Annotated in this window: 106 protein-coding genes and 1 pseudogene (2 of these 107 cut by a window edge); 53 read left to right on the top strand and 54 right to left on the bottom strand. The window is 47.4% G+C overall.

All coding sequences use genetic code 11. The features are described 5' to 3' along the window. The 5 genes from ACJJII_RS18120 to ACJJII_RS18100 all read left to right on the top strand — a co-directional run. On the top strand, positions 1–1024 hold the 3' end of the coding sequence (locus tag ACJJII_RS18120) for a class I SAM-dependent methyltransferase (RefSeq protein ID WP_444917207.1). Its footprint begins 1250 nt before the window's first position; only the last 1024 of its 2274 coding nucleotides appear in the window; its start codon lies off the left edge, out of view; the stop codon is at positions 1022–1024. Continuing rightward, a complete protein-coding gene (locus ACJJII_RS18115) occupies positions 1014–2120 on the top strand; it encodes a Gfo/Idh/MocA family oxidoreductase (RefSeq protein WP_444917206.1) in 1107 nt (368 codons plus the stop codon). Before ACJJII_RS18120 ends, ACJJII_RS18115 begins: the two co-directional genes overlap by 11 nt. Before the next feature lie 76 nt (positions 2121–2196). Continuing rightward, positions 2197–3084, top strand: coding sequence for an ABC transporter ATP-binding protein (locus tag ACJJII_RS18110; protein ID WP_282932862.1), 888 nt, complete (start codon positions 2197–2199; stop codon positions 3082–3084). Then, complete coding sequence (locus tag ACJJII_RS18105) at positions 3081–6491, top strand: ABC transporter permease (RefSeq protein WP_444917205.1); 3411 nt, start codon at positions 3081–3083, stop codon at positions 6489–6491. Before ACJJII_RS18110 ends, ACJJII_RS18105 begins: the two co-directional genes overlap by 4 nt. Positions 6492–6522: 31 nt before the next feature. Continuing rightward, positions 6523–8667, top strand: coding sequence for a TonB-dependent receptor (locus ACJJII_RS18100; RefSeq protein ID WP_444917204.1), 2145 nt, complete (start codon positions 6523–6525; stop codon positions 8665–8667). Between the two features lie 99 nt (positions 8668–8766). Here ACJJII_RS18100 and ACJJII_RS18095 read toward each other — a convergent pair whose 3' ends face one another. From ACJJII_RS18095 to ACJJII_RS18080, 4 genes are all read right to left on the bottom strand, one after another. Beyond that, the gene (locus ACJJII_RS18095; RefSeq protein WP_444917203.1) at positions 8767–9450 is read right to left on the bottom strand and encodes a VOC family protein; all 684 of its coding nucleotides are present in this window, start codon (positions 9448–9450) and stop codon (positions 8767–8769) included. 291 nt (positions 9451–9741) lie between these two features. Next, positions 9742–10353, bottom strand: coding sequence for a hypothetical protein (locus tag ACJJII_RS18090; RefSeq protein ID WP_444917202.1), 612 nt, complete (start codon positions 10351–10353; stop codon positions 9742–9744). Positions 10354–10671: 318 nt separating this feature from the next. Then, on the bottom strand, positions 10672–11970 hold the full coding sequence (locus ACJJII_RS18085; RefSeq protein WP_444917201.1) for a type II toxin-antitoxin system HipA family toxin: 1299 nt from the start codon (positions 11968–11970) through the stop codon (positions 10672–10674). Then, positions 11964–12320, bottom strand: a complete 357-nt coding sequence (locus ACJJII_RS18080) for a helix-turn-helix transcriptional regulator (protein ID WP_444893934.1) — start codon at positions 12318–12320, stop codon at positions 11964–11966. Before ACJJII_RS18080 ends, ACJJII_RS18085 begins: the two co-directional genes overlap by 7 nt. A gap of 830 nt (positions 12321–13150) precedes the next feature. On the opposite strand from ACJJII_RS18080, the gene ACJJII_RS18075 reads away from it, so the two are divergent. Together ACJJII_RS18075 and ACJJII_RS18070 are read left to right on the top strand one after the other, a co-directional pair. Then, on the top strand, positions 13151–16120 hold the full coding sequence (locus tag ACJJII_RS18075) for a DUF3857 domain-containing transglutaminase family protein (RefSeq protein ID WP_444917200.1): 2970 nt from the start codon (positions 13151–13153) through the stop codon (positions 16118–16120). Between the two features lie 395 nt (positions 16121–16515). Continuing rightward, positions 16516–16980, top strand: coding sequence for a GNAT family N-acetyltransferase (locus ACJJII_RS18070; RefSeq protein WP_444917199.1), 465 nt, complete (start codon positions 16516–16518; stop codon positions 16978–16980). Positions 16981–17100: 120 nt separating this feature from the next. Here ACJJII_RS18070 and ACJJII_RS18065 read toward each other — a convergent pair whose 3' ends face one another. Then, entirely contained in the window at positions 17101–17634 is a 534-nt protein-coding gene (locus tag ACJJII_RS18065) for a Dps family protein (protein ID WP_444917198.1), read from the bottom strand. A gap of 261 nt (positions 17635–17895) precedes the next feature. On the opposite strand from ACJJII_RS18065, the gene ACJJII_RS18060 reads away from it, so the two are divergent. From ACJJII_RS18060 to ACJJII_RS18050, 3 genes are all read left to right on the top strand, one after another. Continuing rightward, on the top strand, positions 17896–18384 hold the full coding sequence (locus ACJJII_RS18060; RefSeq protein WP_444917197.1) for a hypothetical protein: 489 nt from the start codon (positions 17896–17898) through the stop codon (positions 18382–18384). Between the two features lie 615 nt (positions 18385–18999). Continuing rightward, positions 19000–21054, top strand: coding sequence for a S8 family peptidase (locus ACJJII_RS18055; RefSeq protein ID WP_444917196.1), 2055 nt, complete (start codon positions 19000–19002; stop codon positions 21052–21054). Between the two features lie 587 nt (positions 21055–21641). After that, positions 21642–23027, top strand: coding sequence for a S8 family peptidase (locus ACJJII_RS18050; protein WP_413662043.1), 1386 nt, complete (start codon positions 21642–21644; stop codon positions 23025–23027). 100 nt (positions 23028–23127) lie between these two features. Here the strand turns inward: ACJJII_RS18050 and zigA are convergent, their stop codons facing one another. From zigA to ACJJII_RS18025, 5 genes are all read right to left on the bottom strand, one after another. Continuing rightward, positions 23128–24333: a zinc metallochaperone GTPase ZigA gene (gene zigA, locus ACJJII_RS18045; protein WP_444917195.1), complete on the bottom strand. Its 1206-nt coding sequence runs from the start codon at positions 24331–24333 to the stop codon at positions 23128–23130. Positions 24334–24460: 127 nt separating this feature from the next. Next, on the bottom strand, positions 24461–25714 hold the full coding sequence (locus ACJJII_RS18040) for a tyrosine-type recombinase/integrase (RefSeq protein WP_444917194.1): 1254 nt from the start codon (positions 25712–25714) through the stop codon (positions 24461–24463). Between the two features lie 108 nt (positions 25715–25822). After that, complete coding sequence (locus tag ACJJII_RS18035; protein ID WP_444917193.1) at positions 25823–26221, bottom strand: hypothetical protein; 399 nt, start codon at positions 26219–26221, stop codon at positions 25823–25825. 92 nt (positions 26222–26313) lie between these two features. Beyond that, the gene (locus tag ACJJII_RS18030) at positions 26314–26742 is read right to left on the bottom strand and encodes a hypothetical protein (protein ID WP_444917192.1); all 429 of its coding nucleotides are present in this window, start codon (positions 26740–26742) and stop codon (positions 26314–26316) included. Positions 26743–26948: 206 nt separating this feature from the next. Beyond that, positions 26949–28319, bottom strand: coding sequence for a S41 family peptidase (locus ACJJII_RS18025; RefSeq protein WP_444917191.1), 1371 nt, complete (start codon positions 28317–28319; stop codon positions 26949–26951). A gap of 269 nt (positions 28320–28588) precedes the next feature. Here ACJJII_RS18025 and ACJJII_RS18020 point away from each other — a divergent pair, with 269 nt between their 5' ends. Then, positions 28589–29482 (top strand): enoyl-CoA hydratase/isomerase family protein, encoded by an 894-nt coding sequence (locus tag ACJJII_RS18020; RefSeq protein ID WP_444917190.1) that lies wholly within the window; start codon positions 28589–28591, stop codon positions 29480–29482. Between the two features lie 239 nt (positions 29483–29721). Here ACJJII_RS18020 and ACJJII_RS18015 read toward each other — a convergent pair whose 3' ends face one another. Further along, positions 29722–30288: a carboxymuconolactone decarboxylase family protein gene (locus ACJJII_RS18015; protein WP_444917189.1), complete on the bottom strand. Its 567-nt coding sequence runs from the start codon at positions 30286–30288 to the stop codon at positions 29722–29724. Positions 30289–30396: 108 nt separating this feature from the next. Further along, positions 30397–31059 carry a peroxiredoxin-like family protein gene (locus ACJJII_RS18010; protein ID WP_444917188.1) on the bottom strand — a complete coding sequence of 221 codons (663 nt, stop codon included), beginning with the start codon at positions 31057–31059 and terminating at the stop codon, positions 30397–30399. A gap of 203 nt (positions 31060–31262) precedes the next feature. On the opposite strand from ACJJII_RS18010, the gene ACJJII_RS18005 reads away from it, so the two are divergent. Further along, entirely contained in the window at positions 31263–32156 is an 894-nt protein-coding gene (locus ACJJII_RS18005) for a LysR family transcriptional regulator (RefSeq protein WP_444917187.1), read from the top strand. A 119-nt stretch (positions 32157–32275) separates the two neighbouring features. Here ACJJII_RS18005 and ACJJII_RS18000 read toward each other — a convergent pair whose 3' ends face one another. Then, positions 32276–33172 (bottom strand): TlpA family protein disulfide reductase, encoded by an 897-nt coding sequence (locus ACJJII_RS18000; RefSeq protein WP_444917186.1) that lies wholly within the window; start codon positions 33170–33172, stop codon positions 32276–32278. 380 nt (positions 33173–33552) lie between these two features. Beyond that, a complete protein-coding gene (locus ACJJII_RS17995; RefSeq protein WP_444917185.1) occupies positions 33553–34368 on the bottom strand; it encodes a hypothetical protein in 816 nt (271 codons plus the stop codon). 717 nt (positions 34369–35085) lie between these two features. Here ACJJII_RS17995 and ACJJII_RS17990 point away from each other — a divergent pair. From ACJJII_RS17990 to ACJJII_RS17980, 3 genes are all read left to right on the top strand, one after another. Further along, entirely contained in the window at positions 35086–36507 is a 1422-nt protein-coding gene (locus ACJJII_RS17990) for a serine hydrolase domain-containing protein (RefSeq protein WP_444917184.1), read from the top strand. 599 nt (positions 36508–37106) lie between these two features. Then, the gene (locus ACJJII_RS17985) at positions 37107–38096 is read left to right on the top strand and encodes a hypothetical protein (RefSeq protein WP_444917183.1); all 990 of its coding nucleotides are present in this window, start codon (positions 37107–37109) and stop codon (positions 38094–38096) included. A gap of 524 nt (positions 38097–38620) precedes the next feature. Beyond that, complete coding sequence (locus ACJJII_RS17980; protein WP_444908262.1) at positions 38621–39028, top strand: DUF427 domain-containing protein; 408 nt, start codon at positions 38621–38623, stop codon at positions 39026–39028. Between the two features lie 76 nt (positions 39029–39104). Here the strand turns inward: ACJJII_RS17980 and ACJJII_RS17975 are convergent, their stop codons facing one another. From ACJJII_RS17975 to ACJJII_RS17955, 5 genes are all read right to left on the bottom strand, one after another. Then, positions 39105–39656, bottom strand: a complete 552-nt coding sequence (locus tag ACJJII_RS17975; protein ID WP_444917182.1) for a dihydrofolate reductase family protein — start codon at positions 39654–39656, stop codon at positions 39105–39107. Between the two features lie 164 nt (positions 39657–39820). Further along, entirely contained in the window at positions 39821–40303 is a 483-nt protein-coding gene (locus tag ACJJII_RS17970; protein ID WP_444917181.1) for a VOC family protein, read from the bottom strand. 230 nt (positions 40304–40533) lie between these two features. Further along, a complete protein-coding gene (locus ACJJII_RS17965) occupies positions 40534–41184 on the bottom strand; it encodes a dihydrofolate reductase family protein (protein ID WP_444917180.1) in 651 nt (216 codons plus the stop codon). A 105-nt stretch (positions 41185–41289) separates the two neighbouring features. Next, positions 41290–41763: an SRPBCC family protein gene (locus ACJJII_RS17960; RefSeq protein ID WP_444917179.1), complete on the bottom strand. Its 474-nt coding sequence runs from the start codon at positions 41761–41763 to the stop codon at positions 41290–41292. A gap of 206 nt (positions 41764–41969) precedes the next feature. Beyond that, on the bottom strand, positions 41970–42329 hold the full coding sequence (locus ACJJII_RS17955; RefSeq protein WP_444913089.1) for an ArsR/SmtB family transcription factor: 360 nt from the start codon (positions 42327–42329) through the stop codon (positions 41970–41972). Positions 42330–42617: 288 nt separating this feature from the next. Here ACJJII_RS17955 and ACJJII_RS17950 point away from each other — a divergent pair, with 288 nt between their 5' ends. Next, positions 42618–43103 (top strand): SRPBCC family protein, encoded by a 486-nt coding sequence (locus ACJJII_RS17950; RefSeq protein ID WP_444917178.1) that lies wholly within the window; start codon positions 42618–42620, stop codon positions 43101–43103. Between the two features lie 21 nt (positions 43104–43124). On the opposite strand, the gene ACJJII_RS17945 is transcribed toward ACJJII_RS17950, so the two are convergent. After that, entirely contained in the window at positions 43125–43982 is an 858-nt protein-coding gene (locus ACJJII_RS17945; RefSeq protein ID WP_444917177.1) for an urea transporter, read from the bottom strand. Between the two features lie 447 nt (positions 43983–44429). Here ACJJII_RS17945 and ACJJII_RS17940 point away from each other — a divergent pair, with 447 nt between their 5' ends. The 6 genes from ACJJII_RS17940 (at position 44430) to ACJJII_RS17915 (ending at position 48797) form a co-directional block, all read left to right on the top strand. Further along, on the top strand, positions 44430–44798 hold the full coding sequence (locus ACJJII_RS17940; protein WP_108733199.1) for a putative quinol monooxygenase: 369 nt from the start codon (positions 44430–44432) through the stop codon (positions 44796–44798). Between the two features lie 367 nt (positions 44799–45165). Continuing rightward, positions 45166–45654 (top strand): hypothetical protein, encoded by a 489-nt coding sequence (locus ACJJII_RS17935; RefSeq protein ID WP_444917176.1) that lies wholly within the window; start codon positions 45166–45168, stop codon positions 45652–45654. A gap of 283 nt (positions 45655–45937) precedes the next feature. Beyond that, positions 45938–46348, top strand: coding sequence for a thioredoxin family protein (locus tag ACJJII_RS17930; RefSeq protein WP_444913085.1), 411 nt, complete (start codon positions 45938–45940; stop codon positions 46346–46348). After that, positions 46341–47042, top strand: a complete 702-nt coding sequence (locus ACJJII_RS17925) for a cytochrome c biogenesis CcdA family protein (RefSeq protein ID WP_444908271.1) — start codon at positions 46341–46343, stop codon at positions 47040–47042. Before ACJJII_RS17930 ends, ACJJII_RS17925 begins: the two co-directional genes overlap by 8 nt. A gap of 158 nt (positions 47043–47200) precedes the next feature. Then, on the top strand, positions 47201–48115 hold the full coding sequence (locus tag ACJJII_RS17920) for an SMP-30/gluconolactonase/LRE family protein (protein WP_444917175.1): 915 nt from the start codon (positions 47201–47203) through the stop codon (positions 48113–48115). 67 nt (positions 48116–48182) lie between these two features. Next, positions 48183–48797, top strand: coding sequence for a carboxymuconolactone decarboxylase family protein (locus tag ACJJII_RS17915; protein ID WP_444917174.1), 615 nt, complete (start codon positions 48183–48185; stop codon positions 48795–48797). Positions 48798–49049: 252 nt separating this feature from the next. On the opposite strand, the gene ACJJII_RS17910 is transcribed toward ACJJII_RS17915, so the two are convergent. Genes ACJJII_RS17910 through ACJJII_RS17900 form a run of 3 tightly spaced genes read right to left on the bottom strand, consistent with a single transcriptional unit; the run spans position 49050 to position 51249 of the window. Continuing rightward, positions 49050–50633 carry a PepSY-associated TM helix domain-containing protein gene (locus ACJJII_RS17910; RefSeq protein WP_444917173.1) on the bottom strand — a complete coding sequence of 528 codons (1584 nt, stop codon included), beginning with the start codon at positions 50631–50633 and terminating at the stop codon, positions 49050–49052. Positions 50634–50654: 21 nt separating this feature from the next. Then, positions 50655–50927 (bottom strand): hypothetical protein, encoded by a 273-nt coding sequence (locus ACJJII_RS17905; protein WP_108733205.1) that lies wholly within the window; start codon positions 50925–50927, stop codon positions 50655–50657. 4 nt (positions 50928–50931) lie between these two features. Then, positions 50932–51249 carry a hypothetical protein gene (locus ACJJII_RS17900; protein ID WP_444908275.1) on the bottom strand — a complete coding sequence of 106 codons (318 nt, stop codon included), beginning with the start codon at positions 51247–51249 and terminating at the stop codon, positions 50932–50934. Between the two features lie 196 nt (positions 51250–51445). Here ACJJII_RS17900 and ACJJII_RS17895 point away from each other — a divergent pair, with 196 nt between their 5' ends. Then, positions 51446–52021, top strand: coding sequence for a hypothetical protein (locus ACJJII_RS17895; protein WP_444917172.1), 576 nt, complete (start codon positions 51446–51448; stop codon positions 52019–52021). Between the two features lie 369 nt (positions 52022–52390). Here the strand turns inward: ACJJII_RS17895 and ACJJII_RS17890 are convergent, their stop codons facing one another. The 13 genes from ACJJII_RS17890 to ACJJII_RS17830 all read right to left on the bottom strand — a co-directional run bounded on the left by ACJJII_RS17890 (position 52391) and on the right by ACJJII_RS17830 (position 63817). Further along, positions 52391–53017 (bottom strand): LysE family translocator, encoded by a 627-nt coding sequence (locus tag ACJJII_RS17890; RefSeq protein ID WP_444917171.1) that lies wholly within the window; start codon positions 53015–53017, stop codon positions 52391–52393. A gap of 86 nt (positions 53018–53103) precedes the next feature. Beyond that, entirely contained in the window at positions 53104–54141 is a 1038-nt protein-coding gene (gene hypE / locus ACJJII_RS17885; protein ID WP_444917170.1) for a hydrogenase expression/formation protein HypE, read from the bottom strand. Beyond that, positions 54107–55234 (bottom strand): hydrogenase formation protein HypD, encoded by a 1128-nt coding sequence (hypD, locus tag ACJJII_RS17880; RefSeq protein ID WP_444917169.1) that lies wholly within the window; start codon positions 55232–55234, stop codon positions 54107–54109. Before hypD ends, hypE begins: the two co-directional genes overlap by 35 nt. Before the next feature lie 11 nt (positions 55235–55245). After that, on the bottom strand, positions 55246–55515 hold the full coding sequence (locus ACJJII_RS17875) for a HypC/HybG/HupF family hydrogenase formation chaperone (RefSeq protein ID WP_444917168.1): 270 nt from the start codon (positions 55513–55515) through the stop codon (positions 55246–55248). Then, positions 55470–57785: a carbamoyltransferase HypF gene (gene hypF, locus ACJJII_RS17870; protein WP_444917167.1), complete on the bottom strand. Its 2316-nt coding sequence runs from the start codon at positions 57783–57785 to the stop codon at positions 55470–55472. The genes ACJJII_RS17875 and hypF overlap by 46 nt, the downstream gene beginning before the upstream one ends. Then, positions 57775–58047, bottom strand: coding sequence for a hydrogenase/urease maturation nickel metallochaperone HypA (locus tag ACJJII_RS17865; protein WP_282932830.1), 273 nt, complete (start codon positions 58045–58047; stop codon positions 57775–57777). Before ACJJII_RS17865 ends, hypF begins: the two co-directional genes overlap by 11 nt. After that, on the bottom strand, positions 58010–58498 hold the full coding sequence (locus ACJJII_RS17860) for a hydrogenase maturation protease (protein ID WP_444917166.1): 489 nt from the start codon (positions 58496–58498) through the stop codon (positions 58010–58012). The genes ACJJII_RS17865 and ACJJII_RS17860 overlap by 38 nt, the downstream gene beginning before the upstream one ends. Then, a complete protein-coding gene (locus ACJJII_RS17855) occupies positions 58467–59831 on the bottom strand; it encodes a Ni/Fe hydrogenase subunit alpha (protein ID WP_444917165.1) in 1365 nt (454 codons plus the stop codon). The genes ACJJII_RS17860 and ACJJII_RS17855 overlap by 32 nt, the downstream gene beginning before the upstream one ends. Before the next feature lie 44 nt (positions 59832–59875). Then, positions 59876–60694 carry an NADH-quinone oxidoreductase subunit B family protein gene (locus ACJJII_RS17850; RefSeq protein ID WP_444917164.1) on the bottom strand — a complete coding sequence of 273 codons (819 nt, stop codon included), beginning with the start codon at positions 60692–60694 and terminating at the stop codon, positions 59876–59878. Further along, positions 60670–61479, bottom strand: coding sequence for an FAD/NAD(P)-binding protein (locus ACJJII_RS17845; RefSeq protein ID WP_444917163.1), 810 nt, complete (start codon positions 61477–61479; stop codon positions 60670–60672). Before ACJJII_RS17845 ends, ACJJII_RS17850 begins: the two co-directional genes overlap by 25 nt. Beyond that, a complete protein-coding gene (locus ACJJII_RS17840) occupies positions 61469–61957 on the bottom strand; it encodes a cyclic nucleotide-binding domain-containing protein (protein WP_282932825.1) in 489 nt (162 codons plus the stop codon). The genes ACJJII_RS17845 and ACJJII_RS17840 overlap by 11 nt, the downstream gene beginning before the upstream one ends. Then, a complete protein-coding gene (locus ACJJII_RS17835; RefSeq protein WP_444917162.1) occupies positions 61954–63075 on the bottom strand; it encodes a 4Fe-4S dicluster domain-containing protein in 1122 nt (373 codons plus the stop codon). The genes ACJJII_RS17840 and ACJJII_RS17835 overlap by 4 nt, the downstream gene beginning before the upstream one ends. 160 nt (positions 63076–63235) lie before the next feature. Continuing rightward, entirely contained in the window at positions 63236–63817 is a 582-nt protein-coding gene (locus tag ACJJII_RS17830; RefSeq protein ID WP_444917161.1) for a hypothetical protein, read from the bottom strand. 291 nt (positions 63818–64108) lie between these two features. Between ACJJII_RS17830 and ACJJII_RS17825 the strand changes: the two genes are divergently transcribed. Then, the gene (locus ACJJII_RS17825; RefSeq protein WP_444917160.1) at positions 64109–64540 is read left to right on the top strand and encodes a hypothetical protein; all 432 of its coding nucleotides are present in this window, start codon (positions 64109–64111) and stop codon (positions 64538–64540) included. A 36-nt stretch (positions 64541–64576) separates the two neighbouring features. On the opposite strand, the gene ACJJII_RS17820 is transcribed toward ACJJII_RS17825, so the two are convergent. Next, entirely contained in the window at positions 64577–65722 is a 1146-nt protein-coding gene (locus ACJJII_RS17820; protein WP_444917159.1) for a hypothetical protein, read from the bottom strand. A 269-nt stretch (positions 65723–65991) separates the two neighbouring features. Between ACJJII_RS17820 and ACJJII_RS17815 the strand changes: the two genes are divergently transcribed. Together ACJJII_RS17815 and ACJJII_RS17810 are read left to right on the top strand one after the other, a co-directional pair. Then, positions 65992–67653, top strand: coding sequence for a VRR-NUC domain-containing protein (locus ACJJII_RS17815; protein ID WP_444917158.1), 1662 nt, complete (start codon positions 65992–65994; stop codon positions 67651–67653). A 2-nt stretch (positions 67654–67655) separates the two neighbouring features. Then, complete coding sequence (locus ACJJII_RS17810; protein WP_444917157.1) at positions 67656–70088, top strand: ATP-dependent DNA helicase; 2433 nt, start codon at positions 67656–67658, stop codon at positions 70086–70088. Between the two features lie 9 nt (positions 70089–70097). Here ACJJII_RS17810 and ACJJII_RS17805 read toward each other — a convergent pair whose 3' ends face one another. From ACJJII_RS17805 to ACJJII_RS17795, 3 genes are all read right to left on the bottom strand, one after another. Next, the gene (locus ACJJII_RS17805) at positions 70098–70469 is read right to left on the bottom strand and encodes a VanZ family protein (protein WP_444917156.1); all 372 of its coding nucleotides are present in this window, start codon (positions 70467–70469) and stop codon (positions 70098–70100) included. 20 nt (positions 70470–70489) lie between these two features. Beyond that, positions 70490–71098: an HD domain-containing protein gene (locus tag ACJJII_RS17800; protein ID WP_444917155.1), complete on the bottom strand. Its 609-nt coding sequence runs from the start codon at positions 71096–71098 to the stop codon at positions 70490–70492. Between the two features lie 554 nt (positions 71099–71652). Further along, positions 71653–72345: an FMN-dependent NADH-azoreductase gene (locus tag ACJJII_RS17795; protein ID WP_444917154.1), complete on the bottom strand. Its 693-nt coding sequence runs from the start codon at positions 72343–72345 to the stop codon at positions 71653–71655. Positions 72346–72467: 122 nt separating this feature from the next. On the opposite strand from ACJJII_RS17795, the gene ACJJII_RS17790 reads away from it, so the two are divergent. From ACJJII_RS17790 to ACJJII_RS17775, 4 genes and pseudogenes are all read left to right on the top strand, one after another. Beyond that, positions 72468–73358 (top strand): LysR substrate-binding domain-containing protein, encoded by an 891-nt coding sequence (locus ACJJII_RS17790; RefSeq protein ID WP_444917153.1) that lies wholly within the window; start codon positions 72468–72470, stop codon positions 73356–73358. 188 nt (positions 73359–73546) lie between these two features. After that, positions 73547–75820, top strand: a pseudogene (locus ACJJII_RS17785) (ribonucleoside triphosphate reductase). Next, the gene (locus tag ACJJII_RS17780) at positions 75813–76442 is read left to right on the top strand and encodes an anaerobic ribonucleoside-triphosphate reductase activating protein (RefSeq protein ID WP_444917152.1); all 630 of its coding nucleotides are present in this window, start codon (positions 75813–75815) and stop codon (positions 76440–76442) included. Before ACJJII_RS17785 ends, ACJJII_RS17780 begins: the two are co-directional and overlap by 8 nt. Before the next feature lie 414 nt (positions 76443–76856). Then, positions 76857–79280 (top strand): radical SAM protein, encoded by a 2424-nt coding sequence (locus tag ACJJII_RS17775; RefSeq protein WP_444917151.1) that lies wholly within the window; start codon positions 76857–76859, stop codon positions 79278–79280. 396 nt (positions 79281–79676) lie between these two features. Here ACJJII_RS17775 and ACJJII_RS17770 read toward each other — a convergent pair whose 3' ends face one another. Then, complete coding sequence (locus ACJJII_RS17770; RefSeq protein WP_444917150.1) at positions 79677–80312, bottom strand: SDR family oxidoreductase; 636 nt, start codon at positions 80310–80312, stop codon at positions 79677–79679. A 28-nt stretch (positions 80313–80340) separates the two neighbouring features. Continuing rightward, positions 80341–81711 carry an NAD-dependent succinate-semialdehyde dehydrogenase gene (locus ACJJII_RS17765; protein WP_444917149.1) on the bottom strand — a complete coding sequence of 457 codons (1371 nt, stop codon included), beginning with the start codon at positions 81709–81711 and terminating at the stop codon, positions 80341–80343. A gap of 528 nt (positions 81712–82239) precedes the next feature. On the opposite strand from ACJJII_RS17765, the gene ACJJII_RS17760 reads away from it, so the two are divergent. From ACJJII_RS17760 to ACJJII_RS17750, 3 genes are all read left to right on the top strand, one after another. Then, the gene (locus tag ACJJII_RS17760) at positions 82240–83553 is read left to right on the top strand and encodes an acetyl-CoA hydrolase/transferase family protein (RefSeq protein WP_444917148.1); all 1314 of its coding nucleotides are present in this window, start codon (positions 82240–82242) and stop codon (positions 83551–83553) included. Then, entirely contained in the window at positions 83550–84410 is an 861-nt protein-coding gene (locus tag ACJJII_RS17755) for an HpcH/HpaI aldolase/citrate lyase family protein (RefSeq protein ID WP_444917147.1), read from the top strand. Before ACJJII_RS17760 ends, ACJJII_RS17755 begins: the two co-directional genes overlap by 4 nt. An 82-nt stretch (positions 84411–84492) precedes the next feature. Then, a complete protein-coding gene (locus ACJJII_RS17750; protein ID WP_444913061.1) occupies positions 84493–85014 on the top strand; it encodes a MaoC/PaaZ C-terminal domain-containing protein in 522 nt (173 codons plus the stop codon). 139 nt (positions 85015–85153) lie between these two features. On the opposite strand, the gene ACJJII_RS17745 is transcribed toward ACJJII_RS17750, so the two are convergent. From ACJJII_RS17745 to ACJJII_RS17735, 3 genes are read right to left on the bottom strand one after another with little or no spacing between them, the layout of a single operon-like run. Next, positions 85154–85453: a putative quinol monooxygenase gene (locus ACJJII_RS17745; protein WP_444917146.1), complete on the bottom strand. Its 300-nt coding sequence runs from the start codon at positions 85451–85453 to the stop codon at positions 85154–85156. Positions 85454–85485: 32 nt separating this feature from the next. Further along, the gene (locus tag ACJJII_RS17740) at positions 85486–85938 is read right to left on the bottom strand and encodes a DMT family transporter (protein WP_444917145.1); all 453 of its coding nucleotides are present in this window, start codon (positions 85936–85938) and stop codon (positions 85486–85488) included. Between the two features lie 58 nt (positions 85939–85996). Then, entirely contained in the window at positions 85997–86671 is a 675-nt protein-coding gene (locus tag ACJJII_RS17735) for a type 1 glutamine amidotransferase domain-containing protein (RefSeq protein ID WP_444917144.1), read from the bottom strand. Positions 86672–86793: 122 nt separating this feature from the next. Between ACJJII_RS17735 and ACJJII_RS17730 the strand changes: the two genes are divergently transcribed. Together ACJJII_RS17730 and ACJJII_RS17725 are read left to right on the top strand one after the other, a co-directional pair. Beyond that, positions 86794–87675 (top strand): LysR family transcriptional regulator, encoded by an 882-nt coding sequence (locus tag ACJJII_RS17730; RefSeq protein ID WP_108733243.1) that lies wholly within the window; start codon positions 86794–86796, stop codon positions 87673–87675. Between the two features lie 105 nt (positions 87676–87780). Next, entirely contained in the window at positions 87781–88557 is a 777-nt protein-coding gene (locus ACJJII_RS17725) for a CLCA_X family protein (RefSeq protein ID WP_444917143.1), read from the top strand. A 70-nt stretch (positions 88558–88627) separates the two neighbouring features. Here ACJJII_RS17725 and ACJJII_RS17720 read toward each other — a convergent pair whose 3' ends face one another. Continuing rightward, positions 88628–88966: a hypothetical protein gene (locus tag ACJJII_RS17720; protein ID WP_444917142.1), complete on the bottom strand. Its 339-nt coding sequence runs from the start codon at positions 88964–88966 to the stop codon at positions 88628–88630. 229 nt (positions 88967–89195) lie between these two features. Between ACJJII_RS17720 and ACJJII_RS17715 the strand changes: the two genes are divergently transcribed. From ACJJII_RS17715 to ACJJII_RS17700, 4 genes are all read left to right on the top strand, one after another. Continuing rightward, on the top strand, positions 89196–89894 hold the full coding sequence (locus ACJJII_RS17715; protein ID WP_444917141.1) for a response regulator transcription factor: 699 nt from the start codon (positions 89196–89198) through the stop codon (positions 89892–89894). Further along, the gene (locus ACJJII_RS17710; protein WP_444917140.1) at positions 89891–91249 is read left to right on the top strand and encodes a sensor histidine kinase; all 1359 of its coding nucleotides are present in this window, start codon (positions 89891–89893) and stop codon (positions 91247–91249) included. The genes ACJJII_RS17715 and ACJJII_RS17710 overlap by 4 nt, the downstream gene beginning before the upstream one ends. Positions 91250–91367: 118 nt before the next feature. Then, a complete protein-coding gene (locus tag ACJJII_RS17705; RefSeq protein ID WP_444917139.1) occupies positions 91368–93353 on the top strand; it encodes a TonB-dependent receptor in 1986 nt (661 codons plus the stop codon). Positions 93354–93417: 64 nt separating this feature from the next. After that, positions 93418–93975, top strand: coding sequence for a hypothetical protein (locus ACJJII_RS17700; protein ID WP_444917138.1), 558 nt, complete (start codon positions 93418–93420; stop codon positions 93973–93975). 143 nt (positions 93976–94118) lie between these two features. On the opposite strand, the gene ACJJII_RS17695 is transcribed toward ACJJII_RS17700, so the two are convergent. Beyond that, positions 94119–94754, bottom strand: a complete 636-nt coding sequence (locus ACJJII_RS17695; protein ID WP_444917137.1) for a CatA-like O-acetyltransferase — start codon at positions 94752–94754, stop codon at positions 94119–94121. A gap of 388 nt (positions 94755–95142) precedes the next feature. Here ACJJII_RS17695 and ACJJII_RS17690 point away from each other — a divergent pair, with 388 nt between their 5' ends. The 5 genes from ACJJII_RS17690 to ACJJII_RS17670 all read left to right on the top strand — a co-directional run bounded on the left by ACJJII_RS17690 (position 95143) and on the right by ACJJII_RS17670 (position 97941). After that, positions 95143–95502, top strand: coding sequence for a carboxymuconolactone decarboxylase family protein (locus ACJJII_RS17690; protein WP_413665785.1), 360 nt, complete (start codon positions 95143–95145; stop codon positions 95500–95502). After that, positions 95502–96017: a VOC family protein gene (locus ACJJII_RS17685; RefSeq protein ID WP_444917136.1), complete on the top strand. Its 516-nt coding sequence runs from the start codon at positions 95502–95504 to the stop codon at positions 96015–96017. The genes ACJJII_RS17690 and ACJJII_RS17685 overlap by 1 nt, the downstream gene beginning before the upstream one ends. Further along, on the top strand, positions 96014–96454 hold the full coding sequence (locus tag ACJJII_RS17680) for a DMT family transporter (RefSeq protein ID WP_444917135.1): 441 nt from the start codon (positions 96014–96016) through the stop codon (positions 96452–96454). The genes ACJJII_RS17685 and ACJJII_RS17680 overlap by 4 nt, the downstream gene beginning before the upstream one ends. Beyond that, positions 96451–96939 carry a DMT family transporter gene (locus tag ACJJII_RS17675; RefSeq protein ID WP_444917134.1) on the top strand — a complete coding sequence of 163 codons (489 nt, stop codon included), beginning with the start codon at positions 96451–96453 and terminating at the stop codon, positions 96937–96939. The genes ACJJII_RS17680 and ACJJII_RS17675 overlap by 4 nt, the downstream gene beginning before the upstream one ends. Positions 96940–97017: 78 nt before the next feature. Further along, positions 97018–97941: a LysR family transcriptional regulator gene (locus ACJJII_RS17670; RefSeq protein ID WP_444917133.1), complete on the top strand. Its 924-nt coding sequence runs from the start codon at positions 97018–97020 to the stop codon at positions 97939–97941. 148 nt (positions 97942–98089) lie between these two features. Here ACJJII_RS17670 and ACJJII_RS17665 read toward each other — a convergent pair whose 3' ends face one another. From ACJJII_RS17665 to ACJJII_RS17635, 7 genes are all read right to left on the bottom strand, one after another. Beyond that, on the bottom strand, positions 98090–98899 hold the full coding sequence (locus ACJJII_RS17665) for a MipA/OmpV family protein (RefSeq protein ID WP_444917132.1): 810 nt from the start codon (positions 98897–98899) through the stop codon (positions 98090–98092). Between the two features lie 86 nt (positions 98900–98985). Continuing rightward, the gene (locus tag ACJJII_RS17660; RefSeq protein WP_444917131.1) at positions 98986–100239 is read right to left on the bottom strand and encodes a sensor histidine kinase; all 1254 of its coding nucleotides are present in this window, start codon (positions 100237–100239) and stop codon (positions 98986–98988) included. After that, positions 100226–100939: a response regulator transcription factor gene (locus tag ACJJII_RS17655; RefSeq protein ID WP_444917130.1), complete on the bottom strand. Its 714-nt coding sequence runs from the start codon at positions 100937–100939 to the stop codon at positions 100226–100228. The genes ACJJII_RS17660 and ACJJII_RS17655 overlap by 14 nt, the downstream gene beginning before the upstream one ends. Before the next feature lie 183 nt (positions 100940–101122). Next, positions 101123–102151, bottom strand: coding sequence for a serine hydrolase domain-containing protein (locus tag ACJJII_RS17650; protein WP_444917129.1), 1029 nt, complete (start codon positions 102149–102151; stop codon positions 101123–101125). A 246-nt stretch (positions 102152–102397) separates the two neighbouring features. Further along, a complete protein-coding gene (locus ACJJII_RS17645; RefSeq protein ID WP_108733254.1) occupies positions 102398–102607 on the bottom strand; it encodes a cold-shock protein in 210 nt (69 codons plus the stop codon). A 210-nt stretch (positions 102608–102817) separates the two neighbouring features. Continuing rightward, a complete protein-coding gene (locus tag ACJJII_RS17640; RefSeq protein WP_444917128.1) occupies positions 102818–103882 on the bottom strand; it encodes an FAD-dependent oxidoreductase in 1065 nt (354 codons plus the stop codon). 158 nt (positions 103883–104040) lie between these two features. After that, on the bottom strand, positions 104041–104592 hold the full coding sequence (locus ACJJII_RS17635; RefSeq protein WP_444917127.1) for a MarR family winged helix-turn-helix transcriptional regulator: 552 nt from the start codon (positions 104590–104592) through the stop codon (positions 104041–104043). Positions 104593–105041: 449 nt separating this feature from the next. On the opposite strand from ACJJII_RS17635, the gene ectA reads away from it, so the two are divergent. The 9 genes from ectA to betA form a co-directional block, all read left to right on the top strand. Next, entirely contained in the window at positions 105042–105551 is a 510-nt protein-coding gene (gene ectA, locus ACJJII_RS17630; RefSeq protein ID WP_444893869.1) for a diaminobutyrate acetyltransferase, read from the top strand. A gap of 11 nt (positions 105552–105562) precedes the next feature. Then, positions 105563–106858: a diaminobutyrate--2-oxoglutarate transaminase gene (gene ectB / locus ACJJII_RS17625; RefSeq protein WP_444917126.1), complete on the top strand. Its 1296-nt coding sequence runs from the start codon at positions 105563–105565 to the stop codon at positions 106856–106858. A gap of 111 nt (positions 106859–106969) precedes the next feature. After that, positions 106970–107374: an ectoine synthase gene (locus tag ACJJII_RS17620; RefSeq protein ID WP_282932786.1), complete on the top strand. Its 405-nt coding sequence runs from the start codon at positions 106970–106972 to the stop codon at positions 107372–107374. A 24-nt stretch (positions 107375–107398) separates the two neighbouring features. Further along, positions 107399–108316 (top strand): ectoine hydroxylase, encoded by a 918-nt coding sequence (thpD, locus tag ACJJII_RS17615; RefSeq protein ID WP_444917125.1) that lies wholly within the window; start codon positions 107399–107401, stop codon positions 108314–108316. 62 nt (positions 108317–108378) lie between these two features. Then, on the top strand, positions 108379–109809 hold the full coding sequence (locus ACJJII_RS17610) for an aspartate kinase (RefSeq protein WP_444897279.1): 1431 nt from the start codon (positions 108379–108381) through the stop codon (positions 109807–109809). Beyond that, complete coding sequence (locus ACJJII_RS17605; protein WP_444908325.1) at positions 109794–110711, top strand: TPR end-of-group domain-containing protein; 918 nt, start codon at positions 109794–109796, stop codon at positions 110709–110711. Before ACJJII_RS17610 ends, ACJJII_RS17605 begins: the two co-directional genes overlap by 16 nt. 67 nt (positions 110712–110778) lie before the next feature. Continuing rightward, positions 110779–112197 carry a sodium/proline symporter gene (locus ACJJII_RS17600; RefSeq protein WP_444908326.1) on the top strand — a complete coding sequence of 473 codons (1419 nt, stop codon included), beginning with the start codon at positions 110779–110781 and terminating at the stop codon, positions 112195–112197. A 529-nt stretch (positions 112198–112726) separates the two neighbouring features. Continuing rightward, the gene (betB, locus tag ACJJII_RS17595; RefSeq protein ID WP_444917124.1) at positions 112727–114190 is read left to right on the top strand and encodes a betaine-aldehyde dehydrogenase; all 1464 of its coding nucleotides are present in this window, start codon (positions 112727–112729) and stop codon (positions 114188–114190) included. A gap of 12 nt (positions 114191–114202) precedes the next feature. Continuing rightward, positions 114203–115343: the 5' portion of a choline dehydrogenase gene (gene betA / locus ACJJII_RS17590; RefSeq protein ID WP_444908328.1), read on the top strand. The gene runs 533 nt beyond the window's last position; only the first 1141 of its 1674 coding nucleotides appear in the window; the start codon lies at positions 114203–114205; its stop codon lies off the right edge, out of view.

Here is a 115343-nt window from a genome sequence, read left to right as displayed (position 1 = left end):
CTACAGTGATGCTGCCCTGGCTCTAGCATGGACTCGGCTGGAACAGGAATGGCGGATGCTGTCTGGAGCCAGTAAAACGATCGATTACGCCCGCGCTAACGCGGAACAATTACCGGATCTAATTCGGGGCAAAGTCCAGGCTGTGCACCTGCTGTTCCCCCGTGGTAGCACTGAGTTGGCGAGTGCGCTTTACCGGGAGGGTATAGCGGCCAGGTACCAGCAGCATTCAGTAAGAGCTTTATTGAAGTCCATCTTAAATAATTGGGAAGGCCAGCAACAGACTCTGAAAATACTGGAAGTTGGCGCTGGCACTGGGTCGACAACCCAGGCTCTACTGCCAGTGTTGGATAGTGTCAGTGGCCATATCAACTTTGAATACCAGTTTACGGATATCTCTGCGGCTTTTCTCGACAGCTTTTTCGCAAAACATGGGGATCAGGAGCAGCGCCCCTGGTTACACCGTGGATTGTTTGATATTGATCGTTCACCGCGCAGCCAGGGATTTTCCCCCAATAGCTTCGATGTAATTATTGCCGGTGGTGTTTTTAACGCTGCCCGCGACACAGATGCGTCATTGCGCAGGGCAGCCGAGTTATTGCGCCCTGGTGGTTGGTTCATTATGACGGAGCCAACCAGTGAGGAGTTCTGGGTGATGGCATCACAGGCGTTTATGTTGGTGGATGCCGTCGATGAGCGCACAGATACCGGTACAACCTTTCTGTCACTTTCCCAGTGGCACAATGCCTTGGATGCTGCCGGCTTACAGCTGGTCATGGATTTGCCTGTCTCCGAACACCCTTTGTCCAGACAGGGGCATCGCTTCTTCGCCTGTAGAGCTAAGCAACATCAAATGCGACTGTCAGCAGATTGCCTGGCCGAATATCTCGGTCACTTTAAGTCAGAAATTTATATCGAAGTTTTGGACAAATTGCCTTTGACTCTTGAGGGGCAGATAGATAAGGACCAATTAGAGAAATGGGCCGTGTCCATGGCTGAAAACCGGGGAGAGTCAAATGGGAATTGATAACCGCAAGCGGGTTGTCGTTGCAGGGACAGGCTTTGGCCGCATTTACCTTGAAGCCCTGACATCTTTCAGATTACCCGGCCGAGAACATTTTGAACTCTCAGGATTATTGGCTCGTGGCAGCGATTATTCCAGGAGCTGTGCCGAGCAATATGGAGTACCGCTCTATACCGAGGCAGAGCAGGTCCCCGATGATATCGATATTGTGTGTGTTGTTGTGCGTTCTGGTGCAACCGGGGGCGAGGGTTCTGAAATAGCGCAATCGTTTCTTAAACGAGGCATTCATGTATTGCAGGAGCATCCGGTCCACACCAAGGAAATTACCGCCAATCTGCTAGCTGCAAAGCAGGGGAATTCGGCCTATGCCGTTAACACCCTCTACCCCAATTTGCGCCCCACCAGGCAGTTCCTGGCTGCGGCAGAATACTTGCGTCGGCACCAGCGCCTGGAAATGATCGATGCTATTTGCAACAGCCAGATGGCCTATCCGCTATTGGATGTTATTGGTCGTGCAGTGGGCGGGCTTCGCCCCTGGTCTTTTAGCGAGCCGGTGCAACCAGAGGGCCATCCTTTTCAAAGTCTGTCGGCTACCTTTGGTGGTGTGCCCATGACTTTGCGTATTCAGAATCAGGTTCATCCACAGGACCCTGATAATCATTCCCTGCTATTACATCGGCTTGCTATAGGTGGCGAGGCTGGGGTTTTGACTTTGACTGATACTCACGGCCCCGTGCTCTGGAATCCCAGGTTGCATTCGGCAAGGGACCAAACCGGCCGGCTTATTTTAAAGGGTGAGGGTACAGAGCGGCTGGCCGTTCCCAGCATGGTTACCCTGGGCGATACGGAAATGCGTAGTTACCACGATATTTTTGCCCTCACTTGGCCGGAGGCGGTTATTGAGGCTCTGCACTCCCTTTGTACTGATATCGCACAACCCGAGAAGCGCAAGCAAAGTGGTCAATGGGCATTGAGTGTCTCAATGGCGTGGAGTGATTTAACGGCCCGAATCGGTATGCCGACGTTGATCCAGCCAGGGGAACCGGAGCCGGTATCAGTTCAGGCACTCGCGGATATTGTCGGTCAGGCTTGCGACTAGAGTTTTAAGAAAACACGAACAGCACAAAAAAAGTGATTACGGAATTTTTACTTATAAAACGGGGTTAGGAGGAGAGATGCAAAATCAATCAGGGTTGATCATCGAAGGGCTCTTTAAGACATATAAAAATGGGGTGAAGGCGTTAAACGGCGTTAACTTGGAAGTTGGCCCCGGCATGTACGGATTACTTGGGCCTAATGGTGCCGGGAAAAGTAGTTTGATGCGTACCTTGGCTACCCTGCAAACCCCGGACAGTGGTCGGATCATGCTGGATGGTGTGGATGTGCTGGCAAAGCCGGACTTTATGCGCAGTAAACTGGGCTATTTGCCGCAACATATCGGCGCCTATCCTGGAATTGCAGCGCGGTCATTGCTGGAGCGTTTTGCCTGGCTCAAAGGCTTCACTGAAACAAGCGCAAGACGCCGTGAAGTGGATAGGCTATTGGAGCAGGTCAATTTGGCCGATGTAGCCGATCGAGCCGTATCAACCTATTCCGGCGGTATGCTGCGTCGTTTTGGTATTGCCATTGCATTGATTGGCGAGCCGCGCCTGATCATCGTTGACGAGCCAACCGCTGGCCTGGACCCGGCTGAACGCAATCGCTTTCACTGTGTTTTGGCGGATGTCGCGGCGGATGCCATTGTATTGCTCTCTACTCATATTGTTGAAGATATCGAAAACCTGTGCCAGCGCCTGGCCATATTGGCCTCTGGGCGTATTGTTGTTGAGGGCACAGCCCCGGAGGTCACAGACCCTCATATAGGCAAGATGTGGCAAGCACTGATTCCCCGTGGCGAATCACTTCCCGCATCCCTGCACAATATTGCCAGACCCGATGGTACCCAGGTAATCGTACACGGGGAAAAACCCGCAGACTCTCGTTTTACTGCCCACACGCCTCGCCTGGAAGATATTTATCATCTGGCTATTGAGCAGGTAAAAGACCAGCGGGAGGCTGCATGAACAAGCTGGCGCTTATTGCCCATGAGGCAAAGCTGGAGATAAGAGCCGGATTTAGCAGCGGCATCGTGGCTTTAGCCTTCTGGGGGCTGGTGATCTACCTGCTTCTGAATTTGGTCAATGCCGACTACATGCAAAAAATGGGGGCCACAGATATTCCCCGGAACTCACCATCACTCATTTACCTGATGGGTGCGGGATGTATGTTCTTTCAGTTTTTTGCCTGGGCCTGGGTTTTCTCGCAGCCTATTTTGCGGGACCGCAAAGCCAGTCTGCATGAAGTGATCTATACAACACCGAATTCCCTGAGCGTAATGCTTTGGGGGCGGTTTCTTGGCGCAGCGGTAATAGGAGCCATATTAAGTGCATCTGCGCTGGTAGGATTTTTGGTCTCGCCGGTATTGGTGTGGATGGGCTTGCTGCCCGAAACAGCGATTGGCCCAGCGCCCTGGAAAGCCCTTGGGTTTGCATGGATCTGGTTACAGATTCCCGCGAGCATCGGTATTGGCGCTCTGTATTTTGTCGCTACGTTGCGAACTCGCAGCCTGGCCGGTCCTTTTGGACTCGCAGCGGCTTTAATGATGCTGTGGATGTTTGCTGTGATCGTTCTTCGGGGTGGCAATATTAATCCGCAGCTGGCTGCGGTAATGGACCCCTCGCTATTTACTTTCGTTTATACGGAGGTTACTTCCTGGACACCTCTGCAAAAATCAACCTCGCTACTGCCGTTTACTTTGGGTTCGGTACTGAATCGAATTCTATGGTGTCTTGTTCCTTTGCTTGCCTTGGCGGCTTGCCTGAAATACTTGCGAAGGGAAACACTGGTACTGGAAGGGGCTGCCAAACCTGCCCGGGCGAAGGCCGCTAAAAAGGCAGCCACTCGCAAGGTTAAAGATTTCTCTCCATCTAAGCCCGATACCGCATCGGTTGGCCGCGCCTTGCGTCAACTCATGCTGGAAGCTCGCTGGAGATTATTTCACGTATGGAGTAGTCGCGCTTGGTGGGTCGGTGTTGCGGTCCTGGTAATAATGGGGGTGGCTAGCTCGTTTACCCAGATCATCTGGCACGCTGAAGGGCCTATGGCACCGCGCTTGGAAATGCTATTGCCGCTTCTCAAGGATGTTATTTTCCTGGTTATTGCTTTTGTAATCGCCGCATTGACTGGCTTGGTGTGCCGCAGGGATCAGGTGCCTGGGTTTGACGACATGCTGTCTGCAACCCCCGCGCCCGACTACACACGATTATTTGGCGTTGCCCTTACCGTATTCGCCATGACGGTGCTGTTGGCCCTGTTGCCGGGTCTATCGGGCATTATTGCTGTGCTTCTCACCGCTCCTGCATCTGTCGATATCGTACAGGCGTTCACTTATCAATTGCTGATAGTGACAGCTCCTTTATTGGAGTTGTCGATGATGGTGCTTTTGGTGCATGCACTGTTCCGCCATGCGGGCTTTGCCTATTCCATGTCAATGTTTGTGACCTTTATTCTGGTCCTCAATCATGAGCTGGAGCTGGTGCATTACCCGCCCTATGAAGTGGGTATCACCGCTCATATTCAACTGTCAGCACTCAGTGGTTGGGAACCCTGGATCGGTTATTTATTGGCCTTGGATGGATTTAAAGTTGCGCTTGCCATATTGATGATCGGCCTGTCTGCTCTTTTGATTCCCCGTGGACTGGATAGCCGCATGTCTCAGGGTTTTGCCCTGATACGTTCACGTCTTATGGCCCCTCAGGGCGCTCTGGTGGCTTGTTCCGCTTTATTTCTTCTCGGTCTCGGTTCTGTATTGGGAGATAGGCTGGTAGTGCAGGGCGGGTATCAATCACCAGAGCAACTCAAACAAGAAGATGCCCTCTGGGAATCTTATTGGCTGCCGAAAGCGAGTGGGTTTGAGGTGTCCGGTGGTGAATTGAATATCAATATCAACCCGGATAACCAAACAGTAGAAGGTGAGTGGTTATTGCATAAAGTTCATGTCGAAGGGCAGGGCTTGCAGTTTGAATTACCCCACGGATTTGTATTGGTTAAGGCCTCAGTGGGCGGGCGTGAAGTCACACCGGATCAACGTTACGACCATATGTCGCTGCCAGTATCAGGCTGCTCTGATCAGGGTTGTAATATCAAACTGTTGTGGCAAATGAAGGCGCCGGGGTGGTCCGCAGAGGGAGAACCCTCAGGGCTGACTGCCAGTGGAGTCTGGTTACAAGCGAGCGATATTGTTCCGCGTATCGGTGTTGACCCCGAGCGTATCTTACGTGTGTCAGCGGAACGTGAAGCACTGGGCTTGAACCCTGAGTTCAGTCTGCCGACTTCGCAACTGGCCACAACCCTTGAGGGCGCGGCCCCATCGGGGGACTGGCGCTGGCAGATCCAAATCCAAAGAGATAATAAAAGTGTCTTTAGTGAGCAGGGCAGTACCCATGGCCCCTTGGATTTCTCCATTCAATGGGCACCCAATACGAAACTAGCGGTATTCGATGGGTTTGATATTTCCCATGATTCCGATCGCTCAAATATGGTTTCTGCCATTGCTAAAGACGTTGGGCAGATGCAGGCCTGCGTGAGCCAGCGGCTGGGTACTGATATCGAAATTAAACGGATTGCCCAATGGCCAAGAGGACTTGGAGAGACACGGGCCAGCGGTAATTTGCTGCAATTGTCCGAGGGGCCTCATTGGGATATTGCCGATGAAGGTACAGGGCGTTGGCTGCGGCGGGTCGATATCGCCCGAGCTTTGGCCCGCCAGCATTTACTGGAAAGTTCGGACATACGACGTATTGCCGGCTCCGCGTGGCTCAGCGATGGAGTTTCCGGAGCGATTGGCCTGCTTTGTGTAGCGGAAATCGACGGCATCGAAGTGCTTGATGATGTGCTGGTTCGATACTCCGATAAGACGACCAGAGACTTGGCTGGCAGTGAGGTACCCGTTGAGCGCTTGAGCACCGCACCGATTTCCGGTTGGACTCGCTACTATGCGCCGGTGGCCGCACTGGACTGGACGCTTCTGCAATCTCCTGAGTCCCTGTCCGCGTTACTCGATGACATCAAGCAGCAGAAGAATATTGAAAATGTACTGAGCGCTTATGTCGGTGAGACACGGACGCAAAATATGCTCGGGGCTCCTCTTTCATCAGCTCTAACGGTCGAGTACCTGGAGTCCGGTCAAATACGCCTGGACGGACAGCGTTGGCGCTGGGAGAAGGGTGGATGGCAACCGGTCGCACAAACGGCCAGCTACCGTTTGCTAGCCGATATCAATGAGTTGGATTCTGAGGTCATCAATGGAAAAACGCTGATTGAGCGTCTGCCCTCGGAGAAAGTTCTAGCGCTGGATATCTGGCCTTCCTATCAGCGGGACCCTGCACAGAATTTACTGGCTGAGAGTTCTGAAGTATCGAATATCAATTAATAGCCTAAGTAATAGAAAGGAAATTCAATTTATGCTCAGCTTAAACCTTGATAAGAAAGTACTTGCGAAACAAATTTCGCTAATATCGGCAAGTCTGCTATACGCTTCCGGAGCCTACTCTGCGGCGGAAGGAGCGGAAAAGGAGAGTTCTTCCGAAACAGAAATGGAAGTCGTTGAAGTTACTGCCCGGCTTACAAAAGAGAAAGCCAAGGATGTTCCCTTCAGCTTGAGTGTTGTTAGCGAAGAGGATTTGAAAAACCGATTGCTGCTCAATTTTGAAGATGCATTGCGCAGTGCACCTGGAGTAGATGTTTATTCTTCCAGTGGTGCGGTGGATGCAAATATCCGTATTCGCGGGGTTGGTTCACTGACTCAGGTAAATAAGGATGATGGCTCCGTTGTAGTGAACCTTGATGGCGTATCTATGCCTGCGGGAAATGTGTCCCTTGGGACCCTTGATATCGAAAGACTGGAAATATTAAAGGGGCCTCAAGGGACCTTATTCGGGCGCAACAGTGAAGCTGGCGCTATTAATATTACCACTAACAAGCCAACCGAAGAGTTTGAAGCTTACGGACGTGTAGAGCTCGGAGAGGATAACCAGAGTTTATATCAAACTGTGATCAGCGGCCCATTCTCTGAATCACTCAGTGGCCGAGTAGCCATCCGACATATCAGTGAGGACCATTGGGTTGAGAATACGACTAACGGCGATCCAATGACTGAACCCAAAGACCTGGCTTTCAGAGGTAGTCTGGAATGGGATTTGGGTGCGAAAACATCAGCCTTATTTATTGCTGAGAAGCAACAACAGGAAGGCTTTCTGAACCTTCAGTTATTACAACCTTTCGGTGATGACCCTGGCAGTGAACACACACCAGGAGCTTTTGACGATAATGAAAAAACCGTTGAGCGATTTTCCACTGAAATCAATCACCAATGGGCTAATACTCAACTGACTTCTATCACTGCATTGGTCAACACGGATTTTAGTTACCTAACCGGTTTTGACCAAGAGACTGCCCAAGCAGTGTTCAATTTCCCAATGGAGTATCTTCGTGGCGATAGCCAGGACGAGCAGACTATCAGCCAGGATCTACGCTTGTCCTCATTGCCTGAGGCAACTACATTCTGGGTGATTGGACTCAATCTACAAGAAGGTGAAAGAAGTTTTGACTCAATTGATTTGGTGTCCTTCGCCAATCAATACCGGGATTACGATACTGATAGCCAAGCTATTTACGGTGAGACTACATTACCTGTAACTGATTCCCTGAAATTTACAGCTGGACTACGTTACACCCAAGAGAGTAAGAAGTACGCCGGTGAGTATTCCAGCTACGGTACGGATGGCAATCTCTACGTTTCTCAAGATCAAAGAGATCTGGACGATAGTTATACAACTGGCCGCTTGGCTCTTGGTTATTCGCTGTCCAATTCCACAAATATCTATGCAGTTGCCGCACGAGGCTATAAATCCGGTGGGTTCAATGACTTTGCTTTGCAGTCTGCCGATAGCGTTGCTTACAAGCCCGCAACTGTCGACACCTTCGAGCTAGGCATTAAAAATGAGTCAGACAGTCTGAATATCAGTGGTGCTGTATTCTTTAGCTCAGTGGAAGATGATCATTTGTTAGGCTTTGATTTTGCTTCCTATTCCTCTGCTGCAGTAAATGCAGATACGGAGACATTTGGTGCAGAGCTTGAGGCCGATTGGTTTATAACCGAGCAGTTTAGTATTGCCGGTGGCTTGAGCTTCCTGGATACGGAAATTACAAAAGATGTGTATGGTGTTTCCGGCGGTGACGTTTTGGCCGGTAATGAAGTGCCTGACGTACCCAGCTGGAGTGCTAGCCTGGCATTGAATTACTACCAGCCTCTGCCAGACTTTATGGGGTTAAGCGCACCGGCTCTCAATACTAACTTGACTGTACGCCATGTAGATGAGCGCCCGGCAGATGCACAAAACCACTTTAACCTGGATGCTTACAGCAAGGTGGATCTTCGTGTAGCACTGCAAACGGACTCTATGGAGCTTTATCTGTTTGCTGACAATCTGCTTGATGAGCAGTATCAGTTATATGGCTACACCAATGCGATATTTGCCCCTGATGCCAGAATAGGGGCGCCGGCAAAAGGACGTCGTGCGGGAGTTGGAGTTCTATACCGTCTGTAATGAGATTTCGACAGTTTAGTTAACGACTGTTTTATCTATCTTGATGGTGAGTGGATCAATCTCTGTAGAGATTGATCCACTAAATAGCTCAGAGGCTCTTTAGCTTGCTGGGTTGATTGTACTCCCATGCAATAGAGTCGGGTCCAAATTTTCTCTCAGTCCACTAACCTCTATACCCGTAACTTTGGTTGTAGGCCCGGGCTTGATATTAAATGTGGAATCTTTATCGATTAAACGTTGTACAGTTTTCCAGTCCTGTTCACTGACTTCCATGTGCACTTTACTCAGGCCAGTAGCACCATTTTTATGGTTTGTTTCTTGAGGGTACTGAGGTGGGTTATATGGACTTACAATAAATGGCAGTCGCTCAGAGCGAGGATAAACAAAGCGGAAGCTGGTTTTTTGTCCGTTTGGCTTGGTTCGTTGCCAGGGAATCACTCGCCCGGTTTGAACACCCTCACGCTTCATCGCTGAAAGATCATTATCAAAATCGTCACTGACTAAGGCAACATCACAAAAACCTTCCCCTTCTTGCGACCAACGTATCATCCTACGTCCTGCGCCCCGGCCGGCAAAGAGATCAATAATCCACTTGAAGTATTGAGCATTGGATGGTGATGTTAGTAACTCAATAATCGCTCCCTCACGAAACCAAATATGTGCGTGCTGAGCACTTTTTTCTTTCGTTGCATAATCTACGGTAAAACCCAGCTGGCGAAAATCCTGTACGGCTTGATGAATATCCTTAACCCAGAGTAAAACATGGCTACAGCGTGTTCTCATAAGAGTGCCCTTTGTCTAAAAATAGTGTTGTTTGTTTAGTTTTTATTTTTTAGGCGGCAGTTGTTAGTTAATCATTTTTTGTAGTTGATTTAACCATACCAGAAATTACGATAAGGGTGATTTAACTTTTGCCGAAATTTTAACAATTATGAAAGTAATAGAATCTACTTGGTGATTCTTTCAGGAATTGTATGGGCCGCTAAACAGTGTAGGGGTCAACGCTCCGTAGTGAGAATCGGGTGTCTATTTCTAAAAACACAAAAGATTGATGTGGCTTGGACCGAGCAGAAATTACTCTGAAACCTCAGGTTTGATCCCCACGCAATATTTGGCGGGAACCTCATCTAAGCTAAATGCCTTCATCAGTTTTCTGCTTGCTCCCACATAGGACTCTGCCGTTGCACCTGACCAGTAACCCGTATCACAACTCAGGGAAACACAATCGCCTCCAAAAGTTACAAAAGACTTATCCCGTACAATCTTGCATGTGCATATGGCTTTAAGTGGATTCATCGGGTCGACAATGCAGGGTTGATCCAGGCAATCAGTCCACGGTTTACCTTTGGGGCAGGAAAGTACAGGCTTGGTGGGAGCCTGCGCGAAAGAAAATGTCGATAAGGCTTTTTTGACGTCGTTTGAGTCAGTCACAGGAGTCCGGTTTTTACATTCAGAAAACCCGAAGTTCAACCCCTTATTAACGTCACATCTGCAAATTGCATTTGAATCTGGATTACTGGGATCTGGAATGCATGGGGCAGATGTGCATAGAACATACTCATTATTACAAATGATGCCCTCACTATTCTTGATTGAGTTATGACTATTCTCTTCTGCTGCCGTTTTAGCTCCCATAAAAGCAAGGGAAATCAAAATTATTGTGAATAGAAGTGACAGTTTCATCATGAGCAGCTCTTTTATACGTTAATCGCCAAAATAGAATGTAAGCTGATATTTCTCAGATGAAGACGATTGAAGTGTCGTTTTTTCGATTGGACTTGACTTCATCCCGCTCGATATCTCATGGACTATCAGCCCGTTTACGGTGCCTCTGTTCTATTCGACAAGGGATCTTTGGAGTTAAAAGATACACTGGGGCCGCCGTGGGAGTATGGTTGGGAGGCTGAAGGTTTTAGCGGTAAAATTTGGGATCGAGCCCTGGCTCCATCCTTGGGGCCACAAAAGAAGTGGGTAGCGGATAGGTCAATGACATATAGATAAAATTCAAGTTAGCTTGCGGTGGTTTTGGCCAATTTCAATAGTCCAGCTTTCAGAGACACCGGAGGCTTCAGCGAACTGCTCCCAATTTGCTACCGCACTTGCGACCTGATCAATTATCTCCATTGGGCGCTTAATACTGATGGATTCCCCTAATGTTATTAAGTCATCTAAATTGAAGTGATCACGCTTTCCGTTAATACTTATCTGGTGTTGACTTGTCCAAGCTCCGCCAGGATTGTGGGCATAAGTCAGGTCAAAGGCTGGTGAAAGAGACCATTCTCCGGCTGGGTCCATAAGAAATGCAATATTCTTTGTATGATCATCTTGATTCCTGGCCAATACGTTGAAGACCATACGGCGATATTGCTGAACGGCTTCATTTTTAGGCAGATATAGTTCACGCATTATGCTGAATACTTGCTCATAGGAGTGGGCGCCTGCCATGTTGAAATCCAAGTGCGCAATACCACATAGAGACTGCATATGAAGCTTTTGCCCGTTTACCCGATCAAAGCGCCGCGTCATAAAATGCGCTCGGCCATTTTCCTCCAGTAGCCCGCACTCCGCCATATTGATACCCGCTTCGCGAGCCATATGATAATAGGCGTATTCAACCCGCCCATAGCCATCGCTTGCCCTGAGTTCAAGATCTCCCGCGCCGTCAAATTTTAAAAGCCAGTAGTCATAGCCTTTAGGGGCGGGGACCTGACCAGAGCGAATATCCCCCTTATCATTCATGGCAATAACTGCTTTTGCTCGAGCGCCTCCGGCACTGGTGCCAACGCGCAAAATGTCCAGCAAGGAGCCTGATTTTTCAGTATCACTATGTCCAAATTGCGTATTGAGATCCGTCTGCCTATTGGTAATTGCGGCAGCTAGATTGACTAATTCTTCAACGTTCAGGTCGACAGAGTCTTTGAAGGTGCCGTCCACCGCTGGTTGAAATTCAAGCGCGCCCATGCCACGAGTACCGGTGTAACAGAGTCGCTCAATAGGGTTGAAGCTGTCTGGAGTTCGCCCTTGGCGTGCGAGCCAGGCATCAATCACCGCATTGCCGAATTTGTCAGGCAGGCAATCGGCGAGGAGTCCCGGTAATCCTTTAAATGTTTCCCGACCGAGGCCGCGAAATGTATATGGCTCTTGTGAAGTTTCAATTGGCATGGTTATCGGAGCAATATCCAGCCCCCGACGCAAGAACTCCGGTGCATACTCGAATGAACCATAACCACTGTCACCCCAGTGGACAGCGCCTACCAACTCGCCCCACAAGTGAACTGTTGCGGCATTTGTCTGGCTTACCATTCTGGCTTGCTCCTTTTCTTATTGTTGTTCACGGGCAGAGTATCGCGCTGATTCTGTGAGCTACGGCTGGCTCTCTGCCGTTGCTTGCCTTGAGTAGCAATTTGCATCGGACTTACTGCCGGTTCAGGTAAAAAGTTATCCAATGAATCAAGTTGGCGAAGTACCCTTAGTGCAGCAACAAGGCTATCAAGCCTGCCACGACCAGCCTCCAGCCCTTTAATGGTGGAGGTGGATAGGCCTGCACGCTCAGCCATGTCATCCTGAGTAAGGTTCATTCGTAAGCGGTACTTTTTGAGGCGATTGCCCAGCTTCCCAAGTATTTGCTTATCTGATTGACCGTAAAAGCCCATAATAGTTGCCTTTCCACCCTTTAATTGGGCTTTGTTAAGTTAATGGGTGCTTTTTGATCTATTATAGCCTGCATAGGTCAAAAGTGTTAATAGGTGGGAATATAGCCATTAAGGCTAACTTTAATCGTTTACAGGTGCTTTTTCGGCTGTTATATGTATTAATTCTAATTTCTATAGAGGCTCGCCTTTACCGGAAACCCAACTTCTGCTGGAGATAAGAGAAACACCTGTTCTACATAAGATTTGATGCCATAGGCGGGCGACTACTTTCCTCGGGGATGATTAGGCTCCACTGCTGCTATTAGATTTCTTGCCGTTGCCAAATGGGAACAACTAAGAGGTTTCTATGGAGATTTACATTAGCTACTGCCATGAACAGTGGCCGCAAATTAACTAGAAGCAAATTGTTTCCCTATATTGTTCTATGGGTAAACCAACAGTAGCTGACCGTTACAAAATTTATCCCTGTTAACTCCTAGTTAATAGGAAAGCTTATTTATAAGCTTACTTGTAGTTTGTGGGGGAAGTTTGGTTGTGATTAACTTTTTATAAATCTGAATACCAGTTTTAGTATAGAGAGTGTCAGCTCTTCTAAATCTTATATCTTCTGCTATTTACGTTGTCTTAGGTTCTTAGTTAATGGACTATCGTACAAAAAATATCGGGATAGCTCGCATTGTGACTCCATATTGGACTTTCGAGTGAAAAACGCCTTTACTAAGCTCCTCGTACAAGCAGGTATTGAGTTAATTGGGTTTGCAGTCTAGTTTCACTGGTGCGCATCCATTTCGTATTTGAAAGCCACTCTAAGTATTGTAGAAAAGTAGATAATGAAGAAAAAAATTGATGCGGCTATATCAATAGTATTAGTGATTTGTTCATTGTTGGCCGTAGGCAAGGTTTGGGCAAGGGAAGAAGTTGCTACGTCTCCCATACCAGATTGGGTTACAAAGGTAGTAGTTCCTGAAGTAAATGAGCGGCCTGTGGATAAGATCCAGGATGGGGTTCACTATCTTCTGCTGGACTCCCAGATCAAAGCAGGGGATGAGCCAGGATTTGAATACTTCTTTCGAATGGCTGAATACATTATTAACCCTGAAGGGGTTGATGAAAGCTCACAGATAAGTATTGATTATGACCCAGAGTATCAAAAGGTTACATTACATACTCTTAATGTGATCCGCGATGGACAGGTTTTAAATAAACTCAATACTGCGCGAATAGATCATATTCGGCGCGAAGAGGAGATGGATGAGTCAGTCTACCATGGTCAATTAACACTCAATATTTTGTTAGACGATATCAGGGTGGGTGATGTTGTAGAGTATAGCTACACGCGTTCGGGGGTGAATCCTGTTTATCAGGGGATATTTGCATATAGCTCCAGTCTGAATTGGTCTGTCCCACTTGAGAGACTCTATTTGCGTATATTGTGGGAGAAGCAAACACCTCTCTATAGTTCAATTTTAAATAGCGATTTGGAACTCAAACAAAAAGATCTGGGTGGTGCCAGAGAGTATGTCATCGAGGACAATAAACTTGATCCAGTTAAATCTGACGATGGGACTCCTTCCTGGTTTAGTCCTTGGGGCGCTATTTACTTTAGTGAACAGGCAACCTGGGAAGCTGTTGGTGTCTGGGGGTTAGGGTTATATCAAGGAGTTTTTAATGTTGATGCGGAGATAGCTAAATTAGTCGCTGACATCAAGTTAAATCACAAAGATAAGAGTTCCCAAATCTCTGCCGCACTTCGGTTTGTCCAGGAGGAGATACGTTACTTAGGAATAGAGTTGGGGGAAAACTCACACAAGCCCAGGCCAGCTAGCACGACCTTGCAGTATAGATATGGAGATTGTAAAGATAAGACCGTACTGTTTTTAACTCTATTGAAAGAACTTGGAGTTGTTGGCTATCCAGCTCTAGTCAATACCGAAACAAGACTTAAAGATAGAATCCCCAGCGTTAGGTCCTTTGATCATGTTATCAGCTATTTTGAATTTAATGATAAAGAGTATTGGGTAGATCCAACGCGTAGCTATCAACATGGTGACTTGAGGAGTATTTTTCAGCCAGATTATGGAAAAGCATTAGTACTTAGGCCGGGCACTGACGACTTGGTAAATATGGAGCCAGATGCCGCAAAGTATGGAGTATTTGTAAAAGACCAGTTCACAGTACTGGATGATGGACCTGCAACCTTTACAACCACCACTGTAAATTATGGTAAGGATGCCGAAAGGCAGAGGCAGCGTTTAGCCAGCAATGGGCGAGATCAAATCCAGACAGAGTACTTGGACTTCTTTGAAGATTATTACCCCGGTATTGAGGTCACTGCCCTAATTGAGCTTGAAGATGACTCAGAACGCAATATATTCACCTCTCATGAGCAATATAAGCTGGAAAATTTCTGGGAAGATAAACCAGATAGAAAACGCCACGAGGTTGATTTTTATGCAAACATTGTTACCCCTTGGGTATCTAAGCCGGATGACCAGGATAGGCACCATCCGTTGGCTTTATCGTATCCAGAGCATATAGAACAGGTTATTGAAGTTCACTTCAATGGAGATGATTGGTTTTTTGATAGTGAGTATTTTGAAGAAGACAACAGCTTTTTCTATTTCAAAAATGAAGTTTCCTTTCAGGAAGACAGTAAGACGCTTTCTCTGAAATATATATACCGCAGTAAGGTTGATCATGTTAAGCCCAGTGAGTTTCAAGCCTACGTAGAAGCTATCAATAAACTTAATAATCAATTGAGTTACGGTATCTATCAGTCTTATGCAAATACCTCAGGAGGCTCTGAGGGTGAGAGTGGTTTCTTATCACAGTTATCGACCGCTACGTATATCTATATCTATGCAGCAATGTATGTCTTCCTGGTCTTTATGTGGCGTTTTGATCGATGGAAGAATCCAGTAAAGGAAGACACGATTTTTTATCCTGTCTCGCTCGGTAAGCTGACGGCGCTGTGGGTTTTTACATTCGGAATTTTTGGTATTTACTGGTTTTATAGAAACTTCAAATATATCCGGGAGCAGGAACGTAGTGCGATCATGCCGCTCGCTAGAGGTATTTTTAACAAGTTCTGGTACTTCCCCCTTTGGAATAAACTCCGTGAAGATAGTGAAAATCGATATGGTAAATCATATTTGCCAAACAAAGGATTTGCAGTTGTATTGGCCATTACCTTTTTGATCTCACCAGTCTTGGGTAGATATACGGGCTACCCCCTGGTGTTCCAGCTTCTAACCGTGCTAACAGTATTGCCAATGGCAAACTATTTACTGTTTGTGAATGGTGATAAGTCACCAGCGGTAATTGAGGGTTCCAAATGGCGTGCTAGGCATGCTTTGTTAGTGGTGTTGAGCTTGCCTGTGTGTGGGCTGGTGGTCGGTGGAGAGTTTGGTTTTTTAGCTAGCGACAAGGTTGTAGAAGGCAGTGAGATATCAGATAGGGACCTCAAGTTTATGCAGAGAAAGGGGATCCTAAAGGCTACAGATGAGGTAGCATATTTCTATAGTGACGCGCTTCTATTTGTGAGTGAAGATGGCAATGGCTTTACACAACGCCATGTATTTTCCTATTGGAAAGATGGGGATATTTTGGAAAAGGAAATGGCATCTTACGAAGATATTGAGGACCTACAAGTAGACTGGTCCAGTTCATTAGGCGATACCACCACAGTAACTGTTGTCAGAAAAGATGGTAGTGATTTTATACTTTATGTTTCCAATCTTGGGGGGAAGGATAAGGTGTTTATATCCTCTCTGAAAGAGCGGTTGAAAGCTGTTCTATAGGTATGGTTGGGGTCTGCTGGAGCTTAAATTTATAAAATAGCTCCAGCTGTCCTACCTTGAATTTTTTAGACTTGGGATAAGGTAAAATTCATAAATACCTCTTGTACTTTTTCAGTCTTCAGGTTTCATACCTAAAGACTGAAAAAGCCTCTGATGTTGTTCAGGTTCCATTTCTTCAAACTTATGGTGCTATGCGAGCGTTGAGGCTTCATCAATCCCTTCGGCTCTAATGATTTCTATCCATTGGCTCTTTGTGACCATTATTCAATAGAGAGTTGTCCGCTTTCTTTCCTACGCACCCAGCTTGCTGCCAGTAAAAATTGCTGATAGATTCTAAATGTGATCACATTTCAGCTGGGCAAAAATGTAAATAAGTTAAAGGGAAGGGATAGTTTATGGTGAGTCCGATTGTAAGGGCCGGGGCGAAGCAGAGTAGTGAGGTCGCAGGACTGGTAACAAAATTGCTGCAAGCTCTTGTCGGTCATAAGCGCAACATCGATCCAGAGGTCATGGCAGTAACGGCTACGAAGTTACTTTCACAAGATAATGGGTTCCATGCTTTCCTATATTATGCCGATGGAGCTCCAGTGGGCGTTATTACCCTATCAAGGTCTGCTGCTATTTATGCCGGTGGCAACTATGGGGTAATTGAGGAATTGTATGTTGAGCCAGAGTTCCGTTCACAGTTTATTGGTAAGGCTCTTTTGGATGAGGTGATCAGATTTGCGAAGGAAGAGGGCTGGCCACGGTTGGAAGTTAGTACTCCGGAAAGAGAAAACTGGCAACGAACAATTGATTTTTACCTCCGAGAAGGTTTCCTCGAAAATTCGGTCGGGGAAAGGTTGAAGCTGGAATTGTAGCTCTTAACCTGAAAAGGAACAGGTCGCTTTGAAAAAAGAAAGTCGTATAGGCTGAGTTTGATCTGACAGGGTAATTCAAAAAGTAGCGCTGTCTGCCAGATCAAGCTTGGGCCACAGGGCTCAGTGGTGTGTTAAACCAGAGCTGCGACTAGCCTCAAACAAAAACCATGACCGCTTTTCCGCCTGATCAATATACTCTTCCAGCAAGCTTGCTGTAGCAATATCTCTGTGCTCATCACAAAGTTCGTGAACTTTACGCATACTTGCGATCATTTCCCGGTTGTCTTCGCCTAGCTCTAACAACATATCTTGCGGATCTACATACTCGGCATCATTATCTGAAGATCGTTGTAGCTTAGCGATATGGCCAATGGAGCGAAGTGTAGTGCCTCCCAGTTTGCGCACGCGCTCCGCCAGGGCATCAGTCATCTCGAATACTTCCTCGGCTTGATCATCGAAAAGCAAATGATAGTCCCTGAAGTGGGGGCCGCTGACATGCCAGTGAAAGTTCTTGGTCTTCATATATAGGCTGAAAGTATCTGCCAGCAGGGTATTAACGGCGATAGTAATGCTGGCCCTCGCACTCTCACTTAAATCAGACGGGGCGGCTAGCCTGGATTGTGTGCCTACCGCTTCTCCAGTTGCTTTTCTCATATCAAACCTCACAAGTTATAACAAAGGGACAGGTGTGGCAGTCGGTGTCTCCATGGCACTAGATTAGACACCTATATGACGACTAGCCATTCATAAAAGGTTGGAAGCCAGAGAGAACCAGCACATTATTTTTTCATCAGTCTGATACTGGTTGATATATCTCAAGCGTATATGGAGGAGTCTGTTTGAGATATAAAGCGGATCAATCTGATTAGTTCTAAGGCTCTTACGATAGGTAATGTAATTACGGAGAATTTTTAAGTGGTCAGCAGCTTCCGCAAAGACGAGTTATCTAGAGGATTGTGTAACCTTTTGACGGAAGCATATCTAAAGGTAAAAGACCTTGGTTATGATGAGATAGTTACTGAGTTTGACAAGGTTGAATGCACACTTACCCCGCATATTCAAGAATATCCAGATTTAGTATTAGAAACAAAGCGGCGTATCGCTGAAATGAAATTCTTATTGCTCTCAGAGAAAGGCTTATCTTTTGAAGTTATCCAAGGTCTTCACAAGGATGTGCGCGACTTGGGGTATTTAAACATTGATAGCGAAGATACGCCTGAAACAATTTTTTGTCGGCATTGTTTAAACCACAAAAAGTATCCTCTTGCGATTGAAGTGGCTACTGCTCTTAAAAAGAGTGTTCTCTCTGAGCTTGATAGTTCTCGTGACAGCAAAGAGGCCTATGCCTATAAAGCGATAGCCAGGTGTAATCGTATAATTTCACTGGCGAAAGAACACTTATAAAGGTCAAGATATAGCAATTATACAACTCGGAGGGATTAGATTTGCTGCCGATTTGTCAAACGGTGAATGGTTAGCTCAAGTAAGAGGCTGATAACTAGCGCCGATTAAAGTAGTAGATTTTTTCTTTTCTTTCATACTCGCAAGAGCGCCCATCCCTCATTGAATCAACTTACCAGTCATCAAAAGTCATAGTTAAATAAAATATTTTTGATGTGATATAACATTGCTTTATGTTTGAGGGATAAGGCCGTATTTTTTGTCATAAGTGATCTGTTAATCCTCTTTGGTGGTGTCTCCCGTGAACCATTCCACACTTTTTTGCGGAAAAATATTTATTACCTAAGTTTTTTATAGAGATTTAAAACTTGTCATCGCAAGCCACGTGAGTTTCAAGATCTCTATTGAGGACAATATTTTCCAAGTCGTTATACATTTGTACCAATTTGAAACAATGGTACCAATTTCGCTCAAGCTAACTAAATGATCCTAAATTCAGCAGTTTTTGGGCTTTCCCTTTATCGAATTTATTTAGCCATAGTGGGGCGGTTTAGGAGTAGCCAATATCGAATTATTTTTTGGTATTGGGATAAATATAACTTCGGAGAAACCACAATAATGAACTTATCTTTGAAATTTATTTTGCAAAAGACAGCTCTGGCAAGTGCATTTTCGTTACTGTGTACAGCGCCTTTCGCTGCCCATGCAGATGAGGCGAGCAACACACTGCTGACTGATCGCATCATCGTGAAATATAAGGAAAGTGCCAAGGTTGGCCTGGCTTCCACTATGGCAGTGGAAACTGTGGAAAAAGCCTCTCGCCGTGCCGGACACAAAATGAGCCACATGCGTCGTATGGCCACCGGTGCTCAAGTAATGCGCCTCGAAGGCCGCAAAAGCAGAGCCGAAGTAAACGCAATAATTGAGCGCCTGAAACAGGACCCGGACGTGGAATACGCAGAGCCGGATCTAATCATGAAAGCGGTGGCTGCGCCCAATGATCCGAGCTACCTGAGCCAGTGGCACTACTACGAGTCCACTGGCGGATTGAACCTTCCATCAGCCTGGGATACCACTGCGGGTAACGGGGCTGTGGTCGCGGTACTCGATACTGGTTATCGACCCCATGCAGACCTGGCAGCCAACATTTTGCCGGGCTACGACATGATCGACGATACCTTCGTTTCCGTAGATGGCGATGGTCGCGATAGCGATGCCACCGATCCGGGTGATTGGTATAGCTCTGGTACTTGTGGAGATAGCTCCTCAAGCAACAGTAGCTGGCACGGTACCCATGTTGCCGGCACTATCGCTGGCGTTACCAACAATAATCTTGGTATCGCTGGTGTTGCCTATGAGGCCAAGATCGTTCCTGTCCGTGTGCTCGGCCGTTGTGGTGGCTATACGTCAGATATTGCTGACGGGATCATTTGGGGGGCTGGCGGTTCTGTCAGTGGCCTGCCAGCCAATGCGAATCCCGCCGACGTACTCAATCTCAGTCTTGGCGGCAGCGGAAGCTGTGGTACTACTACACAAAATGCCATCGATACTGCCCGCAGTCTCGGTGCCACGGTTGTTGTAGCCGCTGGCAATAGCAATGCTAATGCAAGCCAATTTACTCCTGCCAGTTGTGATGGGGTGATCTCAGTGGCTGCGACTAATCGCAGTGGCGGTCGTGCTTACTACTCTAACTACGGCAATGTAGTAGATGTTGCAGCACCGGGTGGAGCACAGAGCTTCGCCAATGACTCCGACGGCGTCCTCTCTACCTATAACAATGGTGCTACTGACCCAGGCAGTGATAGTTACTATTACATCCAGGGCACCAGTATGGCGGCGCCTCATGTGGCCGGTGCCGCAGCATTGCTCTACTCTGTAGACCCTACCTTGACCCCAGATGAAGTTGAATCAATCCTCACCAGTACCGCACGGAGCTTCCCGGCTTCTTGCAGCAGCTGTGGCTCAGGTATTGTCGATGCAGCAGCGGCCGTAGCCTCGGCCAATGGTGGCGGCGGCGGTGGTGGTGGTGGCGGTAACGACGGTGGTGAACTTGAAAACGGTGTTGCTGAGACGGGTATTGAAGGTAATAGTGGTGAAGAAATTGACTTCACGCTGGATGTACCTGCAAATGCTACAGACTTGTCTTTTGTAATGTCTGGCGGAAGCGGTGATGCTGACCTCTACGTTCGTTACGGTAGCGCACCAACAACCAGCACCTATGATTGCCGGCCCTACACCTCAGGCAATAATGAAACCTGTGATATCGCTAACGTACAGGGAGGGACCTATCACGTCATGGTGCGAGGCTATAGTTCTTTTTCTAACGTTAGCCTCGTAGGCAGCTACACCGCAGGTGGTGGCGGCGGTGGCGGTAGCGACAGTTGGGAAGAGACAAATCTCAGTGGTTCCCGCAACAGCTGGCAGCACTTCACTATCGACGTTGATAGCGGAGCTTCAACACTGAGCGCCGTAATGTCTGGTGGCAGTGGGGATGCAGACCTCTATGTTCGTTTTGGCCAAGAGCCCACCCGCACAGCGTACGATTGTCGTCCTTACGAGTGGGGTAATGATGAAAGCTGCAGCATCAGCAATCCAGACGCAGGTACCTGGTATATCAGTATCCGCGGTTACTCTGACTACTCTGGAGTTTCTTTGAGTGCTAGTACTGAGTAAATGGGCCAACTCCCACTCGACAGGTTCCTGTGGGGTGGGTTGATAGCTGTTCTACTCAAATAATGCCAGTCAGTTAAGCTGACTGGCATTTTCATTTAACACGTTGATCTCCGCAGAATCCTTTCCCAGTTATATTGCCGGCAATATCACCAATTCTGTGATGATCATTTCCATTGCTCGATTAAAGCTCGTTTTATCAGAGTGGATTAACTTCAAGCTCCAGCCTTTTCTTTAAAGTTGATAAATTTCGAAAAGTATTTTGCAGCCTTTCTGTGCACAGTGATTGGAAAGCCCTTAGTTATCTCTATATCGGTGCAAAGACAGATAAATAAGTTTGTTTAGGTGGAGGCTGTCACAAGAATAGAAAGAGGCCGGCAATCACCTAAGAAGGATACATCGGTTGCCACTACTATCCCTGTGGGCAAAATTGAAACACTGGTACTAATTTTGTCTCGATATCCAGCCATGACTTGCTCAGGCATATATCTTGCGTAAAGCCTAACGTGCCCTGTCACAACAGGGACAGTGGTACTAATGGTTAGGATGTTACACCCCGTCGGCTAAATCATCATGGAGAGATAACAATAATGAAGTCACTGTTGAAAAAATCCACTCTAGCAGGTGTGTTTTCACTTCTATGTACAGGCTCCTTCGCCACCCAAATGGATAACCTAAGTAGCTCCCCAACAACTGACCGGATCATTGTGAAATACAAGCAGGATTCCACGATCGGACGGTCAGCGAGCATGACTCAGGAAACTGTGGAGAAAGCCTCTCGCCGTGCGGGCCACAACTTGCGCCACTTGCGGCGCATGGCGACGGGTGCACAAGTCATGCACCTGGGGAGCCGAAAAAGCCAAGCCGAGATCAACCTGATAATCAACCGCCTAAAACAAGACCCCAATATTGAGTACGCTGAGCCCGACTTGATGATGCACCCTATGGCGGTCCCTAATGACCCCAGCTATTACGACCAGTGGCACTACTTTGAAGCTGATGGTGGACTGAATTTGCCCGCAGCCTGGGATATAACTCAGGGGGAGGGCGTGGTAGTAGCAGTTATTGATACCGGTTATCTCGCTCACACAGACCTCATGGACAACTTGCTGCCTGGTTACGACATGATTTCGGATTCCGATATCGCTGTAGATGGGGATGGCCGTGATAGTGATGCCAGTGATCCCGGGGATTGGTATACCGATAGTTACTGCGGAAACCCACTGTATCCCGAATTTGATAGCAGCTGGCATGGCACTCATGTGGCCGGCACCATTGCTGCCGTCACCAACAACAATATGGGTATCGCTGGGATAGCCCATAAAGCAAAAGTGCTCCCCGTTCGAGTACTCGGCCGCTGCGGCGGTTACACATCTGATATTGCTGATGGCATTGTCTGGAGCGCTGGCGGCTCGGTTAGTGGTGCACCAGCCAATGAAACTCCGGCTCAAGTGTTGAACTTGAGCCTGGGGGGCTTTGGCCTCTGTGGAAGCACAACTCAAAGTGCCATCAATACAGCCCGTAGCCTGGGCGCCACAGTTGTTGTTGCCGCAGGTAACTCTGGGCGGAATGCCTTCTGGTTTTCGCCGGCTAACTGTTCAGGAGTCATTACAGTATCCGCGACCAACCGCTCCGGAGGACTTGCTTACTACTCCAACTACGGCAATGTGGTCGATGTCGCTGCCCCCGGAGGTGAAACTAACTCGGTGGAATCCGATGGCGTTCTCTCTACATTAAACAGCGGCGCGCGAACTCCCGGTAGTGATAGCTTCGCTTACTACGCCGGCACCAGCATGGCCGCTCCACATGTTGCCGGTACAGCCGCACTTATATATTCAGTCAAGCCCGATGTTACACCAGATGAGGTTGAATCCATCCTAACCAGTACAGCCCGAAGTTTTACAGGCTCATGTCGGCGCTGTGGGTCAGGCATTGTTGATGCGGCGGCAGCCGTTGAGGCCGCTATAGAGAATTGAACTGTCGAAAGGCGCTAGCTTAATAAAAGACCGACATTTCGTCGGTCTTTTACACTTTCCCACTAAAGGATCTAGTCAAGTACAGGGGTGAGGTTAATATTCATCCTTGTTCCCATGCGGGAAATGGATCATTCAATGTCGCCCAGTATTCTTTGCCTCGTAGCACTTCGTCCTCGCTTAGCAGGCAGTCATCAAGCGCTTTTGTCATGCTGGTTTGATTCAAACTCTGGCCAATAAATACTAGTTCTTGCCGCATATCACCAAAGGGTTCTACCCATTGTTTTTCAATGGAGCTGCGATAATTTTCGTCTGTGGGCCAGTTTTCTTTGGGTATAGCTTTCCAGAACATCCCAGCGAAACCATAGTGGGCAATGCCTCCCGCTTGACTCCATTCGCCTGCAAAATCAGGGCGGGACGCCAGCCAAAAATACCCTTTGGAACGAATTAACTTGCCGTGCCTCTCAGTATTGTGCAGAAATTGATGAAATTTTTCTGGATGGAAGGGTCTACGTGCTTCGTAGCTGAAACTGCTAATGCCATACTCTTCCGTTTCAGGAATATGTTCACCTCGCATCTCTTTAAGCCAACCAGGTGCTTGCTGCGCGCGCTCGAAGTTAAATAAGCCGGTACTTAGAACCTCGTCAATATCGACTTGCCCTTGAGAGACCGGAACTATTTTTGCCTGCGTATTTAGAGTTCGCAGAATGGCCTCTAGGCGCTCAACATCAGAAGGGCCAGCTAAATCTGTTTTACTGATCAGAATGACATCTGCGAACTCGACCTGGTCGATCAGCAAGTCAGTTACACTGCGTTCGTCGTCTTCGCCTAATGATTCACCAGCATCCTGTAAAAATACGGCCTCGTCATAGTCCTTTAAAAAATTGACTGCATCGACCACCGTCACCATTGTGTCCAAACTGGCAACATCAGAGAGAGAAACACCATTTTCGTCGGCAAAAGTGAAGGTTTCTGCAACGGGTAAGGGTTCAGAAATCCCTGTTGATTCAATAACGAGATAATCAAACCGTCCTTCCTGCGCAAGCTTAGTGACTTCCTCCAGAAGGTCTTCCCGCAGAGTGCAGCAAATACAGCCATTACTCATTTCAACAAGCTTCTCCTCACTACGGTTAAGAGAAACTTCGCTCTGTACTTTCGTCGAATCAATATTGATTTCACTCATGTCATTGACGATTACAGCAACTTTTTTGCCTTCGCGATTGTTCAGTATGTGGCTAAGTACGGTAGTTTTACCGGCACCTAGAAAACCTGAAAGGACGGTGACTGGGAGTTTGTTTGTATGTGCCATTAGCCTCTCCGCACTCTGAGTATTCATCCATGTGTACTAGGTTAATCAGATGGTGTGCAATGATATATCGTATCTATTGCGGGTCAAGCTATTTCATTTATATGAGGGTAGGGGTAGGGCGGTAGTATTACCGCTCTTCCTTTACCCGCTTACTCCGCCCGCTCTCATGTCGCTCTCGCATATCGGAATCAATGTAGCGATCGGTCGTAGCCATACTTGCATGGCCCGCATCATCACGGACATGCTCGCGGGGGCGGTACTTCACATCTTCAGAAATACCCGTATGGCGGAGCCAGTGCACAGTGGCAGCCTTAAGATCTTCAGCATCTTCCCCTAAGCCTTCTTCAACCATCCGTTGGTGGGCAGCATCAAAGCAGTTTTGAACAATCAGGCGAACCTGTCGGGTACTGGTAACTGGTCCCTTGCCACGGGACTTGTGCACCAGAGGTGTCTGCTCGTTAATGCTGGGCAGAGCAGGGAGCTGCAAATAATTTCTGTAGCGCTTCAAGGCCTTCAACATTTGGTCACAAACAGTGATCGCCCGGCCTTTGTTACCTTTACCTGTAACATGAAACCACCAGTTTCCGTCGCGATCTTTCTTGAAATCACCCATAACTGGTGCCGATCTTTCATCTGCAACCAACTCAGAGATTCGCAAATACATAGCGAATAGGGCGTTCATAATGAATAAAGTTCGCTCGTGATCTGTTGGTGATGTCTCGGCCATGATCTCAGCAGTCTCCAGGACATAGTCCCACTGCAAGTTGCTGATTCGACGTACAACCTGGCTTTGTTGCTCACGTCGAACAAACTTACTTTTCTGGCGAATCAGTGCCACAGGATTGGCTGGGACCAAGCCTTCTTGATAGAGAAAATCGAAGAAGGATGACAATGCAGTAAAGATGCATTTGATCGCTGCCTGGGATGGCCGAAACTCCTTGGGGGAAGCCGTCTTGCCAGCACGAAACTCAACTTTGGACACACTGACTACGAATGGCCGCCAATCGGCATTCACAACGCGCTCGCCATTTTGTGTTTTGAATCTGGCAACATTCTTAGTTCCGATCCAGGCAATTGGCGGCTCAATGCAAAACTGCACAAACTCCTCAATGTGTTCGCGCTTCAGAGTCATTATTGAGACTTCTTCAATGCGCCACGCCCATTGCAGCAAACGCTCAAGTTCACGGCGGTAGCTGTTAAACGTTGCCTGGCTACCGTTGTAGCTGTAAAGAAACTTAAGCGTGAACTCCAGATCGGTATCAGCACCAGGAATCTGCTTGCTGAGATAACGGCTAGCTGAAAAGCTGGTGCAGCGGAATGGATTCTCAAGATTGTTCAGGTTGTCGATGATTGGTGCTGGTGGCCGGTTGGAAGCAGGCATAGATATATGGAGTTGTTGTTGGAATGCGGCAAATTATACGTAAAATCGGGTATTTATAAAATATCCGACATTCACAAATATCGGAAATAGCAGGAGCCCTGATGGGGCCTAGGTTTGAAGTTTTTTCTTGGCGGATTTTTCCGATATCCATGTCTCCCCTTGGCCTGAGTATGAGCGGTTCTTGTGCTCAGGTCTAATCTGGATGCAATCCAACTCGCCGATGATTTCCTGTAGTGCTCCCATGACGCTCCCCGTTTGTTTTGGGTCCTGGACAACAAGGTTAACCAGGTCGGTGTTTATGCTCGCGAGGAACTGCCGGAGCGGCTGAACTTCGTTAGCAAATATCGTTAGCTGCACATCAAACATGGCTGGGTTATCTACCAAGATTCCAGCTCCTGCACATCCGTCGCAAACTCTCCACTGTCGATCAATGCCTGTCCCTGCGCACTTACTACAAAGCCTCACAGAACCAGGACCATCATCAACTTTGGTCTTAATTTGAATCATTTCGGTCTTGCCGACTTTAGAGGAAGCTTCTTTGGAGGGGCAAAATATAATAACAGAGTATATCTGGCGTGTGAGGCTTATAAAATATCAAACTAAAGGGGCCATTCTTTCAGTATATCACTAGTAATATACTGGTCAGGCTCATACTTACTTAGAAATCTTTTGAAATCCATCCCAAGCTTTCCCGGCGAGGATTTGGACATCGAATCTAAGTCTTTCAGTACAAAGCCTACCTTCACAGCCCCCTCCATATTAGCTTGGTACTTAGTCAGCACTGCATTCCAGAGGAAGGAAATAGGACGAGCCCATTCTCGCAAATTGCCGCTATAAGATAAAGGTACAAACTTCCCGCTAGAGTCAAGTATCCAACCATCTTTTGCTTTTGATCGCCGATTCTCCAGAGTGACAAATGTCTGCTCGTCCAAAAAACGAGCCCCTAATGCTTTGAAGCTACTTTTTGTGTGCACTGTAATTTTTTCATTTAAAAAGCACACTACAGGAAATGTAATAACCGAATCCATTTATTATCCTCGATTACTCGCCCTTTCCAACTTCAAGGCTTGCCCCAACTGGTAACTCATACACCATCTAATTTTCGTTCCTCTCGGTAGATGAATGGCCCTTTGCAATGCACACTTAAATTCAAATGAGCCACTCTGACCTTGAGTCACATGTGTTTGGGTGGGTTGTGTCCACCCTATTTCGTTATAAATTATCTGATACGGGGTTACAGCCGATTGTCCTCTAGGTACTTTAGCGCTACATTTAATGCTTCATCAGGCTTTGTATTGATATCGGGTTGGACTTTATATACTAGCTCTCCGCGTATCGAGGTTGATTGCCCTATTGGCAGCGCAATGGTCGTACCGTTTGTAAATTCAAATGTATGATTCGAAGACATCAATCCGGCTGTCTCTGATCCTATTAGAATAGTATTTTCTCGGTCTGAAAAAGCTTGGGCGAGCATCTCTGGCGCGCTACCAGTATCATCACTTATTAGTAAAATTACTCTTGCTTTTGAGACAGGATCATGAACAGTAGAATTATCTTTCCGTGCTAGAGATCTTTCCATTGATGCCCTATTACCAGCTTCAACACTACCGTTTTTTAACCAGAAAAATTCTTCCGATCCGTCAACCAATTGGGTTGAGTAGAGCTGCTGATCTGAGAAAAACTGTCTGGTAAGATTAAATAGCGGGACCAGATTGCCTCCTGGTTGATCACGCAAATCAATAATCCAACTCTGTACTCCGTTTTCACTATATTTCTCGATTAGTGTGTCTGTGCGGGTGAATTCCGCCTGTCGAGCTGCTTCAGAACCAAACTTCTTGGGGAGAGAAATTAGGGCAGTTTTATTGCCGACTAAACTTAACTCACTCTTCTGCTGTCTTGACTCCCCATGTGCAAAGCTCTCAGCACGATTAAGAATTATTAGATGTCTATGATTGAGTTTTGAAAATAATGCGGTGAGAGCCGCATCTGCTTGGTCATCGTTTTGGACTCCCATAAAAGCGTCGTCTGCAAATTGTTCGAACTCTGTAATATCGATCGTGTCCCGCAAAATGTAGTGATCTTTGATTAGTGAAAGCGCATATTCTTTGAGTTTGTCGTAGGACGTGTTCGATTCAGCCTCAGTTTTATCTTGCAATAATTGCACATCTCCCAGCCACACTTCTCCAGATGAAAACATAAGATAACCGACTATTGCATTTGTCGCTTTACTAAGGCGTGGGACGCTCACGGAAACTGTACGCCAATCGTGGGTTCCACTAACTGGATCATTTCTCATCTCGTACAGATAAAGCGGTGATCCATTGCCTTCAACCTTAACGATGAAGTGGCCAGTTTTAGTAACTTCATTCGCCTTGATTTTGAATTTTAATTCTGTTGGCCCCTTATGGAAAATTGATGGGTCAATATCAATAGTCATAAATAGTTGGCTGTCAGCTTGAGCTGTTATATGCGCCAAAGCCCCTTCTGATGTTGAAATAATATTGCAAGTAGCGTTGTTAGTCTGAAATTTCCATTCCTCAGAAATTTGTAAGGTCTTCGAGTCTGATACAGGTGCTGAAAGAGCACTTTGCCTTTCCTGTCGCATCCTCGAGCAAAGGTTAAATTGATGCTAAAGTTTTAAGAAATGGATATTAGAATAGTTGTGTAACCATCTAATCATTGCAGGATGAAAAGTACAAGTTTTTATTACGGTAGCAAATAAAGTTTTATTATCTGAAAAAGGTTCATTCGTACTAGCTTATTGCGGTATATATTGATCCATTCTTAATCGGCACCTGGATTAAATTCTCACTTGATGTATCAAGGGTAGATTTTAAATATTACTTCAACGCCACATGATAAAGGTCTTATGATATGGAATATCATCATATTAAATACGAGCAAAATGGCCCTGTAGCCATCGTTACTTTTAACCGTCCAGAGGTTAAGAACTGTATTGGTACTCGCGCTCACCGCGAGCTGGTGGATGCATTCGATCGCTTTCGTACCGATGACGGAGCTAAAGTTGCGGTAATCACCGGCGCTGGCGATTCTGCATTTTGTGCAGGGGGTGATTTGAAAAGCAATCTTGCTGCAACCGAACCTACCAACCACCCCGATCCTGACGTGGCTGTTTTATGTCCTGTAGAACCTGCTGATATTGCCCGACATAATCGAGGTGAAGCTCCAGGCATTATAGGTCCATCCCGCTGGACCGATATTTATAAGCCTATCATTGCGGCTGTGAACGGAATCGCTTATGCGGGTGGCTTTGAGTGGGCATGTTTTGCCGATATGCGGATTGTAGAAGAACATGCATCCTTTGGAATGACTTGTCGTCGTTGGAATATCGGCTTAGCCGATGGTGGTACTCAGCGTTTGCCGCGTATTGTTGGTATGGGACGAGCGCTGGAGTTAATCATCACGGGAAAAGTTATTAATGCTGAAGAAGCTTATCGCATTGGATTGGCCAACGAAGTGGTGCCAAAGGGAGCCGCATTAGATCGTGCCGTTGAGCTAGCACAGTATATCTCCACCCTTCCCCAGCCAGCGATTCAATCTGATAAAGAAGCCGCCATTCGTGGTTATGGAAAGGATCTTGATGAAGGTCTACGAATTGAGGCTGAGTGCTTTAACCGATTATTCAGCGACTCTGAATCCAAAGAAGAGCTGTCCGAAGGCTTGAGGCGCTTTAACGAGCGCGATCATCCTGACCGAGTGCGAGGACAAGCCAAAACGCCCGGCATTATTCGTAGCGAAATGGAGTAATTGTGATAAGCCAAAAGAAGGCTGTATTCAAGAGGATGTATTGTTTAGGGGCTTAGATACCACGAATATATCTCGGGCAATGTAGTAGAGGCCTATAGTGGCTATATGGGCCTCACTACTTTGGTGAATCAGTGGGGTTCTTATCGTCACTTTTATGATCTGGACAGCCGCCCTCTTCCCAAGGCCCAGTTTTTATTAGACGCATGAATCGGATACATGTTGTTTATTTGCTGTTACGCTCAACCATTCGAATCCATATCCTTACTCCAAGCCATTGGCAAAAACGCATCATCGAGACTGACATTCAGATTGTGGGTAGAGTAATTCGAGAGTACTTTAAGGCTAGTTCCAACTATCACCTCTAGAACCGTCTCTTTTGTATAACCTGCTGCAAGAAACGCCTCAACCTCCTCACCTGTAGCCCATCCACGTTTCTCATTGATAATGACACTGAATGCTCGGAGCGCTTCGAGTTTAGGGTCATCGAGTGTTTTACCGCTACGCAGCGCCTTGATGACATTTTCATCTACACCGGCCATTTTGCAAACTGCGGTATGCGCAGCCATGCAGTAGGTGCAACCGTTCAGACGGCTGTTTGTCATCAGGATTATCTCTCGCTCCGTTTCGCTCAAGCGAGATTTATCAAATAATCCCATAAGCGTTAGGTAGCTCTCTACCATTACAGGTGATTCGGCCATGGTTGCCATTAGATTGGGTACAAATCCCATTTTCTTTTTAGCGGCTTCTAGAGTTTGCTTAGAGGCTTCTGGTGCGGTTTCAATTGTGTAACGTGTAAAATTGACCATGAGTCTTACCATATAAGTTGGGTTTTACAGTGCTCGATATCGGTTTGCATTGAGTGCTTGCACCTCTTTGGCGCCAGTCAGCGCTAAAGAGGTGGAGGTGTTTACATACTATGCAGTTGTAGACTGAGTCAGCTTTTCAAGTACGGGAAATAAGTCGCTGGGTTCGGGGCGACGCGTATAGTCAGGATTCACCTCCGCATATGCGATTGTTCCATCGGTATCTATGACATATCTTGCAGGCATAGGTAAGTTCCACTCGCCGTCACGATGGATGGTCGGGAGTTCGACTTTGAACACCTTGTGGAACTCAATTACATAAGGTTGTAATGTCCAGCGGATACCAAACTTTTCAGCAAGCTTTCCACTTTGATCAGTCAGAATTGGGAAGCTTAGCTTGTTATCTCTCTGAGATTTGCGGCTTTCAGCGGGCCCTTGCATGGAAACAGCAACCAGGGTTGCGCCACGCGCTTTGATCTCTGCAGCAACTTCTTCTAACGCTTGCAGCTCAATATTGCAGTAAGGGCACCACACGCCTCGATAGAACGTTAGAATAACGGGTCCTTTGGCAAGGAGTTCTTCCAGGGCAACGTCGTTACCTTCTGAATCTGGCAATGTAAAGTATGGGACTTTCTCCCCTACTTTAATCGAGCGTTCAACTTGGCCACTAGCAGCCAATTCCTTGGATGATCTGGCAAAGGCTTCAAATGCTCCTTCCGGGGCCTGTTGCTTAAATACTTCTTTGAAAGCATCTAGTTTGTCTTGAAGAGACATAACCTATTCCTCTAATGGTTTAAAGTTTGGAAGCTCGAGTTTTGGGTAAGCCTTCGATGTGACCAAAAGGTGACCTGGCTAATTTTCCAGTTGGTCTCTATGCAGGTACTTACGCCAAACCACTATTGGGAAGATTAGTTACTTTGATTTGCGCTATAAACATGCTATTTTGAAACTCATTGTATCCATTAGGGACACAATCTGTGTTTCAACAAGCCCATTTGAACGAAATAGTCGTATTTATTGCCGTAGCCGAACACGGAAGCTTTACAAAGGCGGCGGCGTCATTGAACTCAACCAAATCAGGCGCTGGTAAGGCAGTTAAGAAGCTTGAGGAGGAATTGGGTCTTAAGCTATTCAACAGAACCACACGAAGTATCAGGCTGACAGAAGAAGGCAGAATATTTCTGGATGCCGCAAAACATGCGTTAGAAACAATCAATGAGGCCAGGCTTTTGCTGCATGCCAGGAAGGATGAGCCTGCCGGACGATTGCGTATCAATTTGCCAATAGGCATAGGCCGAAATATTGTCAGTGCTTTAAAGGGGTTCACGCAGTTGCATCCCAAGGTTACGGTCGAGGTCTCTCTTTCAGATAGCCTGGAGGACGCTATTAAAGGTGAATGGGATGTCGTTGTTAGAATTGGCGAACTAGAGGATAGTTCTTTTGTCGCAAAAACATTATGCGAATCTAGACGTATTTTGTGTGCTTCGCCTGAATACCTTTCCCAGAAAGGTAAACCTAAGAATTTGGAGGAGCTGAGAGAGCATGATGCTCTTGTTTTCAGAGCGCCTACAGGAAAAGTAAGAGCCTGGTCATTTCGAGAAAATGATGACTCAATTACTGAATTCTCCCCTTCCCCGCTGGCAATTTTTAGAGATGGACGAACACTGATAGATGCAGTAGTCGCTGGTATGGGTATTGCTCAGGTATATGATACTGCTCTCGGTTCTTCTATTCAGACTGGCGAAGTTATTGAGTTGTTTCCTGAGAAAGTAGTACCCGGTCCACCGGTTAGTGCACTGATTCCCAGTGGTAGAGCGATGCCTGCGAAAACGAGAGTTTTTATCGATTTTCTACAAAGCGTGCTGGATTAGGATTTAGGGTGTCAGGTGAAATCGCAGAATAATTTCATCAAGAGAACCCCCCTCTCTAGTTCTAGAAAGGGGGAGATTGGTTGACGAAAACCTACTGGTTGTTAAGTTTGGGCCTTTCGCTAAGCAATGCTTTTAAAGGTTGGTTTGTCCTTTTCTAGCTGTGGTGCTGAGTCAGCAAAAACATGCAGGAAAGTCGTAGGGTTTGGGCGTCTGCGATAATTGTCGGTCTCATCTCCGAATAGAACCTTGCCACCTTCGTCCAGTGCTATCACCGTAGCCATAACAGTATCCTTAGGGTACCCAGGCATTCCTGCAGGAGAACCGCCAATATCTTCAATGTTTAAGGCTTTAGCACCCATTAGGTTGTCATCTTGAAGAATTTCAAAATGACCAGGCAGGTCAAGCTTGTCGGCTAACTTCCTTGAGTTGTCGTAGCCTTGGTTAGAGATAAACTTTACCTTCACATCATATTGCTTAAGTGTCTCAGCATACTTCTTCACTTCTTTTAACTGGTTCATACAAAATGGGCACCAGTTGGCTCTAAAGAACACTAATAGTGTTTTAGATTCGTCAAAAGAGGTGGAAGACACACTTGTTTTATCTAATCGATTAAAGTTCATTTCAGGCAGTTTTTGGCCTTTTGATATAGCTTTACTCTTTTTACGGTTGTAGACGGAGAATGACCAGATATACCAGTGAAGGGATGCGAAGCCCAGGGCAGCAGCTGCAATAGGAATGTACTGAGGCAAGGATATTGGAGCCTGGTTCGAATAAGTTGAATATGCAACCAGTGCAACTCCTATAAAGTTAACGACTTGAATAACTGGTAATCTTTCTGACGTTCTTGAAATGCTGAACACATTTGTTAAGACCATCAAGAAAAATGGTAAAGGCAGGGTCGCTAAAAGTGCGCCGACCCAAACCGGATCGCCACCAGATATATAGATCATGATGCCGGACCCTACTCCGCCAAGCATGTTTAATAGAATCATTGGTAAAATAAGTTTTGCTTTCATTTCAAGCTCCTGAAGCGTTGGGTTAATGTCCAAAACTTGCGATCTATCCTAGTACATCACATTGACTCAATAATCAGTTCGAATAGAGAAACAATGTTGCGAAAACGGATACAATTGAATTTATTTTATCGATCTATTAGTTGTGGCTGGCATGAGTAACTTACACTCAGTTCTATCAGGAATTTAGTATTTCTTAACAAATAATGGAGCTAGTAAGCTGGAAGAAGGTGTAAAGATGTAGACAAGATCAGACCACATCTGACAGATCGTCTTGAATAAGAAGGGTTTACCGGTTTTGATGAAAGTACCTAAACCTAAAAGCAAAACCAAGGATAAACCCCATGATCCATACTAATGATCGCATCATCAAACATTAACTGCTAGGTGATTTCGATTGCAATACCACTCCAAACGTAACTATGCCTTCCAGCGTTTTGATGACGCAGCGTTCGCCATCCAATATCAGACCTCCAAACTGGTTGATCTTCATTCGGGTTATAATATTTGATTGTGGCCCCATCCTTGGCAACCAGGATATTATGGAAACCCATTTCATGAGCAGACCCAGGGGAAGGGCCTCTAAACATCATAAAAGCGCAATTGTAATAGGTGTCGGTAAGCAAGTTCCTCGGCATTCCCCCATTACTAGCTGGCTGTATGAGATTTGTAAACAACGCATTATAATCAACTCTATTGCCCGGCTGCGCGAATTGAAGGCACATGTCTTTCTGGGTCGCGTCATATAAAATCCGACTGGTACGCCCAGCGCACTGGGTATTCACATAGTTTCGCACACGCATTGGCGAACTATTGTTGACCGCCACTAAGGGATGGTCAACACCGTTTGGCATAGGAGGTAGGTCCGCATTCTGCCATTTGATAGCGCGCCACAAAGTGTCTTCCACAAAACTCTGTGGCCTTGGCGCACGGATATCAAATCCTGATACTGCGATCTCGGTGCAGTGAGCGGCGCAAGAATTGCCGTTCTGACTCGGTAAAGTTTTAAGATTCAACATCAAAATTTCCTTTTTCGTTGTGCTTGACAGTGAGAGTAGTGAGTCCAATGTACCAATTTGATAGGCAGTAATATATAAAATGGAGTGAAAAATAAGATTACGAGTTATTACGTAACCATCAGTAAAACCACGTACTTCCCTTTCCCGATTTAAGGGCCATTTTTTCAATGCCACTTTCAAAGGACTTCGAGACTGAAGCAGCTCTGTCTGAGTAACAACACAGAGATATAAGTTCTTAAATCAATCGCTATAGCTGTTCTACGGTCGTTATTAACCATAGAGATTTTATTAAGAAAAAAGGGTAATGTTTTTAGTCAACATTTTAACCTCTACATCCTTGGCATAATCGTAAAAATTTAATAATGCCGTTAGGAAGGGCTATAGATGTTTGATGTGGCCCAATACACTCCAAACTATTTTTTTATTTATGGATAACGCAGAAGACGGGCCCTTAACTTTTCGGGCCATCCTAACCTTCCATCTATTACAGTTACCAGCTGGAGAATAGCCTCATAAGGACGAGATTTTCAGGAGTGTCAACTCGCTTTCCGTCAGTGCCTTGACTCTACCAATAACCTAATATTTTCTATCAAATTCATTTCAGAGTTTTTATAAACGTGCTTTACTAGTGTAAAAAGCTCGGTTATCCCCTGAGCCTCTTTATTCAGCATCACAGGTTATTGGCAGTAGTTCTTTTTGAGAATCTAACTGTTCTAACTTTACTGGTTGCTCCACCAGCTCCATAGCTCTGCTTATCCTCGATTAGGCTCCGTTTGCCCAAAATGCGTTTATCTCTGTTAGTGATCAGCGTATCTATCACAAGAACTTTTATGCCTTTCTGATAGTCAAAGTTTACCAACTAAACTCTGGAAAGTTTTTGAATAGGTGTTGATTGCCATGGAACGACGTGATTTCGCAAAATTATTTCTTGGGGCTACCTCTGTATTTGCTGTCCCTCGACCACTCATCGCTTTAGATGCTTTATCAAGTCAACCGGTGAATGATGATGAGCTTCAACGTCTCATTCGCCATCGTATTCTTAAGCAACACGCGGCACATGCAGCAGTTGCAGGTACCCTAAATTTTTCTGATCGTCGAATTTTTACTGTCCGAGTGCCTGAAGCCAAGGATACTTATCAACTAGGGGACGATACGATTTTTGAAATTGCGTCGTTAACTAAGATATTTACGGCCTTGCTATTGGCTGTTGAAGTTGTACATAAGAGAGTGAAACTCGATGACCCTCTCCAGGATTACGTACCAGCCGGTGTAAAAGCTCCAACTTTTGAAGGGCAACAAATCACTATCGCCGACCTGGCTACCCATGGTGCTTCTCTTCCTCTAAGACCAAATAATCTTGCTGCATCAGCGCCCGATGCACCCAATAAGTACGCTGGTTACTCCTTTGATCAGCTCTATGGTGGCTTGCCAAGCTATCATCTGAAAGCTAGCCCGGGTACTCAATTCAGCTATTCAAACCTGGCTTTTGGGCTCTTAGGTCAAGGACTTGCTTTGAAGGAAGGCCGCTCTTTTGCAACGATACTGCAAGATCGTGTGACGGGACCTTTAGGGCTAAGTGATACCACTTTAGAGGATGATCCCAAGAAGTCTGCTCGGCGAGCTCAAGGCCATGACTTTTATCTCAGCCCGATCGGCCCAACAAGCGATGGGGTGCTCTCGCCGGCTGGCGGTTTACGATCTACAGCCAACGACCTCCTCACACTTCTCGACTTGTTTATCAACGGTCGAGGCCCTAAGGATTTGGTTGCAGCATCGCGGCTAATGCTGTCAATTGATAGGCCGGGAGGCAGTGATATCACTCGTATGGCCCTGGGTTGGCGCAGGACAACCACCAATGGAGAGACTTACTACTGGTCCAATGGCAGCAGTGATGGATCGCGTACATTTATGGGCTTTAACCCAGCGCGGAGAGCGGGTGTTGTTGCCTTGGCAGATACTGCCAGCGGTGAAGGTCTGGATGATATTGGCCATCACTTCTTGAACCCCGAGCAGACGGTATCTACCAAGATTGTCCCTGTCCCAGATTTCATCACTTTACCAGAGGAGGTGCTTTTGAGAGGTGTTGGGCGCTATGGGCACGGAACAGATGATATTGTCGAAATCAGCCGCGGCTATACAGGTCTTATAGTTTCAGCGGAATATGGAGAATTCGTAATTCGACCGCAATCGCCCACAATCTATGCATCGAAGATGGTTCCAGGGTTGACTATAGAGTTTGAGGAGGGCGATACGAGCCCTGCCCGCTCGTTTATTCTTCGTCAAGGTGGAAAAGCTTATTCCTATAAGCGACTGCCCTAGTTTGAATGGTCGGTTAGTTACTACTGGGGTGGAAGGAAAGAATACATCGCACTCGAGACACGCTGAGAATACATCCTTGTAAGCTCCTAATCGGCACCCATGCCTCATAGGGTCCTAAGCGCGGTGTATCTTTCCCTTCTCCCTTTTTAGTAAGTACAACCTAGGGGAATATTGGACGAAACAGTTTAACTTATTGATAAATTGAGATTTTTTATGTCAGTCAGGTCATTGCTGCAAATTGATTTATCAATACCACATCTAAATTGGGCTGGATTAGGCAGGGTTTCGTAGTGGCCGACGTTCAGTAATTACTAGCCCAGTTAAAAATCAGCAAAAATCAGTTAAAGTGACTCAAAATACTGCGAACTACCTCAATCCCTCCACAATATTAATCTATGAGTAATTTCCAGAAGAATTATTGCAAGACACTTTAATCCGAGGTGGATTGTTAAGAAGTGCTATTCCTGAATGATTTTAAGAATATTAATGTACAGACGTGCTAAGTAATATTATATATTCTATTTTGCTCTGGTTTGGCATCAGAGCAAAAACAGTGAATTCCATCGCTGAAAGTAGCAGGAAAAGGCAGGAGAATAATTATGACAAAAATAGTGAGCCGCAGTATCAACCGGGAAGTGAGTTTTACCGTGTTGGTAGAGGATAATTCGCCGATACTTTTTCAAACGAAGGTCAAAAAATCACTCGAAAACTGGCTGGATGAAGCACAGACTATCTTAAAACGAGCGATAGATATGTGCACTGTAGCGATTACATACCCTGATAAGGTTCCTGATAAGTTTAAAAATTTAGTCTCCTACTACTTCGGCCTTCCTATGGATTGCCCGCCACAAAGATATTCAAATTGCGTAAATGCGATACTCCAAAAACTCAGTAAAACTCAGATAGGCTTGAGTGGTGATGTGGAGTGTGCGGATGTAAAAATGATGCCCACCTTGTGTAAAGTTCAATGCTCTACCATATCGACGATAGGATATCCATTTGGTATTGAGGACCCTTCGAAAAATGCGGCCGGGTTTGTGTTTGTGCCCTTTACGGAAAGTTGGGGCAGATCAATTTCAAACTTCTGTAAGTTGTCATGGGCTGGTGGAGGGCAACTTAAGGGGGGGAGCTTTATGAAGCCCAATCAAAATCCTATCTGTTTGAGTTTTAGTAAAATTTGGGAAAAAGGTGAGGTTTTCTGCATTGTTACTCTGATCCATGAAGGAACACATAAATATGCGCAAACCGTGGATCATAAATATTTTAATGATGAAGGTATTGCGGATAAATTGGATAAAGCTATCAGTGAAGGTGGCGCTATATGGATGAAGTTCCATCAGGACAATGGTAAAACCCATGATCAAGCGTTCAAGCTTGTTGTACAGCAGGCATTCAATCAGTTACGCGGACAAGATGCAGCGGCAACACTTATGGCAGAACTCACTGAAGTCAAAGCGGTGGAAAATGCAGACTCAGTGGCATGGTTCGCGTATGACGTAGCACAGCTTCCCTCTGAGCAGGAAGTTGGGAGAATTGTTACCGGGATGGTAGGTAAACGAAAAGTGCACCCAAGCCTACTTAATCATTAAAGGGAAACCCAGGGGGCAGTCTAATTAATTGAGACGATTACGTTTCCTGCAATTTGGGGTCCTATCCCGAAATCAGAGAATTGTCCCTGGAAACCCAAGGGTTTCTATATTTGGGGTGTAGATGCTCGGGCAAATGCGTGAGTGGTGAAGGATTGGTTGATATTGGTCACCACTTCCCGTACGCCGAGTACACGGTAGCAATTTACACTGTTACTACCTCAGATTTTATCGCTGGAATTGGAGAGGTACTTTAGGGAGTTGGCTAACGCGTGCGAAGCAGGTGATACCATCGAAATCAGTCGTGACCATGCAAACCCTATTGTTTCAACGGGATCTGGAGAGTTCGTAATTCGGCGGCAATCGTCCACAATTTATGCATCGAAGATCGTATCAGCGCTAACTATTGAGTCCAAGTGAGGTGACATGAAGCCTCGCTGTTCGCTTACTCTTATAAGTGTGTATCTCTATTTGGGTAAATGCGGCCCGCATATCGCTTCAGGCCAATACCTTGAAAGGAAAGATCAATGCCCTATCCAGAAGTTACGATGTCTAGTGACACAATCCACAACCCGAAAGAACCCCGACACCTTATGCGCGCCAAGATTGTGCCTAGGACAGTGCGTGTGCGTCGTGGTGGCAAGGTGATTGCCGAGAGTAGAAATGCTTTGAGAGTTACAGAACTCGCAAAAGATATGTTCGACCCCGTATTCTACTTCCCAAAAGAAGATGTTCTTGCTCCCCTCTCCCTTATAGAGGGAAAGACAAGCTATTGCCCACTGAAAGGCGATGCCAGCTACTTCTCAATCGATGATAGCGGAGAAGCTATTGCATGGGCCTATGAAGCTGCTTTTGACTTTGCCGGGGTGATCAACGGGCGTATTGCCTTCTATCCAGATCAAGTGGCAATCGAAGAGGTTGGAACTTCATCATGACCCTCTTCCCATAGACTCTTTTAGGTTAATGATACAAACCATGCCTAGAAGCTGGCTGCAATAACGCTCCGCCCTTTTATAGACACTTGTAGCGAAGGACTACTCCGCCCGTTTCAAGGGTATCTGCCCGCATCAGCTCAAAATTTTTCTGGATACCGTCAGATTTGAAGAGAGGTGAGCCAGCTCCTAGTACGATAGGTGCTAGGCATATCCGGTACTCTTCTACTAGACCTTCTCTGAGCAGAGTAGCTACAAGATTCGAACTACCAAATACGAAGATATCCCTCTTCCCGGTCTCTTTTTTCAGCGCGCGAACATGTTCGGCCGCCTCGCCTTTCAGTAGACAAGTATTTGACCAATTGGCGGTTTCTAGCGTGCGAGAGATGACGGCTTTTTCAAGCGAGTTCATCATGTCCGCAATCGCCCCTGTTTCGTTTTGCCAATAATCGGCCATCCCTTTATAGGTGCGACATCCGAATAGCAAGGTGCCGATTTCATCACCCTGTCGAAGAGAGAAGGCTTCTAATTCGTCGCCCCACACTGTTGCGTGATGGTCCAATGACCATGGGGTGGTGCCTTCAAAGCAGCCGTCCAATGACATCACATTCCAAACCACTAACCGTCTCACAATCTGATCCTCATATATTTGTCTCTTGCATTGTCTGTTGGGACTGAGCTTGATGAGGGCAGTGTCACTCAGTTTGTTAGGGACTTGCGCTAGTAGCTCTGGGTTTCTGAGGCGGTTTGGCCATGCGTAGTTTAAATACTCTTTCGCGATATCTCTCTGTTACTTCAAACCGAATTTGTAGCAGCTTGAATTGTCGCAATATCGATCTTTCTCATGGTCATCATCGCGGTAAAGGCGCGTTTTGCCTTGTTACGGTCGGGGTTCGTTGTAAGATCGAGTAGCAGTTTTGGCGTAATTTGCCACGAATGACCCCAGCGATCCTTACACCAACCGCAGGCGTTCTCTTGCCCACCGTTATCCACAATCGCATTCCAGTAACGGTCAGTTTCCTCCTGGTTTTCGGTGATAACCATGAAACTAACTGATTCATTCGGAGTTAGATTTGGACCGCCATTCAGACCTATAAACTTGCGCCCAAGGACAGTCAATTCAACGGTTAGCTCACTGCCCTCATTGCCGCCGGGGTAGTCGGCAGCGGCCGCATTAACGCGGTCGACATGGCTGTTAGGAAAAGTTGCTGCATAGAATTCCGCCGCTTTCTTTGCTTCGCCGTAGTCGAACCAAAGACAGGTAACGATTTCTGTCATTTTGATATCTCCCTGGGATTTGAACGGGTCGAATATTTACTCTGCTGAAAGGCTCTGGCATTGATAGTTATGTCGGGACATCTGGTGGGCGTTCCAGATCTGATCTTACTGCCGAACGTATCGGCATAATGTGCGCAGCTTCCCTTGAATACCAAGTCAGTGACGGGCTCCATAACTTTCGAGTTCCTATCTCTGCTTATCTATCCCAAATTGCGCTGAGACTGCCGGCCCTATTCTCGTTGCAGGGAGAAATCTCCAGTCGTGATACTTCCGCCTCGAACATAGGTCACACAAATTACACCGCTATCTGTCGTCATGGCTTGCTGTACATGGAACGCTGTAGGGATCACACCTGAACCGAAAAGACGTTTCCCGTTACCCAGGACCAAAGGAAAAATCAGTAATTTGAACTGATCAATTAGGTCCGCTTTGAGTAGAGTTTGAATAAAGTCAGCACTGCCTGGAACCAACAAATCAGGGCCATTGCTAGCCTTGATTACACGAAGCCTCGAGATTGGGTCATCCCCCAGCCACTCGCTGCCTTCCCAGGTAAACTCAGGTTTCGTGCGAGAAGCCACGTATCGCGTTGTACCGTCGATTTTTTTGGCCAGCTGGATTTCACTTTCATCAACACCCTCAGGCGGAGGGTCAGCAGCAACTTTTGGCCAATGTGCAGCGAAAATATTGTGAGTCCGATGGCCAAGTAGTAACTCAAATGGCGCTGCGAACACATTGCCCATGAATTCACCAACACCTTCATCAAAATAGGAAGCTACCCATCCACCAAGCTCAAAGCCCCCTGAAGAGTCCTCTTCAGGGCCGCCAGGGGCCTGCATCACACCATCCAGGCTAATAAACGTGTTTACAATTATTTTCCGCACAAGTTCTTCCCTGTTGGTTCTATTGGCCCAAATGATGCTGCGGGTTGTATTTGGACTGTTACTCAATGGCTATTGAAGCCCGAAGAGAAGCAATATTGCCCTTCTCTATTCGGCTTCTACTTTTCTTGCTTCCATGTATGCAGTCAGATTAGAAAGAGCGCGCTGCCACCCATTGCGAGTTCCCTCGATTATTCCCGAGCCGACCAGGGAGGCGATTTGTATCGTTACCTTGAGTTCTGTCACGCTTTCACTATTGCCGATCTCCACGCTAATCAAAGAGATACTCAGTGGAGAGCCATCCGTAGTTACACGTTCGGTGAACAGAAGCCGATGTGGCCTTCTGATTTCGTAATAGTGTGTTTCAACCCTGAATCGCAGATCGCTACTTTGACCGCATTGATGTATGTCAATGCCTCCTTCGCGAAAGTCATTTTCGAGAAATTCAATTGTTTCATCTTCAGAGGGAGGCCCCCATATCGAGCGGGCTTGCGGGTCTTCCCATGCGGAAAATACCCGCTCTCTCGGTGCTTTGATCCTTCTACTGATCGATATGGTGTCGTGGGATAAATCTTGGCTCATGCGAATCCCTCTGCGATGTTTGCAAAGCGTGAACAGCCGAGTGCAAAAAATAACGATAGTTAGCTTTTTGGATAACTATAGTTAACAGTAATTGTTAGGTCAATGGATAACCGGCGAATGGCTCCGTGCGGTTAAAACTTCAACTCTAGGTGGGATGGAGGGCGAGAAATTGGCTTATGCCTATGGGATCCGTATTGTTGGGGCATCTACCCCTTTTGTACTAAGTCATCCTGCTCTTCTGCATCAAGCGTTTCGACATAGCTCGCCATCCGAGCCATCCGGCTTTCCCATATGGCCGTTTGTGTATTGATCCATTTTTGTGCCGCTGTCAGTTGCTTGGGTTTTATCTCACAGGTTCGCACGCGACCGGTTTTCTTGGAGCGAATCAAGCCCGCATCCTCCAGCACACCAATATGCTTCATGAACGAAGGGAGTGCCATCTCAAATGGTTCTGCGAGCTCGGTGACCGACGCTGGTCCGCTTATCAAATGCTGAATGACAGCGCGTCGTGTTGGATCAGCCAGAGCTTGGAAAACAGTATTCAGGTTGTCGTGATTTTCTTCCATTTGAATAAGTATATCGGTGAAAAATTGTTAGGCAATGGCTACTGGGTGTAGCTACGTATTAAAAGCAGCTTAAGGTTGCTTGGAAACCGCTCATTCAATCATTCGATTAGCCTTGCCGCCTCAACGATAATGGATATGCTCTAGAGCGTCTGCAAGCGTTGGTTTGGCTCCCTACTATGATCATAGAATCAGGTGGAGTCGATTAAATGGTGTTATAGGGCAAAGATAAAATGTTTCAGTGTTAACAGGCTGCTGGAACCCCCTTACTTAAAAGAATAAGGTGCAACAGTGATCGATTTTACATATCAAAAGGATGTTCGAACCGAACCGATCTCTTATACAGTCCGGGCAGTGCCAGAGAAGGTCTTTGATGCCTGGATCATACCCAACATGGTTGAAAAATGGTGGGGGCCTGACGATTTCACGACACGTGTACTCAACCTCACCGCCAAGGTTGGTGGGTGCTTTGCTTTTGAGATGACTGCTCCAAACGGCAGTTCCTGCATTATGTCTGGTGTGTATCGCAGCGTTGACAGGCCAAAGCGATTAGTTTTTGAAGTCCACGAGCATTGCAATCTTAATCTGCCAAACAGTACCGAGCCGCAAGAGAATGCATCTTTGGTCGAAGTTGTTTTCAGGGGCAGTGAGCTTGGTACCATCGTTACTCTGACACATACGCTTCTCAACACTGACTACGCAAAACTGGCAAAAGCCAGTTGGACTCAATCAATTTGCCAAATGGAAGCTGTACTTACCGAATCTATCACGAGCTAGTGTTTTCTCTAATGGGCTGGATTAATGAGTTAATGTAAGTTTTCTTTGGATCAACAATATAATCCAGCTAGCGATAACAAATGGTGCGGTTAATACAATAATATCAGCGCTCATAAAAGCCATTGCGATTGGAACGGTTAATATGCTCCCTGCAATTGGGGCTAGCCATCGCTTACGACCATTTGATAATGCAATAGCGCTCAAAGATGCATTGTAACCGAAGAGCCCGGCAAGAATTAATATGGGTGATAAGGCCAGGAACATGGCCAGTGATGTGGCCAGCATTCCACCAATAATACTCCAACACGCATGAGATTTATTCGAGATAAAAATCCCAATTAAAAAACAAATACCTGTAATGGCATTGTTCTGAAAGATAATTTGACCAATACCTTCGAATATCCCCCAGGTTGAGGTGTTTTCGTTAATGAATGCTGCAGTTGGCGCTAGATCTAGTGCTGGAGCCAATATCCATATAGCCCATATCACCAGAATGTAGGGTGCAGTATAAGGCGGAAGGATAAAGTGAAGCAGCATAAAGCGCATGATTAAGACTGTTAAAGCACTTCCACCGACAATCAATAAAAAAGTCATTAGGGATGGAGCATATAATAAGAATATGACTACACCGATCAATGCTCCATTGTATCCAAATAGTCCATCCTCAATTTGTTTTACGGGATAATTAAGGATATTTGCACAGGCAGTTGCGGTGATAACCCCAATTGCGACCCCTATAGCCATGGTAATAGAGTTAACTGTTACTCCGAGTATGAATAGAAAGCCACTCAAGGCGTTTCTTTGTAGGATGACCTGGCTAATTCCTCTGAAGATACTGACAAGACAATTTCCGAGTTTTGTAGTTATTGGCTTTGTCATAGTATCTCTATTACAGCCTTAATTCGAATTAGTTAGTGTGGCTGCCAGATTTTGAGCCAAGTGAAATTAGAATATATTGTGTATGAGATTAGCAAAGGGGTTATCCATTATCTTTCTTAATCTGAATAAGTTGTAATTGACCCTACCCGCTCACTTGTTCACGGTCATAAATATACTATTAACTTTAGGTTATCCAGAATAAGCCATGGGCAATACACAGTTACCAGGTAAGCTCGATATATTGTAGTGCTACTTAGTTGACTGTCACGTTCTGACCAGAAGCCTGTAGTCTGCTTTAGCTTATTAGATTTTCTTCATACCCGTGATTGAATGTGCTTCCCCAAAAACCATCTACAATTCAACACACCACTTAAGCGCCGTGGGTAGTACTCTAAGCTATTCCGGTGTATATGGTTAAACGATACTTTCGGTAGTGAGGTAGCAAGCATGTTTAACAACGTAGGTTGGATTATCGAGGGAAAGATAAGAAAGGGACATGAAGCGGAGTTCAAAGCTGTTGTGAATGAGATGGTCGCAGCAACTAAGAAAGAAGGTGGAACCCTGAACTACCAGTATTACGTAACCGATGATGGAAACGTGCTTATCTATGAGCATTTCAAGGATTCCAAATCCGCTCATAAGCATATTGACTCGTGGGACAACTTTGCCGATCGTTGGATAGCGGCTGCTGAACCGACTCGCTTAGTCCACCTGGGAGATATGCCACAAGATCTTCGGGAGCGTCACTCAGGCCTGCAATCAACTCTATACCACCCTTACGCTGGATTTGAACGTTCAGGCGGTAAGGCTCACTAACCGTTTAGGGAAGAAAGTAAAGGTGTAAGACTTTCACCAGTTGAGTTGATAACTACATGTTTCAAGACAACTGGTGAAGGTTGGGTACCCTTTCATTTATAAAAAGTTACTCCAGCAGCTTCATGGAATCCCATATTTCTCAGCCAATCGATCGATTTCTGCTTGTGATCTGGAATTATCTGGACACTTCGCACCAAACCATGGGTTTAGATCACTATCTGTATTTGTAGCAGGTAGCTCTTTAACATCAAAACAGCGGTCTCCAACTTGAACAAAGGTTCCTGTCGAGGTCTGGTATCTGTTTTCTGTAGGCTGATATCGACGGACTTTGTTGCGTTCCCTGGCTATTTTTCTCTCAAGAGCGGGATTGAATACAGTCGGTTGTCGCCCTGACCTTGGCGCAGTTGGGAATTCCCCGGAATGGGGCCTTGCCTCTAATGCTCCTTCCAATTTGGGTGGTGGCTCTTCTATTTTGGCTGGCTTCACCTTATTCAAACTATCAGGTATTGGCGGGCTAGTAACGGTTACTGCATCTGTCGGAGCGGTATCCTGCTTTGATACTGTGCTCGGTTCTTTAGCAGTTGGCGGAGACGTAGAAGGCATAGGAGTAAATGGGGCCAGTAAATTGACTTCTAGCGACGTGTTGGTCCTAGGAGTTGGACCTGGAGCGATTGATACTGGAACAACTATCAGTGCTATATGGGTTCCAATAGCAATAAGTACTGAGACTGCAAAGCGCCAATTTTGGGTGGTTTTGATGTTGGAGAGTGAAGGTGTCGCCGTATTAAAATCCATCTACTTCGTAGACCATATCTCAATAGACCTGGCCAAAATCCTTTTCCGAAAAACTCTGTGATTAGTGCGATAACAGGTAGGACTCCCACAGATCTTATAAGTTCTTTGGAGGCTCCAGCTTCAACTGGTTGTTACTTTATGACAGTGAGGCCATCACCCTTCTCCATCTCGATGCCTAGCCTTCTTCGCTCCTGAACACACAGAGAGTCGGCCCAGGGTTCCTAGTCGAACAAATCCTCGTAGCCTTACTGTAAGAATTTGCACTCCAGTACGACCAAGATGGGTATCTAAACAGATTGTCTTCAAATTAGGGCTTATACCCTGCCACTAAGGATATGGATTGTATGAAATTTATCCGCTTAGCTCTTCGCACCTTGATCGCCGCTACATTAGTTTTTTCTATGCCATTCGCTCTAGCATCAGAGCCATTTTCCGAAGAACGATTCAAGGAGTTACAAGCCGCCAAACGATCCATTTTGATCGATGTGAGAGCAGATTGGTGCCCAACCTGTAAAAAGCAGGGCGAGATTCTGGCGCAGTTTCAGAGGGACAATGCCCAGTGTGGCCTTACGATCCTGAATGTGGATTTCGACTCCCAGAAAAAGTGGGTTAAGCACTTCCGCGCTCCTCGGCAATCAACGCTACTACTGTTTAATGGGGAGCAACAAGTGTGGTTCAGTGTTGCCGAAACTCGTGCCGATGTAATTCAGCAGAATATCTTCGATTCAGTTAAGGCTTGCACTGACAATGCTTGAGCTTAGCGCCATCCCCCTGGCTTTGATCGCGGGTACTCTCAGTATTCTCTCTCCCTGCGTTTGGCCGTTGGTGCCAATGGTTGTCGGTGCTTCTAATAGTGCCGGGCGCTGGGGGCCGTACGCGTTGGCGATTGGACTCAGCCTGTCATTTGCATTGGCAGGTACTGTGCTGAGCTTTCTATTGGTCTCCTTAGGATTAGACCCAGAACTCTTCCGCTATATTGCCGCGATAATGTTAGTGGCGGTTGCACTTGTCTTGTTGATCAAACCACTTTCCGATTGGCTGACCTTACGTTTATCAAAAATCACCGCAGGGGCGAGCATTACCGGTGATGGAGCTTGGGCTGGGCAGTTTGGTATTGGCTTCCTTACCGGAATCATCTGGCTGCCATGTGTTGGCCCTACCCTGGGAGCCGCTATAGCACTGGCTTCCATGGGCCAGCAATTGGGGCAGTCATTTATGGTGATGTTTGCTTTCGGACTAGGTACCGGTGCAGCGCTTTTAGTGGCTGGGGGGTTATCGAGGCAGATTTATACTCGACTGTCACCATCAGTTGGGGCTTTCGCGATTGGAGGCAAAACAGTACTAGGTCTTATACTATTACTACTCGGGGTACTGGTCTTGAGTGGGCTTGATAAAGTAATGGAAGCCTGGGCTTTGAATTGGATTCCCGAGTGGACTTTCAGTTTTTGATGGTCTTTTAGTGGTAAGCCAAGCCATATTGGTTTTTACGGGCCGGGTATTCTTATTCGGCCTTCTTAACTTGGAATCACAAAATTAGCCTTACGACTCAATAGGTACTCGCTCCCTTCATCTGCTGAATGCGCACTTTTCATATTGGAGGATTTACGGTGGTAGAAATCGAGTGTCTATGGGAGTGCAATGATGGATTGGGCGAGACACCGATTTGGTCAGCGGAAGACAAGTCTATTTATTGGGCTGATCACGTTAACCCCGAACCTGACCCCGCTGATGCCCGGCCTCCATCCATAAGAAGTTTCAATATCGAAACAGGCGAACGCAAGACCTGGGAGATGCCTGAACAAATAGGCTCCTTTGGCTTCCGCCGTGGAGGCGGAATGATCGGAGGTGGATGCTCCGGATTCTTTGCGATCGACTTGGAAAACAGGCGTGTCGATACAATCGTTAATCCTGAACCCGGTAGGCCCCACAGTCGTTTGAATGATGGCAAAGTGGACCGCTATGGGCGTTTCTGGTGCGGTAGTATGGATGTGCGTTTTAAAGACAAATCTTCCTATCTCTATTGTTTGGAACCCGATCTAACCTACCGAAAGGCCGATAAGGATTTTCGCTTTGTTGTAGCCAACGGCATTGCTTTTGACCCTGAAGATACGCGAATGTACTTCGGGGATACCTTTGGACATATGGTTTACGTATTCGATCTGGATATCATTGACGGCCGGATTAGCAACCGGCGCCCTTTCTTTTCCATAGAAGACCGACAACCAGGAATTGTCGACGGTGCAACGGTAGATTCGGAGGGGTTTTACTGGTTTGCGTTGAATCTTGGGGGCAAAATCTTGCGAGTAGATCCCAAAGGAAGGCTTGATAGAGAGATCGACCTGCCGATTCGCAGCCCTACCTGCATCGCTTTTGGCGGTAATAATTATGAGACACTGTTTGTCACATCTCAGCAGTCATTCCTCACTAAAGAGGAACTGGCTCGACATCCTCAACCGGGCTGTATCTTAGCCGTTCACGGGCTTGGAGTTCAGGGGCTTCCTGAGCCAAAGTTCGGCAGTTAATCTGCTGTTGAATGCAACTCTTCAAACAGGCATCCCGAATCTTGCGTTCTGTCGGGCTAGAATCTTTGTGTGTGATAAATCTGAATCGCCAATTGGACAAGAGAGGTGTCAGTTGCGTATCCCTGCCATCCCACCTGAAGAACTCAGCGAAGAACAGAAACCCCTTTACGAAGATATGAGTAATGAGATGAAGGGGTATTTCACAGGTTTCATCAAGAAGCGCAAGGATGGCGCTTTACTAGGGCCCTGGGCACCAGCACTGCAATATCCCAGGTTTGGAAAGCCCTGGTGGGACAATATCAAGGCTATTGCAGACAAACCCACGCTTCCTAAGACCGCTCGGGAGGTTGCGATTCTAATCACCGCAGCTCATTTTAAAGCGGGTTATGAGCTGTACTCCCATACGGTTATTGGTGAGAAAAGTGAGTTGGCAAGGAGCAAAATTGCCACTATCGCAGCAGGCCAGCGTCCGATAGACCTAACTTTTGAGGAAGCCGCTGCTTATGATGTCGCCGCATCACTTGCAGCTGGAGGCCGCCTGCCAAAGGCTACTTGGGAGATGGCCGTGACTGCTTTCGGTAACGAGGGTGCCGCCGAACTAGTCTTTCTCGTGGCTGGCTATCATCAGGTCTCTGCCATTTTAAATGGTTTTGATATTTCCATACCTGGTGACGGGAGTTAGGGAAAATCTCGGTTCGGGAGGGGGCAAGAATGTTCTAGGTTTATCCAGCCCAACGACACACTCATCTCATATATAAGTTGTGAAAAAAGTAGCGTCCTCTGAATGCTTGAAAGCAAATACCACTCTCTTCGAGAGTAATTGAGTGGAAGGTAAAGTGTGTAGTTGGGATAGGTTGCAGCGCCCTATTCCAGTGCTGTACAGATTCTATAGAGTTTACGAGATGGCATTCGCCATCTCGCAGGAAATAGCCCGTTATTGGGCGGCAACAGCTTGGGGTATATCTGCAGACTGCTTTGACTGGGATACCTGTCTATAGATATATCTGCTCGAATAGAGGCAAATGACCCCCATTACCAGGGCGCCCAAGTCAGTGAAGACCACTGGCAAAGTGACGGACTTCCAGGGGATCAGCAGACCATTTCCAGTTACCAGCGCATTCAGCAGCGGGATGCCGCACAGCAGCAAGCCTGCACAAAGTGAGAGATCTGCTAATGCGGGTTTTATCTGGCGGCGCAACATCGCCCAGGCTATGGCCACTCCCCATACAGAGAGATACACCATTTCAATCCAGTGAAAGCGCTGATCGCCACCACCACCGGGAGGTAACAGCTTATTGGCATAGAAAGTGGCCGCGGTGGCGACAACCAAACCGGCACAAACCCCTACCGTGAGCAAACTGAGGAACCAGCCGGAACCTCGGGTATTAATATCACCAGAGGGGAGCTTTTGCCTCTGTGCCTTGCGAACCTGCCAGATAACGGTGCCCGTTACCATCATCAAACACAATGCCAATCCCAATACAAAGTACAGGGCTTTTATCAGGAAGCCACCGTAGAGTGCGTAGTGAAGTGGAGTCAGTGAAAAATACACCCGCATAAACGGACCTGAGTCCTGCACGGGGTTATTGATGTTAACTACTTCGCCATCTTCACTGCGGTATTTGACATCAACAAAGCGCACCAGCGCCTCGTTTGTTTGGCCCGAGACTTGGACAACCTGATTGCGATCCCCGTAGGCCTCCACATAAATGGCTTTGGGTTTCGCATTAGGCACTTGGTCCTGGTAGCGCAGCAGTATTTGGTTATAGCTACTGGATTCCAAAGGCTCGCCAGTTATCTCAGGATGTTCCCCCACTACCGAGGCGACTGCAGCTTCCACATTACCTTCAAAAGCAGAAAATGCAGCAACCTGGATCATAATGCCATTCAGGCCAAGTATTGCGCCGGTAAAAGCAATCACTATATGGAACGGTAGCGGCCAGACCCCTAATACTTTGTGCAGGTCTGTCCATTTGAGCCGCCTGCTGCGATCCACGCGGAATTTAAACATCTCTTTAAAGATTTTCTTGTGAATGATGATGCCACTTAATATGGAGAGCAGCATCACCAAGCCCATCAGTCCAACCAGGTAGCGTCCAAAAGGCCTGGGAAACAGTAGATCAGTGTGCATATACGTCAATAGCTCAGCGAAATCAGAGCCGCTGGGCGGCAGCACTTCACCGGTATTGGGGTTTATATGGCGTACCTCGGTTTCCTCGCTTTCAGCATCAGTCCAGAGCACTTCCAGCATAGGATGGTAGTAGTCTGGCATTGAGATCATAAAAAAGCTGTCCTCACCGATATTTGCCTCAGCGAGCACCGGAGCGACCAGTTGATCTACATCCACAGGCGCTTCAGCATCGAAGGCAATACGATGCTCGGGGCGTTCCCATTGGGTCAGCTCATGGCCAAATAGTGCGACCACGCCGGAAAAGGAAATTACGAATAGCAGAATAGAAAATAACACCCCAATCCAGGAGTGAATTTCGTAAAAAAGGATATTGCTACGCTGTTGCATTTAAGTTGGCTAGACCGAAAATTATAAAAAAGAAAGAGCGCTTAGTCCGAGCATGACCAGCAACAGGGATAATAGGTATGCCGCTGCGCGCCAAGTGGAGGCGGCGAGTAACCCCATACTCATATACCCGACCCATAAAAGTGTCGATAACATAGATCCCGCTGCCATCCGTTCTGTTGGCTCGGCGGACGGCCAGTAAATCGACAACATCACTGTGCTGGAAAACATCAAGATAATGCTCAGCACAATGGTCAGGGCGACCTGTTGCCAACTGATTTTTATTGAAGCAGCCATAGAGTTATCCGATAGTCAGAAGAGCCTGCTCTAATACCAACAAGCCCACTACTGACAGCGGAAAATGGCGAAGCAGCCAATTAGGTTTGATTGGGGCGAGCAGTGCTTGTAATAAAGCGCAGAACATCGCGACACAAAGCCAGATGGGTATCCCTACCTCCCAACCATATAGGAATCCATAAGGAATTGAACTCACCGGAAGCACCCACCAGGTAATTCTTTGTAAGCGCTTAAAACTACTGAGCTGTAGATCTTTATGTCTGGTTACAAAAATAAGTAGTACAGCCAAATAAGTAAGTAGGAAAGCCACCAGGTTAGACATTGAAGTTTTCCAGCCTTCTTTGCTTAGAGGTCGCGGATTTTTTGAACATTGCGCTTATTCTTTACAGAAATGGAGTTTCGTAGTTGCAAATATTGCCTTCAATACTGGGAAGCTTTGTATTTAGCGATCTACCGGGTTTAAATTTAAGTCACAAATAATAATCATTATCAGTTGTAGTCTATCTTAAGATACATGTTTGTTCAATTGGCTTGAAAATGCAGACAGACTGGAAGGTGGCAAGGGAGAGGTGCTAAGTTCTTTTACCTTTCTTCCATATCTTATCGTTCTTACCGTGTGGATTATTGACTTCGAAGCCAGTGGCTTATCCAAGCAGAGTTACCCTATAGAAGTTGGCCTCTGCTCTGAAACAGTGGAATACCAAGCGCTAATAAAACCAGTGCCACACTGGTCTTATTGGTCCGATGGTGCTGAATCAATACATAACATTTCCCGGTCAAAGCTGGAATCCGAGGGTATAGATCCAGCTATAGTGGCTTATAGCCTAAACAGGTTTCTTTCAGGTCAGGTTGTCTATTGCGATGCCCTGCACTGGGACAGTTTTTGGTGCAATGCCCTTTTTTCTGATACTGGTATTCATCAGGAGTTTGAACTAAGGGATATTCAGGAGCTAATAGGTGGCTCTGAAAATCACCTAAGAGCATTCATTAATGAGCGCGAAAAGCTGGAGGACTCTGACAAATTCACAGTTCATCGAGCGCTGGATGATGCAAAAATAATCAGGAAGGCACTAAAAGTAGCATTAGCAGGCTGATATGAGTGAGTAGCTTTGGAGTTAAGTAAAACGGTCGTCCTCCTTTGACTAACTAACAGAGAGCAGTAATTAGGGAGCCTCTGAGTAACTCCGTGATACCTCTGGCATGCAGAGCGGTTCACAATCAAGGCGCGGCTTCGCAGGAATGTCTAGACCTTTCAAGAAGTCGCAACGCGGAGTGTGAATCGCTCTGCAAGCCCCGAAGGGCGGGCCTTGAAGGCCACAGCTGCTGCGTTGCAGCTCTTGCAAAGGGCTACGGCCATTCGCGGCGAGCTGCGCCTAACATCTGCAGCCTTCAAGACCCGCAGAGGCATTACGGAGTTACTCAGAGGCTCCTTAGGTCTATTACTTCTGCACCTTGTGGAGGCACTAACTTTTTGCCGCAATAAAAACACCACTTCCTATAAGTAAAGCCCCGGAGCCGTATTTTAAAGCCGGGGTCTTTCCTGATTGACTGACTGTTGACCGTGCCTTGCAGGCAAGGTACGCATAACCGGCCATCACACTGCCTACGGCTAGCGTTGCAATTGCAAATATAATTGCAATGTCCAAAGAAGCAACGCGAGTTAGATCGAGGAAGGCTGGAAAGAAGCTTACGTAGAAAAGAATAGCTTTCGGGTTACCCAGCGTGGTGACTAAGCCCAGTAGAAAACTTGAAAAGCTGCTATGGGAGTGGCTTGTTGCTATTTGGTTTTGGTCGACTTGTCTTTTCTTTGCTGAGAGAAAGAGATTCACTCCCAGCCAGATAAGATAGGCTGCTCCAGCATATTTAATAACGATGAATAAGCTCCCCAAGGTTTCGGCTAGCATTGCTAAGCCAAGCAGAGCTAACAAAATAAAGAAATAATCACCTACAACAATTCCCACTACTGTAATTAACCCCTGGCGCAAGCCGAGTGTCACTGACCGGGAAACAACAGCTAATACTCCCGGCCCAGGTATCAGTGCTAGAACTAGCATTGAAATGAACAGAGCTAAGGATGTAGAGATTGTCATGAAGTACTCAGTGATAGTTAGAGCTTTTATGCATTGATTCTATATGCTCAAAAACTGTACGTAAATTGTGCTTTTGAGGCTTCTGGCTAGCAAATCCTTGGCAACTGCTCCCCAGGTAAACGCTGCAATAACCGATCACATCCCAAATTGTTTTTTAAAATAACCTGGGAGCTACTTCCTCCCCCAACAGTACCAATAACCGCAAAGCTGCTATATGCGGTTGCTTTTCGAAGAATGGAAAGTGCCAACTTAACACCTGCTTCGGGGACAAAAGACACAAAACGCCCCTCATTCGCTACATAGAGTGGGTCTAGCCCCAGTAGCTCACAAGCGCCCTGCACGGCATCACAAACAGGTATCTTGCTCTCCTCCAAGACAAAGGTCCGTCCGCAGTTTTCCGCTAGCTCCACCAATGCGGTGGCTAGCCCACCTCGTGTGAGATCTCGCAGACAATGAACTTCAATTCCGGCATTGATCATTTGTGCAACTACACCATTCAGTGGCGCACAATCGCTGAGGAGATCACTTTCAAACTCGAGTCCCTCTCGGCTGGCCATCACCGCTATGCCATGGCGGCCGAGATCGCCGGACAGGATAATAGAGTCACCTTGGCAAATACGGTTGGGATCAATGGGTTGTTCTCTTATCAGGGTACCGATGCCACTGGTATTGATATAGAGCCCATCCCCCTTCCCTTTCTCTACCACTTTGGTATCGCCGGTGACTAAGGTAATTCCTGAGTTCCGGGCAGCCTCAGCCATCGAGATCAGAACCCGTTGAAGAGTTTCCAGGGGTAATCCCTCTTCGAGAATCAAGCCGCAGCTTAGAAACTTGGGTTCCGCGCCTGCCATCGCCAAATCGTTGACGGTGCCATAAACGGCGAGCTCACCGATGTTTCCTCCGGGAAAGAAAAGCGGTGAGATTACAAAGGAGTCGGTGGTAAATACGAGCTGATCCGGTTTCCATGGAAGTGTTGCACTGTCATGGGCCTGGGATAGCCAGGGATTAGAGAAGACAGGTTGAATATATTGATCTATCAAGCGTTGGGTCATCTCCCCACCGCTACCATGGCCAAGGCGTACGACCTCGTCAGCGGTTGGTGGAATTGGACACTGCAGATTCATTCGATTCCACCTGGTTCTGGTAGCGATAGTAGGCCGCGCAAGCGCCTTCAGTGGAAACCATTGGCGCCCCCAGCGGTTGCTGGGGTTGGCAGGTCTTAGCGAAGTGAGGGCAATCCCCGGGCTTCTTTAGCCCCAGCATAATATCCCCACTGATACATCCCCTGTTTTCAGAAATGCTCAATGCTGGAAGATTGAATGTTTGTTCTGCATTGAACCCTGAGTAATCGTCGCTCAATACCAGACCGCTAGCAGGAATTTCACCTATACCGCGCCACTGTTGTGTTGCTACTTTAAAAACCTCTTTAATCAAGTCCTGGGCAACGGTATTACCTGTTTTAGTAACCGCGCGTTGATATTGGTTTTCTACTTCACAGCGACCATTTTCTAATTGACGGACACACCGGAGTACGCCTTCAAGAATATCCAGGGGTTCAAAGCCTGTAATCACTATTGGAATCTGGTGTTTTTTCACCAAACTGCGGTACTGACGATATCCGGTTATTGCACAGACGTGACCGGCAGCTAGGAAACCTTGAATCCGGCAGTCTTCACGGGCACATATCGATTGAATCGCCGGTGTAACCAAAAACTGGGATATCAATGCGTAAAAGTTGTCGATTTGCTTTTGCTTGGCGAGGGACAGCGCCAGGGCATTGGCGGTAGCAGTCGTTTCAAAACCCACTGCAAAGAATACGACCTGCTTGGTGGGGTTCTGCTCTGCCACATTGAGCGCTTGCAGCGGCGAGTAAACAATACGGACATCGCCTCCGGCAGCTTTGACCTCTAGTAAATCTCGATCTGAACCGGGGACTCGCAACATGTCGCCAAAGGAGCAGAAGATAACATTCGGCATTGCAGCAATCGCAATAGCTCTATCGATGATTTCCTGAGGTGTGACACAAACCGGGCAACCGGGTCCGTGTACTAATTGAATCTCCTCAGGCAGTAATTGCTGCAAGTTATATTTTGCGATGGCATGGGTTTGCCCTCCACAGATCTCCATTAGAGTCCATGGGCGAGTAGTGACTTTCTGAATCTCTGCCGCAATTAGCTTGATGTTCTCGCCGTTGCGGTATTCCTTGAGGTATTTCATTACAGGCTGACTCAACCCAATGTTTTGAGGTACTCGAAAACCTTATTTGCTTCTTTTGCTCTCAACTTGCTGATCGCGACTCCAGCATGAACGATCACGTAGTCTCCTACTTCAGCCTCGGGTACCAGTGATAAATTTACAGCTTTACTGATACCGCCGAAGGAAACTTTTCCAGTGCGCTCCATGGCTGATTCTTGCTCTATTAATTCGATTCTTCCGGGAACTCCCAGGCACACTAGGAACTCTCCTCTCCCAATGATTGCCCAGCAGCATCCATACATTGTGCGTAGTGGATCTGGCCCAGCGATATTCCGCCATCATTTGGGGGGACCTCACTGTGGCTGTGAACGGAAAAGCCCTGACTTTCCAGAAGAGCAGTGACGGTTTCGGTAAGCCGCTTGTTCTGGAATACACCGCCGGACAGAAAGATATTCTTTTCACCTTGTTGCGTTGCTACTGCCAGCGCCATCTGCGCGAGTGTGTTGTGAAATGCAGCGGCCCTTTGTGGCAGTGATCGGTTTTCATCGTAGATCAAAGCACTAATACAGGGTGTCCAATCCAGTTCCAGCAGGTCCCCTTTTTGAACAAGGCTAAAGGGGTAGCTGTCTTTAGAGCTGACGCCACGGGCACACTGTTCTAGAGCCATGGCTGCCTGCCCTTCAAAGCTGGTATGCGTAGTCAGTCCCAGGAGTGCGGATACCGCATCGAAAAGGCGGCCGACAGAGCTACATGGTGGACTGTTAATCTCACCTTTTAGCATGGTGACCAGGTTTTGACGCTCGCCACGGGTGAAGCAGCGCTTTAATTGTCGATTTTCCAGGGCGACAAACCCGGAGATTTCATACAAAAGTCCGGCCGCAGAGCGTCTGGGCTCCCGCACGGCCTTTTCACCGCCTGGCAGCGGGAATGTACGAAAGCTGGCGATGTGTTTGACTGGAGACTGTCCATTCCAGTGAAAGAATTCTCCACCGCGAACAATGCCACTGCGGTCGTAACCAGTTCCATCCCAGCAGATTCCCAGTGCAGGTCCTGAGTGAGCGTGTTCTGCCATGCAGGAGAATAGATGGGCAATATGGTGCTGAACGCCAATACGCACAGCTCTTTGCTTCATAGCCCAGCGGTGAGAGGTATAGCCTGGATGGAGGTCGTGGATTAATTTTTTCGGGCGGCACTGCTGTAGTTTGGTGAGATCGCCAATAGTTTGGTTGAAGTGCTTCAGGGTGTTGGCACTACCTAAGTCGCCAATATGTTGGCTGGGATAAGCCCACCCGGCGTGAGACAGTGCAACTGTGTTTTTCAGGTCCGCCCCCAGGGCCAGGAAGCTCTCTCGTTCACTTTCGCCCTTTTGGCCTGGGCTAGGCAAGGTAATGGGAAGTGGCGCGTAGCCCCGGGCTCGACGCAACATCAGCGGACGGTTATTGACCACCCTGAGTACAGAGTCATCCAGTGGGCGCAAAATTCGGCGATTGTGAACCAGGAAGTAGTCAGCGATTTTACCCAAGCGCTCAAACGCCTCATCATTTTCTGTACAAATAGGCTCTTCTGCGAGATTACCGCTAGTAGCGACAAGAGGGGCTCGATACTTTTGGGCGAGCAAGTAATGTAAAGGTGATGCAGGCAGCATCACCCCCAAGTCGGCAAGATTTGGAGCGACCAGCGGATGTATCCTGGAGTGACTGTCATCCTTCGCTTCCAGTAGAACAATCGGTCTTTCTCGGGTCGATAGTAGTTGCGCCTCTTGCTCCGAGACGCAGCAATCCTGGCAGACACTTTTCAGCTCGTCATATAGAAGCGCGAACGGCTTATGCGGACGTTGTTTGCGCTGGCGCAAGTTGGCGAGCGCCTTACCATTGGAGGCGTCGGCTAACAGTTGAAAGCCGCCTACCCCTTTAAGGGCAATAATTTTCCCCTGGGCAAGGGCATCAAGGGCTTTGGATAGTGCCCGACTCATCTTCGCAATTGTAACGCCGGCAGTATTACAGAAAAGCAATTGAGGGCCGCACTGGGGGCAGGCATTGGGCTCTGCATGAAAGCGCCGATTGAGGGGGTCCCGGTACTCCCCCGAGCATTTTCCGCACAAAGGGAAGTGGTGCATGGAGGTGTTGACACGATCGTAGGGCAGTTTGTAAATGATGCTGTAGCGGGGGCCGCAAAGAGTACAGCTGATAAATGGGTAGTCGTAGCGGCGATTGTTGGGGTCTGATAATTCCCTGAGGCAATCATCACAGGGAGCCAGATCTGGTAAAACGATGGTTGAACTACTGGCATCACGGACACTGGGTAAAATTCGAAAACCGTATTCTGCTTGAAGAGCCACCGGGTAGGATTCAATGTGAGTGATGCGACTGTAGGGTGGCTTCTCTGAAGATAACTTATCGATAAACTTTTCGATTTCCCGGCTTTTGCCCTGGACTTCAATTCTCAGGCCGCCGCTGTAGTTGGCCACCCAGCCTTTCAATTGAAAGCTATCGGCCAGGCGATAGATAAAGGGCCGGAATCCTACTCCCTGCACCAATCCGGCGATTTCAATCCGGCGGCGTTCAGTGGCCATCAGTCTCCTCAAACTTTAAGCTCTCCAGGATTACATCCTGGGCTTCCTTGTGATTAATATCCTTAAGCTCATCAATTTCCAGCTTAATCCCCTCGAGAGAAGTCCCGAGTATCTCCCTGTCAAAATGCTCCCTCAGATGCGCTGCAGACATATGCGCCAGGGCACCCAAGCGTAAGCGAACGCCGATCGGCCTGCCGGGTTCATCAGAGGCCAGTTCCTGGATTTTATCGATCAGGTTTTTGATGAGATTTTGTTCGTGCATAGTGGTCTCCGCTGTATAGCGTTAGGTGCGCGATAATCATTTGCTCTGCTCGATGTGCTGCACTGGCCACTTTGGGTGATAAGCCCTGCCCTTTTGCCAGACTTTCTGAGTTGATCGCAAAAACATCCAGATGTGCCGGCAGCGAATCAATATGCTTTCCCATGGTCAGCGCTTCGGTCAGCCCAAATCCATGGCTTGATGTATTGCACATCGATGGAGCAAGAGCGTTGCCAAGTCCATCAATGGTGACAACCTCCCCGATAGGGTGCTGATCGCTTACCATGGCGTCTACAAGGCAAACCCATCGACCTTTCCATTGCGTGAGCAAATGTAAAATATCGCCGCCGCTTTCGAGGAATTCCACCGCCCCTCCAAGTTTTTGGCGAAGTCGAGCGATGATATGTGGCCCTACTCCATCATCACCGCGCAGGGGGTTCCCCAGGCTTACCATTAACCATGGATTGCTTACTTTGCGCTTGCCCATAATTCAAATGTAGCTGTAGGAAGTGAGTGGAGCAGGAAATGCAGGGGTCGTAATTCCTTATCGCCCGTTCACATAGCCCCTGTAATTTATCCTCAGGAAAGTGCATAAAGCTCGGCAACATCAAGCGGAGGTCATCTTCGATGGTCTTCTGGTTTTGTGAGGTGGGAGCGACAATTTTTGCCGTCGTAATCTTGCCTTTCTCATCAATGCCATAGCGATGATACAGAAGCCCACGGGGTGCTTCGGTGGCTGCACAGCCGCTTGCGGTTCTCGGCTCGGTCTTTAAATGAGGCTCGGTTGGGGGTTGGTATCTATCAATAATATGCAGAGCTTCTTCAAAGGCATGTAGTACCTCCAGGCTCCTAACGAGGATGCTTTGGAAGGGATTTAAACAGGGGGCGGTAAATTTGATCTCCTCCGCTAATTGCAATGCTCGAGGCGACAGCTTTTCGCGATTAAGGTTGTAGCGTGCGATGGGGCCCACCAGATAGGCACCCCGCTCCCGTAAAGTACAGTGCAGCGCGGTGCTATGAGCGACGTGCTCTTCTTCAAAGTGGTTCTCATAGTCTTGGGCGCTAATATTGAGTCCCGCACTGGAGGTAATCCTGCCCTCGTTCATTGGGTATTCTGACGGGTGCGTTAGAGCGACAAATTCGTAGTGATTATCCCTTCGCCATTCGTAGCTGGGGAAAGGCAAAGCTGCGGACCAGCGCACCAGTCGCTCGGTGAGATCCCGGGCCATTTCTAGCTGCACTACCAAGGCTGTGAGTTCACGAGCTTCCGGAACCTTGTAGAAACCCCCTACCCTCACATTAATCGGGTGTACTTCCCTGCCACCAATAAGGCGAACCAGGGCATTGCCCGCCTTTTTAATCTCCAGCGCGTTCTTAACAACCTCTGGATGATCCTTAGCCATTGCGACTGCATTGGGGTAGCCGAGGAAATCCGGTGCATGGAGCATGCTGATATGCAGCATATGGCTCTCGATCCATTCACCGCAGTAGAGCAATCGACGAAGCATGCGCAAAGCGCCGCAGGGCTTTAGGTCCAGGGCATCCTCCATGGCATGCACAGCACTCATCTGGTAGGCCACCGGGCAGATCCCACATATGCGTGCGGTGATATCTGGGGCTTCCAAGTAATCGCGCCCTCTGAGAAGGGCTTCGAAGAACCTTGGGGGCTCAAAAATCTTGAGCTGTACATTTTGTACACCGCTATCGTCATAGTCGATATGGAGGGCTCCCTCCCCTTCGACCCGAGCGAGATAATCTACCTTAATCGTTTTGCTGCGATCCGCCATAAAGCTCACCTGGGGGCAGATTTATCACCAATGTTTGGGGGGGATTAACGCTCCCCATCTTCTTGCCTATCCTCACTTTGCACTTTAAAAGAAGACGCTAGTGGATTGAAATTCCTAAGGTTTTCAACAATTAAAGTATTTTCTACATTTAGTTTTTCATCCCACCAATGGCAAAGTGATTCGGTGTTGGGATTTTCCTTGGGACCGTAGCAAGCGTAGCAACCGCGGTTGTAACTGGGGCAAATAGCGCCACATCCCGCGTGTGTAACAGGCCCCATACAGGGGGTGCCATGGGCAACCCAGATGCAAACATTGCCGCGTAATTTACAGTCAATACACACCGAGTGATTGGCAACCTGGGGGGCTCGCCGGTGCAGGAATGCACTGATTACTTCAAGCAATTGATGCTTGTTGATCGGACACCCCTGTAATTCAAAGTCCACTGCTACCCTCCCCGATATTGGTGTGGATTCCTTAAGAGTGGCGATATATTCCGGGTGGGCATAGACCACATCGGTGAACTCCTGCACATCGGCAAAGTTGCGAAGTGCCTGAATCCCTCCAGCTGTTGCACAGGCGCCAATACTGATTAGAAAGCGGGACTGACGTCTGACCTCTAGGATTCTCTCTTCATCTGCTGGCGTGGTAATGGAGCCTTCGACGAGAGAGATATCAAAAGGACCCTCTTTCACCTCACTGGAAGCTTCCAGGAAATAGGCGATATCTACCTGGGCTGCCAAAGAAAGAAGCTCATCCTCGCAATCCAACAGGCTCAGTTGGCAGCCATCACAGGAGGTGAACTTCCAGACTGCAAGTTTGGGGGGAGGATTACTACTCGCTATAGGCTGTTGATTTGAAACCATGAGCGAATATCCCGGTAGCAAAAGACAGGGCCATCTTTACAAACAAAGTTAGGTCCCCACTGGCAGTGGCCGCAGATTCCAATGGCACACTTCATGTTGCGCTCCATGGATAGATAGATATTGGATTCATCCACACCTTTATGGAGAAGAACCTGTATGCAAAAGCGCATCATGATCTCCGGTCCACACACAAACACTAAAGCATCATTGCACTCCAAATGAGTGACACGCAGAGGGTCGGTAATCACACCAATATGCCCGTTCCAGTCTGTGCTGGCGTGGTCCACAGATGTCACCAGTTCAAATGAGCTGCGCCAGTGACCAAGCTCTGGCCGGTAAAGTATTTCTTCGGGGCGACGAGCCCCATAGAAAACTTGTAGGCTCCTGGCCGGCAAGTGCCCGTTAAGAAAGCTGTAGATCAGGGGTCGTAAAGGCGCTAGCCCGAGTCCGCCGGCGATAATCACTAAGGGACGATTTGCCGCCAGGTGAGTTGGCCACCCCTGCCCGAATGGTCCCCGGATGCCCAGTTGCGTTCCAACTTCCAGTTTGCAAAGCGCTTGGGTAGCAAGCCCCTGGCCTTTAATCGTATGGGTAAGTGGGTCAGCCGATGACGTGCTGGGGCCACTTAAGGAGATAGCAGCCTCCCCGGCACCAAAGGCATAAAGCATATTGAATTGCCCGGGCTGAATGGGTGATGGGCCCCTAGCCTCTCGTGTCAGGGATAGAGTGACAGTGCCAGGAAATTCTTCGCGTCGATGGGTAACACGCCATAATTCAGGGATCACAGCGAGGGATTCCCTGTGACGGATGTGGCCCGTAAAGGTCCAACAATTGTATTCGTGCTGCCTGCAGTCGTTCTGTAGCAACTTTGGTAAACCGTTTCATCAATTCGAAACCGAGTCTCGGTTCTTTTTCGCACTTATCTCGGAGGCACTGCCCGCCGAGTTTAAGGCTGCGAACTGAGGTCAGGGCCCGGGCATCGAAGGCACTCAAGTAGGGAGGATACAGCCAGGACCAGCCGAATATATCTCCACCATGCAGTGTCATCAGGCAAAGGGGCCCATAGTTGGGGACAAAGGTTTCTACGGCGACACGTCCAGATCGAATTAAGAAGAAATGGTTAGCCGGAGTGTTTTCCCTGGCAAGGTATTCGCCTTCCTTATAGTGACTATTGCTTGTACACCCGGAGAGGAATGCCAGGTCCTTGTCTGCCAGCCCGGTAAAGAAAGGGTGCTCCTTGAGTAAGGTGGTGACAACTTTCATTTTTGTTCCTGGGCGCGAATATTCTGTATCTCTTCCGTGATATCGATGCCTACGGGACACCAGGTAATACAACGTCCACAGCCGACACAGCCAGAGCTGTCAAATTGGTCATACCAAGTGGCAAGTTTGTGAGTCATCCACTGCCGGTAGCGGCTGCGGGTATCCGCTCTTACCGGGCCGCCAGACAAATAGCTCAATTCAGCCGTAAAGCAGGAATCCCAACGCTCCCAGCGCTGTGCTTCATTTCCGGTTAAATCTGTTGTGTCCTCAACGGTTGAGCAGAAGCACGTGGGGCAAGCCATAGTGCAATTGGCGCAGGAGAGGCAGCGCTCCGCGACTTTATCCCAGTTTGGGTTGTCATAATTGCGATAAAGCAGTGTCTTCAGGTCAGAGCTGTCAAAGCTGCGGCTACCGTTACTCACTTGATTTTCGGCTTGCTGAACGGCAGCTTGCCCCTCTTGTTTCTCCTTTTCTGAGGCATCAACAGTGGGTAGTTGCTTTAACACTCGGTTGCCTTGAGGGCTGCCGCAGCGTATCAGGAAGAAGTGAGTATCGGAGGTCAGAACTTCGGTGATTACCAGATCACTGGGCAGTTGCACCTGCGGGCCTGTGTTCATTGAGGTACAGAAGCAGGTCTTTGCTGCTGTTGTGCACTCCACAGCGATAGTGAACAGCTGTGCTCGACGTGCCTTATAGCTACTGTTGGCGTAATCCCCCTGTGCGAGGACACGGTCCTGGATAGCAATGGCGTGTAGCTCGCAACTGCGAACACCGAGAAACGCTAACTTGACCGGAGGCTCTTCAATTTCCAGAATCTGAACATCTTCTCCAGAGCGGCTAGCGCTCCAGAGCTGGCGCTGGGGCAGCTGAAGAAACTGCTTCCAGGAGTGGGGGCCAACGGCGTAGCCAAAATGAGCCTTGTCATTGCGGCGCTCTACCCGGTATTGCCCCGCCTCTTGCTGATCCGTCCATCCTTGGGGCAGATCTGTGGAAGTTTCAATCTCACCATAGGTAATAGCCCCGTTATGCAGTATCGGGCCAAAGAGCTGGTAACCTTCACTGCGAATTGCCTGAATCAAACAATTCAGGTCATTCGCTGCCAGTTTAAGTATTTCCACGTATAGCCGAGAGCCGACTCCGAAAGAGCAGTAGTTGGTGACCTACTGATTTTTAGGTCTGTACTGGCTAATTGCACTAAGACAAAAGTGCCAAAATGCTAAGAAGAAAGTTTAGAGAAAAGCTATAGCCCTGACTACTTATTGAGGTGGGGTACATCCTTTAGGCAAAGTATTTCATAACCTTCTGATACTTATATACGACATACCATCTAAGCAAGATGATTGGCGCAGTACTTGCCATCACAAGGGCTACACCTGCCCCGAGTTTGTTTAAGTTGATGGCGAGTAAAGAAAATTCAAAAATATCGATAAGCACAATAACTGGAATAAAAAAGATCCAAAGTTGTTCGAATCCTATTCTTTTGGCAAACGCTAATCCAAACAGTACGACGTAGAAAAGGGTGGAAACAACCAAGCTGATTACCAACCACCAAAAGGGGATGCCTGTGGAGCCATCGGTCAAAACCGTATATTGGGAATACAGCTCCAGTGGTAGAAGGATAAAAAAGACAATTTTCCAGCCTACACTAGGACTATAGACGGGAGGGCGATTGTCGAGTTCGCTCTCAGGTGCTTGATAAGGATTTTGCACGCTCTGCCCTTTTATTGGCCTTTGAAATTTAAAACTGTCAGCGACTTCAATCCTATGGATTAGTGCATTTATAAGCAATTCTTGCCGGCTTTTAATTACTGCAGCCCAAATGTAGAAGTAGTTTGCCGATAATCGTTTAGTCTTTGGCATTCAGAGCTTAAAGATTGACATCATGGCTTTACCTTGCTAACACTACAAAAAAGCAGGTTAAGTTGTCACATTTATGCGATGAGCTGCCTCACACTATCGATAAACTATATGTAGCAACTATTGACTTTGAAACTGCAGACAATATCCTCGCTGTTCAAATTTTGATAGTCAGAGAGTCTAACTGGCAAGTAATGATGACCTCTATTTAGCTCAGGGAATGGCGAGAAGTAACTTTCGGATTGGTAATTGGTGCCTATCTGGAATAGTGGTAAATAATAAGGACGTTTCGAGATGCAGGATATGTATCAGACACCAGATAGCCCTCTTACAGACTCTATTCCACACTGCAAACCCAGTGTGGGTTGGAAGGTACTCCTTTTTATTCTCGCCCCGCTGGAAGTCTATTCCCAATATCTTGGTTTCGCCGCCGATGAGTGGGATCTTCCTATTTGGTGGATGATTTTTAGTCTGCTAGTTTATATTGCATTTTTTGTTGCTTTGTTTGGATTGGCTTTCTCGAAAAGGATTGCCTTCCCAAATGCTTGGCGTATCTATTTGCCTATTTTAATCTGCACTGACGTATTTGAATTTTTCTCCGTCATCGATGAGTTCAATATGTCGGTACTGGAAATCCAAATCATTACTATGATTTGGATTTCAGTGATATTTTTTACTTGGTACGCCGTGTACCGGTATCAAAAGGTGATGCGATATTTTAAATAATATCTACGCTAGCCTTAACCACTTTCAGCAGGTGTTTTATTGGAAGGTATTGCCAACATTACCTGTGCCAGTTTGCGTGGTTAATGCGATTTCACCACTGCCAACCTGCAAAGTTGTTTGAGTATTGGAAACACCGTTTTGCGTCACCAGAATGCTGCTACTAATACCGCTATGTTGATTAATCTGGGAAGAATTAGAATCACCAAACTGATTGAGCACCAGTGAACTAGTGAGCAAAGACCCGTCCTGCCCCTGATCTATTTGTGCTGTATTGGCTGAGCCATCTTGGATTACTAGAGTGGTACAGGAAATAAGTTCAATAGCAGCAATATTTTCGTTCCCTTGATCAAGATTTACCGTATTAGAAGAGCCGGTTTGCATTACTTCACCGCTGCTTGAGGTAATATTCTCCTGATCCACATTTGCAATGTTATTGTCACCAATCTGGGTGACTATCCCAGTAGCAGCTGAAACATCAGTTTCCTGTTCTATTCTTCCGGTATTCGAATCACCTATCTGCGTTATTATTGCAGTGCTCGTCGTCGTGACTTCATCCTGCTCGATATCTAAAAAGTTGGAAGAGCCAGTCTGGCTGGCCATAGCAAAGGTAAAGGTTACATCTCTATCCTGATCTATATTGGCGAAGTTGGAGTCACCAACTTGGGTGAACATGGCACTAGTGCTATCCACCCTTATACGCTGATCTAAAACCAATGTGTTAGACATTCCTTGTTGAGATGCAACAAGTGTGGTGGAAGTAACATCTTCCTGTTGCAGGACTTGGATGTCGTTTAAGTCTCCAGACTGAGAGCCAGTGAAGGAGCTGAGTTGAGCATCGTCTTGCAGCAAGGTCGCTGTATTATCACTGCCATTCTGGGTCAGGGAAGACGTAGTAAGTTGCGTTGCATTCTGTTGCACTGCTGAGGCCTGATTCAAATTTCCCGTCTGCACCAGTTCAATAGTGCTTTCAGAAGTGCCCGTAGTTTGGGATGCATCCGAGTCATTGAAATCGCCGATTTGGGTCTGAACAATCAAGTTGTTATGCACAGTACCATCGGACTGATCAGAAGTTGCACTATTGCCAGTACCTTCCTGGAATACCAGGGTGACATTATTATCAGCTAGAGCAGATACGCTGGCGGCAAATAGCGCGACTGCAGTCACAGAATTTGTCACTTTCATAGAGGTAATCCCTTATTGGTTAAATCTTATGGGGCGACCGCTTATAAGCCTCGACTGCAAGCCTGGATGAGCATCAAGGGAGTTGCCATAGGAAAAAATGGCTGAATAACTAAGAAGAAAGCTTGGGATTGTTGTTTGTTCACCGGGCTAACTTGCTGTATAACCATACAGCCCCAGAGTAACCTCTGCCTCATTGTTTGCATATCACGTCATAAGGAGCTGGTGTGCGGCATCGACGATAGATAGATCGAAAAACTAGCGCTTGTGCCATGACCCAACCGATAGAATTGCCAAATGGCTACTACCTGGACAACTTCAAAGCGTTGATTGAATTTGTTAGCCAACATTATTCCGGGCTTATCACCACATCTGAGCAAAATTTTTTTAAAACCTTCCAAGAGTTGGATATTTATAGCCAGCGGCTCTATGTGCGTTTGCTGTCCCGTAAAGGAGTACCTTCCTCTAGAGGATCGCTTTTCCGCCTGGGGAAGCTTAGCTATGGCGAGATAGAGAGCATTGAAAGTGCTGCAGCTGTTTTGGATCGCGCTGGACTATTTTGTTTTAATCCGGTGTTAACGGCACAAGAATATCTACCACTATTTACCAAAGCTGAATTGCTTGCGGCAGGACCCTCGGGTATATCCAAGTCTCTCAGCCGGCCTTCCCTCGAGCAACTATTGCTTGAAGACTCCAGTTCGAGTGACTGGTTTGTGAAGTTGCTTTCTGAGGACAGGGTACTAGCTGTCCAGGGTGCCGAACATTTCCAGACTTTCAAACTGTGCTACTTTGGCAACTTGAATCAGGATCTTACCGACTATGTATTGCGGGATCTTGGGCTTTATCGGTATGAATCCTATCCACTGGATAAGCAAAATCTCCCCTTTCAAAGCCGCTCGCAAATTGATCAGTATCTGCTTTACTACCAATGCCTGGAGCTGTTAGAAGAGCCATTACTGGAAGATGCGGAAGCCATATTGGCCCTATCTGCTCAACTGCCAGAAGGTATCGATGGTGACTCAACCCTGGCTCGTCGGCTGAACAGAATACGTCTTAAGTTGGCACGGCAGCTTGAGCGGCTCAATGCTCTTGAGCAGGCCGATGCACTATATCAACTTTGTAAAACCCCTCCCGCCCGTGAGCGCCGCGCACGAATTGCCGTAAAGCAAGGGTACGACACTCTAGCATTGGAAATATGCGAGGAAATAATAGCCTTCCCTATGGACCAGGCAGAAAGAGAGTTTGCTCTTAGCTTTGGTTACCGCACAGCCAAACGAAGTGGAGGCCTCAACAATTGGCAGGCACCTCATAAAATCCAAGCCCCCACTGAAGTGATAAGTTTGGCGCAGGGGGAAATCTGTGTTGAGCTACAGGTGGCAGAGCACCTTGAAGGTTCTAGCGGTGGTGAGTGTTTTTATGTAGAGAACACCCTATTCACTGGTGTGTTGGGCCTCTATATTTGGGACATACTGTTTGCACCTGTGCCTGGTGCTTTTTTCAACCCCTTCCAGGTAGCCCCAGCCGATTTTTGCACCGCGGATTTTTACTATTCCCGACAAGCGCTATTCACCCAGCGATTGGCTGAAATAGAGCATGAGCCCTTGAAGTCCCGTGTCCTCGCTACCTTTGCTGAGAAACAAGGTATTGCCAACCCTTTGGTTACTTGGGAGGCTTTGTCTACAGAACTACTTGAGAAGGCGCTGGATAGAATCCCCCTAAGTCATTGGCGTTCAATTTTTACTCGCATGCTCAGTGATATCACACAGAATAGAAATGGGCTGCCAGACCTTATTTGCTTTACTCCCTCCGGCCACTATGAACTCGTGGAGGTTAAAGGTCCTGGGGATCGCTTACAAAAAAACCAAGAACGCTGGCTGGCGTTTTTTGCTGAAGAGGCGATCCCTCATCGGGTAATTCATGTGGAGTGGCGCTAGCTTTGGATAGCTTAGAGTCGGCTGAGATTTTGAATCTTTCTGTGGGAGAGCTAGTCGCTTTTTCCTGCCGCAACGGAGATTTGATTCGGGAACCAACTTCAGGGCCCTCTGCCCAGGAAGGGATTCGGGCTCATCAGAAGCTACAAAATCAGCGGCCCAAAGGCGCTGAGGCAGAATACAAGCTCAAGACCCAAATAGATTGGATGGAACAGCAGGTTACTTTGAGCGGCCGGGTTGACATTTTTCACCCGAAAAGTGATTTGCATAAACCGGCTCAGCTGGATGAAATTAAGACCACTTATTTACCCCCATCGAAGTTGCCCGAAGCCGCCAAGAAATTGCATTGGGCCCAGCTAAAAATTTACGGCTATTGCCACTTGGTAAATGAAGGTGCTACAGGTGGTACAGATACAGTTGCCCTGCAAGTTGTCTGGTATAACCTCAAGGAGCGCAAGGCCTATCCAGAATGCATAGAGTACCGCTTTAGTGAGCTTGAGGCCTTCACTCTTGAGGTTCTCACAAAATATTTGTGTTGGCACAGGGCTTGGCAGGAACATCGGAAAAAGCTTATAGATACGGCGAAACAGCTCGCTTTCCCTTTCCCGCAATACCGCCCCGGCCAGCGCCAACTGGCAGTGGAAGCCTACCGGTGTTTCCGGGACGGTGGTGAGCTGGTGGCTGAAGCACCCACGGGAACCGGCAAGACAATCAGTACCCTCTTCCCAGCCATAAAGGCAATTGGCGAGGAAGAGCTGGATCAGCTGGTTTACCTGACAGCAAAGAATTCCGGTCGGCAAATGGTGCGGGAAACCATTGAGGCACTTCAGGCGAGTGGTTTGCAGTTATCTTTACTTGAAATTCAAGCAAGGGAAAAAGCCTGTGCTTGTAGCCTGGGGCTTTGTACCCGTGATGATGACGGCATCTGTCCGAGAACAAAAGGATTTTATGATCGACTTCCAGTTGCAATGGATGCCCTGCTCGGCCGGCCCCAGTTAACTCCCAAAGAGATTGCTGATGTGGCGGATCAGCAGCAAATCTGCCCGTTTGAACTCTCCCTTCAAATATTGCCTTGGGTAGACTTGGTGGTATGTGATTTCAATTACGTGTTTGACCCTTTGGTACGCCTGACCAGTTTTCAGGACCAGCGCAATCGCCGCGTACTGTTAGTCGATGAAGCTCATAATTTGATCGACCGCGCCCAGGAAATGTACAGTGCAAAGTTATCCCGCCGTGATAGTCGCCGCGCAGCTAATGCTTGCAAAGGGCACTCTCCGACATTGCAGAGAAGTATCCAGTCTCTGGTTCGGGCAATTGAAAATTGGATCAAGCGATTGCGGGAAGTTGGTGTAGCTCAAAGCCACAGTGCTTTTGAAGGGGGTGAAGTTTGGGTCACTGCAGCAACAGGTGAAGAAGAGCATCCAGAATCGGTTTCCCGAGCAGTGCAAAAAGTGCTCTCCACGGTCAGCCAACTTATAGAAAGCTCTCAGTCGCCCCCAGAAGAAATAGCGGAGTGGTTAAGGTCTGTCTATCGTTACGCCGTTATTGAGCAGGAGCTTTCCGATCAGCATAAAGTCGTCACTCGGGTGATTGACCGGGATGCTCCCTGGCAGGAGCAGGAAATTAAGCTACTTTGTTTAAATGCTGCACAGTTTTTACAGCGATCCTATCAGCAAAACCAAGCCGCTATACTCTTCTCTGCGACTTTGCGCCCAGCCAGCTATATATATAGTCAGCTGGGTGTAGAGCATGAGTCGCCCTACCTAAGACTGCCCTTGCCTTTTCAGCCGCAGCAACAGGGCGTTTTCCTGTGTCCATATATAGATACGCGCTACCAAGCCCGCGACCGCTCAATAGAGAACCTCGTCGACATTATTTCTCGTACCTTTTACAGCCGAACCGGAAATTACCTGGTATTTTTTCCCTCTTATCGTTACCTGGAGCAAGTTGCTGAGAGTTTTAAGGCTAGATTCCCGGAAGTGTCCTTGTTACAACAGCTGCCGGGACAGGGAGAGACGGAGCGCGCTGAGTTTTTGTCTGGATTCAACGAAGGTAGTAAGAGCCTTGGCTTTGCTATTATGGGGGGGATCTTTGGTGAAGGCATCGACTACGTTGGGGAAAGGTTGGTTGGCACTATTATCGTGGGTACCGGGCTCCCGCAAATTAATATTGAGCGGGAGCTGCAGCGCGGTGCTGCAGAAACCACTGGCATCCATGGATTTGATATCGCCTACCGCTATCCAGGGATGACTCGCGTACTGCAAACTGCCGGTCGGGTTATACGTTCCGAATCTGATAAAGGTGTGATCATTCTGGTAGATAGCCGCTTTTCAGAACCTTTTTATTGGCAGCTTTTCCCCGAGCACTGGCAACCGGTGATTTGTCGCAATACCGATCAGTTAACGGGCAAGTTGGAGCAGTTCTGGAGCTTGAGCTAATCCAGGTTTTTAGGATTTGTACTCCCTCAGCCCAAATTTTCCCAGCACCCAAGCGATAAGTGTGCCGCTCAATATCCCTGCCGTATTAGCCGCGAAATCCAACCACTCACCTGTGCGATTCACGTAAGGTTGAAGTAACTCTATGCCACCGCTCCACAGCACAAAAAATAACCCTATTAGCCACCAGTAACTAGGCCTGCGCAGAGCGACGGGGAACATCAGTGCACTATAGGCAATTAAGTGATTGGTTTTGTCGGTGCCGGGTATATTGGGTACTTCGGGAAGCGGAAACAGGGATAGGCTCGTAATAATGCACAAAAACACCACTGTTAGCAGAATCCAGTAGTTGTAGACGAGCCTTAAGGGAAGTTGAATTATCATTTAAACCACGCAAGAGTACGTCAAAAGGCCTGTAAACTTCTTTTAATATTACTTCGAGCTTGAGCATCAAAGTGACTGTGAAAGTAATCGGTGTGATAAAGCCTTTTCTGAGACAAAAATTCCCTTAATAGTTCCCTGCGTTTCTTTTTGTAAATCATAATCGGTACCAGCCGATACTCTTTACGGACTTGTTTTTCATAAGCTTCGAAAACGCTTGTGCTGGCACCCAGGATCGTTAGGTCAATGTCGATAATTAGCTTTTCATCAATACTAACTGGCGTGTAATTGTGGCAGGTTGCCATAATCAATTGGTACACCCTATCCACTCCTGCGGGACAATACCCGGAATTGATCAGGAACTTTTTTGCCCATAGAGCACTGTTTTCTTCATTCTTAGAGGAAAATGGCTTGTAAATCGCATCGTGAAACCAGATAGCCAACTCGACCTCATGGGGGTGCTCGGCAAGCTCTGCAACTTTATCAAAGTGCTTCAGCATCGCATCAATGTGATGCCCTGTATGATAATGCCTGTGATTCTCTGCATACGAAGAAACTAACTTTTCGAAGCACTGAAGGGATTCAGGAAGATTGAGTGCCCCCATTAGGTTGAGCCATCTATTTTGGTTCATTGGCTAATCCTCGGAGCGTCATCTTTCCGAAAACCCGTAGCTTGTAAAATGTTTTTCCCTGCCAATACCAAATAAAGCCATGCCTTTCTCCATCGATTCCCCAATAATACGATATGAATATGCCAGCCTTTTTCCCGTCGAGCACTGTAAAGGAGAGTATAGGCTTCTGGGTCATCGACTATTGATTCGGCAATGCTTCTTGCATGCTCAATGCCAAGTGAAACCATCTCACTAACCTCCTCCTTACTTGGTTCTCCCTGGGATTTTGGAAAAACCAAGAGGTGGTAATTCGGTATTAGGTCTCTACGAACCCTGATCAACCGGCAATTGTTTCCAGAGGCTAAAGTAATATTCGCGTTGTCGTTCGATGAATTGCCAAATACCCGCTGCTTCATGAATCCTCAGATACTTATTTACTTTTTTGTACCAGAGTACAAATTGAGAGCTGACAAAGACGCTATTTGCGCCTATTCCGCATAGTAAGTATCGGGAGGCCACTCTGACAAGTCGCTGGCCACTTCATTGGGTAGACAAGCTGCTTTGGCAGGCAAACTTTAAAGGCAGTTAGCCAACGTTGCGGATAACTCCTGGGTTTTGAGGAAAGCTCGTTTAATCGAATCCCGATGCCTTTCATCAGCAAATTCCTGGTACTCCGCATTGATTTCATGAAACTCCTCAACCCCCAAATAGTGGCTTAAGGTTCGGATATGTGGCCCCAGGTGATTCATTTGCTCACGGATTCCTCCTTGTCCAAAGCCAAACTCCCCGGCAGAGGTGATTAGCACCAGCTTTTTGCCAGACATAATAGGCTCTAAGGGGAAGTCACCGCGGTCTAAATCAAAGGTGAACGTCTTGTTGATACGAACAACTTGATCGAACCAGGCCTTAAGTGCGGCAGGCATGCCGTAGTTATACATCGAAGTGGACATAACAATGATATCCGCCTGGGATAGCTCATCAATTAAGGTGTCAGAAAGCGCGACCAAGGACTGTTGCTCCTTGGTGCGATCCGCTTCAGGCGTAAAAACCGAGGCAATCCAATCTTGATTAACAAAACCTGGTGGATTTAAACCGACATCTCTATGGATAACTTTATCTTTAGGCCTCTTTTCTAGCCAGCTGCTTACAAAACTCGCGGCAACTGCTTTGGAGATTGAGGTATGCCTGGGGATATTCGCACTTTCATATGGTGCTGCTAAGCCGCTCCACTTCTGGGCACTAGCGTCAATATGTAATAGTGTTTTCATAGTCTGGAACCTTTACTAAACCGCCTGAAGGTTCATCTATGGTGATGCTGGGGAGTATCCTTGACAAACGAGTTATTTCTTCTTATAGATGAGGAAAACTCATCTATAAGAGATTCTGATCGGTGTACCCAAACCTGCCCTCCCTCAACGCCCTCAAAGTATTCGATGCCGCCGCCAGGCTGGGCAGTTTCAAGAGAGCTGCGGAAGAACTCTTTATAACGCCGACAGCCGTATCACATCAGATAAAGGGTTTGGAGGAGTCCCTGGGTACAACATTATTCGAGCGCAAAACCCGTGCCGTGCAGTTGACCAGTGAAGGGCAGATGCTCGCTCAAACTACCTCTCAAATTTTTCAGCAGCTCACTGAAACGGTGAGTGAAATAACGTGTTCAAAGAAAACACTGACCGTTAGTACGACTTCAAGCTTTGCTGCTATGTGGCTTGTGCCCCATCTGGAGAATTTTTATCAGAAATTTCCAGATATCGTTGTTTCAGTAGTGACCGGGGAAGAAGTGAGTGATATCGAGCGAGATAGACGCATCGACATCGCTATTCGGTACGGGAAATATGATGAAAGTACAAAAAATGCTCTCCACTTGGCCACCGAAACAATCGGTGTCTACTCTGCACCAAGCTACCTGACTCAGATTAGGGATATTTCTGAAGCTCAACTTCTGGAAACAAAATGGGTTAACTCATCACTTCAACCGCTGAACTGGCAAACTCTCCTCAAAAGAAAACTTGATGGCATTCGCGTGCGGCAGTTTGACCAGGAGCATCATGTAATCCAGGCCGCCTTGGCTGGCCAGGGTATTGCGCTAGTAAGTTCGCTTCTTGTTCAAAATCCTTTGCACAATCAATGGCTGGTCCCCTACAGAGGAGACTCCAAGCTTTCAGGGATTGAGGGATTTACCTATTCCGCATTAATACCTAGCCGCCATTCAAGAAATGGAAATGTGTTGGCTTTCATAACCTGGCTGAAGGAAGCACTTCGCGATTCTCCCTATAGTTAGGTACATCCGACTGGCACTGAACTCGCCTTCGGACTTGCCGAGAGTAGGTATGTACCTAATCTAAGTCCACACCAAGAGCACAACATATTGTGTTTATCTATTAATCAGCGCGCCATATATAGTGATCTGGATCAATTGGCGTTCCTGTCTCTTCGATATGCTCTCCCCACAAATTGTGAGGAAGTCCGATGACCAGTACCGCTATACCCGACAGCGAAGCCGCACCAGCTTCAGAACAGATTTCGCAGGTAAGTTCAGATCAACTGTTGGTGCGTAAGCGAGATGGCAGGACACTGGCTTTTGATGCTCGCAGGATCACTTTGGCTCTTCTCAGTGCTGGCCAGGCAACGGAATCTTTTGATCAACAGGAAGCGGAACAACTTACCGAATCTGTACTTAAAGTGATCAAGCACCGCTTTGATAGTGGTGAGCCCATTGATATTGAAGAGATTCAGAATATTGCTGAACAGGTATTGATCAATAACGATTACATTGATACTGCCCGCGCCTATATCGCTTATCGGGGGCGGCATGCGCAAATGCGCACTGATCGGCAAACACTGGTGGATGTCGGTGCTTCTATTGAAGAGTATTTAGAGCAAGCGGATTGGCGAGTTGCAGCCAATGCGAACCAGGGATATTCCCTAGGGGGGTTGATCCTGAACAGCGCAGGTAAAATGATTGCCAACTATTGGTTAAATCATGTTTATTCCCCTGAGATCGGCGCAGCACATCGGGATGGCGATTTACACATCCACGACCTGGATATGTTGGCTGGATATTGTGCAGGTTGGTCGCTGCGCACCCTATTACATGAAGGGCTGAATGGTATTCCGGGAAAAGTCGAATCGGCACCGCCGGCCCACTTGACCAGCGCGGTCGGACAGATTGTTAACTTTCTTGGAACACTGCAAAACGAATGGGCGGGCGCGCAGGCATTTAGCTCTTTCGATACCTATCTTGCGCCTTTTGTGCGCAAGGACCAGCTGGACTACGCGACCGTACGCCAGTGCATTCAGGAGCTGATCTTTAACCTGAATGTGCCATCCCGCTGGGGTACCCAGACCCCCTTTACTAATCTCACTTTCGACTGGGTTTGCCCCCAGGATTTGCGCGAGCAGGTGCCTGTGATTGCCGGTCAGGAAATGCCCTTCACCTATGGCGACCTGCAAGAGGAAATGGATCTAATCAACCGCGCCTATATCGAAGTCATGAGCGAGGGGGATGCGCGCGGAAGGGTATTCACCTTCCCTATTCCCACATACAACATCAGTGAGGATTTCCCTTGGGAGAGCGAAAATGCTGAGCGGCTGTTTGCCATGACCGCTCGCTACGGTCTGCCCTATTTCCAAAACTTTATAAATTCAGACCTGAGCCCAAACATGGTCCGTTCCATGTGCTGTCGCTTACAGCTTGATCTACGCGAACTGTTAAAGCGCGGCAACGGCCTCTTTGGCTCCGCCGAACAGACAGGTTCACTCGGCGTAGTAACTATCAACTGTGCCCGCCTTGGATATCTCTATAAAGGAAACTGGCAGCTTCTTCTCACCCAGCTGGACAAACTGCTGATACTTGCCCGTGATTCCCTTGAAGTGAAACGGAAAGTCATCCAGCGGCATATGGATGCAGGTTTGTTTCCCTACACTCGCCGCTACCTGGGGACTCTGCGCAACCACTTCTCCACGATCGGGGTGAATGGCATCAATGAGATGCTGAGAAACTTTAGTGGGGATAACGAAAGTGTGGTTACGGAAGATGGGAAAGCACTGGCCGAGCAATTACTCGACCATATCCGTATGCGCATGACTGAATTCCAGGAACAAACCGGGCATCTCTACAATCTGGAGGCAACTCCGGCAGAGGGCACTACTTATCGGTTTGCCCGCGAAGATCGCAAACGTTACCCGGATATTATGCAGGCAGGTAGTAGTGAAGCGCCCTACTATACCAATTCATCCCAGCTACCAGTGGGCTTTACCGATGATCCCTTCGAGGCCCTGGCCCGACAGGAATCCCTCCAATCCCGTTACACCGGTGGCACTGTGCTTCATCTTTATTTGGGCGAACAGTTGCCTGATGCCGATAGTTGCCGCCGCTTATTGCGGCGTGCTCTGGAAAACTACCGCCTGCCCTATATCACCGTGACCCCGAGCTTTTCTATTTGCCCGGTCCATGGATATCTGAGCGGTGAACACGAATTCTGCCCTCGCTGTGATGAAGCTCTCCTGGCCCGAGAGCAATCCTGTTGTAGCGACTAAACCAAACTTTCAAGGAGAAAGACCATGAGCCAACAAGATACTTTATTGAGAGAAGAAGATCGCACCCGCTGCGAGGTATGGAGCCGGGTAATGGGGTACCACCGCCCAGTTTCATTTTGGAATCCGGGAAAACAATCAGAGCACCGGGAGCGCCAGTTCTTTGTGGCGGACAACAGCAGGAATGCACTAAAAACTTATGAGTAATAAGTTACGTGTCGGTGGATTCACGTCGTTTACGGCAATCGACTTCCCCGGCGAGTTGGCAGCGGTGGTTTTTTGCCAGGGATGTCCCTGGCGCTGCCGCTACTGCCATAACGGCGATCTACTGCCTGCGCGAGCACCCAGTGCCTATGACTGGGATCAGATCCTCACATTTTTAGACAGTCGCCGGGGCTTGCTGGATGCCGTTGTGTTTTCCGGCGGAGAGCCCACCGCCCAGAATGCCCTGGAACCTGCGATTGCCCAAGTTAAGGATCTGGGATTCAAGGTCGGGCTTCATACTGCGGGAATCTACCCCCGCAGGCTGGAACGCCTGATCCAAAGTCTTGATTGGGTGGGGTTGGATATCAAAGCAATGCCGGAAAACTACCCTTCCATTACGGGTGTTGATGGCAGTGGTGCGGCTCCTTGGCAATGTGCGGAGCTTCTCGCTCAGTCCAAGATACCTCTGCAAGTGCGCCTTACCAGGCATCCGAGCCTCACAACTGATGCTGAACTGAATCAAATACGGGAGAAACTTTGTGGTATTGGCATTGAAAAGTTGGAGGTCCAGCGCTGCAATAGTGAGCAAGCGATTGATCAGACACTTAAATTTATGTCCCATTAAAACAGTAATCTCGTATTAGTCACTAATAGTTCACTAATATAGCCAGGAGAATCGCCGTAGCTCTAACTTAAAGGCCCTCCCTACGGGGTTTTAAGGGACTCCCTAGATCGTGAATTCCTCTGAAATCCAGACATATCACAGAAATATTCATAGGATTCATATCTGATTTAAATATACTCAATGCACTTGCAAAATTTGAATCTAAAACCCTATCTTCAATCTGACCCCACTGAATATAAGTAAAAATAACTCCCCTTTACTTTGAAATTTATAGCTATCATTCGGGTTGGAAATAAGTACTTATTATCTAAGTTACAAAGAGCGACAATGGACTCTCTCATATAAGTTTACTCCTTAGATAAAGGGTATTATCAGGGATTGACTAACTCACATATAGAAAGAGGCTCAATACTAATGAAAGGGGTATATTCTAGACCTGAATTTAGTAGTCTCGGTGATTCCGGCTCATCTGATCCATTTGTTAAACGCTTTTATGATATTGATAAGGATATACGACATCTGAATTACGAGGACTGGAAAAATTTCATTGAAGATGCTGTTTCTGAAGATGCTTGTGCAAGTGCTGAGTTGATTGAAGCTAATGAAATGCTAGCAGCTTGGGAGACATCTCTAGGCATTGGAAAAGTAGCATCGTTTCCAGTCAGCGTTAGTGCAAATATTACAGATGTATGTAATGCCAGATGCAATTTTTGCGCATACTTACCTGAGCGAGTTTCAAACCAAAAGTTGTCATATGAACAGTTGCAAAGAGCTGACTGGTTGAAGTTTTGTCGCTCTTTTACACCCAATGGTGGCGGTTTGGGTGAGCCTTTTGCTCACCCCAAAATTTTGGAGATTTTAGAACAGTTAAGGTCGACTGCGCCCTATTTGTCCTTGGGCTCAGTTACTAATGGTTCAATCATGCGTCCTGAAGTGACGGATATCGTGGCTCAGTACTTTTCATATCTTTATGTTTCAGTAAATGCAGCTCGTAAGGAAACCTATGAATGGACAATGACTCCATTAAAATGGGAGCGGTTTATAGCTAATATGGATCGACTAAATGATTCAAAGAAGCGTTATGGTAGAGAGCGTCCATGGCTTAGAGCTGGATACGTTGTACACAGTGGAAATCTTGATGAATTACCAGAATTACCCTCATTATTACACCGATTTGGTTTTAGGGACCTAAATGTTAACCCGATGGTGCCACCACCCCAGTATGGTCGTAATCACTTGCTGACAGAAAAAGCTAGTATTTTTAGGACACCTCATAGGGCAAACACTATCTTCCGTCAATTAGAACAAGAATGTGCGCGGAATAATATTTCAATTACAAAACCTCTGCCGAGCCTGGAAAAACTACTGGGTGCACCCGTAGATAAAGGCGTTCCAACTCAAGACGATTCTGTAATCATTGCAAGCGATAAACCCATCTATACTGCCTCAGGCGGTAGCACAGAGCTGGAAAAACCAGTTGCCCCTCGTAAGCTACACAATTCAGATCAAAATCTAAGTGATATAGTTGCAGCTGCTAAAGCGGAATTTGCACGAAAGGAATCGAGGAAAAAATACCCACCGGTCTCTTTACCTCAGGCCACAGGTTTAAATATAGCCAAAATTGCTGCCAGTTACTCTGATATAGAGTCCACGCTTAGCAGCGGAGATGATGTGTCTCTTAGTTACGAATGGTCCATTTTTGATAGGCAAAACCTGGTGCCCGTCTGCTGGGCTCCTTGGAGAGCGCTGAAAATTAATATTTTTTCGCAAACTCAAGTCTGTTGTAACTTCTTTAGGAAACTGCCGAGTTTCAAGTGGACAAATGCCAAGAGTTTCCACAACGAAGAAAACATGTGGAATCACCCTTATATGCAGCATTTAAGGGCAACAATGGGAACTCCCGAAGAGGTCCCCTATTGTACCTTGTGCAAAGCAACGGACAAAAGGCATCTAAAAAACGATGATGAGAAACGTTCCGCGATGCAAACAAGCCAAAAGACCTATTATGAGATTATTTCTGGCTTATCTGGTATCAAGCCCCAAGGAAGGTTCGATGAGATAGAGTCGCCGCTATATAGGTGGGAGATTACCAGCTCACTGCCCGACAAGAGAACTGTCTCACCTTACAGTAAGGAGCTGTCATATTATCGATACGCCATCTTCCAACATGGATTTCATAATGTTGGTCGAGTGCTGATTTTTGCACGTGTTCCAGCAATTTGGGCGCCATTCCTAGCAGAAGTAAACGAATTTGTACATATATTGACACCGCTACATGGGCAATCCCTTATTGTCCAAGATATTTTACAAACTTTGGATTTTGATAACTACAAGTTAACACTTTTTGAACATCAATCGCTGGAGGACAATCCTACTCACCCCGATTTATATGATGCGATCTGGTTGGATGGAATGATTTTTGAAAGCTATAACCGTGATGACATATTATTTGGCTTGCCTAAACAACTAAAAAAGGGTGGAAAACTCAGAGTAATCCAAGCTCCCGGAATTGGTAAGCTCGCAGATATAATCCTCTCTAACGGGAAGGACTCGCAGCAACACCTGGAAACACTTAGGAATGGAGTCCAGTTTTCTGGTAAAGGCAGCTTCTTCACCCAAAGTGGCGTTCTTTCCATGTTAAAAAAGTATGACCTTTCACTGAATAAAATGATGCCTCCATCTGGTAGTCGGATGACAGTATCGGAGAATACTGAAAAAATTAGTGAAGCAGAGTTCATTGAGAAACTTGAACACTTTATCTGTGGAAGTGGAGCTAATCCGGAAAAGTATCTTGCAGGGATGGATCGAACAGTATCTTTTGCAGCACTTGCCGTTTAGTTTCTAGAGTTCTTGTGGCATCGCAATCAGGATAGGTCTCGAGTAATAACCACTTGCATTCTGTTAAAAGTACTTTTCTGGACAGTCACTGGAGCTTGCTGGATGCCGTTGTACTTTCCGGTGTAGAGCCCATCGCCCAGAAGGCTCTGTAACCTGCTATTTCCCTAGTTAGGGAACTGGGGTTTCATATGATGGGAATGTACCCCTCAGGCTGGAATATCTAATTCGAAGTCTTCATCGTGTGGGGTAAGCACCCAAACCTCACGACTGAGACTAAATTGAATCAAATGCAGGAGAAGCTTTATGGTATTGGCATTGAAAAGTTGGAGATCCAGCGCTGCAATAGGGAGCAAGCGATTGATCAGACGTTGAGGTTCTTAACTTGAATGATAAAACCTAGTTTAGCTGTGCTAATGCGTCAGGAATCGGGGTTTCGCCCCCAATGAATTCAAAAACCGCACCGACCGTTTTGGGTTCATCCAGCGCAGTGGTAATTACCTCTGCAACATCGGCTCGGCTGATATCTATGTCTGGCCCAGCAAATAAATCGCTTATGCTGATTAACCCCGTTCCCAAGGTGTCAGTTAGGGCACCAGGTCTCAATATCGTGTAATCGAGGCCGCTTTTTTTTACATATTCATCCGCAATATGTTTGGCTTTTAGATAGGGTTGGAGCTTTTCAGGCCCCTGCTCTGGTCGCCCGGCAAAAATGGAACTCAATAGAATAAAGCGCGATATACCCGCGCTTTTCGTTGCATCACAAAGATGGATAGCACCATCCCGATCCACAGACTCCAATGCTTTACCCTTGGAGCCCGCAACAAAAATGACTGCATCTTGCCCCTTTACCACATTGTTTAGGGACTCCTTCTTTGTCAGATCTCCAAGAATGGGGCGCGCACCTGTACTAAGTAAATTATCTTGTTGTGATTCCTTGCGGACCATAGCGGTTACCTCGTGCCCCTTGCCGACAAGTTTACCCACAAGGATTTGACCGATTGCACCGTTAGCGCCCGCCACAAGTACTTTCATTGCTCTGCCCACGTCTATATTGAGCTACTTAGAAGTACCGTATCAGCTTTTGATTGACAAACTCTTTAATACCTAGTTCTCCCAGCTCCCGGCCATAGCCGGATTTCTTCACTCCTCCCATAGGCATACTGGCGTAGCTTGAAGCGGCATGGTTCACGAAGGCAGTACCACATTCCAACTGTTCCGCGACACGGCGGCCTCTTTCATGGTCCTGGGTATAGACAGAACCGCCCAGGCCAAAGGGACTATCATTGGCCAGCTTAACCGCTGCCTCCTCATCGGGAACCACCCAAACACAAGCGATGGGGCCGAACAACTCCTCTACTGCTGCCGGGGAACCAGCGGGTATTTCAGTTAATATACCTGGCTCGATAAATGCGCCATTGCGCTTACCCCCCACTAGCAGTTGGGCGCCAGCCTTAACGGACTTGCTGACTTGATCCTCCAGTTGCTCAGCGGCCTTTTCAGTACATAGCGGACCGTAATCTGTGCTTTCTACAAGAGGGTCACCGGGTTTCAGCGCTTGGAACAACTTGGTAGCTCGGTCTAGGAATTCTTCAGCAATGGGCTCAGTTAGAATAATTCTCTTCGCAGCCAAACATATCTGCCCGCAATTGCCCAGCTTTCCCTCTGCAAATCGCTGTATCGTTAAATCCATATCCGCATCTTCGAGCACGATAAATGGATCAACACCACCCAGCTCCATAACAGTTTTCTTTACATTGCGGCCAGCTTGCTCTGCGACCATTGCCCCGGCGGCATTGCTGCCAGTAAAGGAGATTCCTTTGACCCTATCGTCATCAATAATGGAGGCTGCTCCACCGGATGTAATCGGTAGATTGGTATAGACCCCTTCCGGTACCCCTGCGTCAAACAACAGCTGTGCGAAAGCTTCGGCACACTGGGGAACATTAGATGCATGTTTAGTAAGTACAACATTGCCGGCGATCAAGTTGGCGGCGGTAAAGCGAGCCGGTTGGTAGAAGGGAAAGTTCCATGGTTGGATGCCGTAGACCACTCCTAAGGGCTGGAAGACTAAAGTACCCTCCCCTTCGCGGGTGGAAAGCTGCTGTGGAGCTAAGATTTTTTCGCCCTCTTCGGCGTAGTAGTCAAAAATTTCAGCACAAAGTGCCAATTCACCTTGACCATCACTGAGCTTCTTACCCATTTCTAACGCCATCAGGCGGGCAAGTTCTTCGGATCGCTCCTCAAATAGGTTGCTTGCACGCTTTAGTATCACTGCTCGATCACTAAAACTTCGGTTTCTCCAGCTTACAAAGGCTTTGTCTGCGCGACCGATCGCCTTGTCGAGATCCTCTTGCGACATTTCGTGATAAGTCTTCAGAGTTTTACCGTTCAAGGGGTTGACGGAAATCAGTGGACGTTTTGACTTTGTCATGAATAGACTTCCAACGGTTGCTTTAGGAACCGCTAAAGAACTATTTGGAATAGTACCAGTGCGGCATCTACGAGTGTTTGCAAAAGTGTAGTTGCTGAGGTTTGGCATACCACTGCTTGATGGATCAGCTAAAGTCACATCATTCTTTCTTATAGACAGCTGATAGGCAGTAATCTTTGGTGAATAGCACTTAAAGCTAATGGAACACCATTAAGAGATTTAGGTACTTTATGAGTACCACCGTGGCATAAAGATCAACTGCAGAGCTTTTAGAACATACCGACTACATAGAATCGAACCTGCTCAAACAAGCTGCATGATGTTCATCGTTAAGCCACTAGCCCTTTTGAAACAAGTTTTAATTCACAAACTATAATCGCAGGGCTTAGTAGCTCTTACTTCCTTATCAGCGCTTGATTGCAGGTCTATGAACGTTTTCTGCTTATTAGCGCCTCTGTAACAGGACCGTAAGAGCGACAGCAGCCGCTTCAAGGATCACAGTGTGGCCAAATAATCGGTTAATCTGCTATGGATAACAACGCCCTGTATAAAAAGAAACAGCTAACACCTGAAGAAGCAGTTAATTTAATCCCAGACGATAGCGTTATTTCTATCGGCATGCGCACCGCTAGCCCACCAGCCCTACTTTCAGCACTAGAGAAGCATATTCGAAATGGATTTATTACACATTTAAAAGTCTATTATATGCGTTGTGGGAAGGTCGCGACGGAAACTATTTTTCAAGAAGATCTAATGGACCGGGTAAGGCCTTACTCTTCAATGCTAACTAAAGACGAAGTTAAATTAGCAAATGCTGGTTTTTCAAAAGGGGAAAAATATATTAACTATGTCCCTATATCTTTTAGTCGATACCCTCAAATAATCAGAGAGCAAGTTAAAATAGATGCTTTCCTGGTAACTGTGGCGCCGATGGATAAGCATGGTTATTTCAATTTTGGTACTAATGGTGATTATGCTATTGAGTTGTCGCGCCACGCAAATCGATTAATTGTGGAAGTGAATGAAAATATGCCACGTACAGCGGGGGCCACCTTGTTGCACATTAGTGAAGTGGATGCCATTGTTGAAAACACTATGGAATTAGCGGAGGAATCTCCAAAAGAGATTACCGATTTAGATAGAAAAATTGGTGACTACATTGTTCCGTTAATACCTGATGGCGCAACTATCCAAATGGGTATTGGTGCTATTCCGAATGCAGCTTGTGAACAACTAACTAAAAAGAAAGATCTGGGCATTCATACCGAGGTGATAACACCAGGTATGATTAAGCTTATTAAGTCTGGAGCAGTAACTAATGCCCGAAAAACAATTAACCCTCATGTGAGCGTATTCACTTTTGCAGCTGGGAACAAAGAACTATTTGACTTTATAGATGGCAATCCATCTATGTTCTGCCTGCCAGTGTCATATGTGAATGAACCCCAAATAATAGCCCAGATCGATAATATGATTTCAGTTAACTCATTTATTGAGATTGATTTCAGTGGACAGGTCAATGCGGAATTCATTGGACATCAATTCTCGGGTGTTGGCGGGCAACTGGATTTCGTGAGGGGAGTTTACTACTCAAAAAATGGGAAGACTATTCTGGCCAGTAGCTCAACGGCACAGCGTGGTAAAACCTCCAGGATAGTTCCACGTTTGAAATCTATAACCACAGACTCTCGGTTAGACATCGATTACGTGGTAACCGAGTACGGATCTTGCAGACTGATGGGGAAATCAACTACAGAGCGGACCCTTGCCTTGATTGAAATCGCACACCCTAAATTCCGTAAGAGCTTATTGGAGCAGGCCAAAGAGCAGAACTTTATTTGAGCGATAAAATGATCAATTTAAAGCTTTTCCCCGCATTGTTATTCACCCCAGGAAGCCAACCGGAACGCTTTGCTAAGGCGTCTGAAGTTGGGGCAAATGGAATAATTGTTGATCTTGAAGATAGCGTACCAGTGGAGGACAAAGATAGAGCCAGGGATATCGCGATCGATTTTTATTCAAGACCAAGGTCGAATGGTGTTATAAGTGCAATTCGGATAAATAGTTTGTCAACGATCAATGGAATAAAAGATTTGGCCGAAATTATTGATAAAAAGCCATTTATAGATGTGGTGCTTTATCCGAAAACAGAATCTCAACATGATATCAACCTTCTCAGTGAACTCTTGAGCGAAGCCTATAAGGATATTTCGATTATAGCTTTAATTGAAACCGCTCAAGGAACATCCAATTTATATGATATCGTTAACTGCAGTTCTGAAAAGTTGCAAGGTTTGATGTTTGGGGCCGCTGATTATGCAGCCGATCTGAATTGTGAATGCACCCCACAAGCACTCATATGGGCGCGTATGAAAATGGTCGAAGCTGCCGCGCTCAAACAGATAGCTTGCTATGACTCCCCCTGTTTTAACTTTAAGGATGAAGGTGGACTAGTTAATGAACTCAATGAGGCTCAATCGCTTGGCTTTAGTGGCAAGGCAGCTATTCACCCTAAACAGGTAAAAACTATCAAGTTATCTTTTAGGCCCACACTAGACCAGTATAAAGAAGCAAAGGAAATCGTTCGTATCTACAATGAATCCTCAGGTAAAGCCTGCCAATATGAAGGCCGAATGATAGATATCCCGATCTACTCTAAGGCTCAGCAAGTAATCTCAAAATTTAATAATCTTAGCTAAAGGCTACTCCAGCGCAAATTTGCCAGTGCTCCGGGTATATCCAAGCGAACTTACAATCACTCAATCAAGGAGGCAATCTTAAATGGAATTTAACCCCTATAAACAGATTGACAACAATCGATATCGCGAAGATTTTGGCTTCTACTTCGAGGACTTTGTAGAAGGTATCATTATCGAGCACCGCCCAGGTAGGACATTGACGCGAACAGACAATACCTGGATGACCCTGTTAACTATGAATACGGCGCAACTCCATTTTGATGCCCATTACGCAGAGAGCACTGAATGGAACCTTCCATTAGTAGATAGTACTCTGACATTGGCTATTGTCACGGGTATGACTGTAAATACTATTAGCAAGAAAGTTGTTGCCAATCTTGAGTGGGACAAAGTTAAACTGCTCAAACCTGTTTTTGAAGGTGACACGGTTTATGCAGAAAGTGAGGTCATTTCTAAGCGTGAGTCCAAGTCTAGACCAACACAGGGTATTGTTAGCGTAGAAACCCGTGGTATTAATCAGCGAGGAGATACTTTTATGAGCTTTCAGCGAACAGTACTGGTTTATAAGAAAGGCCACGCTCCTAATTATGAAATCAAAAAATAACCTAACAAAAAGGCTATCTCATTGGTATATATGCACTTCTTTAAGCCGATGTCCGATTAGACTCACTTCAATGAAAATGAAGGTATTGATGTTATAAAAGTAAGATTACAAAAAGTTGCAATATAAAATAACGGTTGTGCTAGATAGTTTTTACCTCCGTATATTTTTCGATTCTTGCCTCCGCAGCAAGAAGTGGATTCAATTTTGCAATGATGGTTTTTAAGTGATCTGTATTCCAATGCTTCATTTCAGCTTCAGAAGACTCCCAAACTTCTAGTGTAGTGAAAACATTGCCTTCATCCAGTGAGGGTAAAATTTTATAGGATAAACAGCCAGACTCTTGTTCTGACTTACACGCCAGTTCGATTAAAAGTGCTGATGCCTGAGAAGTATATTGTGGGTGGACTGTGACTTTTGCCATAACGATTAAATTAGTCATATGATCTCAGTACATAACCATTTTTTCTGAAATTAAGAAGTGCGTTTCACTACCAACAGTACGCCAACAACCATCATGGCAAGACCGATAAGGCGCTTGGTATCCAAGCTGGTTTGCTGCGCACCCAGTAACCCAAAATGGTCGATAACGCTGATGGCGAGCAGTTGCCCCAGAAGAACGAAAGATACTGCATTACCCACACCATACCTTGGCGACACCCAAGTCACACTCAATATATAGAAAGCCACCAGAATCCCACCCAAGTAAAAGTACCAGGCAATATCTTTGCTAAAAACAGCACTGGGTAACCCCTCCGTTTTCAAGAGATAGGCTGCGGAGATTACAAGTCCAACGAGAAATAGCAGTGTAGTTGCCAGGGCTGAACTACCAAGCTTGATACCCAGTCCGCTATTTAGTGTTGCCATTACCGGTATGCCGATGCCTGCAATAAGCATTAGAGATGGGTAGATAATCGCATTTTGCACTTGGGATACCTCTACTCAGAATCGCAGCCGACCCAGGAGGGTCGGCTGCGAAGGTCACTTAGTTAGCCAGTTGCTTGACAATGGCAACGCCAACACCGTGGGCACTCGCTGGGTTCTGGCCACTAATCACCCGCCCATCTTCAATAACAAATTCCTGCCATGGCTGTACTTTGCTATAACGTGCAGCTCCCCTTGCCAGAGATTCTTCCAGCAAAAACGGAATATCATTAATAGTGCCGAAGTCGATCTCCTCCTCACGGGTGAAACCAGTTACGGATTTGCTGGCCAGAAGCTTCTCACCATTACTGAGAGTGATAGGCAGGAAACCGGCAGGGCCATGGCATACTGCTGCTAAGATACCGCCCTCTTCGTAGTGCTTGGCACTCAACTTTGCGAAATCTTCATTAGTTACCAAGTCAGAAAGCAGACCAAATCCGCCCGGATAAAAGACCGCATCATAGTCAGAAATATTCAATTGACTCACAGGAATGGTGTTATTGATACGATTTTGGAATTCAGAATCATTTAGTACTTTTTGATTGACATCGTCACCCTCGATATCGGTGCCATAGATTGGTGCTTTACCCCCTTCAATGGAGGCGATGTCATAGTCGACTCCACTCTCCATAAATACGTGAATCGCGTGAGTCAACTCAGGTGAGTAGGTGCCATTTGCCTGGTCAGTTTCACCAAGGGTGGCGTGGTTGGTCACTGGAATTAGTATTTTCTTCATGTTTCTTTCCTCTGTTGGTCAGTATTCAGTGGGGATGGATTGTAGATTGTCCCTCTCGTGCTGATAATGCGTAAAACCTGTTAAATACCTTTGCAGAATGGCAACAATCGAGATTGAGAAACATGGAAAATTTTGACGGTATAGTCGAGTTTGTAGCGGTGGCAGAGAGCCAAGGTTTCTCAGCGGCTGCCAAGCAACTTGGCTGCAGTACTAGCCATGTGAGTAGGCAGGTCTCCCGTCTGGAGGAGCGCTTGGGCTCATCCCTTTTGGCCCGCTCAACACGTCAGGTAAGTCTGACCCAGGCCGGGACTGCCTATTACCAGCGGTGTAAAGAGTTAGTGATTGGCCTGCAACAGGCGAATGAGCAGGTTAGCCAGCAACAGTTTCAGCTCAATGGAACACTAAGAGTTAGCGGTGCTGGTATCTTTGCTGAGCAATATGTTGCCCCTGCCCTGATGGAGTTTGGCTTGAAACACCCGGGGTTGAAAATCGACATGGACTTCAATAGCAGGATGGTCAATTTCGTGGAGGATGGGATTGATTTTGCCATACGCTATGGTCGCCTTGAGGATTCCGGCTTAGTTGCTCGTAAATTGGCCGACCGCCAAATGATGGCTGTCGCAAGCCCGAGTTACTTGAAAGAAAATGGTATACCCAATCACCCCGATCAACTAAAAACGCAGAGTTGCTTGGTGGCTAACAATGATGAATGGGTTTTTGACCTGAATGGAGAGCCTGTAAGCGTAAAGGTTAGTGGGCGCTGGAGAACAAATAATGCCCACGCGATCGTGAAAGCTTGTGAGCAAGGCCTGGGTATAGCTTATATGCCCAAAAGCAGTTTCAGTGGTTCAATTCAGCAGGGCTTACTGGAGCCTATCTTGGAATCTTTTTGTGGGCGCGGAGCCAGTAGCTGGATCGTGTATCAGAATCGTCGCTTTTTACCCATGCGAGCGCGAATGGCGATTGACTATTTGGTTGATTACTTTTCTGACTGGGTGGAATAGAAAGCGATTGGATTCGTTGAAAGGAATAGAAGCATTTCCCACTTCTTGCAAGCCTTCAATCCGGAGGATTAATATCTACCCTCCTCCAATCGACTGGCATTGATTATGGTCCTGACCAGGGCATTTTATCGCAGTGGTCACACTGCAACCCAGCAACGACAACCCGTTTCGTTTGTGGATGTCAGGAAGCGATTCGGCTTTCGCTCGATTGCTGTTGGCCGATGGGTCACTCGCGAGGAGCGCGATCGGGCCGCTGGGCTTTTTTATGATGCACTTGTTGATCTAATGGCCATTCTTCAAGGACCGGAAGCGTTGGTATCCCTCCGAGGTACATTGTCTTTTCAATATGGAATCGGCGGGCGCCCGGGGATGGCTGCCTTTTATGACCCTACTGCCCGGAGCTTTTCTCTCGCCAAGAACGCAGGGCCTGGCTCTATTGCCCATGAATGGTTTCATGCATTTGATCATTACTTGGCCCAAAAAGCGTTCAGTGATGCGTCCAGTACCATGTATGCTTCAGAGGCCTGGTTGCGGAATGCAACTCCAGTACCCCACCCGCTCAATGACTTACTTTTTGCGTGCTTTAAAACTGTGATGCTGGATGAGAGTGGTAATAACCCCAGTGACTTGGTGACTGCTTCCATCAGTGCCGATAAAGTAAATGGTTCTGTCTACTACAGTGAGCCTGTAGAGTTGAGTGCTCGGGCTTTCGAAGCATTTATTCAGGATGCCAGCATCAACAATAATTTTTTGGTTGCTGGCTCAAAGGCTAGTCAAGAGGCAAAGTTGGGACTGTATCCACAGGGGCAGCAACGACAGAGAATTAATCAAGCCTTTAATAAGTATTTTACTTTCTTAGGGAGAGCTCTATTGGCTGAATAGAGTACTAAATGATCGATGCGAATTCAGTTTCATGTACGAAATCCGAAAATTACTAAAACATGAAATATGCTTAAGTAGGAAATAAATACGTTCTGCTTTTATTATTTTTCAACGACTTTTCTTCCTCCCTGGCTATATTTATGTTCTCACAAGGAAGGCAGCAATATTCTATTTGGCTTATATTATTTAAAACATAATCCCGTTTCTCTAAATTATTTCTAGTTCCTGACCCAAGCTCTTTTGGTAATAAGCTAGACATTCTAAAAGCACAATTCTTTCCGCTGCCAAATAGAACAAGCTCTTTAGTCTTCCTATTCCTTAAAACATAGACTCCTGGGCCAAAAGGGGCGGTTATCAGCTCATTTTTCCTCGGGTCAGGAAATGATTTCCATTTTGTCCATTTGCTCATAAAACCTCTTCCTTTGTGTAATTTACTTACATCCGGCTTATTATCCTTACTTGTTATCGAAGGTATAAAAGTGGCTCTAGATATTTGTCAAGTTGGGGCAGCATGTCAACGTCTAACCTCCGATCTTTGTTATTATTAAACAATCTCATGCCAATAATTTATAATTCCTGTGGTATCTTCCACCAATTTACATTTCTTTTGTGCTTAATAAATAGTCAGTTAGGTCTTCATGAGCCAAAAATCGCCCTCACAATTCAACATCCTGATCGTTGAAGATGATCGCGGTCTCAACGACCAGCTCTGCGAAATGATCCAAAGCGCAGGATACCAAGTCAACGCCTGCTTTGATGGCAATACCGCATTGCTGGAGGCTGCCAAGCAACAACCTCAATTAATCTTGCTCGATTTGATGCTGCCGGAAATGGACGGTATTTCTCTACTCAAAATTTTACGCAAAACCAGTCAGGTTCCAGTCATCATCCTAACTGCCAAAGGCGCTGAAGAGGAGAGGATCGCAGGCTTTCGCCATGGAGCAGATGATTATGTGGCGAAGCCATTTAACAAGACCGAACTGTTACTGAGAGTTGAGGCGCTATTGCGCCGTAGTCAACCAGTGATGATGGAAGCCGTCCACCATACAGAAATCGACAACCTGCAACTCGATTTGAATGCTCAGCAAGCATTCACCGGCGGTCTGGCAATTGATTTTACCGCGACCCAGTTTAAATTGTTGTGGGAGTTAGCAGTTCACCGGGGAGAGGTATTGAGCAAAGCCTATCTCTCACAGCAGGTTCTCAACCGTACTTTGGGTGCCTATGACCGCAGTTTGGACATGCACTTGAGTCGAATCAGGCGCAAGCTGACTGGAGCAGGATGGCGTGGAGACCGGCTACAAACAGTACATGGCAGAGGGTACTGTTTGAAATGAACCGCAAACTTTTTTGGAAACTATGCCTTCTGATTACTGCGGGCATTGTCTCTCTCTTTTACCTGATCAATTCCCTGACTATTCGCACCGAGGAGCAGATGAGTATGCTGGAGGCATCTCATCGAGAGGAATTGAAACAGTGGGGAAAGGAGGCGGAAGCGCGGTTTCTCTCCGGCAACGAGGGGGAATTGGAACAGTGGTTAAAAGAATTACAGGAGAAGGAAAACACCTGGGCCACAGTTACCCAATATGAGCTAACCCATGTAGCTGGTGAGACGGGTAATGAACATCGTTACATCGGCTACAACCTCGGCCGGGATGTGGATTGGAAAGTCCACCTGTATTTTGAAGAAAACCCGGTGATGGAAATTCCTTTTGCAACCGAGCAAACCAGTCTTTTAGTACTTCTTCCAGATAGGATGCGCCCCGGCAGCTACTGGAAAACAACGCGACTCTTGCTGCAAATACTCCTACCAATGGGAATCCTAGCTTTAGTTTCTGTGATGCTCTATCGCCATATTATGCACCCGCTGCGTAAACTTGAGCAGGCAACACGGGAGTTTAGTCGGGGTAATTTTAACGTACGAGTGCATCGTCAATTGGGCAACCGCGACGATGAAATTTCTGAGTTAGCCAAAACTTTTGATCAAATGGCGACTCGTATAGGAGAGCAGATCGTCAACCAGCGCCAGCTAATCGCTGACCTATCTCATGAACTCAGAACCCCCCTCACCCGACTGGATATTGCCATAGAGGGAGCTGGCGCCACTCACGCTGAAGATAAAAATATCCAGAGAATTCAGCGGGAGTCTGCTCATATCAGGCGCCTGGTAGATGATACCCTCACCCTTGCCTGGCTGGATAACGAACAGCCTTCAATAGGTATCGAGGACTTGGATCTGGTTGATCTTATTGATGTGATTGTCGAGGATGCCCGTTTCGAATTTCCCGATCGTACTATCTGCACTCATTTACCAGACTCGGCTGAAATAAGACAATCTAATCACAAGGCAGTAGGACAAGCCTTGGAAAATATCTTGCGCAACGCCATGCGCTATACCCCGAAGGGACAAGCCGTTCATGTCCTTCTGGAGGGAAATACGAAAAATAGATTTGTTATTGATATTGAAGACTCTGGCCCCGGAGTTCCCGAAGCACTACTGGACAGTATCTTTAAGCCTTTCTTCCGAGCAGATCAGTCTCGCACATCAAAATCGAAAAATTTTGGGCTGGGCCTGGCGTTGGCGCGACGCCAGCTACATAGCGTGGGCGGAACCGTAGAAGCCTCCAACCGCTCTGTAGGAGGGTTGTGTATGAGAGTAACCCTCCCCACTCAATCTTTAGAGCCTGCATAAGGTAACTCTCCAAAACACTGATGCAACTAAATGTAACAAATGCAACACTGCTGTACTTCACAGTCGCCAATAGGAATAATTCGCATTTGCAAATAAGTAACTCTGTGAAGGACAGCCAATGGCCCGCAACATTTCCCGCAATAAGTACGCGTTACTCCCCTTGATGGTATCCAGCGCCCTGGCCTCTGGCATCAGCCAGGCACAGGAAGTGCAGAAACAAGAGGATGCTGCTGAAAACCCAATGGAAACCGTAGTTGTTGTCGGTGTGGCAACTGATACCGAGGTTACGCCTGAAGAGCTTGATATGCAGCAGGCAAATGATCTCAGCGATATATTCCGCCAGATACCCTCCGTATCTGTTGGTGGGTCACTGGGTATTGCGCAAAAAGTCTATGTCCGCGGTATGGAAGACACACTTCTTAATGTGACTGTTGATGGTGCTCCACAAACAAGCACCCTCTTCCACCATATTGGTCGTGTATCTATAGAACCGGAGCTGTTGCAGAAAGTTGAGGTGCAAGCTGGAGCCGGTGAAGCTACCAGTGGGGCTGGCGCTATTGGCGGTGCTATCCGCTTTGAGACCAAAGATGCAGATGACTTACTTGATGACGGTGAGCAGTTTGGCGCAATAGTGAAAGGCGCTTACTTTAGTAACGATGGTGACAAAGCCAGTGCTTCAGTTTATGGAAAGATCACTGACAACTGGGGGCTGCTTGGGTCATTTGTGACCGTTGACCGCGATAATATGGAAGATGGCGATGGCGATACTATCCTTGGCACAGCTTCCGAACAGGATCTAGCATTTATAAAATTGAGTGGCGATCTATCTGAAAATCAAAAGCTAAGTGTCAGCTTTGAACAGCGAGAAGAATCCGGAGAATTCGGAAAGCATCCCAATTGGCCCACCCTTCAGGGCGATCCACTCTACCCGATGGAAACTGAGCGCCAGACCTTTGTTGTCAACCATCAGTTTTCTCCCAGCGATCTGATCAATCTGGAAACAACGGTTTATCATACAAAATCAGAAGCATGGCGGGAGCTATACGACTACGTTGCTTCCGTGGAATCCATTGGCTTTGATTTACGTAATACCAGCAGTATTGGCCAACATACCTTCACTTACGGTATCGAAGCCCGTGAGGATGAAGTGGAAGGGGTGGAGGGCGGCCTCAGCTCCTGGCTTGAAGAAGGACATGTTCGCGGAGCCTATATCCAGGATCATTGGCAGGCTACGGACGCACTATTGCTAAGTTTTGGATTGCGCTACGACGAGTATGAGTTGGAGCAGGTAACTCATGATGACGAGACTGATAGCCAAGGTTTCAGCCCCAATATTGGTATGAGCTATTCGCTTACTGATGCGCTCACCTTTACCGCAGGCCACGCAACAGCGATGCGTGGAAAGGAAGTGGGAGATGGATTTACGCTATGGGAGGCAACGCTTGCCCCTGACCTAGATGCCGAGACCGTTGATAATACCGAGCTAGGTTTAGAATACAGCCTGGATGATCTCAATCTGAAAGCTGCAATCTATCGCAGCACTATCGATGACGTTATTTTTGATCAGGTCGGAACTGGCATCTACTACGAAAATGTCGGTGAACTGGAAACTGAAGGATTTGAACTCAGCGCCTCTTATGTGTGGGATCAATTAACCATCAGCGCTGCTTTCAGTCACAATGATTCTGAGCTGGATGGAGAGACTGTAGAGGGATACGAACACAACGGTCTGGCAAATGCCCGCGGCAATACCTGGAACCTGACTGCCAATTACGCTATTTCGTCTCAGTTAGAATTCGGCTGGAATTATACTCTAGTACAGGACCTGAACAATATTGAGGTTTTACGTCGCTCGACTGAGATTGGCTGGGCCGATGGTGTTGCAGAGGTCGATAAGCCCGGTTACCAGGTACACGATCTTTACTTGCACTGGGAGCCTCTGGCAGATGACAGTCTGAATGTGAATTTAGCAGTTCAAAACCTGTTTAATGAGCATTATCGGGATCACTCCAGTGTCGCGGATTATGACCATATCTATGAAGATTTAGCTGGACTTTATGAAGCAGGCCGCGATATCAGGTTATCAGTAGACTACCGCTTCTAATTTCCTTTATTTGTTTTATTTACTATCAGGGCGCAATGCACTTGCATTGCGCCCTTTGTTGCCTATGAAATCCAGATACCGTTTACTGTGGATCAAGCTCCACACCTACTTTTCCTGCTTTTTTCTACCCATTGCCATTTTGTATATCGCCACGGGTGTGCTCTATCTATTTGATATAGAGGGGGGCGTCGATGAACAATTTGAGTACACAGTCTCTCTACCCAAGGGCCTACCAAACAATGAGCAGGAGACTTTGGATACCATATCTCCGTTTGTTCAGCCCACTGAAGTATCATTGCCGGCAGATTTCTATTTGGAAGATGAGTGGATCGGTTGGTATGGCTACAAACGCCAAGTCTATTTGGAGCCAAGCCAGGATAAGAAGTCAGCGATACTTCATGTAAAAGAACACGATCTATGGCATCAATTCCTGCTGATTCATAAAGGTCATGCCGGCCCCCTCTTCTGGTTCTCAGCCATTATGCTTGGTGCAAGTCTGTTATTTAGCCTGATTAGTGGATTAGTGGTCGCCTTTGCGGTACCAAAATTCAGGAAGACCGCTATACAATTTACTTCTCTCGGTTTTGTTGCGCTGGTAGCTGCCTTTTTTATAGGGGGCTGAAACCCGTCACTTAAGGGAGTTTTAGTTAGGGAGCCTCTGAGTAACAATCTAGTACCTCTATAGCTCTTAAAGGTCTGCGATAAGCAACTTTAAGAGCGGGTTCATGGAATTACTCAGAGTCTCCTAGATCAAGCTTAAAAATTTTAAGCAAGTTGACAAATCTTATCCTCCAACTGCTGTTTAAATTGATAAAGATGGATGCCATCCAGAAAGCAGTGATTAACTTCAACATACATCGAGGTGACAAGGCGCCCCTCTTGGCGATGGTATTTACCCCAGAAAATAAAAGGTATTCCTGGATCACAACCTTCTTTCTGTACAGGCTTTACCTGTAGACCAGAGAAGTCACCCCAGGGGTAGCAGCTGATATTCAAGATATCATGGCGACTGATGAACTTTTCTACAGGGAGGTACTCAGATTGCGCCCGTGAAAGTTCCCTTGCCTTGTGGACGAACTCTGTCAGATTCGTCTCCATTCTGGCCATAACGAGTTTGAATAACTCATTATCCCCTAAATCAGAAAATAAAGGATGCAGCATATCGTGCTCGATGGGCTGGCCATTGACGATACGATGCCTGAAACCCGCTATTTCATTTCCCACCTGCGTGACCAGAAAAATAAGGCTGTAATAAAAAGGGAGTGTATTTTTTTTACAGAAAGATACCAGATTTGTCACATCGACCGGCTGGGTTAAGCCTATCCGAGTTGACCCTGCACTGCTCATAAAAAATTCAAAGTGGGCCTTTCTATTCCAGCGTTCGATATCTATAGGAGTCATGGACATATGAATATCGAGTCTTCAATGGATATTCATAGTTTAGGGTAGATTATAAGCAGCACCGGTGTTGCTAGTAGCTTTTATCTAGTTGGGACACCTGGAATATTTTTAGAGGCTTTAGCTAACATGCTGTAATCGCCATTTCAAAACGCTCTTCCCTTCCGGCTAATACCATTTTAGTAACGCTACTATTTCTCTCTTTCGCTCCTGTTTGAGGCACTAAAATAAGTCCCAACAACAGACTGTGCCACCTCATAAAAAGCGTTCATCTGTGCATAATTTGCAAAAGTGATGTTCCTGCTTATAAGTTTTAAGAAGGGTACAGCTCCCTATAATAACTTCCAGCTGTTAAAGCGAAATATCATCTAGATAACCAGGACTATTAACTATGACTACCAAGTACGAAAATGCCGTTTTGGATGATCAAGCATTGATCGAGGGACTTAAGTCTATTAACCCGGTATGGGGAGATCTAGCTGTACGAGTCGCAGGCGAGGTATGGGGAAAGCCGCTTCTGGATCAAAAAACCAAAGCACTAATCACTATCGCTATTGACCAAATGGCGCTCAATGTAAATGGTGAAGGTAACCCGTTTGGAGCCCATGTTGATATGGCACTCAAACAAGGGGCAACGTATGAAGAGATTGAGGAATTGATTGTTTTTGCCTCAATGTATACGGGCTTCAATAAAGGGGCTACCACCATGGGCGCACTGAATAAGCTTCGCCATGATCGGGGAGATATCTAATGGCTATCCCCGGACTTAAAAAAGCAGATCATATAGGATTCACCGTCCCCGATGTTGATTTGGCCGTTGAGTTCTTTAGTACACACTTTGGCTTTGAGTTGGCTTATACGTTTGGGCCATTTGCCTCAGACGATACCTGGATGGCGGATCACCTTAATGTAAATCCTCGTGCAGAGATCAAGAAAATTGCTGTTATGAATGCTAACAGCATCAATCTGGAAATATTCGAGTATGCCGACAACATAGATCGAAATAAGGTGGCACCAAACAATGCTGATGTTGGGGGGCATCATTTAGCATTCTATGTTGAAGATATTGATGCTGCGGTTGAATACCTCAAGAAACAGAATATAGAGGTGCTCGGCGCCCCTACGGTAATGACTGAAGGGCCAACTGAAGGAGAGACCTGGGTATATTTCATGGCTCCATGGGGCATGCAACTTGAACTCGTTTCATACCCTAATGGAAAGGCCTATGAGCATTTGACTAACGTACGCTTATTTGACCCTCGATGAATATTCTCGCCACTATTTTGGTTGTTATTGCAGGTATGGGGCTCTCCGTCGAGGCGGGACTGTTAGGGCCCCTAGGTATGCAGGTTGGTCACTTGCGGGCCACCCTAAGCATATTTGGTGTTGGGACAGCCCTACTTTGGCTCATCAGTCTATTTGTCCCCAGTGCAAAATATATAAGCTGGCGAGAGGTTCCAAAGTGGCAGCTTTCAGGTGGCTTGTTAGGGCCTGTTTACGTTGTTGTTCTAACTTTAGCCACTCCTATACTTGGAGTAGCTATGACGATGATCGGGATTCTTGTGGGGCAAACAGCCAAAAGCTTCCTAATTGACTCCCTGGGCTGGTTTGGGGTGCGTAAACAGCCCATTAATCTCCTAAGAATATGTGGGGCAACATTTTTATGCCTTGCATTATATTTAACCTACTTGGGAGCCAAATGATGATTGGGTTGATGTTACTCGCAGTACTATCCGGCGTAGCGTTGAGCACCCAGGCGGCAATTAATGGAAAATTTGGAGAAAGTGTAGGAGTTGTCCAAAGCGCCCTTTTTACCTTTGGTATCGGAGCTGTAGTGATGGGCTTACTCGCGTTTTTCTTTGGAAAACACAGCGGCCCATCAATTCTTTCCGTACCTAAGTGGCAACTAACCGGTGCACTTTTTGGTATCTTCTACATGATAGTCGTAGTTGCTGTTGTTCCCAGAATTGGTGTGGCATCAACAACAATTGCAACGATTTTTGGGCAGATGAGCATGAGTTTGATTATTGATACCCAGGGATGGTTTACGAATCCGTCTATCCCGTTAAGTTCCTGGCGAATTGCCGCAATGGTTTGCGTAGTTCTAGCGTTGATCTGTAATTACCTTGCTAATCGGAGAGCGCCAGTTCGAAGTAATGAGACGCTACAGCCCGCTATCCAAAGTTAGCTGAATATACAGGAGTAAAGCATTACTCGGAGGGTCCATAACATCACTCAACAGTTACCCACTATCGACCGCTAGCTAATGAATTACGATATATCAATATTAGAGTTAAAACTGTTCTTAATGACGGCCCAACTGGGTAACTACTCTGAGGTTTCCAGGCAGCAGGGAATGACACCGTCCTCTGTATCGCGAAAAATGGCCCAGCTAGAGGGGAAAGTGGGAACCAAACTACTACACCGTCATACCAGGGCAATATCACTGACGGATGAAGGTACGGCCTTTGCAAAGTATTGTAGCGATATTGTTCGTCAGTATGAGTTAGTTTGCGGGCAAATTGAGCAAAGGGCCAACACACCACGGGGAGTTGTTAAAATCAGCGCCCCCGTTGCTTTTGGGCGGCTTCATATTGCTCCTTATATTCCAGATTTGTTAGAGCTTTATCCGCTGCTTAGAATCGAAATGCAGCAGACAGATAGCTTTATTGACCCTGCTAAGGAGGGTATTGACTTACTTATCAGAATTGGAGCGCTCCAAGATTCAGGCTTGAAAATGAATCGCTTTGGCAATCATAACTTTGTATTGGCAGCCAGCCCGGAATATCTGAGGGTAAATGGGGTTCCGGAAACCCCAGAGCAGTTAATTGCTCACAACTGTTTGGTATTTAAGGGAACCAATGGGCTACAGCGCTGGTTTATCGGTAAAGATGGTTTGACACCCTATGAAGTTAAGGGATCACTTTACAGCAATAATGCAGAAACACTGGTTTCCAGTGCTATAGGGGGAGCTGGGGTTGTTATGTTCCCAACTTGGTTAATCAATGAAGAGATTCGGTTGGGCAAGCTGGTTCCTATTTTGACTGACTACCGCGCATCTTCATCGGCAGAAAACCAAACTATTAATGCACTCTACTTACCTACGGATAACCTGGCTCCCAAAGTACGTGTTGTTATTGATTTCCTTAAGGAGAAATACGGTAATCCCTGCTATTGGGATGCTAAATAGAGAAGCCCTCTTGCTATGACGTGTGCATTGTAATGCAAACAGGTTTTGGTTACAGGCAGGGGCTCCTGCCTCGGCCTGTAACTTCTACTTGGTATTGAATAGCCGGCTAACCTAAATAATCTACACTCATCAAATACCGTAAGAAGAGTTAAAATTTATAACTCACCATTAATGACGTACGTCTAGAGCTATCAGTGTCCACGATTGGGCTATTACTAATCTCATCGCCATACCAGATTTGATATACGCCTCCCATAAGAATGAGGTTTGGGCTAATGCTGTAACCCACTTGTACACCTAACCGGGTAATGATATCTGCATCTGCTTCATACGCTGCCCTATCTTGGGTTACCTCATTTAGGTCCACGCCATAGTAGTAATCCAACGCACTATCACTTTGCCAGCTAATAGTGAAGTCGGGTTTGATGATCCACTTTTGGTGCTTGTAAGGCAGACTATATCCAGCCGATAGACTGTATCCGTCGTGGGTATCACTGATATCTTGTGAGATGCCAACCTTCCAAAGGCCCAAAGGGCTTTTATAGTTCATAGATAAGTTGGCAAGAATCGCCAGGTCAAGCTCTTCCATATCGCTGAGCTTATCACTGTCCCCTCTGTCTCTATCACCAGTGAAGTCGCCGCCAATACCAAGCTTCACTCGAAGTTTATCGTCGTGGTACAGATCAGCACCCAACTCAAAACCCTGAAAGTAAAAGCGCTTGTAGCGGGCTGAGATCAGTGGAAATATGTTGTTTTGGTCCTCTCCATCAACGTAGATTGACTCAACGCTAAAGGTCCCAATACCTACAGAAAGTGCCGTCTCATCCTGCTTTGGCGGCTTTTGGGTAACTTCATCTGCAAAAGCTAGGCTGGATAATGCCGAACTCACCAGCGCAGTGCACATACTCAAAGTTAATGGCAGAGAACTCTTATGGTTTTGATCTCGCAAACTAGACATATTGAATCCCAATTTGAACTGGTTGAAGTTCCGTTATTTCTGGAGTGGATTCTATGCCGATAAAGGTAAACGCCAGGTAAATAAACTCATGCCCAGGCCAGGTTAACGGTTAAGTATTGTTCATTTTTGTTGTAAGAAAAGATCCATTGCTGCTGATCGGCCACTTGCTTCAGGATATGAAGGCCTAAACCAAAACCCTGCCCTTCCCCCCTGTCAAAATGCACCTGCTGCTCCGGCAGTATGGGGTTCTGAATCCGGATTCCATTTACATCAAAATTAATATCGATACTTCCCTCAAGGGTATGCTCAAAGGCATTTCTGAGCAGATTGGTTATAGCGATATCCAATAGCACTTGTACTTGCTTCAAGTTGACCGAACTATCCGAATTGAGATGAACTTGTACATCTCGCTGCCCCAAGAGATATTTGAGCTGCTCAACTCGAGTTTGTATCATATTACTGAAATCAAATTCTGTTGATTCCAGATTTACCTTGCTTTGAGATAGCAGCAGAAGTGCCTGTATTAACTGGGTCATCTGCTCATAGGAGCGCTCAATTTGCTCCAGTTGAGTATCGATTGGCTTACCTTTTTTTTGCCTTACCTTCACCACATGCAAGGCACTGCCAATGGTTGCCAAGGGGGTTCTCAATTCATGACTCGCATTCTGTAGAAATTGCTTTTCTTGCTCTTGATGATTCCATACCTGCTGTAGCGACTCTTGCAGTACTCGTCCTACACGACCAAATTCATCCTTCCTTTGCTTTAAAGATTCCGGGATCGGAGTCAATTTATGCCGACTCTTTTGCGCAAATTTCTCCAGGTCTTTTAATGGTGATATCACTTGTCTTGCAAGAATAAGGGGCACACTTAATGCTAAAGTAAAGGCTAGTAAGATACCGATAAGAACTTCAATTTCTACCTTTTTGTACTTGCTGGGTATTGCAGCTTCTTCTATTTCCAGCACGTAGTAAGTTGTCTTAAGGGCGCTTTCAGCATAAGGCATAATGGCTAAATAGTAGCGATCATCAATTAAGTCTTTGCTAAAGTGCACCCTTTTTTCTTCGCCGTCAGCTTCCTCTAACACACGCTTTGCCGTATCTGGCAGTGAACTGTACTCATCATATGTTTGTAACTGGGCAAAAAAAGGGTCATCAACAACCCCTCCAGCCTCAATGATACGTTTTTCAGCTACAGATATCAGTGTCGCACCTAAGGCGTGCTTAACCATTTTGATTTTGGATCTCTCGACGACAACTGCACTGCACACCACAATTGCGGCAAGAATCCAAATATAGTGAAAGAAAAATTTTCTGCGAATGGAGCGATCAAAGGCTTTCATCACGCTTCCCCAGGATAACGCCCTTCCCTCTGATCGTGTGCAGTAGTGGAAAACTGAAATCCTTATCAATTCCCTGCCGCAACCGATACAGATGTACTTTGATTACGTCGGATTCGGGGGAAAGAAACTGCCATAAGTGCTGTTCAATTTTTTCTTTAGTAACCAGCTTTGGACTCTGTTGCATCAAAAACACGAGCAATTCCCAACAGATTGGGGGCAGATTTATAGATTTTCCCTGCCTGGTGACTTCATGGGTCTCTAAATTAACTTCCAGGTCCTCAACTTTATACCGGGTTTGGGTAACGCGTCGTTTTATTGATAGAGACCGAATCCGCGCGACCAGCTCAAGCATTTCGAAGGGTTTAACCAGATAGTCGTCCCCTCCAGATTGGAAACCGGTGATTTTATCGTCCAATTGGTCCAGCGCGGTCAGCATCAATATTGGTGTCGAGCTTCCTTCATTGCGCAACTTAGAACTCACTTCGAAACCGCTTCTACCCGGCATCATGACATCAAGTACGATTACATCGAAGTCATGCTTTGAGGCCAGCTCAGTGGCCATTATTCCATTGTCAGCGTAGTCACATCGAATATTGTACTCTTCGAGGCTCTCAATAATATTGGACGCCAGTGCGTGATTGTCTTCAGCTAAGAGTACCAATAATGGCGTTTTACAGTCAGGCCCCATTGATCTAGTCACTCAAAAGTTCTCGATAGCCTGGAATAATAAGGCTCAATGGGTAAACGGTAAGTAAACAAGTGTAAAAGTGATGAAATTTTGATCACCCGCATAAAGCTTGCTTGTGAGCAAGCCTGACTATAAATACGAGATCTATAGTCCCTCTCCCCAAAAGGCTATTTGATTGCTGGATTACAATTTTGGTTAAAACTCATTTTGGGCAATAGTTGCTGCCAGCTGCTTAAGCTTTGGCTGCTGCCCCTCGATATTGGTGAGCCCAATTATTAAATGGTTTTCTTCAGGAAATATGACGATTAGGGCGCTAAAGCCATAGATTCCGCCAGATTGCGTATACACTTTTTTGCCAGCGACAGTGGAGGTAACCCAGCCAAAACCATACCCTCTCTCGACAAAAACATCCTCTTTGTCAGCGGCAGAAATCAAAGAGCCTGTGGCAATGGATTCGGACCAGATTTCCAAGTCTGCCAGGTTGCTGGACAAGGCTCCCGCAGAATAAGGAATCGACATATCAATGTAGTTTGCCAGCTCAGCCTGGTTAGCGGTTGCATAGCCTTGAGCGTGGTTCGCTTGGGAGATTGTACTCTCGCCATATCTTGTATGATCCAAGCCTAGCCCCTTTAGGATATGTTGGGACAAGTACTGCGTGTAGGTGTACCCGGAGATCAACTCAATAAGGTATCCCAGTAAAATATAGTTAGAGTTTGAATAGCTATATTTTTCACCAGGCTCGAACTCCAGAGGCTTAAACTTAGTCAGATTGACCAATTCCAAAGGGCTAAAAGATTCATTGTGGTCAATGCCGTAAAAAAACTCCGGGATACCTGAGCGATGAGTGAGGAGGTGTCTAAGGGTGATCTCATCTCCTCTTGGGTAGTCCTTCACAAAATGTGAAACAGGCATGTCGTAGCTGGGAATTTTTCCAGTGTTCTTTAGCTGTATAACCGCTAATGCCGTCAGGGTCTTGGAGAGAGAGCCAATTCGATACTGGGTATCAATTCGGTTAGGTATCTTTTGGGCTACATTGGCAAAGCCGAACCCTTTTCTCAAAATATCGGTGCCATCACGCTTGACGAGAAATGACCCTGTAAAACCTTCAGATTTAAGCAAACTTTCAGCGCTGGTGTAATCCGAGTGGGAGGGATGACTGCAGACTTGTGGAGAGAGTGCACCGAAAGAAGCGATTAACAAAACCGCAAGACAAACTGCTTTCATTTTTATATCCGTGAAACTGTAGATGAGCTGTAATCGGCTCCGGGTCGTGGGGCGAGAAATACCCTAAGTCTTTGACAAAAGCTAGTCAATTTTTGGAGGCTACTAGATCGACAATGCGTGATAGACCTAAGAGTTGGCTGTCACTACAGAAAAGAGAGGGGTAATAACAGGAGGGGTACCTCCCCAGCACTTGTGTGGCTGGGGAAGCGGACGGTCTCGCCCCTTATTGGGGGCGAAGCCTAAAGTTTACAGGCAGACAATGTTTTCTGCTTGTGGGCCTTTAGCGCCCTGAGTCACGGTAAACTCTACCTTCTGGCCTTCGGCCAAGGTTTTAAAACCGCCACCGGAAATTGCGCTGAAGTGAGCAAAAACGTCGGGACCGGATTCCTGGGCGATGAAGCCAAAACCTTTCCCTTCGTCAAACCACTTAACGGTACCAGTAACTGTATTAGACATAATAGATATCCTTGATTGAACAATTGCGCTCCAATTGAATGGAGTTGTGCGGGCAAAAAGTATTATTTTAAACGAGACCGAACGAAGGATTATGACTAAAACTACGAGGTAAACTGCAATAAAAAATGGCTTTTAAACCGGCGGACGAATAGTAGCACTAGCCTGTCACCTATGTCCACTTTTGCCTAAACCTACCCTCGATATTGGCACTCAGACCGCCGTCCACTGCCGCATAAAGGCGCGATGAACCGGAGGCACTGAGGCGATGCAGTGTGCCGATAGCCACAATGCCGATTTTGCCAAAGGATTGCTCGAGGAGATCAGCTTTCTCGCCAGCTCTGTTTTCTTAACCACGGACTCCCCTGCCTCATGCCGGGAGGTGGAGTAGCTATCGACCGCACCGTTAGCGATAGCAGATGCTGCGGCTATGGCATCAGCCATACCCAGATTCATCCCCTTCCCTCCCACTGGAGAGTGGCAATGGGCTGCGTCTCCAGCCAATAACACCCGGTGCTTTCGGTAAGTTTCTGCCTGTCGGATGGAGATCTTAAAGGCTGCGGTCCTTCGGATGTTGGCGATTTCTATCGGCAGCCTGAGGGTTGCTAGGGCATCTTCGGTTGATGATGCGATGCGAGCGCGGCGCTGTTCGATAGGGAGCACCAAGGTGAACTCACCTTCCCCGCCATACAGGTCCAGGGCAATCTCTTCCGGATCGAAGTTTCCCCTCAAATCCACATCCGCAATTGACCACTTATTGGGCAAATCAATACCAGGGTACTGTATTTTCAGCTGTTGTCGCACGGCGGACTGTATACCGTCTGCGGCAATCACCCAGTCAAAAGAGGCGCTGGTATTGTCTGAGAAATTAACGGCCGCCTTGTCTGGGGTGGTTGTGATGTTAGTGACTGAGACCCCGTACTCAACTTCGACGCCCCTCTCGGCAAGAGTGTCCCGGAGGATTCCCTCGGTCCGGTTTTGCGGCAACCCCAGAGGCACCCTGTCGCGAAACTCATTTCCGCTGTTGTCGATATAAACCAGGGTTCTCTCATCGCGCAATATGTGCATTTTCCTCAGGGGCATTGCCTCTGCAAGAAAGGGGGCTGCGGCGCCCAGCTCCCGAAGGGCATCAATGGTGGCTGGCATAATGCCAACAGCGCGGGAGAGTTCAGAGGGGCTGTCTTTGCGCTCAACAATACGGCACTTCAGCCCCAAGGAAGTGAGGGCGACTGCAGCAGTCAATCCGGTCGGACCGGCACCAATTACCAGGATGTCCATCGATACAACTTGCAACCTGAAAGCTCAACCGGTCGACACAGAATGCCTCGATCGCTACAGAGAGCTTGTTGCTGCAAGCTTAGACAAATTTCTACCGCTGTAGAGGGGCGTTATGCACTCTAAATGTGCACACAGCCCCTCTTCTCCGGTGCCGCGACTCAAGTACTTTTATCTCTGTCGGAGGAGTCGGGAATGTCACTGTAACCCATTACCGCTGCGGGCTTATCCATTGAGGCACCCTGACGATCCAGGACCCCGATATCCAGTACTGGGGAAGCATCGATATGTTGAGCGTCCATCATTTGGGCAACGCGCTGTAGTGAAGCAATAATCATGCTTTGTTCCCAGTCTTTTAGATCACCAAACTGACGAGCAAACTGGTCCTGAAGCGGGATGGGGGCATCGCGCAAAGTCTCCGCAGCCTCCTCAGTAAGGTAAGCATGCACTTTGCGCTTATCCGCCTGGGAGCGCTGGCGATAAACCAAGCCTCTCTTCTCCAGGCGGTCAAGAATATTGGTCACGGTTGCCTGGCTCAGGCTGACCTCGTTGGCCAGTTCGCCGATCGTCACTTCACCCTTATTGCGAATAGCTTGTAGCAACAACACCTGCGGGGCCGTTAAGCCGGTGGTTTTAGCCAGGTGTTTGGAGTGCAAGTCCGTGGCTCTTATTACCCGCCGCAGGGCCACTAGCACTTGTTCGATACTGTTCAAAGTTACCTCTCAATCATGGAGTCAGGGTGATTGCCGGAATTATATCGCCGTACCCCTCAATCACTAAGCGCTTATAACCCGACTGCGAAACATCACCCCAACAAGAGCCTCAGGCTCCATCACAAAACTGTCCATTTTATGGCCAGGCGATCTCTCAGCCGGCATGTCCAATAGAAAATTTTATCGACCTCAAAATATTATTTTTACCTGCCTATAGGCTGTATATCCCACATATCCAGGCATTTCTAGGCCAAATATTGTGACTTGATTCGCCTCAAGTATCCTGGACTTTGAATTTAATTTGTGTACGATATTTAGCATTCAAAGCATTTTTACTAGTAATCCGGCATAAAAATGCCTCTAAGAAGCTATATTTACGCCATTTGCTCAACACTTGTGCAAGTAAATATTTAGAGGTGAAAAAATATTTAGTCGGTTGGGAAGGTTTTTTGTCTAGCTCAGAAAATATTTTGTTGCGCAGCCCATTGATTGAAGATGGGATGGCCACTTACCGATTGATCAAACGTTGCCCTCCCCTGGATACAAACTCCAGCTACTGCAACCTCCTCCACTGCAGCCATTTCGCCAACACCTCAGTCGCCGCAGAGGTTGATGGAGAGCTGCTGGGCTTTATTTCCGGGTATATCATCCCTGACCGTACAGATACCCTCTTTGTCTGGCAGGTGGCCGTAGACGAGAAGGCCCGGGGGCTTGGACTGGCCTCCCGGATGATAAGTCACATCCTCGAGCGTCCTCACTGTGGTTCGGTCAGATTTATTGAGACCACGATTACAGAACACAACCTGCCGTCTTGGGCGCTCTTCCACAGTGTCGCCGATAAATTATCGGTCGATCTTCACTCCTCCCCCTGGATGGACTCTCAAGCCCACTTTGATGGGCTGCACGACTCCGAAACCCTTGTCCGCATCGGGCCTTTCGCCCTCGAAGAAACACCATAAAAGAGAAAATCATGAAGATCTTTGATGAGATTGAATCAGAAGTGCAAAGCTATGCCCGCTCCTTTCCGCGAGTCTTCAATCGCGCAAAAGGCGAGCTGATGTGGGATGAGGAGGGAAATCAGTATCTGGATTTCCTGGCGGGTGCCGGCACGCTCAACTACGGGCACAACAACCCGCTGTTCAAGCAGGCACTGCAAGATTACATCGAGGCCGATGGAATTACTCACGGCCTCGACATGCACACCAGGGCCAAGGGTGAATTCCTACAGTCACTGAATGAGAAAATTCTCAAGCCGCGGAATATGGAGTACGTGGTGCAGTTTACCGGTCCGACAGGGACGAATGCGGTAGAGGCTGCGATGAAAATTGCCCGCAATGTAACCGGGCAGCAGAACATCGTCACCTTTACCAACGGTTTCCATGGCGTAAGCCTTGGCTCGCTGGCCGCCACCGGCAACTCGCATCACAGGGATGCTGCCGGTGTCAGCCTCAATGGTACGCACCGCATGCCCTTTGACGACTACCTGGGCAAAAATATCGATACCACAGAATACCTCGATAAAGTCCTCTCAGATTCCAGCAGCGGTATTAATTCTCCCGCAGCAGTGATTGTTGAGACAGTTCAAGGGGAAGGCGGTATCAATGCGGCCAGTATCGAGTGGCTAAGAAACCTTCAATCCGTCTGCAAAAAACACGGCTTACTTTTTATTGTCGATGATATCCAGGCTGGCTGCGGCCGCACGGGCAACTTTTTCAGCTTTGAAGAGGCCGGTATCGAACCCGATATCATTACGCTATCCAAATCCCTTAGTGGCTATGGGCTGCCATTTGCGCTGGTGCTAATGAAACCAGAGCTGGATCAGTGGAAGCCCGGTGAGCACAACGGCACTTTCCGTGGCAACAATCTGGCTTTTGTAACTGCGAAAGCCGCTATCGATCATTACTGGTCTGACGAAAACTTCTCACGGGAGATTAAACGCAAGGGCAAATACATTTCCGAGCGTTTGAATGAAATTGTCAGCCGATATGGTGAGGGCAATTTCACCACTAAAGGCCGGGGTATGTTTCAGGGTATCGACTGCATCAGCGGCGAACTTGCAGGAAAAATCACCAAACTCGCATTCAAGCAGGGGCTGATTATTGAAACCAGCGGAGCCGATGACCAGATCGTTAAGCTCCTTTGCCCACTGATTATCACCGATCAAAACCTTAAAAAAGGGATCGACATTATTGAATCCGCTATCCGGGAAGTCTGTGCCGGAGAGCGGGATATGCCTGAGGAAAGAGTCTTTTTTGAAGCCTGCTAGACTTTAAGGGCCTCTGAAAAGGTTCACGCAAAAGATCCAACTGCGCGGGCTGCAAACTAAGAATATTGCTGACCAGCCAGACTCGAATACACACGAAACAGCGAAATACCAATGATTGTCAGAAGTTTACAGGAAGCTAAAAAATCCGGCCGCCGGGTTGTTTCACCGGATAGCAACTGGGAGAGCACCCGACTCCTGCTTAAAGATGATGAAATGGGCTTTTCTTTCCATATCACCACTATTTATGCAGATGCTGATTTCCAAATGCACTATCAAAACCATTTGGAAGCGGTTTACTGCATTTCCGGCAGAGGTGAGGTAGAAACTCTTGAGGATGGCAAGAAGCACCCTATCGAACCTGGGACTATCTATATTCTCGATAAGCATGACCGGCACATTTTAAGAGCCTTTGAAGAAATGACTATGGCCTGTGTATTTAACCCCCCTTTGAATGGCAAGGAAGTACACAATGCTGAGGGAGCCTACGAACTTGAGGCTGACAAGATTGATGAATAATTAGTCAGTCATAGGGCAGTATCCATGAAGTACCTTCCAGATAGCTCAAGTGTTACCAGGGAAGACTGCTACCCCTCCCGAAAACCGGGCCTTCTGGGTGGTACCAGGGTGCGCAAAGATCCAATTGTGTATGGGGACTGCCAGTCCCTCCCCCCACTGGCACCATCGCAACTCAAGCGCTATGCAGAACAGGGCTTTGTTGTACTGGAGAATATGTTTTCCCAGGCGGAGATTAACCTTTTTACGCAAGAGTTGGCGGAGATTAAACAACGCGGTCACACTGACAAGTCGGAAGAAATTATCACCGAGCCTGAAAGTAACGAAGTGCGCTCAGTCTTTCGTATCCACAAAAGCAGCCAAATTTTTAACCAGCTTTCCAGGGATCAGCGGCTATCAAGTATTGCGAAATGTATTTTGGGTGATGAGGTTTATATCCATCAGTCTCGCGCGAACTACAAGCCTGGTTTTCGCGGGAAAGATTTTTATTGGCACTCCGATTTTGAAACCTGGCATGTCGAGGACGGCATGCCCCGTATGCGGGCACTCAGCATCTCCATTAGCTTAACAGAGAATCATCATTTTAATGGCCCATTGATGCTGATTCCCAAGTCCCACCACCATTACATTGCTTGCGATGGGGAAACACCAAAACGGAACTACCTCAGCTCACTGAAAAAGCAAGAACTTGGTATTCCCTCAGATAGCCATTTGAGGTCCCTGGTATCCAATGGCGGAATATCAGCTATTACAGGCAAGCCCGGCAGCATTGTTGTGTTTGACTGTAACTTAATGCATGGCTCCAGCAGCAATATCAGCCCCGACCCGAGGTCTAATTTGTTTTTTGTTTTTAATGCCCTGAGCAACAAGGTGGAGGCTCCGTTTTGCGGCTTGCCTCCCAGGCCGGAATACATCTGTGCGAGGAAATCAATTTCTACTATCTGAAGCAAATCTCAATTCAAAGCACTCACCCAGTTTTTAAGAGAAAGAAGGACCAGTAAGAGACGATGCATACGATAGAAAAGATTGGCGGCACCTCTATGACGGACTACGAAGCGGTCCGGGATAATATTATCAAAGGTGACTCCAAGGGGATCTACAATCGTGTTTTTGTAGTCTCTGCCTACGGCGGTATTACTGACTTGCTTCTAGAACACAAGAAAAGTGGTCAACCAGGTATCTATGCCCTCTTCTCCAGCAGCATTGAGGACGATAGCTGGCTGGTTAAGTTTGATGAGCTTCGGGCAGCACTGCGGCAAATCAACGAGCGTCTTTTCGGACATGGCGATCTTCTCGCGGAAGCGAACCTGTTTTTGGATGAAAGGCTGGAGAGCGCGAAAAAATGCCTGAGAGACCTGCAAAGCCTCTGTCAGCACGGCCACTTCTCCCTTGACGCCCACTTGGGCACGGTAAGGGAGATGTTAGCCAGCCTCGGCGAGGCCCACAGCGCATGGAACACTTCGAAACTGTTGCAGCGGGATGGAGTAAATGCCTGCTTTGTCGATCTGACTGGCTGGCGCACCAACAAGCACATTCCCCTGGATGAGCGTATCCGGGATGCCTTTGCCACCATCGACTTAAGCAAACAGCTGCCTATTGTTACCGGCTATGCCCACAGCGATAAGGGCCTACTGATCTCGTTTGATCGGGGCTATAGCGAGATGACTTTCAGTCGTCTCGCCGTCCTCACCGGGGCAAAGGAGGCGGTGATTCACAAAGAGTTTCACCTGAGCAGTGCAGACCCCCGCCTGGTGGGAGAGGGAAATGCAGTGCCCATCGGCCGCACCAACTACGATGTGGCCGACCAACTGGCAAACCTGGGGATGGAAGCGATTCACCCCAAAGCCGCCAAGGGGCTGCGCCAACAAAATATCCCTCTCAGGGTGAAAAATACCTTCGAGCCCGAACACGCCGGCACCCTGATTACTGGTGACTACATCAGCGACTCTCCACGAGTGGAAATTATTGCTGGCTGTAAAGGGGTTTACGCCCTGGAGTTGTTTGACCAGGATATGGCGGGCAGCATCCACGATTATGATCGCGAAGTGCTACTGGTGATCAAGCGCTTCAAAGCCCATATTATTTCCAAAAACACTAATGCCAATACCCTTACCCACTTCCTCTCCACCAACTTGAAAACAATCAAGCGGATTCAGGCTGCATTGGAAGAGCATTTTCCCGAAGCCGAACTGAACCAGCGCAAAGTCGCCATAGTTTCAGCCATCGGTAGCGATATGCAAATCCCCGGCGTGCTGGCCAAAGCGGTGCAGTCGATGTCCAAAAGCAATATCCGCGTGCTCGCCATGCACCAGTCCCTGCGTCATGTGGATATGCAGTTCATCGTTAACGAGCCAGACTATGACGCAGCCGTTCGGACTCTACACGAGGCACTGGTAGAAATTTACAATCACGGGACGGCGATATGCCTCGCATCCTGAGCCTTTGTGCCCTGCTCTTTTTATTTACTTCCGCCACCTCTATTTCCCAGGAAGCGGAAGAAAAGAAAAAAGACAGTGCGCAAAGCGAGGTCGACACCCTTGAGAAGCCCTTGTACACACCCTTCGTCGAGCGCTATATGCTCGACGAAATTAAGCAGCTGCGAATCGATCAGGCTAATGCCAAGCAGGAATTGATCCAGCAAATTGTCGATCGTGAACACAACTCTGTCGATCGAGCCGTAGCCTACGCAACCGATACGGTTACCTACTTTTTCTACTTGATAGCCGCCGCCACTTCAATTTTGGTTTTAGTTGGCTGGCGGTCATTCCAGGACATTAAAGAGCGGGTACACTCCCTGGCCGATGAGGAGATCTCAAAGCTGGTCCAGGAATACGAAAAGCGCTTGGAAGTTATAGAGAAGCAGCTTCAACAGAAAACACAACATATTGAAGAAAACCGCGAGGAAATCGAGCTAACCCAGGAAGTACAGTCCCTGTGGCTGCGCGCTCAACAGGAATCCTCAGTGGCCAATAAAATTGCCATTTACGACGAGATTTTGCGCCTCCGCCACGAGGATGTAGAAGCCCTTACCTATAAAGCTGATGCAGTGCTGGAGCTCAATGAACCCCAGTGGGCCGCCAATCTTTGTCACCAGGCCCTGGGTATTGATCCAGATAACAGCCATGCCTTCTACCAACTGGCATGCGCCCATACTGCCATGGGTCAATTTGATGAAGCGCTGCGTTATCTGGCGGAAGCCATTAAAAGGCGGGAAAGCTACCGCGATGAAATTCTGGTTGATAGTGCCTTACAGCCTCTAGCGGAAAGTGAAGTATTTGAGGAACTCGACCAGGTTATTGCCAATACTCCCTCGCCGCAAAGTGGTGGCAAGGGGAGCTAGAAATATTCGGATAACCTCTGAAGACCAACCCATAAAATAATACGGGATAAAAATAATAGGATTGCCGATGATCTATTCATTTCTTGGTTTTTTACTTTTGTTCACTCTGGTCGGCCTCTCTTCTGCGATGTTCAGCCGTCAAACCAAAGCCGACTATTACCTTGCCAGCAGTGGTGTCTCCCCCTGGCTGGTGGGGTTGTCTGCCGTGGCAACGAACAATAGCGGCTATATGTTTATCGGGGTTATCGGCTATACCTACACCACTGGGTTGGCCTCAATCTGGTTGATGGTGGGGTGGATTGCCGGTGATTTTCTGGCTTCCCTCTATGTACACAAGCGATTGAGGACCGCTACCAGTTCAAGTGGTGAAGTCAGCTACGCAGGTGTTCTCAGTAACTGGCACGGACAGAAGTACTCAGCCCTGCAGCGCCTGATCGGCATCATTTCCCTGCTGTTTTTACTAACTTATGCCTCTGCCCAAATGGTTGCCGGCAGCAAAGCCCTGCACGTACTGCTGGATTGGCCTCTCTGGTCCGGTGCTGTAGTTGGAGCTGTGCTTGTATGCCTCTATTGTTTAGCTGGCGGCATCCGCGCGTCCATTTGGACTGATGCGGCCCAATCCATCGTTATGATGGGGGCTATGGCAGCACTTCTAGCCGTCGCCCTTGCCAACTTGGGTGGCATCACCAGTGCGGCGATACAAATGCAGGCTATTGAAGGTTTTACCCATTGGTTTCCCGAGGGGCTCGCCTTTGCGGGCTGGGGCGGGGTGATACTCTTTGTGATCAGTTGGGGGTTTGCTGGATTGTCTGTGATTGGACAACCCCACGTTATGGTTCGATTTATGACCCTGAAGGATTCCAGCAAGATGAACCGGGCAAGGGCCTGGTACTATCTGTGGTTCATCCTTTTCTATTGTATGGCCACCGGGGTCGGCCTGCTATCCAGAGTGTTTATTGCTGACACAGGGAGCTTTGATGCGGAGCTTGCTCTTCCCACCATGGCTATGGATTTGTTGCCCCCTGTTTTTGTTGGGCTGATCCTGGCTGGTATCTTTGCCGCAACCATGTCCACCGCAGACTCCCTGCTTCTCAGCTGCTCCGCAGCCATTACCCACGATATTCTTCCGCACAAGATTGAAAAAACCTGGTTTCTCAAGCTTGTCACAGTTGCGATAACTGGCGGCGCATTGCTGTTGGCGCTCGCCAACAGCCAAAGTGTGTTCAGCCTGGTTATTTTCGCTTGGTCGGGACTTGCCAGCGCATTTGGCCCCCTACTCCTCGTATTGTGTTTTGGGGGTAAGCCATCCCAGGCAACCGCTATCGCAGCAGTGATTATCGGCTTTACAGCAGCGATTACCTGGCGGCTACTGGGGTATCACGGCGTGATCTATGAGGGATTGCCGGGTATTGCAGCTGGGTTAGCAGTGCTATATCTGGCCAGCCTGAACCGCCAAACCTCCACTTTACGCGAGGCAAACAGTTAAATTCACTCAACGTAATTCTGGGGAGGTAGAGCCTCCCCACCTGCCAGACCTTCACCAGCTAGAGCCTCCTCCCCCAAAAGCGACAAATCCTATCTCCTGCCGCCCGAAGTCCCCGCCTTTCGGGCACCTGACTTGACCCCGAGATAGCCGGGTTGAGCAAAATTCATACAGTGCTTTTTATAGAGTTCAAATGAGATTTTTGGCCCAACCCAGCCCACTTTTAACCCTTGAAAATACGGATTAACTCTGTAGTCGCTGAAAAATAAATCCTCCTACGAATCCGCCAGCTTTGTTGCATTGAGTGCTAACAGTTAGAGTTCAAATTAAAAATATGTTACATTTTGTGTCATATCGCTCGATAAACGACTATCGAGCCCGGGCTGGAATCTGACGATTAGGGACAAATGTCTTCGTCAGACCGGCCCTTTTTTATGATGACTGGACCTTCACGATCGGCCCATTGCGCCCTTCAAGTCCATCGCCAACGAACAACCGACTGACCCTCTGTTAAAGCAGTATGGAGAGACAGATGTCACTGGACAAACAACGGAATTTTGTAGACGGCCGCTACCTGTCGAATGAGAGCGGCGAGTGCTTTGATGTATATAACCCGGCGACCAACGAAGTCAGCTATCAGGTTGAGGTTGCCGACGAAAAGGTACTGGCAGAAACTATTGAGAGCGCCAAGCGCGGTTTTGCCCAGTGGTCAGCGATGATGCCGGTCGAGCGCAGTCGCATCCTGCTGAAAGCAGTAGCACTGTTGCGCGAGCGCAACGACGAACTGGCAGCTATCGAAGTGGCTGATACCGGCAAGCCCTGGCAGGAAGCCAGTGTTGTGGACGTAGTGACTGGGGCCGACTCCATCGAATTCTTTGCCGGCCTGGCTGCAGGCATTGAAGGCAATCAGCAGCAAGTCGGTGAGGACTTCTACTACACCCGCCGCGAGCCCCTGGGCATCTGCGCCGGAATCGGTGCCTGGAACTACCCCTTACAAATCGCTTGCTGGAAAGCCGCCCCGGCCCTGGCCTGCGGTAACGCCATGATCTTCAAGCCTTCCGAAGAGACCCCCAAAGGTGCTTTGAAGTTGGCTGAAATCTTTATTGAAGCGGGCATGCCTCCTGGTGTGTTCAACGTAATCCAGGGTGATGGCGCCGTGGGTGCCTGGCTGACTAACCACCCGGATATCGCCAAGGTTTCCTTTACCGGCGAAGTGGGTACCGGCAAGAAAGTGATGGCCGCAGCAGCTTCCAACCTGAAAGAAGTTACCATGGAGCTGGGTGGCAAGTCCCCGCTGGTGATCTTTGATGATGCCGACCTGGAGCAAGCCGTTTCTGCTGCCATGCTGGGCAACTTCTACACCCAGGGCGAAATCTGCACCAACGGTACCCGGGTATTTGTACACCGCAGCATCCACGATCAGTTCCTCGCTCGTCTGAAAGACCGTGTTGAGCAAAATATTATTGCCGGTGATCCGATGAATCCGGACACCAACTTCGGCGCCCTGATTTCTGCCAAGCACCAGCAACTGGTAATGGACTACATCAGCAAGGGTAAAGAGGAAGGCGCGACCCTGCTCTGCGGCGGTCACACCCTTTCACCAGAAAATTCACCTAACGGTTACTTCGTTGCTCCCACCGTATTCACCGACTGTCATGACGATATGACCATCTGCCGCGAAGAGATCTTCGGCCCGGTAATGTCGGTACTGGTTTTTGATGATGAAGACGAAGTGATCCGCCGCGCTAACGATACCCGATTGGGCTTGGCCGCCGGCGTATTTACCCGTGATATCACTCGCGCCCACCGTGTGATCCACCAGATGCAAGCGGGTATCTGCTGGATTAATGCCTACGGCGCTTCCCCGGCAGAAATGCCGGTGGGCGGATACAAGTTATCCGGAATCGGACGCGAAAATGGACTTGCGACCCTGAAGCACTATACCCAGCTAAAAGCGGTGTATGTGGGCCTGGCACCACTGGAAAGTCCATTTTAAGCGGTACCCTGTATGAGTGAGTTTGACTACATCATTGTCGGCGCCGGCTCTGCCGGTTGCGTTCTGGCCAACCGCCTGTCTGCCCAGGAAGATAAAAAAGTCCTCCTGGTAGAGACAGGAGGCAGCGATCGCAGCATCTTTATCCAGATGCCCACCGCGCTGTCCATCCCCATGAATACTGAGAAGTACGCCTGGCAGTTTATGACCGAGCCAGAGCCTTACCTGGACAACCGCAGCATGCATTGCCCCAGAGGCAAGGTGCTCGGGGGTTCATCCTCGATTAACGGGATGGTTTACGTGCGCGGGCACGCCAAAGACTTTGATGAGTGGGCACAGCACGGCGCCGAAGGCTGGGACTACGCCCACTGCCTACCCTACTTCAAACGCTCTGAGACCTGGGCTTTCGGCGGTGACGATTACCGTGGCGACGAAGGTCCTCTGGGGGTCAATAACGGCAATGAAATGGCCAACCCCCTTTATGGAGCCTTTATCGAAGCTGGCAAAGAAGCTGGCTACGACTACACCGCAGATTACAACGGTGAGCAGCAAGAGGGCTTTGGCCCCATGCATATGACGGTAAAAGATGGTAAGCGCTGGTCTACCGCCAACGCTTACCTGAAGCCGGCAATGCAGCGCCCCAATTTGACGGTATTGACCCACGCCACTGTGCATAAGGTGATTCTGGAAGGTAAACGGGCAGTCGGAATCAAACTTGAACGCAAGGGAAAGATCCTGGAATTCAAGGCGCGGCAGGAAGTCATCCTCAGCGCAGGTCCCATCGGCTCCCCTCACCTTCTTCAGCTCTCCGGAATCGGAGATCCCGACACACTGGCAGAAGCCGGTATCGAACTCCAACACGAACTCCCCGGCGTCGGCCAAAACTTGCAGGACCACCTGGAGTTCTATTTCCAGTTCCGCTGCAACCAACCGATTTCCCTGAATGGCAAGCTCGATCCGTGGAATAAATTCCTGATCGGCGCTCGTTGGATACTGAAGAAGGATGGTCTCGGAGCCACCAACCATTTCGAGTCATGCGGTTTTATTCGCTCCAAAGAAAATGTGGAGTGGCCGGACCTGCAATATCACTTCCTGCCAGCAGCCATGCGCTATGACGGCCGCGAAGCTTTCGACGGCCACGGCTTCCAGGTGCATA

The sequence above is a fragment of the Microbulbifer maximicatervae (SeqCode) genome (assembly GCF_052467825.1).
This window is presented reverse-complemented; position numbering and strand designations above follow the sequence as displayed.

Coding starts and splice junctions, on each gene's coding strand:
- ACJJII_RS17830 (WP_444917161.1), bottom strand. CDS start 63,817: ATGCCAAAGACTAAACGATTATCGGCAAACTACTTCTACATTTGGGCT.
- ACJJII_RS18010 (WP_444917188.1), bottom strand. CDS start 31,059: ATGTCTCTTCAAGACAAACTAGATGCTTTCAAAGAAGTATTTAAGCAA.
- ACJJII_RS18105 (WP_444917205.1), top strand. CDS start 3,081: ATGAACAAGCTGGCGCTTATTGCCCATGAGGCAAAGCTGGAGATAAGA.
- ACJJII_RS18090 (WP_444917202.1), bottom strand. CDS start 10,353: ATGATGAAACTGTCACTTCTATTCACAATAATTTTGATTTCCCTTGCT.
- ACJJII_RS18015 (WP_444917189.1), bottom strand. CDS start 30,288: ATGGTCAATTTTACACGTTACACAATTGAAACCGCACCAGAAGCCTCT.
- ACJJII_RS18065 (WP_444917198.1), bottom strand. CDS start 17,634: ATGAGAAAAGCAACTGGAGAAGCGGTAGGCACACAATCCAGGCTAGCC.
- ACJJII_RS18095 (WP_444917203.1), bottom strand. CDS start 9,450: ATGAGAACACGCTGTAGCCATGTTTTACTCTGGGTTAAGGATATTCAT.
- ACJJII_RS17850 (WP_444917164.1), bottom strand. CDS start 60,694: ATGGTTTCAAATCAACAGCCTATAGCGAGTAGTAATCCTCCCCCCAAA.
- zigA (WP_444917195.1), bottom strand. CDS start 24,333: ATGGCACATACAAACAAACTCCCAGTCACCGTCCTTTCAGGTTTTCTA.
- ACJJII_RS17780 (WP_444917152.1), top strand. CDS start 75,813: ATGAGTAATAAGTTACGTGTCGGTGGATTCACGTCGTTTACGGCAATC.
- ACJJII_RS17805 (WP_444917156.1), bottom strand. CDS start 70,469: ATGATAATTCAACTTCCCTTAAGGCTCGTCTACAACTACTGGATTCTG.
- ACJJII_RS17775 (WP_444917151.1), top strand. CDS start 76,857: ATGAAAGGGGTATATTCTAGACCTGAATTTAGTAGTCTCGGTGATTCC.
- ACJJII_RS17930 (WP_444913085.1), top strand. CDS start 45,938: ATGAAATTTATCCGCTTAGCTCTTCGCACCTTGATCGCCGCTACATTA.
- ACJJII_RS17925 (WP_444908271.1), top strand. CDS start 46,341: ATGCTTGAGCTTAGCGCCATCCCCCTGGCTTTGATCGCGGGTACTCTC.
- ACJJII_RS18050 (WP_413662043.1), top strand. CDS start 21,642: ATGAAGTCACTGTTGAAAAAATCCACTCTAGCAGGTGTGTTTTCACTT.
- ACJJII_RS17940 (WP_108733199.1), top strand. CDS start 44,430: ATGTTTAACAACGTAGGTTGGATTATCGAGGGAAAGATAAGAAAGGGA.
- ACJJII_RS18115 (WP_444917206.1), top strand. CDS start 1,014: ATGGGAATTGATAACCGCAAGCGGGTTGTCGTTGCAGGGACAGGCTTT.
- ACJJII_RS17745 (WP_444917146.1), bottom strand. CDS start 85,453: ATGACTAATTTAATCGTTATGGCAAAAGTCACAGTCCACCCACAATAT.
- ACJJII_RS18025 (WP_444917191.1), bottom strand. CDS start 28,319: ATGCGACAGGAAAGGCAAAGTGCTCTTTCAGCACCTGTATCAGACTCG.
- ACJJII_RS17875 (WP_444917168.1), bottom strand. CDS start 55,515: ATGTATGGATGCTGCTGGGCAATCATTGGGAGAGGAGAGTTCCTAGTG.
- ACJJII_RS17840 (WP_282932825.1), bottom strand. CDS start 61,957: ATGAAAGTTGTCACCACCTTACTCAAGGAGCACCCTTTCTTTACCGGG.
- ACJJII_RS17955 (WP_444913089.1), bottom strand. CDS start 42,329: ATGGAAGAAAATCACGACAACCTGAATACTGTTTTCCAAGCTCTGGCT.
- ACJJII_RS17600 (WP_444908326.1), top strand. CDS start 110,779: ATGATCTATTCATTTCTTGGTTTTTTACTTTTGTTCACTCTGGTCGGC.
- ACJJII_RS17610 (WP_444897279.1), top strand. CDS start 108,379: ATGCATACGATAGAAAAGATTGGCGGCACCTCTATGACGGACTACGAA.
- ACJJII_RS17640 (WP_444917128.1), bottom strand. CDS start 103,882: ATGGACATCCTGGTAATTGGTGCCGGTCCGACCGGATTGACTGCTGCA.
- ACJJII_RS17765 (WP_444917149.1), bottom strand. CDS start 81,711: ATGACAAAGTCAAAACGTCCACTGATTTCCGTCAACCCCTTGAACGGT.
- ACJJII_RS18080 (WP_444893934.1), bottom strand. CDS start 12,320: ATGGGCTTTTACGGTCAATCAGATAAGCAAATACTTGGGAAGCTGGGC.
- ACJJII_RS17690 (WP_413665785.1), top strand. CDS start 95,143: ATGACTACCAAGTACGAAAATGCCGTTTTGGATGATCAAGCATTGATC.
- hypF (WP_444917167.1), bottom strand. CDS start 57,785: ATGGCCACTGAACGCCGCCGGATTGAAATCGCCGGATTGGTGCAGGGA.
- ACJJII_RS17770 (WP_444917150.1), bottom strand. CDS start 80,312: ATGAAAGTACTTGTGGCGGGCGCTAACGGTGCAATCGGTCAAATCCTT.
- ACJJII_RS18100 (WP_444917204.1), top strand. CDS start 6,523: ATGCTCAGCTTAAACCTTGATAAGAAAGTACTTGCGAAACAAATTTCG.
- betB (WP_444917124.1), top strand. CDS start 112,727: ATGTCACTGGACAAACAACGGAATTTTGTAGACGGCCGCTACCTGTCG.
- ACJJII_RS17700 (WP_444917138.1), top strand. CDS start 93,418: ATGAAATCCAGATACCGTTTACTGTGGATCAAGCTCCACACCTACTTT.
- ACJJII_RS17945 (WP_444917177.1), bottom strand. CDS start 43,982: ATGACAAAGCCAATAACTACAAAACTCGGAAATTGTCTTGTCAGTATC.
- ACJJII_RS17795 (WP_444917154.1), bottom strand. CDS start 72,345: ATGAAAACACTATTACATATTGACGCTAGTGCCCAGAAGTGGAGCGGC.
- ACJJII_RS17665 (WP_444917132.1), bottom strand. CDS start 98,899: ATGTCTAGTTTGCGAGATCAAAACCATAAGAGTTCTCTGCCATTAACT.
- ACJJII_RS17860 (WP_444917166.1), bottom strand. CDS start 58,498: ATGGTAAGCCTGGGGAACCCCCTGCGCGGTGATGATGGAGTAGGGCCA.
- ACJJII_RS17985 (WP_444917183.1), top strand. CDS start 37,107: ATGACAAAAATAGTGAGCCGCAGTATCAACCGGGAAGTGAGTTTTACC.
- ACJJII_RS17710 (WP_444917140.1), top strand. CDS start 89,891: ATGAACCGCAAACTTTTTTGGAAACTATGCCTTCTGATTACTGCGGGC.
- ACJJII_RS17645 (WP_108733254.1), bottom strand. CDS start 102,607: ATGTCTAATACAGTTACTGGTACCGTTAAGTGGTTTGACGAAGGGAAA.
- ACJJII_RS17685 (WP_444917136.1), top strand. CDS start 95,502: ATGGCTATCCCCGGACTTAAAAAAGCAGATCATATAGGATTCACCGTC.
- ACJJII_RS17715 (WP_444917141.1), top strand. CDS start 89,196: ATGAGCCAAAAATCGCCCTCACAATTCAACATCCTGATCGTTGAAGAT.
- ACJJII_RS17725 (WP_444917143.1), top strand. CDS start 87,781: ATGGTCCTGACCAGGGCATTTTATCGCAGTGGTCACACTGCAACCCAG.
- ACJJII_RS17890 (WP_444917171.1), bottom strand. CDS start 53,017: ATGACAATCTCTACATCCTTAGCTCTGTTCATTTCAATGCTAGTTCTA.
- ectB (WP_444917126.1), top strand. CDS start 105,563: ATGAAGATCTTTGATGAGATTGAATCAGAAGTGCAAAGCTATGCCCGC.
- thpD (WP_444917125.1), top strand. CDS start 107,399: ATGAAGTACCTTCCAGATAGCTCAAGTGTTACCAGGGAAGACTGCTAC.
- hypE (WP_444917170.1), bottom strand. CDS start 54,141: ATGAATCTGCAGTGTCCAATTCCACCAACCGCTGACGAGGTCGTACGC.
- ACJJII_RS17730 (WP_108733243.1), top strand. CDS start 86,794: ATGGAAAATTTTGACGGTATAGTCGAGTTTGTAGCGGTGGCAGAGAGC.
- ACJJII_RS17735 (WP_444917144.1), bottom strand. CDS start 86,671: ATGAAGAAAATACTAATTCCAGTGACCAACCACGCCACCCTTGGTGAA.
- ACJJII_RS17900 (WP_444908275.1), bottom strand. CDS start 51,249: ATGTCTAACCTGGTGGCTTTCCTACTTACTTATTTGGCTGTACTACTT.
- ACJJII_RS18085 (WP_444917201.1), bottom strand. CDS start 11,970: ATGGTAAGCCAGACAAATGCCGCAACAGTTCACTTGTGGGGCGAGTTG.
- ACJJII_RS17650 (WP_444917129.1), bottom strand. CDS start 102,151: ATGAAAGCAGTTTGTCTTGCGGTTTTGTTAATCGCTTCTTTCGGTGCA.
- ACJJII_RS17705 (WP_444917139.1), top strand. CDS start 91,368: ATGGCCCGCAACATTTCCCGCAATAAGTACGCGTTACTCCCCTTGATG.
- ACJJII_RS17675 (WP_444917134.1), top strand. CDS start 96,451: ATGATGATTGGGTTGATGTTACTCGCAGTACTATCCGGCGTAGCGTTG.
- ACJJII_RS17760 (WP_444917148.1), top strand. CDS start 82,240: ATGGATAACAACGCCCTGTATAAAAAGAAACAGCTAACACCTGAAGAA.
- ACJJII_RS17820 (WP_444917159.1), bottom strand. CDS start 65,722: ATGAAAGTGACAAATTCTGTGACTGCAGTCGCGCTATTTGCCGCCAGC.
- ACJJII_RS18070 (WP_444917199.1), top strand. CDS start 16,516: ATGGTGAGTCCGATTGTAAGGGCCGGGGCGAAGCAGAGTAGTGAGGTC.
- ACJJII_RS17605 (WP_444908325.1), top strand. CDS start 109,794: ATGCCTCGCATCCTGAGCCTTTGTGCCCTGCTCTTTTTATTTACTTCC.
- ACJJII_RS17990 (WP_444917184.1), top strand. CDS start 35,086: ATGGAACGACGTGATTTCGCAAAATTATTTCTTGGGGCTACCTCTGTA.
- ACJJII_RS18055 (WP_444917196.1), top strand. CDS start 19,000: ATGAACTTATCTTTGAAATTTATTTTGCAAAAGACAGCTCTGGCAAGT.
- ACJJII_RS17670 (WP_444917133.1), top strand. CDS start 97,018: ATGAATTACGATATATCAATATTAGAGTTAAAACTGTTCTTAATGACG.
- ACJJII_RS17800 (WP_444917155.1), bottom strand. CDS start 71,098: ATGAACCAAAATAGATGGCTCAACCTAATGGGGGCACTCAATCTTCCT.
- ACJJII_RS17865 (WP_282932830.1), bottom strand. CDS start 58,047: ATGCACGAACAAAATCTCATCAAAAACCTGATCGATAAAATCCAGGAA.
- ACJJII_RS17660 (WP_444917131.1), bottom strand. CDS start 100,239: ATGAAAGCCTTTGATCGCTCCATTCGCAGAAAATTTTTCTTTCACTAT.
- ACJJII_RS18020 (WP_444917190.1), top strand. CDS start 28,589: ATGGAATATCATCATATTAAATACGAGCAAAATGGCCCTGTAGCCATC.
- ACJJII_RS18040 (WP_444917194.1), bottom strand. CDS start 25,714: ATGCCTGCTTCCAACCGGCCACCAGCACCAATCATCGACAACCTGAAC.
- ACJJII_RS17750 (WP_444913061.1), top strand. CDS start 84,493: ATGGAATTTAACCCCTATAAACAGATTGACAACAATCGATATCGCGAA.
- ACJJII_RS18030 (WP_444917192.1), bottom strand. CDS start 26,742: ATGGATTCGGTTATTACATTTCCTGTAGTGTGCTTTTTAAATGAAAAA.
- hypD (WP_444917169.1), bottom strand. CDS start 55,234: ATGAAATACCTCAAGGAATACCGCAACGGCGAGAACATCAAGCTAATT.
- ACJJII_RS17620 (WP_282932786.1), top strand. CDS start 106,970: ATGATTGTCAGAAGTTTACAGGAAGCTAAAAAATCCGGCCGCCGGGTT.
- ACJJII_RS18000 (WP_444917186.1), bottom strand. CDS start 33,172: ATGAAAGCAAAACTTATTTTACCAATGATTCTATTAAACATGCTTGGC.
- ACJJII_RS17720 (WP_444917142.1), bottom strand. CDS start 88,966: ATGAGCAAATGGACAAAATGGAAATCATTTCCTGACCCGAGGAAAAAT.
- ACJJII_RS17695 (WP_444917137.1), bottom strand. CDS start 94,754: ATGACTCCTATAGATATCGAACGCTGGAATAGAAAGGCCCACTTTGAA.
- ACJJII_RS18110 (WP_282932862.1), top strand. CDS start 2,197: ATGCAAAATCAATCAGGGTTGATCATCGAAGGGCTCTTTAAGACATAT.
- ACJJII_RS17960 (WP_444917179.1), bottom strand. CDS start 41,763: ATGAGCCAAGATTTATCCCACGACACCATATCGATCAGTAGAAGGATC.
- ACJJII_RS17680 (WP_444917135.1), top strand. CDS start 96,014: ATGAATATTCTCGCCACTATTTTGGTTGTTATTGCAGGTATGGGGCTC.
- ACJJII_RS17855 (WP_444917165.1), bottom strand. CDS start 59,831: ATGGCGGATCGCAGCAAAACGATTAAGGTAGATTATCTCGCTCGGGTC.
- ACJJII_RS17910 (WP_444917173.1), bottom strand. CDS start 50,633: ATGCAACAGCGTAGCAATATCCTTTTTTACGAAATTCACTCCTGGATT.
- ACJJII_RS18075 (WP_444917200.1), top strand. CDS start 13,151: ATGAAGAAAAAAATTGATGCGGCTATATCAATAGTATTAGTGATTTGT.
- ACJJII_RS17825 (WP_444917160.1), top strand. CDS start 64,109: ATGCAGGATATGTATCAGACACCAGATAGCCCTCTTACAGACTCTATT.
- ACJJII_RS17905 (WP_108733205.1), bottom strand. CDS start 50,927: ATGGCTGCTTCAATAAAAATCAGTTGGCAACAGGTCGCCCTGACCATT.
- ACJJII_RS17980 (WP_444908262.1), top strand. CDS start 38,621: ATGCCCTATCCAGAAGTTACGATGTCTAGTGACACAATCCACAACCCG.
- ACJJII_RS17970 (WP_444917181.1), bottom strand. CDS start 40,303: ATGACAGAAATCGTTACCTGTCTTTGGTTCGACTACGGCGAAGCAAAG.
- ACJJII_RS17815 (WP_444917158.1), top strand. CDS start 65,992: ATGACCCAACCGATAGAATTGCCAAATGGCTACTACCTGGACAACTTC.
- ACJJII_RS18035 (WP_444917193.1), bottom strand. CDS start 26,221: ATGATTCAAATTAAGACCAAAGTTGATGATGGTCCTGGTTCTGTGAGG.